At 46.7% G+C, this 115,343-nt stretch carries 90 protein-coding genes, 1 pseudogene and 2 riboswitches (1 of these 93 running past the window's edge); of the genes and pseudogenes, 15 read left to right on the top strand and 76 right to left on the bottom strand.

What is annotated here, in order from left to right; translation table 11 throughout:
- The 3 genes from ACR8BL_RS23810 to ACR8BL_RS23800 all read right to left on the bottom strand — a co-directional run.
- Nucleotides 1–617, bottom strand: partial view of an RtcB family protein gene (locus ACR8BL_RS23810; protein ID WP_434749824.1) — the 5' portion only. The gene continues 847 nt to the left of window position 1, outside the view; the window shows 617 of its 1,464 coding nt (coding positions 1–617); the start codon lies at nt 615–617; its stop codon lies off the left edge, out of view.
- A 552-nt stretch (nt 618–1,169) separates the two neighbouring features.
- Entirely contained in the window at nt 1,170–1,991 is an 822-nt protein-coding gene (locus ACR8BL_RS23805; RefSeq protein WP_434749823.1) for a TerC family protein, read from the bottom strand.
- 273 nt (nt 1,992–2,264) lie between these two features.
- Nucleotides 2,265–2,582, bottom strand: coding sequence for a DUF3817 domain-containing protein (locus tag ACR8BL_RS23800; protein WP_434749822.1), 318 nt, complete (start codon nt 2,580–2,582; stop codon nt 2,265–2,267).
- Between the two features lie 211 nt (nt 2,583–2,793).
- On the opposite strand from ACR8BL_RS23800, the gene ACR8BL_RS23795 reads away from it, so the two are divergent.
- Nucleotides 2,794–3,897: a glycosyltransferase family 4 protein gene (locus ACR8BL_RS23795; protein ID WP_434749821.1), complete on the top strand. Its 1,104-nt coding sequence runs from the start codon at nt 2,794–2,796 to the stop codon at nt 3,895–3,897.
- Nucleotides 3,898–3,913: 16 nt separating this feature from the next.
- On the opposite strand, the gene ACR8BL_RS23790 is transcribed toward ACR8BL_RS23795, so the two are convergent.
- The 15 genes from ACR8BL_RS23790 to ACR8BL_RS23720 form a co-directional block, all read right to left on the bottom strand.
- Entirely contained in the window at nt 3,914–4,276 is a 363-nt protein-coding gene (locus ACR8BL_RS23790) for an HIRAN domain-containing protein (RefSeq protein WP_434749820.1), read from the bottom strand.
- Between the two features lie 40 nt (nt 4,277–4,316).
- Complete coding sequence (locus tag ACR8BL_RS23785) at nt 4,317–5,288, bottom strand: helix-turn-helix transcriptional regulator (protein ID WP_434749819.1); 972 nt, start codon at nt 5,286–5,288, stop codon at nt 4,317–4,319.
- A 297-nt stretch (nt 5,289–5,585) separates the two neighbouring features.
- Nucleotides 5,586–6,134 (bottom strand): hypothetical protein, encoded by a 549-nt coding sequence (locus ACR8BL_RS23780; protein WP_434749818.1) that lies wholly within the window; start codon nt 6,132–6,134, stop codon nt 5,586–5,588.
- Between the two features lie 196 nt (nt 6,135–6,330).
- Nucleotides 6,331–6,963: a 50S ribosomal protein L25 gene (locus tag ACR8BL_RS23775; RefSeq protein ID WP_434749817.1), complete on the bottom strand. Its 633-nt coding sequence runs from the start codon at nt 6,961–6,963 to the stop codon at nt 6,331–6,333.
- A gap of 292 nt (nt 6,964–7,255) precedes the next feature.
- Nucleotides 7,256–10,132: a type I pullulanase gene (gene pulA / locus ACR8BL_RS23770; RefSeq protein WP_434756456.1), complete on the bottom strand. Its 2,877-nt coding sequence runs from the start codon at nt 10,130–10,132 to the stop codon at nt 7,256–7,258.
- A gap of 269 nt (nt 10,133–10,401) precedes the next feature.
- A complete protein-coding gene (gene pulA, locus ACR8BL_RS23765) occupies nt 10,402–12,567 on the bottom strand; it encodes a type I pullulanase (protein WP_434749815.1) in 2,166 nt (721 codons plus the stop codon).
- Nucleotides 12,568–12,807: 240 nt separating this feature from the next.
- Nucleotides 12,808–16,422, bottom strand: coding sequence for a DUF5704 domain-containing protein (locus ACR8BL_RS23760; RefSeq protein WP_434753227.1), 3,615 nt, complete (start codon nt 16,420–16,422; stop codon nt 12,808–12,810).
- 88 nt (nt 16,423–16,510) lie between these two features.
- Nucleotides 16,511–17,776, bottom strand: coding sequence for an S-layer homology domain-containing protein (locus ACR8BL_RS23755; protein WP_434753226.1), 1,266 nt, complete (start codon nt 17,774–17,776; stop codon nt 16,511–16,513).
- A gap of 360 nt (nt 17,777–18,136) precedes the next feature.
- Entirely contained in the window at nt 18,137–19,438 is a 1,302-nt protein-coding gene (gene ltrA, locus ACR8BL_RS23750) for a group II intron reverse transcriptase/maturase (protein ID WP_434749814.1), read from the bottom strand.
- Between the two features lie 673 nt (nt 19,439–20,111).
- On the bottom strand, nt 20,112–21,641 hold the full coding sequence (locus ACR8BL_RS23745) for an extracellular solute-binding protein (protein WP_434749813.1): 1,530 nt from the start codon (nt 21,639–21,641) through the stop codon (nt 20,112–20,114).
- A gap of 124 nt (nt 21,642–21,765) precedes the next feature.
- Nucleotides 21,766–22,869 (bottom strand): glycoside hydrolase family 88/105 protein, encoded by a 1,104-nt coding sequence (locus ACR8BL_RS23740; RefSeq protein WP_434749812.1) that lies wholly within the window; start codon nt 22,867–22,869, stop codon nt 21,766–21,768.
- Nucleotides 22,870–22,892: 23 nt separating this feature from the next.
- Complete coding sequence (locus ACR8BL_RS23735; RefSeq protein ID WP_434749811.1) at nt 22,893–24,392, bottom strand: extracellular solute-binding protein; 1,500 nt, start codon at nt 24,390–24,392, stop codon at nt 22,893–22,895.
- Between the two features lie 143 nt (nt 24,393–24,535).
- Nucleotides 24,536–25,408 carry a carbohydrate ABC transporter permease gene (locus ACR8BL_RS23730; protein ID WP_434749810.1) on the bottom strand — a complete coding sequence of 291 codons (873 nt, stop codon included), beginning with the start codon at nt 25,406–25,408 and terminating at the stop codon, nt 24,536–24,538.
- A gap of 45 nt (nt 25,409–25,453) precedes the next feature.
- Nucleotides 25,454–26,407, bottom strand: a complete 954-nt coding sequence (locus ACR8BL_RS23725) for an ABC transporter permease (RefSeq protein ID WP_434749809.1) — start codon at nt 26,405–26,407, stop codon at nt 25,454–25,456.
- Between the two features lie 294 nt (nt 26,408–26,701).
- Complete coding sequence (locus ACR8BL_RS23720; protein ID WP_434749808.1) at nt 26,702–29,038, bottom strand: helix-turn-helix domain-containing protein; 2,337 nt, start codon at nt 29,036–29,038, stop codon at nt 26,702–26,704.
- 582 nt (nt 29,039–29,620) lie between these two features.
- Here ACR8BL_RS23720 and ACR8BL_RS23715 point away from each other — a divergent pair.
- Nucleotides 29,621–31,603: an endonuclease MutS2 gene (locus ACR8BL_RS23715; protein ID WP_434753225.1), complete on the top strand. Its 1,983-nt coding sequence runs from the start codon at nt 29,621–29,623 to the stop codon at nt 31,601–31,603.
- Between the two features lie 178 nt (nt 31,604–31,781).
- Nucleotides 31,782–32,012: a cysteine-rich CWC family protein gene (locus ACR8BL_RS23710; RefSeq protein WP_434749807.1), complete on the top strand. Its 231-nt coding sequence runs from the start codon at nt 31,782–31,784 to the stop codon at nt 32,010–32,012.
- Nucleotides 32,013–32,309: 297 nt separating this feature from the next.
- On the opposite strand, the gene ACR8BL_RS23705 is transcribed toward ACR8BL_RS23710, so the two are convergent.
- From ACR8BL_RS23705 to gcvH, 5 genes are all read right to left on the bottom strand, one after another.
- On the bottom strand, nt 32,310–33,455 hold the full coding sequence (locus ACR8BL_RS23705) for a mannitol-1-phosphate 5-dehydrogenase (protein ID WP_434749806.1): 1,146 nt from the start codon (nt 33,453–33,455) through the stop codon (nt 32,310–32,312).
- On the bottom strand, nt 33,452–33,886 hold the full coding sequence (locus tag ACR8BL_RS23700) for a PTS sugar transporter subunit IIA (protein WP_434749805.1): 435 nt from the start codon (nt 33,884–33,886) through the stop codon (nt 33,452–33,454). Before ACR8BL_RS23700 ends, ACR8BL_RS23705 begins: the two co-directional genes overlap by 4 nt.
- Nucleotide 33,887: 1 nt before the next feature.
- The gene (locus tag ACR8BL_RS23695; RefSeq protein ID WP_434749804.1) at nt 33,888–35,996 is read right to left on the bottom strand and encodes a BglG family transcription antiterminator; all 2,109 of its coding nucleotides are present in this window, start codon (nt 35,994–35,996) and stop codon (nt 33,888–33,890) included.
- Nucleotides 35,997–36,063: 67 nt separating this feature from the next.
- On the bottom strand, nt 36,064–37,527 hold the full coding sequence (locus tag ACR8BL_RS23690) for a PTS mannitol transporter subunit IICB (RefSeq protein ID WP_434749803.1): 1,464 nt from the start codon (nt 37,525–37,527) through the stop codon (nt 36,064–36,066).
- 442 nt (nt 37,528–37,969) lie between these two features.
- Nucleotides 37,970–38,362 (bottom strand): glycine cleavage system protein GcvH, encoded by a 393-nt coding sequence (gcvH, locus tag ACR8BL_RS23685; protein ID WP_434749802.1) that lies wholly within the window; start codon nt 38,360–38,362, stop codon nt 37,970–37,972.
- Between the two features lie 344 nt (nt 38,363–38,706).
- Nucleotides 38,707–38,829: riboswitch (glycine riboswitch) on the top strand.
- 3 nt (nt 38,830–38,832) lie between these two features.
- Nucleotides 38,833–38,934, top strand: a riboswitch (glycine riboswitch).
- Nucleotides 38,935–39,176: 242 nt separating this feature from the next.
- On the opposite strand from gcvH, the gene gcvT reads away from it, so the two are divergent.
- The 3 genes from gcvT to gcvPB are packed head-to-tail and all read left to right on the top strand — an operon-like array spanning nt 39,177 to nt 43,194.
- On the top strand, nt 39,177–40,319 hold the full coding sequence (gene gcvT, locus ACR8BL_RS23680; protein ID WP_434749801.1) for a glycine cleavage system aminomethyltransferase GcvT: 1,143 nt from the start codon (nt 39,177–39,179) through the stop codon (nt 40,317–40,319).
- Complete coding sequence (gene gcvPA, locus ACR8BL_RS23675; protein ID WP_434749800.1) at nt 40,316–41,671, top strand: aminomethyl-transferring glycine dehydrogenase subunit GcvPA; 1,356 nt, start codon at nt 40,316–40,318, stop codon at nt 41,669–41,671. Before gcvT ends, gcvPA begins: the two co-directional genes overlap by 4 nt.
- A gap of 41 nt (nt 41,672–41,712) precedes the next feature.
- Nucleotides 41,713–43,194: an aminomethyl-transferring glycine dehydrogenase subunit GcvPB gene (gene gcvPB / locus ACR8BL_RS23670; RefSeq protein WP_434753224.1), complete on the top strand. Its 1,482-nt coding sequence runs from the start codon at nt 41,713–41,715 to the stop codon at nt 43,192–43,194.
- Between the two features lie 286 nt (nt 43,195–43,480).
- Here the strand turns inward: gcvPB and ptsP are convergent, their stop codons facing one another.
- The 11 genes from ptsP to ACR8BL_RS23615 all read right to left on the bottom strand — a co-directional run bounded on the left by ptsP (nt 43,481) and on the right by ACR8BL_RS23615 (nt 57,093).
- Nucleotides 43,481–45,193: a phosphoenolpyruvate--protein phosphotransferase gene (gene ptsP / locus ACR8BL_RS23665; protein ID WP_434749799.1), complete on the bottom strand. Its 1,713-nt coding sequence runs from the start codon at nt 45,191–45,193 to the stop codon at nt 43,481–43,483.
- Entirely contained in the window at nt 45,186–45,461 is a 276-nt protein-coding gene (locus ACR8BL_RS23660) for an HPr family phosphocarrier protein (protein WP_036617010.1), read from the bottom strand. The genes ptsP and ACR8BL_RS23660 overlap by 8 nt, the downstream gene beginning before the upstream one ends.
- Nucleotides 45,462–45,538: 77 nt before the next feature.
- Nucleotides 45,539–47,593: a glucose-specific PTS transporter subunit IIBC gene (gene ptsG / locus ACR8BL_RS23655; RefSeq protein ID WP_434749798.1), complete on the bottom strand. Its 2,055-nt coding sequence runs from the start codon at nt 47,591–47,593 to the stop codon at nt 45,539–45,541.
- Between the two features lie 288 nt (nt 47,594–47,881).
- The gene (gene glcT / locus ACR8BL_RS23650) at nt 47,882–48,736 is read right to left on the bottom strand and encodes a glucose PTS transporter transcription antiterminator GlcT (protein WP_434749797.1); all 855 of its coding nucleotides are present in this window, start codon (nt 48,734–48,736) and stop codon (nt 47,882–47,884) included.
- Nucleotides 48,737–48,896: 160 nt separating this feature from the next.
- Complete coding sequence (locus tag ACR8BL_RS23645) at nt 48,897–50,450, bottom strand: flotillin family protein (RefSeq protein WP_434749796.1); 1,554 nt, start codon at nt 50,448–50,450, stop codon at nt 48,897–48,899.
- Nucleotides 50,451–50,533: 83 nt separating this feature from the next.
- The gene (locus ACR8BL_RS23640) at nt 50,534–51,070 is read right to left on the bottom strand and encodes a protease (protein ID WP_434749795.1); all 537 of its coding nucleotides are present in this window, start codon (nt 51,068–51,070) and stop codon (nt 50,534–50,536) included.
- Nucleotides 51,071–51,330: 260 nt separating this feature from the next.
- Entirely contained in the window at nt 51,331–52,494 is a 1,164-nt protein-coding gene (locus ACR8BL_RS23635) for an iron-containing alcohol dehydrogenase (RefSeq protein WP_434749794.1), read from the bottom strand.
- Nucleotides 52,495–52,586: 92 nt separating this feature from the next.
- Nucleotides 52,587–53,180: an MSMEG_1061 family FMN-dependent PPOX-type flavoprotein gene (locus ACR8BL_RS23630; protein WP_434753223.1), complete on the bottom strand. Its 594-nt coding sequence runs from the start codon at nt 53,178–53,180 to the stop codon at nt 52,587–52,589.
- Nucleotides 53,181–53,307: 127 nt separating this feature from the next.
- Complete coding sequence (locus ACR8BL_RS23625) at nt 53,308–54,906, bottom strand: UDP-glucose--hexose-1-phosphate uridylyltransferase (protein ID WP_434749793.1); 1,599 nt, start codon at nt 54,904–54,906, stop codon at nt 53,308–53,310.
- A gap of 14 nt (nt 54,907–54,920) precedes the next feature.
- Complete coding sequence (galE, locus tag ACR8BL_RS23620) at nt 54,921–55,910, bottom strand: UDP-glucose 4-epimerase GalE (protein WP_434749792.1); 990 nt, start codon at nt 55,908–55,910, stop codon at nt 54,921–54,923.
- Between the two features lies 1 nt (nt 55,911).
- Nucleotides 55,912–57,093: a galactokinase gene (locus ACR8BL_RS23615; RefSeq protein WP_434749791.1), complete on the bottom strand. Its 1,182-nt coding sequence runs from the start codon at nt 57,091–57,093 to the stop codon at nt 55,912–55,914.
- Between the two features lie 166 nt (nt 57,094–57,259).
- Here ACR8BL_RS23615 and ACR8BL_RS23610 point away from each other — a divergent pair, with 166 nt between their 5' ends.
- On the top strand, nt 57,260–58,225 hold the full coding sequence (locus tag ACR8BL_RS23610; protein ID WP_434749790.1) for an AraC family ligand binding domain-containing protein: 966 nt from the start codon (nt 57,260–57,262) through the stop codon (nt 58,223–58,225).
- Between the two features lie 175 nt (nt 58,226–58,400).
- Here the strand turns inward: ACR8BL_RS23610 and mgrA are convergent, their stop codons facing one another.
- The 6 genes from mgrA to ACR8BL_RS23580 all read right to left on the bottom strand — a co-directional run bounded on the left by mgrA (nt 58,401) and on the right by ACR8BL_RS23580 (nt 63,712).
- Nucleotides 58,401–59,417: an L-glyceraldehyde 3-phosphate reductase gene (gene mgrA / locus ACR8BL_RS23605; RefSeq protein WP_434753222.1), complete on the bottom strand. Its 1,017-nt coding sequence runs from the start codon at nt 59,415–59,417 to the stop codon at nt 58,401–58,403.
- A 142-nt stretch (nt 59,418–59,559) separates the two neighbouring features.
- Entirely contained in the window at nt 59,560–60,300 is a 741-nt protein-coding gene (locus ACR8BL_RS23600) for an NAD-dependent protein deacylase (RefSeq protein ID WP_434749789.1), read from the bottom strand.
- Nucleotides 60,301–60,339: 39 nt separating this feature from the next.
- Nucleotides 60,340–61,107 carry an HAD family hydrolase gene (locus ACR8BL_RS23595; RefSeq protein WP_434749788.1) on the bottom strand — a complete coding sequence of 256 codons (768 nt, stop codon included), beginning with the start codon at nt 61,105–61,107 and terminating at the stop codon, nt 60,340–60,342.
- Nucleotides 61,108–61,134: 27 nt separating this feature from the next.
- Nucleotides 61,135–61,911 carry an alpha/beta fold hydrolase gene (locus ACR8BL_RS23590; RefSeq protein ID WP_434749787.1) on the bottom strand — a complete coding sequence of 259 codons (777 nt, stop codon included), beginning with the start codon at nt 61,909–61,911 and terminating at the stop codon, nt 61,135–61,137.
- Nucleotides 61,912–61,993: 82 nt separating this feature from the next.
- Complete coding sequence (locus ACR8BL_RS23585; RefSeq protein WP_434749786.1) at nt 61,994–62,659, bottom strand: bifunctional 2-keto-4-hydroxyglutarate aldolase/2-keto-3-deoxy-6-phosphogluconate aldolase; 666 nt, start codon at nt 62,657–62,659, stop codon at nt 61,994–61,996.
- A gap of 87 nt (nt 62,660–62,746) precedes the next feature.
- Complete coding sequence (locus ACR8BL_RS23580; protein WP_434753221.1) at nt 62,747–63,712, bottom strand: sugar kinase; 966 nt, start codon at nt 63,710–63,712, stop codon at nt 62,747–62,749.
- A gap of 234 nt (nt 63,713–63,946) precedes the next feature.
- On the opposite strand from ACR8BL_RS23580, the gene ACR8BL_RS23575 reads away from it, so the two are divergent.
- The 3 genes and pseudogenes from ACR8BL_RS23575 to ilvD all read left to right on the top strand — a co-directional run bounded on the left by ACR8BL_RS23575 (nt 63,947) and on the right by ilvD (nt 67,382).
- Nucleotides 63,947–64,987, top strand: a complete 1,041-nt coding sequence (locus ACR8BL_RS23575; protein ID WP_434749785.1) for an acyltransferase family protein — start codon at nt 63,947–63,949, stop codon at nt 64,985–64,987.
- A gap of 121 nt (nt 64,988–65,108) precedes the next feature.
- Nucleotides 65,109–65,357 (top strand): annotated as a pseudogene (locus ACR8BL_RS23570) (KGG domain-containing protein); the annotation flags it as partial.
- Between the two features lie 339 nt (nt 65,358–65,696).
- Nucleotides 65,697–67,382, top strand: a complete 1,686-nt coding sequence (ilvD, locus tag ACR8BL_RS23565) for a dihydroxy-acid dehydratase (protein WP_434749784.1) — start codon at nt 65,697–65,699, stop codon at nt 67,380–67,382.
- 202 nt (nt 67,383–67,584) lie between these two features.
- Here ilvD and ACR8BL_RS23560 read toward each other — a convergent pair whose 3' ends face one another.
- Entirely contained in the window at nt 67,585–69,000 is a 1,416-nt protein-coding gene (locus ACR8BL_RS23560) for a polysaccharide deacetylase family protein (RefSeq protein WP_434749783.1), read from the bottom strand.
- Nucleotides 69,001–69,172: 172 nt separating this feature from the next.
- Between ACR8BL_RS23560 and ACR8BL_RS23555 the strand changes: the two genes are divergently transcribed.
- Nucleotides 69,173–70,336, top strand: a complete 1,164-nt coding sequence (locus tag ACR8BL_RS23555) for an AI-2E family transporter (protein WP_434749782.1) — start codon at nt 69,173–69,175, stop codon at nt 70,334–70,336.
- On the opposite strand, the gene ACR8BL_RS23550 is transcribed toward ACR8BL_RS23555, so the two are convergent.
- The 16 genes from ACR8BL_RS23550 to cymR form a co-directional block, all read right to left on the bottom strand.
- Nucleotides 70,315–72,159, bottom strand: coding sequence for a peptidoglycan D,D-transpeptidase FtsI family protein (locus tag ACR8BL_RS23550; protein ID WP_434749781.1), 1,845 nt, complete (start codon nt 72,157–72,159; stop codon nt 70,315–70,317). The two genes, ACR8BL_RS23555 and ACR8BL_RS23550, sit on opposite strands and share 22 nt — an antisense overlap.
- Before the next feature lie 135 nt (nt 72,160–72,294).
- Nucleotides 72,295–74,577, bottom strand: coding sequence for a methyl-accepting chemotaxis protein (locus tag ACR8BL_RS23545; protein WP_434749780.1), 2,283 nt, complete (start codon nt 74,575–74,577; stop codon nt 72,295–72,297).
- Between the two features lie 276 nt (nt 74,578–74,853).
- Entirely contained in the window at nt 74,854–75,621 is a 768-nt protein-coding gene (locus ACR8BL_RS23540; protein WP_434749779.1) for a pentapeptide repeat-containing protein, read from the bottom strand.
- Between the two features lie 118 nt (nt 75,622–75,739).
- Nucleotides 75,740–77,068 (bottom strand): peptidase U32 family protein, encoded by a 1,329-nt coding sequence (locus tag ACR8BL_RS23535; protein ID WP_434749778.1) that lies wholly within the window; start codon nt 77,066–77,068, stop codon nt 75,740–75,742.
- Between the two features lie 17 nt (nt 77,069–77,085).
- Nucleotides 77,086–78,015: a peptidase U32 family protein gene (locus ACR8BL_RS23530; RefSeq protein ID WP_434756455.1), complete on the bottom strand. Its 930-nt coding sequence runs from the start codon at nt 78,013–78,015 to the stop codon at nt 77,086–77,088.
- A 14-nt stretch (nt 78,016–78,029) separates the two neighbouring features.
- The gene (mltG, locus tag ACR8BL_RS23525; protein WP_434753220.1) at nt 78,030–79,070 is read right to left on the bottom strand and encodes an endolytic transglycosylase MltG; all 1,041 of its coding nucleotides are present in this window, start codon (nt 79,068–79,070) and stop codon (nt 78,030–78,032) included.
- A 75-nt stretch (nt 79,071–79,145) separates the two neighbouring features.
- A complete protein-coding gene (locus tag ACR8BL_RS23520; protein ID WP_434749777.1) occupies nt 79,146–79,460 on the bottom strand; it encodes a DUF1292 domain-containing protein in 315 nt (104 codons plus the stop codon).
- The gene (locus ACR8BL_RS23515; RefSeq protein WP_017686820.1) at nt 79,461–79,760 is read right to left on the bottom strand and encodes a DUF1292 domain-containing protein; all 300 of its coding nucleotides are present in this window, start codon (nt 79,758–79,760) and stop codon (nt 79,461–79,463) included.
- Between the two features lie 12 nt (nt 79,761–79,772).
- On the bottom strand, nt 79,773–80,189 hold the full coding sequence (gene ruvX / locus ACR8BL_RS23510) for a Holliday junction resolvase RuvX (RefSeq protein WP_434753219.1): 417 nt from the start codon (nt 80,187–80,189) through the stop codon (nt 79,773–79,775).
- Nucleotides 80,190–80,313: 124 nt separating this feature from the next.
- The gene (locus tag ACR8BL_RS23505; protein ID WP_251506498.1) at nt 80,314–80,574 is read right to left on the bottom strand and encodes an IreB family regulatory phosphoprotein; all 261 of its coding nucleotides are present in this window, start codon (nt 80,572–80,574) and stop codon (nt 80,314–80,316) included.
- Nucleotides 80,575–80,703: 129 nt separating this feature from the next.
- Nucleotides 80,704–83,325, bottom strand: a complete 2,622-nt coding sequence (alaS, locus tag ACR8BL_RS23500; RefSeq protein ID WP_434756454.1) for an alanine--tRNA ligase — start codon at nt 83,323–83,325, stop codon at nt 80,704–80,706.
- A gap of 509 nt (nt 83,326–83,834) precedes the next feature.
- The gene (locus ACR8BL_RS23495; RefSeq protein ID WP_434749776.1) at nt 83,835–84,902 is read right to left on the bottom strand and encodes an AI-2E family transporter; all 1,068 of its coding nucleotides are present in this window, start codon (nt 84,900–84,902) and stop codon (nt 83,835–83,837) included.
- Nucleotides 84,903–85,241: 339 nt separating this feature from the next.
- A complete protein-coding gene (locus ACR8BL_RS23490) occupies nt 85,242–85,451 on the bottom strand; it encodes a hypothetical protein (protein ID WP_090915543.1) in 210 nt (69 codons plus the stop codon).
- A 10-nt stretch (nt 85,452–85,461) separates the two neighbouring features.
- A complete protein-coding gene (locus ACR8BL_RS23485) occupies nt 85,462–85,983 on the bottom strand; it encodes a PRC-barrel domain-containing protein (protein ID WP_434749775.1) in 522 nt (173 codons plus the stop codon).
- Nucleotides 85,984–86,147: 164 nt separating this feature from the next.
- On the bottom strand, nt 86,148–87,299 hold the full coding sequence (locus ACR8BL_RS23480; protein WP_434749774.1) for a cysteine desulfurase family protein: 1,152 nt from the start codon (nt 87,297–87,299) through the stop codon (nt 86,148–86,150).
- Nucleotides 87,300–87,449: 150 nt separating this feature from the next.
- On the bottom strand, nt 87,450–87,869 hold the full coding sequence (gene cymR, locus ACR8BL_RS23475) for a cysteine metabolism transcriptional regulator CymR (RefSeq protein WP_090915550.1): 420 nt from the start codon (nt 87,867–87,869) through the stop codon (nt 87,450–87,452).
- A 356-nt stretch (nt 87,870–88,225) separates the two neighbouring features.
- On the opposite strand from cymR, the gene mnmA reads away from it, so the two are divergent.
- The gene (gene mnmA, locus ACR8BL_RS23470; RefSeq protein WP_434749773.1) at nt 88,226–89,350 is read left to right on the top strand and encodes a tRNA 2-thiouridine(34) synthase MnmA; all 1,125 of its coding nucleotides are present in this window, start codon (nt 88,226–88,228) and stop codon (nt 89,348–89,350) included.
- Between the two features lie 133 nt (nt 89,351–89,483).
- Here the strand turns inward: mnmA and crcB (ACR8BL_RS23465) are convergent, their stop codons facing one another.
- From crcB (ACR8BL_RS23465) to ACR8BL_RS23450, 4 genes are read right to left on the bottom strand one after another with little or no spacing between them, the layout of a single operon-like run.
- Nucleotides 89,484–89,843 (bottom strand): fluoride efflux transporter CrcB, encoded by a 360-nt coding sequence (gene crcB / locus ACR8BL_RS23465; protein WP_434749772.1) that lies wholly within the window; start codon nt 89,841–89,843, stop codon nt 89,484–89,486.
- Nucleotides 89,840–90,241: a fluoride efflux transporter CrcB gene (gene crcB / locus ACR8BL_RS23460; protein ID WP_434749771.1), complete on the bottom strand. Its 402-nt coding sequence runs from the start codon at nt 90,239–90,241 to the stop codon at nt 89,840–89,842. Before crcB (ACR8BL_RS23460) ends, crcB (ACR8BL_RS23465) begins: the two co-directional genes overlap by 4 nt.
- A gap of 2 nt (nt 90,242–90,243) precedes the next feature.
- The gene (locus tag ACR8BL_RS23455; RefSeq protein ID WP_434749770.1) at nt 90,244–91,551 is read right to left on the bottom strand and encodes a replication-associated recombination protein A; all 1,308 of its coding nucleotides are present in this window, start codon (nt 91,549–91,551) and stop codon (nt 90,244–90,246) included.
- A gap of 37 nt (nt 91,552–91,588) precedes the next feature.
- Nucleotides 91,589–92,509, bottom strand: a complete 921-nt coding sequence (locus ACR8BL_RS23450) for a LysR family transcriptional regulator (RefSeq protein ID WP_434753218.1) — start codon at nt 92,507–92,509, stop codon at nt 91,589–91,591.
- Nucleotides 92,510–92,652: 143 nt separating this feature from the next.
- Between ACR8BL_RS23450 and ACR8BL_RS23445 the strand changes: the two genes are divergently transcribed.
- Both ACR8BL_RS23445 and ACR8BL_RS23440 read left to right on the top strand, forming a co-directional pair.
- Complete coding sequence (locus tag ACR8BL_RS23445; RefSeq protein ID WP_434756453.1) at nt 92,653–93,426, top strand: SDR family NAD(P)-dependent oxidoreductase; 774 nt, start codon at nt 92,653–92,655, stop codon at nt 93,424–93,426.
- Nucleotides 93,423–94,337 carry a DMT family transporter gene (locus ACR8BL_RS23440; RefSeq protein WP_434749768.1) on the top strand — a complete coding sequence of 305 codons (915 nt, stop codon included), beginning with the start codon at nt 93,423–93,425 and terminating at the stop codon, nt 94,335–94,337. The genes ACR8BL_RS23445 and ACR8BL_RS23440 overlap by 4 nt, the downstream gene beginning before the upstream one ends.
- A gap of 59 nt (nt 94,338–94,396) precedes the next feature.
- Here ACR8BL_RS23440 and ACR8BL_RS23435 read toward each other — a convergent pair whose 3' ends face one another.
- The 12 genes from ACR8BL_RS23435 to ACR8BL_RS23380 form a co-directional block, all read right to left on the bottom strand.
- On the bottom strand, nt 94,397–96,583 hold the full coding sequence (locus ACR8BL_RS23435) for a HelD family protein (RefSeq protein WP_434749767.1): 2,187 nt from the start codon (nt 96,581–96,583) through the stop codon (nt 94,397–94,399).
- Nucleotides 96,584–96,809: 226 nt separating this feature from the next.
- On the bottom strand, nt 96,810–98,624 hold the full coding sequence (locus tag ACR8BL_RS23430; RefSeq protein ID WP_434749766.1) for an ABC transporter ATP-binding protein: 1,815 nt from the start codon (nt 98,622–98,624) through the stop codon (nt 96,810–96,812).
- A gap of 37 nt (nt 98,625–98,661) precedes the next feature.
- Entirely contained in the window at nt 98,662–99,960 is a 1,299-nt protein-coding gene (locus ACR8BL_RS23425) for an NCS2 family permease (protein ID WP_434749765.1), read from the bottom strand.
- A gap of 378 nt (nt 99,961–100,338) precedes the next feature.
- Complete coding sequence (locus tag ACR8BL_RS23420; RefSeq protein WP_434749764.1) at nt 100,339–101,097, bottom strand: tRNA threonylcarbamoyladenosine dehydratase; 759 nt, start codon at nt 101,095–101,097, stop codon at nt 100,339–100,341.
- Between the two features lie 18 nt (nt 101,098–101,115).
- On the bottom strand, nt 101,116–102,894 hold the full coding sequence (aspS, locus tag ACR8BL_RS23415; protein ID WP_434749763.1) for an aspartate--tRNA ligase: 1,779 nt from the start codon (nt 102,892–102,894) through the stop codon (nt 101,116–101,118).
- 194 nt (nt 102,895–103,088) lie between these two features.
- Nucleotides 103,089–104,342: a histidine--tRNA ligase gene (hisS, locus tag ACR8BL_RS23410; protein ID WP_434749762.1), complete on the bottom strand. Its 1,254-nt coding sequence runs from the start codon at nt 104,340–104,342 to the stop codon at nt 103,089–103,091.
- 351 nt (nt 104,343–104,693) lie between these two features.
- Nucleotides 104,694–104,828, bottom strand: coding sequence for a hypothetical protein (locus ACR8BL_RS23405; RefSeq protein WP_434749761.1), 135 nt, complete (start codon nt 104,826–104,828; stop codon nt 104,694–104,696).
- A 438-nt stretch (nt 104,829–105,266) separates the two neighbouring features.
- Nucleotides 105,267–105,713, bottom strand: coding sequence for a hypothetical protein (locus tag ACR8BL_RS23400; protein ID WP_434749760.1), 447 nt, complete (start codon nt 105,711–105,713; stop codon nt 105,267–105,269).
- A gap of 128 nt (nt 105,714–105,841) precedes the next feature.
- On the bottom strand, nt 105,842–106,348 hold the full coding sequence (locus ACR8BL_RS23395) for a type 1 glutamine amidotransferase domain-containing protein (protein WP_434749759.1): 507 nt from the start codon (nt 106,346–106,348) through the stop codon (nt 105,842–105,844).
- Nucleotides 106,349–106,593: 245 nt separating this feature from the next.
- A complete protein-coding gene (locus ACR8BL_RS23390) occupies nt 106,594–106,761 on the bottom strand; it encodes a hypothetical protein (RefSeq protein WP_434749758.1) in 168 nt (55 codons plus the stop codon).
- Nucleotides 106,762–106,861: 100 nt separating this feature from the next.
- The gene (dtd, locus tag ACR8BL_RS23385) at nt 106,862–107,311 is read right to left on the bottom strand and encodes a D-aminoacyl-tRNA deacylase (RefSeq protein ID WP_434749757.1); all 450 of its coding nucleotides are present in this window, start codon (nt 107,309–107,311) and stop codon (nt 106,862–106,864) included.
- A 12-nt stretch (nt 107,312–107,323) separates the two neighbouring features.
- Nucleotides 107,324–109,501: a RelA/SpoT family protein gene (locus tag ACR8BL_RS23380; RefSeq protein WP_434749756.1), complete on the bottom strand. Its 2,178-nt coding sequence runs from the start codon at nt 109,499–109,501 to the stop codon at nt 107,324–107,326.
- A 314-nt stretch (nt 109,502–109,815) separates the two neighbouring features.
- On the opposite strand from ACR8BL_RS23380, the gene uraA reads away from it, so the two are divergent.
- Nucleotides 109,816–111,132, top strand: coding sequence for a uracil permease (uraA, locus tag ACR8BL_RS23375; protein WP_434749755.1), 1,317 nt, complete (start codon nt 109,816–109,818; stop codon nt 111,130–111,132).
- A 211-nt stretch (nt 111,133–111,343) separates the two neighbouring features.
- Here the strand turns inward: uraA and ACR8BL_RS23370 are convergent, their stop codons facing one another.
- From ACR8BL_RS23370 to ACR8BL_RS23360, 3 genes are read right to left on the bottom strand one after another with little or no spacing between them, the layout of a single operon-like run.
- On the bottom strand, nt 111,344–111,859 hold the full coding sequence (locus tag ACR8BL_RS23370) for an adenine phosphoribosyltransferase (protein WP_434749754.1): 516 nt from the start codon (nt 111,857–111,859) through the stop codon (nt 111,344–111,346).
- A gap of 37 nt (nt 111,860–111,896) precedes the next feature.
- The gene (recJ, locus tag ACR8BL_RS23365; protein WP_434749753.1) at nt 111,897–114,305 is read right to left on the bottom strand and encodes a single-stranded-DNA-specific exonuclease RecJ; all 2,409 of its coding nucleotides are present in this window, start codon (nt 114,303–114,305) and stop codon (nt 111,897–111,899) included.
- Between the two features lie 40 nt (nt 114,306–114,345).
- Complete coding sequence (locus tag ACR8BL_RS23360) at nt 114,346–115,305, bottom strand: cation diffusion facilitator family transporter (RefSeq protein ID WP_434749752.1); 960 nt, start codon at nt 115,303–115,305, stop codon at nt 114,346–114,348.
- Between the last annotated feature and the right edge of the window lie 38 nt (nt 115,306–115,343).

Genomic DNA, 115,343 nt, shown 5'->3' with positions numbered 1-115,343 from the left:
AGTGTGCCAAGCTGACGATGCGAACGATGCCAGGTCATATCGGGGACAAGGTTTAAAACATTCTCGTCATACGTAAACTTACTGCTCTCCACATGAGTCAGTGAAGTGGATTTTTTCGGTGTGTAGCTGTCGGGGATATATTTCTTCGGTAATCCATGCAGCCCTTTGCGTACAATGTGCTCTAATCTTATATCAGAGAAATGCCCCCGCTGGCTGGCCTCCATTGGAAGCACCTTTTCAATCGCTTTAACCAATTTACGACGCAGCTTTACTTCCTTCAGATCATCCTTATGCAGATTGGTCAGATGTACCCGCATACCACAGCCGATATCACTCCCCACAATGGAAGGTGATACATATCCGCCCTGTGCCTCCCATACCGCCGTCGTTCCAATACAAGTTCCTACTCCCACATGTACGTCCGGGGTATACCCCATATAAGAAATGTCCGGGATTTGCAAATTGTTGTTAGCCATCTCAAATACTTTGTAATCCAGAGAAGAAAATAGTTGCTGTGCTGCATATACGGTAAGTTCTCCCGCTGGTAATTTAACTTGATGGCGATACCCCCCGATCATTTCGTTCAAGCTCTCAAAACCATTCCATTTGTTATTCATATATAAGTGTAGTTCCTTCCTAGTCGTTCAGCAAATTCGGTTTGCTGCTTGTTGTTTTATCAAAACATAAAAAGCCATGGACTCATCGCCCATGGCTTCTACTACATGACAATAACGGATAACAACACAAACGGAATTTGTGTATGTCATCCATCGCTTGATATCGCGAAGAACGCATATTACTTATAGACATCACATGTTACGCTCAGTTGTGATCTACAAACAATATGCCCGTTCTCTTATGTCGACCGTATGAGGCCAAAAAGACGATGAGCCGGATATACAATTGTGTCAATGCTTCTGTGTCTTAGATTCAATTCATAACCTAACGTCATGTCTCTCGGCCTCCCTTCTTACTTGATATGTATATATTAAGGCTACATCTTTTATGATGTCAACCCTTTTCTTGGAAATTAAAGAAGACAAACGTTATAACGGATTAGACAAAACAGGAGGTTGTCCGGGGACAACCTCCTGTTTTGTCTACTTTTTAACGGTTATTCACTGCTGTATCTTGTCATGTTACATGACAGCATTCTAATCTTTGAATCCTTAGTGCTTAGCCTGCTCTTGCAGTTCTTCCACAGGATTCTCATCTTCCTTTTCAGGCACTTTGGATGAAAGGAACCATCCACATAGAGCAATCGTGATTAACACAATATAGAAACCAAATTTCCATATTTTATTTTCCGGGAAATGCTCATCCAGAACAGCCAATGAAGGGTGCGCAAGCGTGATTACGGACAATTTAACCCCTACCCAACCTACAATCACAAAAGCAGCAACTTCAAGACCCGGACGGGAATGAAGTAATTTCACGAAAAATGATGCTGCGAAACGCATGATGACAAGCCCGATAAAACCGCCGAGGAAAATGACAATGAACTGTCCACCATCCAGGCCGCCAATTGGCGGCAAGCCGCTTGGAGGCAAAGCAACCGCCAGGGCAACCGCTGCTAATATCGAGTCTACTGCAAAAGCAATATCCGCGACTTCAACCTTAAATACGGTCATCCAGAAACCGGATTGTTTCTTCGGTTTTTTGGGAGCATCGTCAGCTGCTTCATCTGTTTTATTTCGGCCACTCAACACTTTTTTGACGATATGGTTTATCGAGATGTACAGAAGATACAGTGCTCCGATCGCTTGAACCTGCCACACATCCACGAGAAATGAGATCAGGAACAACGACCCGAGACGGAAAATAAATGCACCCATCAGACCATAAAACAAAGCTTTTTTACGCTTTTCCTCAGGTAAATGTTTAACCATAATTGCGAGTACCAGTGCATTATCTGCTGCCAGTAATCCTTCAAGGACAACCAAGACTAAAAGCACCCACCCATATTCTAATAATAGTGCTGGTTCCAACATTAACTCCTCCTTAATATGCTTATGATGTACAAAAAAAAGGATCTTTACCATTACTGGTAAAGATCCTTTTTTAACCACAAAAAGAAACCTTTACCGAGCATGAATACTTGGTAAAGGTCTCGCTAACAACAAATTGCTGCCAATAAAGCCGGGGATGAAATCCCGAATTGACGACTTTACTGTAAAAGCTACTCCCCTTTAACAGGAATATGTAGTTTTAGTTGATACCGATGAATAACCTGTATACATCATATTTCATACCATAAAATAAAGTCAAGCTTTATTTACGGATTCACGGGCTATTTTTCGAAATACAAAAAAATCGTAAATCATATTGCCCAGCGGTATAAAAGAAATGAAGAACAGCGCAATGGGACGGCGCAGACGCCACTTCTGAACCGTATATAAAGACACCATAAACAAAAGGTACATCAGGAATAGAAAACCATACAGGTTGCCAAACCAAGTAACCGCCTGAGGCATAACACCCGCATCCCGAAGGGGAAAGGCTACGAACAACAACAATACATATGAAATCCCTTGTAACCATAACATTAGCCGGAAACGACCCAGCATTGAACGTAACATCATCTTCCTCCTGTTTCTATGCAATAACCGCTTGTTGTATCCTGTACAGTATATCACAAAAGCAGTCTCGATCCTCATGCAGTCCGGCAGTAGAATAATTCCATGAACCATCTGATGAACCAATATATACGTCTCACAGGAGCCAAAACTCCTTCTCTAACATACAATGCTTGAAATGGGGCGTTACTGATGTCGGACAAGGAGGAGCGGATTCATGAAAATTGCCCTGGTTGCACCAGAAAAATTGCCTCTGCCCGGCAATGGTTCAGTGGAAATCTGTATATTAGGTATTGCACACGAACTTGCCCGCCGTCATCAGGTAACCATTATAAGTCGTGCAGTACATGGTTTACCAGTGCTTGAACAGATTGACCGTATTACAATTCAGCGAATCCCCGCATCAAGTGTTGCAGGCTACACAGGTGAAGCTATTCGTTTGCTACGGACACTTGATGTTGATGTCATTCAAGTGGATAACAGACCTTACAGCATGGCGATTATTAAACAAGCCTTTCCTCAAACACCTGTTGTCCTTTACCTCCACTCACTCACCTTCGCTCAGCCCGGCCCCCGGAAGCTGGCTATGCTAAAAAAGGCGGATTGTATCGCTGTGAACAGTCAATCGTTAAAACACAGACTCAGCCGCCGTTTTCCTGCCGTGAAGAAACGGTTGAACGTTGTACCACTAGGTACTGATCTTGAACGATTCCGGCCGCTCTCCAGCAGTGAGGAGCGGCTTCACTTGCGTAAAAGGTTTGGAATCACTGAAGGTTTCACTGTCCTGTATACAGGCAGAGTCATTCCTGGCAAAGGAGTAGATGTTCTCATTCGCGCTGTTGCTCTCGTACAGAAGCAGGTACCTGTTCAGCTGGTTATTGCAGGCAAGGGCCCTTCACGATATGTGCGCTCACTACGTAAACTGACACAGAAACATAACGTATATGCTGCCTTTCTGGGGCAGATGAATCATGAGCAGATCGATCAGCTCTATCGAAGTGTCGACTGCCTGGTCTGCCCTTCACAGAACCATGAGGCGTTTGGCCTGGTGAATGTAGAGGCTATGGCTTCCGGCATTCCTGTAATCGCTTCGGATAATGGTGGTATTCGCGAGATTATCCATTCGGAAATGAACGGATACTTGATATCCGAATACAAGCAGCCTCAGCAGTTTGCTTCATCCTTGTATCGGCTGGCTACCTGCCCAGATCTTGTGCAATCCATGGGAAAAAGTGGCCGTGAAACTGCGAGTGCGCAATTCAGCTGGGCAAGAACCGCCTTGTATTTAGAGGCTGCGTATACAAGGCTCATCCGTCCATGAGCCTTTTTTTTCCTGATCAGGCTTTCTCACGGAACTGCCATTCCGCAATAATAGAGTCCATCTGTGATACAGGAACATGCGTTATTTCAATCAGTTCAACAATGACCGTATCCTTCATCATAAATCTCACTTTGGCACAGGTTTGTTGATAGAAAGCATCATAGAAACCTGCTCCGGTCCAACAGCCATGGGGAACCTTCCCGGCCTCGTTTACGATATAACCCACCTCACCTATTGGGGGTATAACCACTTTAATAGCTTGATGATCCAAGCGATTATCCGGGTCTTTTACAAGATACAGTGTATCCCCCACATGTAGAGCCTGTGCTCCGTGATAGTTTTCCAAGCCCATCATTGCGGCAAAAATTTTGATACTCATACCTATACTCCTTTTCCAAACCATATTTCTTGATGTATGGCTATAAAGCCTTTTCATCTTCATAGTGCTCCAGCCATGTTAAAAGTTGTTTACGTATCTCTCTCCGGTACTCACGAGGCTCAAGCACCTCAGCTTCAGGACCGAACTGGTACAACCATTGTAAAAATTCACGGCTGCTATTCAAGGTTACCTCAAATAACAATCCACCATCCGCAAGATCTGTCATGCGTGGACGAACAAACATCTCTTCTTCCTTTATGTAGGGGGCAACTTTTTCAGAAAATCTCACCTTAAAATGAATATGTTCGTCCCCTCGGACAACAGACCATGTATTTTTCATATATTGGGTTATATTGAAGTCACCCATATCAAATACAGTATTAGTACGTATAACATCCAGAAAACGGCTGATGCGAAACAAGCGAACTCTCTGCTGTAGATGACAGTACCCTATCAGATAAAAACGTTGGTCACGGGGTACGAGATAATAAGGGTCTATATGCCGAACCGTAATTTCGTTATCGGTGAGCGTATGATAATGAGCCTGGATCGTCTGTCCATCTAAAATCGCTTCGATAATGGGAATTAACAAGTTGGGGTCTTTTCCCTCTTCACGGTAAGCAGGTATCCCCATCCGAATAATGCCTGCAATATTTTCCACAATTTCACTGTTCCTTGTTTTTAATTTGGTATGTGCCGATATGACCTTATCAAAAGCTGAATCGAATTCAACAGGTAATTTCGATGTATCAACTAAGGCCGGAAGCATACAGAAGAGCATGGCCTCCTGTTCGGTAAAATCTAAAGGATACATGGCAAACTCACCAATAAATCGATAACCTTTTCCATATCCTTCGTTCATAATGGGAGCAACCCTGTCCAAAATCCGGAGATCGCGATAAATTGTGCGCACCGTTGTACCACATTTCAGCGCCAATTCTTTCGCTGAGATTCCGGGATTAGCTTGTATAGCCTGAAGTATACGCAGCAGACGAATTAATTTCTCTGTCATGTAGTTTCTCCCCTTCGATATTTTATCGGCAAGGAAAACTAGTTCCTTTAGTTCATAACTAAATCTTTAGTCCCAAATTATATTTCGCAATTTCACCTTTTATTTATAGTCCAATTGAACTTTTCCCCTCTCTAAATATACCTTTTCTTACTTGCTTGCGTAAATTAATAACCCAAATTCTGATTTTCCTAAGCCTGAAAGCCTATACAAATACCTAAAATAATTACAAAAAAAGCCCTGCTCTTCAAAAGAGACAAGGCTCACAACGTCTATTCAACTTATTAAACTCTTACGTGTTTATTCGTGCATCATTATTAATTTGTTCAGCGCATGAACCATATGATCACATAATGCCGGAATATCGTGCATCTGCTCCTCATTCACGTGCCGCTCAAAATAAACGCTGGCGGAAACGTTGAATGATATCGGGTTTTCTCCAAAAATATAGTGGATATATTGCACTACCCGCTGATCAGGCCAATTTTCCTGCATCATCTGCTGGATGTCGAGACAACGTGAGTCCGGTTCCTTCGTCACCAATCCAAAACGAAGTTCCAATGCGCAGCCCGGATGGCTGTCTGGCATCTCCAGAATCTCTGCCGCAATTGCTTCCAGCGAGCTTTTCAGCACCACTTCAGCAGTTATGGCAGCATGATCTCTCAGGCAGAACCGTAAGGTGAATTCACGGGACATGCTTGCCATTTCTAATTGATCCCGGCGATGGGTAATGTGAATACTCTCATCCAGATTGTCCAGGTCATATAGATAATTCTCGAAGGCTACTTTTAAATTATCGTACACAGTAGGGTCAAACATATCGCAAACCTGCTTTCTTTTCTTTTTCATCTATCTCCACGTTGTACCACAAATACGACCTTGAATCCAATGAACCATACATTTTCGAGTATTCATATGTAACCATGAGCTAATCAGTACGTTTTCCAGCTAACTTCATCTTCATTATCGGAAAAAGCTCAGTCCACAAGGAGTGGACTGAGCTTGGACATGCTTTGTAAGGAATCTTCTGGATTCCAGCGTTCGCCTATTCTTCTGCAGATTGACCGTCTGCTGCTTCCGGTGCTGCATCATCAGCAGAAGCACTTGGTTCCTCTTCAACAGCCTGCGGTGGCATTACCGAAGCAACGATGGAGTCTGGTGACGTAACCAGTGTCAAACCTTTATCCAGTTTAATGTCACCTGCCGTCAAGCGATCGCCGATTTCCAGAGCGCTGACGTCAACCGCAATTGATGTTGGCAGATCTGCCGGCAAACCTTCAACTTCCAGTTGCGTTTCCTGTGTCTGGAATACACCGCCGGCTTTGGAACCCGCAGCAGTACCTTGGAAATCAATCGATACGCTAACACTGATGGGTTTGTTTTTTGAAATCTGCAAAAAGTCTACGTGTAACAAACGTCCATTACGTTCCTGCTGATCCTTGATCAGCACAGGCACGGTTTTGCCACCCTCCACATTAAGATTAAACATCTCGGAGCGGCCTGTACGAGCTACTTTCAGCATTTCTTTTTCATCCACATGTATGGCGGCACCTTCTTGTCCCGGTCCGTATACTACAGCAGGAACTCGTCCACCTTGTCTTAACAGGCGCAGTGCTGCACCTTTCTTTTCCGTTCTTGGCGTTGCTGTAAGTTGAGCCATTTTTCCGTTGGATTTCATGATTGAACATCCTCCTTCAAGGGATCCCTACTTTGAATTTGTTGGCAAGCTCTGCGGCTTCTCTCGTAGACCGAAACGGTCTTTTTTCTGAGACCATATGTTGGGCCATATCTATATTTACCCCAATGATCCAGTTTCTAAAACATAAACATGGATATTTATAACCTTTTTTTGTCATTCCATCTGATTCAGGGCACACCAAAACAGCCGGAATTCCTTCCGGCTGTAAGAGTGGTGGTGCTATCAAATGTTAAGCTTAATTCCCTGTCATAAGCGTACGGAACATCATGTTCTAAGCACTGTTCAGATCATCCGTTTCACGATTTTCTCGTACTATCTGCATCGTATCTGACCCACTTTGCACGATAATCTGTACGTCACTATCTTCAGGTATGATATCCACATAGCGATCTCCGCAAGTATCCTTGGCCTCCCACTCGTGCAACCTGATGATAAAACCGAGATGATGCAAACCCGGAGCAACGCGGAACCGAGCTTCTGCAAAATTGCCTACCCGCTCCAAGCGAACGGCTCCGTCCTCCATACCGGTTCCCCACACCCATACATCCCAGCCATCGTAGCAGTGATCCGTTCGCTCGTAACGGATCGTCACGGTTCGTGACATATGTCTATGAACGGTGATTGCATAAGTTGCCCGAATGTTACCCACTTCAGCGATAATTAGCGATTTACCCGTTGTTAATGCCCTTACAATACCAGCTTGACTTACGACCGCTATATCTGAATGCAAAGAATTCCAGCGGATATGGGCATCTGTAAGCGGCTGCCCGTATTGATCCAGCACAAGCGCACGAAAACGACTAATTCGAGTGGTATACAGCACAGGCTCCCCTACGATTTCGATTCGCTCAGCATACCGGACGTCTACCTGAACGTTACACGACGTTGTAAGTGAACCGACACTTGCCGTGATCGTAACTTCCCCTCGGTTCAACGTGTGGATGGTACCATCTTCTTCTATAGCAACAATATCTGGATTGGATGATCTCCACACCACTGGTATATTTTCCAGAACATTGCCGATATGATCCCTCACCGTAACTCGCAGCAGAGAAGTCTCCTGCGGAGCGAATACCCGGCGCGGAAGAGCGATCTCCAGCAAAGCAGGATCGGTCTCAACAGCACGCTCCATATCATATAAAACCATAAGCGACCAACGTTCCACCTGAACCTCTCCGGTTACGGTCTCAACCACGTCTGTTCCAGCCGAATGATGATTTACGACAACCTTCCATTCACCCTCATCCAAGTGTATGGACCGGGATTCATCCGAGCCGTTATAGATAACGATAATTCGATTCCAGGAATCCCCATTCGCCCCATGCTCCAGCATATAAGCGACGACATTTCCGTCCATCCGAATGAAGCGAAGATGTCTGCGAACCTGTTCCGCCTCCGTCATGCGAAACGCTGGATGGGTACGCCGCAAGTGGATCAGTCCGCGATAATAGTCGAATACAGGTCTGAAACGGGCTTTATTTGCCCAAGTGATCGTATTTACCGCATCACCGCTTCGATAACTGTTATGATCCCCAGTCTTGGATCTTAACATCTCATCCCCGGCATGCAGAAATGGTATCCCTTGTGAAGTGAGTAGTATGCCCGATGACAGCAGCGAGCGGCGAACCAATTCATTATGCATCACATGCGTTTCATCTACATATCGATATGGATTTGCGGCTTTAACCGCAGACTCGGCACTACCACCCTCCACGGGCTGTCCGTCTTTCCATACGGGAAAGCCCAGATCATGGCGAAGATGGAGGGATGTTGCGATTTTGTCCCACAGATTGAGATTATCATGAGCTGTAACATAATTAACGGTTTCTGCCGGGGAAGAGGCGAAGTCATCCAGCGCTCCCGCTACCCCTTTGCCAATTTCATACTCTTGACCTTCGGCACCCGTGATGAATCCTCTGCTGCTGCCGTCACTGTCCCCTTTAATGGCACTGCGAAAATGGTCATTGAATACCGCAAATCCCTTGTCCCTCTGCGTTCCTTTGAGTGTTTGACGATCCAGCGGCGAGTTGCCTCCCATCCACGGCTCTCCATAGATCAGAAAGGCAGGATCAATCTGCTCTCTTAACTCACGGGTGAGTTCACTCATGGTGTCCTGATCGATCAATGCCATCAGATCAAACCGGAATCCATCGATATGATATTCCTCAGCCCAAAAGCGCAAGGAATCCAGAATATATTTTCGTACCATGGGGCGCTCTGTTGCCAATTCATTGCCTACACCCGAACCATTGCTGAGGGTACCATCCTCATAATAACGGTAAAAATAACCTGGAACGATCCGTTCAAAAGGGCCTTTTTCCACGCTGTAGGTATGGTTGTAGACGACATCAAGGACAACACGGATGCCTTGTCTGTGCAGTGACTGGATCATCGATTTGAATTCACGGATGCGAACAGCAGGATCCCGCGGATTCGTCGCATAAGAACCTTCCGGAACATTGTAATGCTGCGGATCATAGCCCCAGTTGTATGGTGTTTTGACCGTCGAATCTGCATTCGAAGTTGTCAGTTCGTTCACCGTCTGAAAATCGGCTACAGGAAGCAAATGTACATGGGTAATCCCGAGTTCAGCTAAATGATCGATGCCGATTCGGTTGCCCGCCCCATCCGTAAGTCCAGTAGCTGTAAAAGCCAGATATTTGCCTTTGTACGGCAGTTCAGCCTGCGGATCAGAAGAGAAATCTCGTACATGAAGTTCATAGATGATCGCATCAACCGGATGTACAAAAGAGGGCTTCACATCCTGATCCCAACCCTCTGGATCGGTTGTCTCCAGGTCAATGATCGCCGTCCGTTGCCCATTGGCTGTAACTGCTTTGGCATAAGGGTCTCCTGCGACTTCTACCCGCTGATCCTCATGAACGATGTGATACATATAAAAGTGTCCTGCCCAGTCACCCGAAAGCGTAAGTTGCCAGATACCTTCTGTATCTCGTGTCATCGCATACGCCTGACCATCCTCATGATTGGTTACATTGCCAAGAGCATTATACTCTCCCTCATTTTCGAAAATGAGTATATTCACCAGCTGTGCTGTAGGTGCCCATACTTTAAACGTACTTGCAGCACAAGTATAAGTTAAGCCAAGATCGTTGCCTTCATAACAAAAAGAAGTCCATTCGGGCATCGTCCCACCGCCTTTATATCCTTTAAATTCGTATTGTCCCGATGTTACGAAGCGGGACGCCATTTGTCAACCCGGGGTTGTCTGTACTTAAAAATATCGGTTAGAGCGAGGCATTCGATGAGCGATCGCTTTCATCTATCATATGTAAACAAGCGCTGTGGTTGACAGCGTATGTACCTGTGAAATCAAAAAAACACTCCCTTTTAACATCAAAGAGAGTGTTAGACTGTATGATTTTTGACCTGGTAATTTCACCACTGGCTATCTCTTCAGGATCGTGAATGCAGCACGGTCATGGATAACATTTTGACCTCTACTTGGGTTTTATTATTGTCACGATTGTTCTCGCTGCTCTGATTTTTCTTGCTGCTCTGAACGTTCCTGTTGTCGTGGATGTTCTGGCTGTTCTCTATGCCCTCAATCGTGCGGAGCGAATTCACACCAGCCCGTCCATCTTCAACAACAACTTCCCATGTGCCTGAGGGGATAGATACCACATGAGATTCTCTGCTAGCGTTATAGATCACGATAATCCGTTGCCATGCATCATCAACATCAACAGTCGCACCTTGTAGCTCGTATGCAAGCAGTCCTTTTTCTTTTTGCAAAAGACGAACATGCTTCTCTATCGCTTCGCGTGTACGCAGACGAAAGGCTGGATGCTCCCGACGCATGCGAATCAGACCACGATAATAGTCAAACACCGGCTGGAAACGCTGTTTTTGATCCCAATGAATCGCGTTAACTACATCTCCACTCTCATGGCTGTTGATATCCCCGAATTTGCTGCGCAGCAACTCATCCCCGGCCGCAATTAGCGGAATACCTTGCGAAGTCAGCACAATACCATTAGCAAGCAGGCAGCGTCTAACTGTCTCGTTCTCAAGCACATGATCTGGATCTATCTGAATATAAGGATCGGCCTCTCGAACAGCCTCTTCCACATGATCGAACCCACGAAGACTTCCATCCTCGTTATAGTCAAAAAAGCCCAGCATATCTTGCAACCCTTGCGTCCGTGCCACCTTATCCCACAGATTGAGATTGTCATGTACAGTTACATAGTTAATCGTCTCAGCAGGCCCTTCCGTAAAATCTTGAATAGACCCTTGCACGCCTGTCCACAACTCATTTTCCTTCCCATCTTCACCTGTTGCAAATCCTTTGCCATCTCCATCACTGTCGCCTTTAATGACACCGCGAAAATGATCGTTGAACACCGCAAATCCTACTCCACGCTGTGTTCCCTTCAGAGTCATTTCCTCTCCCAGAGGAGATTCCATCGCAGCCCAAGGTTCGCCGTATAACAAGATGGAAGGGGATACCTGAGAATGAAGCTCCGATGCAAGCTGTTTCATTGTAGTAACATCGATCAGCCCCATCAGATCAAACCGGAAACCATCCATATGATACTCCTCTGCCCAGAAGCGCACCGAATCGATAATAAATTTACGAACCATGCTTCGTTCTGTTGCCACTTCATTGCCTGTTCCTGAACCGTTACTATACGTTCCGTCTGCATTATGACGATAATAGTACCCGGGAACCAGTTTTTCAAACGAGCTATGCTCCGTATCAAACGTATGGTTATATACTACGTCCATAATGACACCTATCCCTTTACAATGAAGTGCCAGGATCATGGATTTGAATTCGCGGATTCGCCTCTCAGGATCATCGGCGCGTGTTGCATAGGAACCTTCTGGTACATTGTAATGCAACGGATCGTAACCCCAGTTATAGTTGGAGGCATCCTTCGGATCCTGATCCACAGTGGACTCATCTACCGTAGCAAAATCAAATACAGGCAGCAGATGCACATGGGTGATACCCAGTTCAGCCAAATGATCGATCCCCAGCGTATTACCTGCAGCGTCACGTAGCCCCGTTTCCGTGAACGCCAGGTACTTCCCTTTATTGGTGATGCCAGAAGAAGGATGAATGGAGAAATCCCGGACATGCAGCTCATACAGGACAGCATCGGTAGGATGATCTAATTTCGGTCGCACATCCTGCTGCCATCCTTCAGGGTGAGTCTCCTCCAGATTCACGATAACACCCATTTCTCCGTTCATGGTTACAGCCCGTGCGTAAGGATCAACTGCGATCCTTGAAGTTCCATCGGCAAAGGTTGGCTTGAACATGTAACGATAACCTCTTAATTTCCTCTGCACATTTAGAACCCACACATCCTGTTCATCACACTGCATGAGCAGGGACTCCCGCTCCACTTGATTCGATATGTGATCGGGATCTCCACCTGTGTGAGGCGGATACAGAAGAAGTTCCATCTGAATAGCAGTTGGAGACCAAACCTTGAAATAACTGATATTCGATTCAGTGGTAACACCCAGATCTCTTTCTTCATATGTGCTTTTAATTATGGATGTGTTCGTTCCCTCGGCTATTTGTTGTTTCTGAACATCGTCGATCATAACGTTTCCCCTCTCGATGAGCGTAGTGTGGTTGTAGTGTGATCATGAATGGAAGGCGTAGCGGGTCTGTAATGTGTATAAAAAAACAAATGCTCCTTACCTTTATACCCGTTCCTCGGGTCAAGCATAATTTACTCACGCAAAAAAGAAGCAACCCTGATGCCGAATCACATCACAGCTGCTTCACATTGAGGATGATCCTTCTATTTTTAAAACCCCATTTATTCCTATTTCCCCTCTTTAGTGTGGCACCTGAGATTGAAAATCATCACGGCTGGATTGATCCGCATGATACCACACCACATCTCCGTCTCTAATTGGCCATCTTATCCCCTGCTCATCCACAGGACTCGCGTTAAAGCCCTCCAATTTCCATTGATTCATTAACGCTCCGTGGATATATTGCAGATGTGGTGCCAGTGTATTGCCATTTTGCAACGATTCCAGATTAAAATTCACGACGATATATCCATCATGCAGGAATACAGGGGCCTTATCATCCAGCCGAGTTTCGCGTGCCAACCGCTCCAGATTCGTGCCTTTGGGAATGGCATATACATCAGCTGGCAGACTATATTCTCCGTACCAGCGCTGTATGGCGGCATTTGCCCGGTCTATATTCACCCCGGAAGGAAGGTCCGTTTTCGGGCCGATGAGTGTGCGAATCTGTGACGGGAGAATCATCCAGTCGTACCGCCCCGCCCAGGTTTTACGATGCGAGTTCTGGGTCACGAACCGAACCATAGCCTGTTCCAGCGTATACAACTTGCGTTCATCCGCCGTCCATTCATGAAAGTACTCGTAACGTGCTGTATCGCCAAGTTCCGTTCCAGGTACGTTACGTAGCCTTGCGTTCAAGATAACATAACGTTTCTCCATGTCTTGTGCAGATCCAATACGAATAAGTTGCTCTCGTCCACGATGATAATACAGATCCACTTCCTGTCTCTTGGTCCCGTCTTTACTTACAAAAAAGAAAGTGGGTGTGATTCGGATACCGTCCTGTTTACCAAACATATTACCCTTGGTCTTTACATCAAACTTGAAGTGGTAACCTGTCTTCACGGCAGCATTACGAAATCCCTGCACGGGATGGCTACCTGGACGAATCGGCAAAACATACGGAGCCAAGTTGCCCCGTGGCTCCCCGTCAATTCCGTGTATTCCTGTCCAGTAGCTAACTCCCTTAGGCTCCGGGCTGCCCTTCCTTTTGCGAAACACATTCTCCCAGTTGTAGTCTGCGATATCCGTGATTTGAAAGTCGTACAATCTCCCAATGACCTCCACGGCTACAGTATCCACAGCAACATGATGCGTCAGATCTGTATTGGCATCTGGTTGCTCTGTGAACGGCAAGGGGGCATTTTCTGCCATGTTACGGAACTCGATCTGATATTTTCCTTCATCAATCCACACGGGAAGCACAAAAGAGGTGTCCAGCTGATTGACCGGAATATCAATCCAGCTATTGGCTGGAACAAAGTTACTTTTACCATCTGTGTAGACATCGAACGGAAAACGCACCTGTTTACTGCGAAAATATTTGGCGTAATCGCGATTTCCGTACCCCGGATAACGAGATGCATCCAGATGTTTTCCTGACGTGGGGATGCGCACCTGGAATGGACGTTCCAGAATCAATGCCGCTCGAGTGGGATCTGGCGCCGTTTTCTGATTATGCGGCTGGTCATCCGATACCCAGGCATAGTTAACCACAGGTGTATGTACCGTGACCGAATTGATCCCTGAAATCGGAAAGCGCTGATCCTGCCCGCCATTAACGTTTTCGGGAAGTAGTCCGTAGTTCACTTCACCTGTGGTCGGCTGATCGGCTTTATTGATCAATGTGTTCTGGATCGTCAATCCGTTCCGATACAACACATGGTCACCGACCATATTGGGCTGTGGAATCAATCCTGGTCTAAGAGTTTCTTTCTGAGCTGGACCCGGATCCATAATGGTTGTGCCATTAAAAATCACCTTGTCATTAGTGACAGTGTTTTCTCCAACTTCGGCTTCAGCCCTGGCTTGAAAAAGGGAAGTCTCACTCGGCGTAGAGGGTTCAGTTGAACCACCCGGGACATTTTGGGTACCTAAATCAATCTCTCGGCATGGTGCAGGTTTTACATGTGTCTGCACCGCCGTGTCTGTCATTGATCGTACTGTTGGAGATGTGTATGAATTCGGTGTCAGAGTAACCATGCCTCCGTAACCACCCAGCGCATAGTTAGACACGTTGGCCCCATTTAGTTTATAGACCTCCAGGTTATCAATCTGCCAGTAGCTATACCCCCTTGTTACTCGCATCGTTTGATCTCCCGATACATCACGTTCTTTCGGCTCTGGTTGTGTGCCTGGATCTCCCTCACCACGAGAAGGGCGTCCTGGAATTGTCCACGTTTTGTGGTACATCTTCTTGACTTGGACAGTATAGGTCACTGTGCCCGTCATGTTCACCCATCGGTGCTGAAACAGGTAACCCTTGGTCATAACGTTTGCATACAAGTTTTCCGACGTTGGAATACCTTGAGTGACATCAAACTTTTCAGCCCCTCGATTGTCTGCTTTGAGTACACCTCGAACTGAGGAATCCATCATTTTAGCCTCCATCACCGTGCCTCGACTCGGCGGACTAATGCTCACAGAACAGCCATTCGGCGGATCACCGCCCGGATTTTCGCCACCCGGGTCTCCTCCATCCCCACCATTAGAACAATCTTTGACCTCAAGTTCTTGAGTAGCTTGCTCATCTATACCCTGAGTGATATCCAGGAAATGAGCCTTGATCACAGTGCGGCCTATGATGCCTTTGGTTGTCAACTTGCCATCAGTACCAATTGTCGCTACCGCAGGATTCGAACTGTGCCAAGTCAATTTAGGGTGAACCGTGAGTTTATGAACACTTCGATCCGCTTTGGTAAGAACTACCTCCGCCTGCAGTGGTGTCGTGGTGGACTTACAAGCATTTGGCAAGTTCACCACAAGTCCCGGCTCAGACGTTACGGTAATGGTAGCTGTATCCGAGATCAAGTATGTGCCATTGTTCCAAATCCCACGTACCGTAACCGTTCCTGGGCTTTCCGCTTTTAACATCCCTGTCTTTAGATCAACACTTGCCACCGTCTCGTCTGAAGAAAACCATTTAATCTCTGTCTCTCTCCCAGACACATCAACCCCCTCAGTCCAAACTGTTGAGCCATAGCCTTTAGTCTTGACTTTGGCTACCATCTGCTTGGTCTGGCCAATGGTCAGGGTAGCATCAGGTGTTACATCAATCTCTTTTTCTTCAATCAGATCGCCTTCCCAAATGATGTCCATGGGAGTATTATAGGCAACATTATATTTGGGACATCCATCATTTGTTCTCCCACCATTATCAAATTTCTTATGCTCAGTTGGTACGTGGTTTCCTCCAGTGATAGTCTTTATAGCAACAATTGTTGAGGTAAACGGCGATTTAATATCTCCTACTCCAGTATATGAATCTTGATTTGCTCTTCCTTGATAATTAATATCATGAATACGTACATTATAAACATTAGAATCATCAATTCTTGTGAGATTATAATCTGGCCAGTTTGTTGGTGGCCATTTACTAAAGTCCACACTATCGGGAACCTCCTTAGCGGCAGGAAATGGATTTGAACAACTCCCTTCATTATTGGCATAAGTTGGGCCTCCTGAATGGTCAGCCCTGAATTTCCCATTATTCTCTTGGTACCAATACACTCCCGGATTCCCCACAGTAGGAGTAGCTAGTATTATTACTTTCTGGGGACTCTTCATTTTTTTAGAACCATATTCATTCGCAGCAGCATTAACTACATTTAATGATAGAGGAGTCAAAATTAACATTGTAATTTGTAAGACAGATAACCCAAACATTACAGCCCAAAAATAATATTTCACTTTTCTCATATCACTTTAATCACCATCCTAAAAACTACCTTTGGATTTTAAATTCTCCTTTATGGTCTGATTTCAAAAAATATGACCATGAAGTATTTCTTAGGGTTGAAGTAACCCAAAATCTTTTTTGAATCCCCTTTTTTAGAAGTTCTCCTGAATCCATAGGAATTGTTTCATTATCTTGTTTTTTAGCCAAATCCAAATTAAGACGATTAAATTGTATTAATGAATTTGGCATCCCCTTGTTGAATGTGATTAAATTAGATTTTTCTAAAACAGATGTGAAGGAGATATCTGCAAAAGTCCTATAAGAACCGCTCGCGTACTTTTCTGGCATAAAAAGTTTGGTGTATATGCCTCTTGGTGTACTTCGGTTCGCATCCACAACGATAAGCCGATGAATTTGTAATATTCCAGACTTGTTACTAAGACTAATATCAGCACCTGATAAATCTGAGATCATGACAGATCCAGAGCTATACTTATAATTACTTATCGTCGTTAAATTCGTACCTGTCGTGCCTACCTCTCGCAGCTCATTCAAGTCACTGTACTTTGAAGCATTCGTGCCTTCCACGTCCATGTAGCGAAGCAAAATAGCGGAAACCTCTGCACGAGTCGTCGGATCTGCCGGTTTTAATGTACCATCCTGAAATCCACCTACAATGCCTGTTCCACGCACTAGAGCAAGATACGGAATCTGTTCATTACGGATTGTTCCGCGATTCACTTCCGGTGTAGGCAGTAAAGTGTTTTTCGTATCATTAAAAGCATCTTGAAAACTGCTGTCCGACTTGCTCAGTCCGTTTGCAATCCACTTCATCATCTCATAACGTGTCAGCTCGGTATTAGGCTTAAAGCCACCTGTATAATCACCAGTGTCAATAAAACCTTGTGCAACCAGTTGACGCACTGCTGGTTCAGACCAATGCCCCTGAAGATCGGTGAAGGAAACCTGTTCCTGCCCCTGAACGTTCTCAATTCTGGTCGCGCGAGCTAGTATTGCTGCATATTCCCCGCGAGTGATCTTACCGTTCGGGCGGAAAGTGCCATCCTGATAGCCGGAAATCAAATTTTTCTCATATGCTTTTGCAATCGTTGCCTGAGCCCAGTGCCCTTTGATATCGCTGAACCGACTCACTGCGCTATCTCTCGTTCCTGCAGCACTAACTACTGTCGTCGTCCACTGCCCAGACCCCATTCCAAAAGAAAAACATGTACCAGCCACCGCAGTTGCTATTAACAGCCTAATCATATAAACGAATCTTCTTTTCTTCTTCCCTTGAATTACTTGTTCCATGTTCAATCTGTTCACGCTCCTATGTACCTTAGTGTGGGGATGCTTGATTTGCTCACTATGATTACTTCTTCACAAACTAAATCACTAAACCTAAATTTGGAATATTAATCAATATTCTAACATGTTTTTCTAGTATTTTGGTATCATTTTCATATCTCCCCATGATCCTAAGGTGAGTACCCCTCCTTCCAAAGACCTAATTTTCATCCTAAGTAGAGTAGGAAACTGAAATTTCATCGGAGGGCGTAGACCCTCTTTTTACTTTTCCAGCTCCCCCTCATCAAACCGTACGTGAGGTTTTCCCTCATACGGCTTTCCGATGCTCTTCTTCCTGTGGCATTACGGATTTTTTTTTTTTTTTCATCCAGCCAGTTTCTTTAGTCCTGCCAGTTCAGCCGTTGTTGCTGCCTGCCGGGACTTGCTGTGCTTATGGCGTCGGTTTCGTTTTTTGTTCCAGAACAGGGTTAGTCGTCTTCGGATATACCAGTCGATTTTATTCAGAAACTTGGTCGCAAAGACATCCAGTCCATAGTAGTTCTTCCAGCCCTGTATTTTCGGGTTGAGTTCTAGGATCATCTGGTTCATCGTCCAATACAGACGATTCCTCGGCTCGGTGATTTCTTTGACTCTTTGCCTCATGGTCTTCATCGCTTTTCTTGTTGGATAGCTGCGCAAGACATAGGCTTCTTTGTTCCCTTTCAGCTTCTTCGGTATTTTCCGGTGATGCATCCCCAGAAAGTCGAACCCTTCCTGGTCTCCCCACAGGTTCAGCACCTTTGACTTCTCCTTGTTCATCTCCAGCTCGAGTTTTCCGAACACGGCCTTCAACACGTGGATGGCCTGCATGGCTTGTTCTTTGGTTTTGCACAGGATCACCAGGTCATCGGCGTAGCGCACCAGGGTTCCGATTTCTGTACACTTCTTTTCCCAGATCGCATCCAGGTAGTTCAGGTAGATGTTCGCCAACAGCGGGCTAATGACCCCGCCCTGTGGCGATCCAATCTCGGTAGGGTACCACTGTCCATCTTTCATGAATCCTGCTTTTAGCCATTGACGAATCAGCTTTAACATCCGCTTGTCGCTGACGCGCTGCTGTACCAATTGCATCAGCTTTTCATGAGGGATGTTGTCAAAGTATCCTCGAATATCGATGTCTACCACCCAGTACACACCTTTCCTTACCGCTCGCCGGATATGGCGAATCGCATCATGCGCACTTCGCTTCGGACGAAATCCATAGGAGAACGCCTTGAAGTCTGCTTCGAATAGGGGTTCCAACACCATTTTGGCTGCCATCTGCACGACCCGATCCGCAATCACGGGGATACCCAGCGGGCGAGTCTTCCCATCTGGCTTTGGAATCTCTTTCCGTCTTGCAGGCTGGGGCTGGTAGGTTCCCGTTTTCAGCTTATTTCTCAGTTCCTCCACAAAGCGCCCGGCTCCATATGTCTGAACGATGGTGTCCAGTGTCACTCCATCGACACCACCACTCCCCCCACTCGCTTTGACCTGTTTCCATGCTTCCCAAAGAACATCCTCTCGATAAACCTTGTCATATAATGTATGAAACCGGCGCCTCGGATGCTCCTTGGCCGCCAGGTATAGTACGTTTTGAAGTTGTCGAGCTTTGACTTTGGTGTAGTTAGCCTTTTGGGCATTCACTGACTCTTACCTCCTTCAGTACATGAACAAAAGCAGGGGTCCTTCCCTTCATGAGGTTGTGTTGTCCTCATTTCCACGGTACTATGTCCCCCTCCGACTCCCTTCCCGCAGCTTCCCATTTCGCCTTTCCAGCTTATAGGTCAGCTCTTTACGAAAAAAAAAAACTTCGTGCGGGGGAGGGTCTCCCTAGTTCCAGACCCAACTTTCTCCACATGCCGCTCCCCTTACACCGGAGGGTTCTTCCGCGCTGCACTTCCAAGGGCTTCACGCGTTCCATGGCCTTCGCCCAATGTCTCAGGACTCGGCTCCCTCTTGTCCTAAAAAAAAAAAGGTTCTTTTTAACGATGCGGCAGGATTCACTTCATGTTACAGCCTGTGGATTTGCTCGCACTTCCTTACGAAGTTACTTTGTCACGGAGCTTCAACCTTAGGATTTCTCCACCAGTTGCCCGTCAGCTACGAGGCGACTTGGCTCTTACCTCGACCGGACTTTCACCGGCTAGTTGTGTCTAGCTTGGCTAGGCGCGCAAACATAAAAAAGGCCATGAATCCGCAGATTCATAGCCTTATGCTTTAAGGTGTGGTCTCACTTATTAAATTATGGAATTTTAACTCTTTTATAGAATAAACCTATCCTTCACACAAAACAACCTTTTTTTTATTACACTCTCATTTATTTCCCGTTCAATTCTTTATACGAAGCTTCCAGTTCAGTAATCAGCTGGTCACCACCTGCTTTTCTCCAGTTAGCAATTTCTTGCTCCCAGCCAGCATCATCAATCTTACCCATAATGTACTTGGTCTGAGCATCCCAGATCATCTGATCCAGTTCTTGGCCACGCTCCGTGTAGATTACCGAAGAGAGAGTAAGAGCAGGATTAGCAATTGCATATTGTTCATTTTCACGAGCCATCTTCGTACCTTTCATACCAATAGGAACATCGACAAGTTCAGGTACATTGTACCCTTCAACACTCAGCAGATTATCACGATATGGTTTGACCTCACGCTGATAAGCATCGAAGTCCTTCAGTTCCGTTTTACCGTCAGAAGTCTTGGCATAATGCACATCGAGCAATCCACGCAGTTGCAGCGTGCTGAGTTCCTCGTCCATCAGTTTATCCAGGAATGTCAGTACCTTTTTGAGCTGCTCTTCATCTGTAACAGATGCTTTTGGAATAACCAACATACCGTAGTTTCCTGGCTCACCGGCAATGCGGATGCCCTCTGGTCCCTGGAATGGGGCCACATCAATGACGCCATCGGGAGCGTTAGGTGTAAGGCGTTGCTGTGCTGATTTTCCGTTCTGGGCAACACCGTTTAGTTTCATCGCAACGAGACCTGAATCCATTTTTTTGTCCGCATCCGAAGGATCCAGTGCAGGGAAGTCACTATTAATCAGCCCTTCATTGAACAGCCGCTTGAACAGCTTCATTGTATCCACATATTCAGTAGTCAGGAACTCCGGTGTTAATTTACCAGCGTTGTCTACACCCCATTTGTTAACGCCGCCAATACTTACCGCAATCCGGGTCAACGGTGAGGACACACCCTCATTATACTTTTTGAATAACAGCGCCCCATACGTATCTTCCTTGCCATTACCGTCCGGGTCATCCTTACGGATTGAACGCATGACCTCATACCAGCCATCCAGGTTTTTCGGGATATCCAGTTTTAGCTTGTCAAACCAATCTTTCCGATAAACGATAGCCGTCCGGCCAATATCCCGGAAATTAGGAATACCGTAAATTTTGCCCTCAATCTTGATATTATTAAAATGTGCCTCTGACTGAGCCGACAAGTTTTTATAATCCTTCAGATAAGGCCCGAGTTCCCAGAACAGCCCCGTCTTAGCCGCGTTAAATGTTGTAGGCACGTAATTGACACGCATAATTGTTGGCATCTCCCCAGATGCCACCATGACATTCACCTTGTCGTCGAACGCCGACTGTGGAATCCACTGCACGTTTACATCCGTATTTGTGTATTCCTCGATCTTCTTCTCAATTGCATTTTCCTTGGCGGGTACATCACCCACCTGCATCAATGAAATGGAAATGGGCATTTTACCTTCCCCGGCAGCTGGAGCTTTTTCTCCCCCGCACCCTGCCAGCAGGCCAGCAGACAACGCACCAACGATGACGAAGCTTCCTACACGAAACATAGGACTCTTTGAACTTTTTGGACTTTTTGGACTCATGAACCATCTCTCCTTTTGGATAAAACTAATGTTCAGCGAACTTGCCCTCATTCCTCAATCATAGATGTCTTTCAAATCCAAAATGTATGCGCTATCATAACATTTTGGAGAAAAAGAACCGGCGTTATGCCAGTTCCATCTCTACCCCTGCCAAAATAAACGGAGCAACCGATTTCGGATCATTGATTCGAATCGATTCGGTTACATAATACTCATAGGATCCATCACGATACGGGGTTCCCCCAAGGCCTGCTCCCCCGTTGCACTGTGTCAGGGAAAGCGTGCCTTCCTGATCTGTCTGCAGCAGATGTTGCAACAGACCTTGATATCCTTTTTCTGCAATGGCTTTGAACTTTCCGCTCAAGTATCCTTTACGCACGCCCTTAGCCAGTGCATACACAAACATCGAGGTACCCGAAGCCTCCAGGTAATTCCGTTCACGCCCTGGCTGATCCAGCAGATGCGGCCACAAACCGGTCTGCTGATCCTGTACATGGATCAGTTCATTCGCGAGCCGTTCGAAAATACCGATAATCTGTCCACGCTGCTCATGATCGACCGGCAGATAATCCAGCGTATCTACAACCGCCATCACATACCAGCCCACAGCCCGGCTCCAGACATGTGGTGAACATCCTGTCTCTCCAGAGCTCCAGCGCTGCTCTTTGCTCTCGTCCCATGCGTGGTAGAGCAAGCCGCTGCGCGGATCACGCGTTCGCGCTTCCACCAACAACAGTTGCAGAGCAGCCTTGTCGAACCACTTCTCTTCACCAGTCACGGCTCCATATTGGGTCAGGTAAGGTGTAGCCATGTACAATCCATCCAGCCACATTTGGAATGGATAGATCTTCTTGTGCCAGAATCCACCTTCACTTGTGCGCGGCTGCCCTTTCAGCTGCTTCATCAGCAGCTCAGAAGCTTTGCGATACTTGTCCTGACCCGTTTTCTCCAGCAGGAAAAATAACGATTTTCCCTGGTTGATCTGATCCAGATTATATTCCTCAATTGTATAAGAACAAATCGATCCGTCTTCCTGAATAAAATGATCCATGAGCTCCTGAATATAATCGAAATATCTCTGTTCTCCTGTACGCGCATACAGCTCTTCCAATGCTTTTAACAGACAGCCGTTCTCATAATGCCAGGTAGCGTACAGCTCGTGGTTGCGATAACTCTCCATAAACTGGTCGGCCATGCGCATAGGTGTATGTTGTAACGTTTCCTTCATGATCAAACCTCCGGTTTCGCTCCTTATTGAGCCTGTTTTTTGTAATCCTCAGCATATTCCTCACGGATTTTGGTTCCGCCTGCTTTAGCCCAATTCTCAATTTCTTTTTTCCAGCCGCTTTGATCAATCTTGCCCATAATATACTTGGTTTGCGCATCCGCAATCACCTGGTCCAGATCCGCTCCGCGGTCACCATAGGTTGGCGAATACAACGTCAAAGCAGGGTTTGGCACAGCATGTTCTGCCAGTTCCTTCACCAGTGCTGTTCCTTTTTCTCCCAGCTCGGTGTCCTTCAGTTTAGGTACATTATAACCATCAACATAAGGGAAATTATCCCGATATGGCTTTACTTCACGCTGGAAGGCATCGAAATCACTCATTTCCACTTCGTTGTCTCCGACTTTGGTGTAATGTTTGCCTTCCACACCACGCATCAGCAGCGTTGCCATCTCCGGATCCATCAGTTTATCCAGGAACGAGAGCAGGCTTTTCAGCTCTTCTTCCGATTTTACAGTTGCTTTCGGGAAAGCCAGAATGCCTGAGTTTCCTGTCTGTCCAGCTACACGGTCACCATTCGGCCCGAGCAGACCGGCAATATCCACAACGCCGTCCGGGTTATTCTTCGACAGACGTTCCTGCTGGCTTTTACCGTTCTGTGCCACACCAACACGCATGCCAACAACGCCGGAATCATACTTTTTCTCCGCTTCTGTTGAATCAAATACAGCGAAGTCCTGGTTCAACAATTTCTCATCGTACAAACGTTTCAGCAGATCCAGCACCTGCATATATTCCGGTGTCATGAATTCTGGTGTAAAACTGCCATCCTTCTCAACCTTCCATTTGTTCGGTGCACCAAAACTTACACCAAGACGAGTCGTAAAGGAATATTGATCCTCGTTATACTTTTTAAATAACATCAATCCAAACGTATTCGCCTGCCCGTCGCCATCCGGATCAGAAGTGGACAATGTCTTGATCGTTTCGTACCACTCATCCGGTGTTGTTGGTACTTTCAGATTCAACTTGTCGAACCAGTCCTTACGGTAAATAACGGTTGCCCGGGCAATATCAGAGAATACCGGTACGCCGTAAATTTTCCCTTCAACCTTGATATTGTCAAAGAAACGTCCATTTTGGGCAGAAAGGTTTTTGTAATCGTTCAGCAATGGCCCGACCTCCCAGAACACGTCATTCCGCATCGCATTTGTCACCGTTGGGTTATACTGCACCTTCACGATTTTTGGCATGTCGCTGGAGGCGATCATAACATTAATTTTGTCATTGTACGCAGATGCCGGAATCCACTGGATGTCCAGTTTGGTGTTGGTGTACTCTTCGATTTTTTTCTGTACATCATTGCCCTTGCTTGGCACATCACCCACCTGCGCAATAGCGATCGATACATTCTGTACGCCGCCTTCAGCAGCCTGACCCTCATCTGATCCGCATCCTGCCAGCAAACCGGTCACCAGAGCCAGTGTACTCAGAACAGCTACGGCTTTCTTTTTTGTTGCTTTCATTTCATGAAAACCTCCCTTTTGAAATTACAGTCTTAACGTCCTACGGTCAGTCCTGGAGCCATGCAATTTTACGGTTTTCCAATTCTGATTATTCAGCCATATTCTCAATTCAGTCATGCGCTTTCTACTAAGCACTGCACCAATCACCCTTTTACCGAACCGAGCATCACTCCCTTGGCAAAATGCTTCTGCAGGAATGGGTAGACCAGCATAATCGGAATGGTCGAGAATACAATAACGGCCATGCGAATCGTAAGCGGCTGAATTTCCGTTTCTTCGATGCTTGTATCTCCGATTCGGCTTTGTGCCAAAATAACAATTTCACGCAGCCATACTTGCACCGGCCACTTTTCGCTGTCGTTGATGTAGATGACGGCACTGAAGAAACTGTTCCAGTGTGCTACGGCATAGAAGAGTGAAAAAGTAGCCATCGCTGGCATCGACAGCGGCAACACAATACGGAACAAAACACTGACGTCGTTACAGCCATCGATTTTGGCCGCATCTTCCAACTCATCCGGAATGGCTTGGAAGAAGTTTTTGAGTACGATCAGGTTGAAGGCACTGATTGCCGTTGGCAGCATCAAAGACCAGAGTGTATCGGTGAGATGCAGGGATTTCACGACAAAGTACGTGGGAATCATGCCGCCGCTGAACAACATCGTGAACAACACACCCAGCAGGATCGGCTGGCGTCCACGCAAGTACTTTCTCGATAACGGATAAGCCATAAGCGACGTAAATAACAAGTTAAGCAGTGTGCCGACAACGGTAATATAGATCGACACGCCGAGACTTCGAATTAATGTATCTGTGGAAAAAATGTAACGATAAGCTGCCAAGGAGAACTCTTTTGGAAAAAGGATAAATCCACCTTTAGCCACTTCATGCGGGCTGGTAAATGAAACAGCCAAAATATAAATGAACGGGATTACGGTCACGATACCAATCAAGAACAGCAAACCATGATTCACAAAATCAAAGATCCGGTTGCCCCATGTTTTATCCTGTTGCATCTGAATGTTCACTCCTGTCTGATGAAGAGCGTCTGCATACGTGCATTAATAGACGCCTTCCTCCCCGAATTTTTTGGCTAACGTGTTGGCACCCAGCACCAGCGCCAGTCCGACAACCGACTTGAACAATCCGACAGCAGCACTATAGCTGTACTGCGCCTGGGTAAGTCCCTTCGTGTACACGTAGGTGTCAAATACCTCGCCCACATCACGATTGGTAGGTGTCAACATCAGGAAGATTTGTTCAAAGCCTGTATCCAGGAAGTTCCCCAGACGCAAAATGAGCAAAATGATAATGGTACTGCGAATCGCCGGCAATGTAATATGCCACGTTTGACGCCAGCGGTTGGCCCCGTCAATACGAGCAGCTTCATAGAGCTGTGTATCTACACCGGAGAGTGCAGCGAGGAAGATAATGGTGCCCCAGCCTACCTCTTTCCAAATGGATTGCCCCACAATCATCGTACGGAACCATCCCGGCTCAAGCAGGAAAGCAATTTTTTGTCCCGTCAGGTTATAAAGCAGTTCGTTAATCGCACCACCTTCTGTTGTGAACAGCATGTAGAATACACCAACCACAACAACCCAGGATACAAAGTGTGGAACGTAAACCAATGTCTGTACGAAGCGTTTGAACCGCTCCCGCCGAACCTCATTCATCATCAAGGCAAGTACAATCGGCAGTGGAAAAAAGAAAACCATATTGTAAATCGCAAGCAAAAATGTATTTCGAAATAATGTCCAGAACTGCGGTTCACCAAAGAAACGCTGGAAGTGCTTGAATCCTACCCAATCGCTTCCCAAGATGCCTTTGTACGGGGTGTAATCCTGAAAAGCCATCGTAATGCCATACATCGGTATGTATTTGAAGATAACAAAGTAAAGCACTCCCGGAATCAGCATAATGTACAGCCACCGGTTTTTGATGATGTCCCTCCACAGCAGGTTTTTGTCACTGCGGTTAGCGGGCCGTGTCCGAGCCGCCGTTTCGGCTTTCATAGTGTCTTCCTCCCCACGTTGGAAACGATTACAAAAGATCACTTCCTGAATTCATGTCTCCATTGTGGCGGATATTGCTATCACTGGCTATCGTCTCGTTTTATCCTCTTGTTTTCCCTTGTGCATCAAGGGTTTCAGCGTTTTGAGAATGGGGACTCAAACACAAAATGAACTGCTTTCAACCTGGATGTTCCTGGTTTAACTCTGGCTTACAAGCTACTACTTCGTCTTGAACAACCGTAAATTGAATGCAAAAAGCCTGCCTGCCATGACGGGCAGAGCAGGCCTTGTTCTCTATCGCTGTTGCTCCCGATACTTGCCGGGAGTTGTTCCTGTGATTTTGCGAAATGTACGGATAAATGCTGTCGGGTTGGTATAATTTAATTTTTCGGCGATTTCTGATATTTTCAGATCTGTTGTCTGTAGCCACGTTTTGGCTTTTTCCATCCGGTACTCCGCAAGGTATTCGGTAAAATTAACGCCCGCTTCTTTCTTGAAGACACGACTTAGATAGACAGGATGGAAATTCAACTCTTCGGCACATGCTTCCAGTGACAAATCCCGATCATACCGCTCCTCAATCAATCGAATCATCCGGCGAGCGATATTCATATATTGGGACTCCTCCTGCTCCTTCCAGAATCGGATCACAGGCTGAAATAATCGCTTGCGAAACCAACTTGTCATCTCGTCCAGTGTAGACAGCTTAAGCAAGGATGCCATGGAGGCCTTCTCCCCCAGCACTTCCGCCACATCTCCGCCCTGCTCCTGCACAAGCTGATACCCCCGTGACAAGAGCTGCACCATAATAACCGGATACTCACTGAAATGAAGTTTTTTGTCCGCCAGTAATCCTAAATATTGCGTGAAATAGATATCTGTTTTCTCTTCGTCTCCCTGCTTGAGCGCCGAGGCTAATTGATCCTCAATCATTCGCAACTGTGTATACAGCGCGGCTTCCATCTGACCTCTTGGTTGAATATCCTCATAATGTAAAATAATACGGCTGCCCAAGCTGACTCTGCCCTGCAAAGCCTCCCTACTCTCCTGGTACGCTCTAGGCGTAGCCCCAATGCTTGAATAAGCTCGACTGATGCCTATGCTTACCGGAAGATTCAGGTAGGTTACGACCCGTTCACGAATCCAATCGGCCTGAGTATGCATCCACTCCTTCAGCTGCACTTCATCGTTCAGTTCAGAAGCAAGTACAGTCACCTGGGCATCATCCAGCATGACAGGTGTGAAACGAATCTCGGAAGGTAACAGTTCACCAACCATATTGTTAACAGCAAACAACAGCAAATCCCGATCCTGCTCTTCATATCTCGTGCCTTCGAGCGTATCAATCTGAAGCATAAGCACACCCAGATGTGACCATCCGGTCGGGAAATCATATAATTCTCCCTGATATCTGAAATCTTCTTCCGATATTTTGCCTGTCAGCAGCTTGGTCATAAAAAACTCCTGTAAATGCACATGCTGCCCTTTCATCTGCTCACGCATTGTTTTTTCCGAACTGAACAGTGTCGACAATCGTTCCTCAATATAGATAAATTCATCCTGACGTCGTCCTGCTGGAGGAAGCGGCGAATCCAGACCTTTCGTAAATTGAAGCAGCCTTGAGATTGGTGAATACATACGCCGGCTGCCGTATATCGCCACAAGCCCTGTCACCAATAACATGATTAACGTCGCCACTCCGGTTACCACCGCAATTTTCTGCGACTGGGCTGTAATCTGTCCGAGCGACACGACCGATACATACAACCAACCATTTAGAGGAGATTGTCTGTAGCTGACCGCTACGGGCTTATCCTCCACTTCTGCACTAAAAAAACCTTGCGCTTCCCCCGTCGTCTGAACTTTCTCCTGAATCTCTTTGTTCAGCAGATCGTATTTATTTCCATAATTCGTGTCATTCAAAAAATATCTCTGATCCTTGTCCAGAACATACAGATCACCTGAATTCGGGTTCCGGCTCAAAAAGCTGCTTAGCTCTGCATCCGCAATATCAATAACAAGAAATCCTTTCGGTTTCACGTTAGTTGGAACCATCGGAATTTTAAAAACCATACTAACTACGTTATCAGAAGAGATCAAGGTGGGGGCTTGTTCCGTTAAAGCCTCCCCCATGCCTGCAGATACGGGTAAACTCTCTTTGGATGAACGTTTATTCTGAGTCACCCAGAACAAACTGTTGGTGTATGTAAGATAAGTCCCAATTCGGTCTCGAATGCTGAAATCACCCAGTTTACCGAATGAACGCATCGATACCACCCAGTCCTGCTCCAGATTTACGAGGTAAGCCTGATCAATACTTGTGACTGCCTGCAGATTGTTGAAACCTGATGTCAAATCACGAATTTCTTGAAATTCGCTGCTATTCAGCGGTTGCTTCATTGCCCGCAGCACCAGAGGCGAATTAACGTACTGAATCGAGGACAATTGTAAACTTCGTAATACTTGTTCCACTCGCATCTGAGTCTGATGTAGTATCTGAAGATTACTCTCGCGCACTTTCTGTTCGATATCACGCGAAGCAATCGTGTACGAGACGGAACCAATCACAATGACTGGCAAGGCCCCAAGAATCATCGTAAAGCAGAGCAGACGCAATAGATATTTAGGCAAGAAGAGCATCTCCCTTTTATAAAATCGCTTACATTGGTTTAAATTACTATTGTTATTTTAAAACCCATTCATAATCAAGTCCACCTCTTTATTCAGAATTGTTGACTTGAAGTGATTTCCAGTTTATATTACTTGTATATTCCTCAGGTCGAAGGAGAGATTTTGATGTCGGTGAGCGTTCTTAACTAATCAAGTTTCATATTCAGGAGTTTGGCCTCTTATGACACTTTTGCCGTTATGGCATACGTGTGCTTCATGATGCGCCAGATCCCTGTACTTAGTTAAGAACAGCGGAATCAAACATCGCCTCCGGGATTGCCTATGTCCGGGTCTATTTCCGCGCTGTGTTCAGCGCGGATTTTTTTTGTACAGACCCTTATTAGACTTTGCTTTCCCATACGTTCAGGGCGGAGAATGACGTTTGTTCATTCCCCGCCCTTTTTGTGTTTTCCATGAGGAATTTTTTTTCACTGTAGCACACAAAAACATTTTACATGAAGGAGAGATTTAGACGTGAACATTAATACCAACAATAATGACGCTAGCACGATAGCAAATATCAAAAGCTCAAACGAACAAACCTTGACCAGTCTTGGCTTCCATCATATCCAGAAAAACATTGCAGACTGTGCCCTTTCCTATCTGGGCAAACGATACGCCAGGGAACTCAAACCAATGACCGAGGCGCATCTGATTCAGATGCGTCTGGACGAAACTGCAGAAGCGACCGCTCTTGTCCGTTTCGGAGCGAGTGTGCCTATTCCTTCGCTGGAAGGAATGGAGACCATCATCGACCTCCTCGGTACCGGGTATCTGTTCAGTGAACGTGACTTCAGTCATCTTGCCCAGTTTCTCCGCAGCTGCGCACAACTGATGAAATATATGGAGAGCAAATCCGGTATAGCACCGATCGTTAGTCGTTATGCATCCTCCATGATCCTTATGGAATCCTTGCGAAGCGAGATCGAACGCTGTATCCACAGTGGTCGCATTCAGGATCAGGCGAGTAAAGAACTTGTTCGCATCCGAAAAAAAATGAGTGTGAACGAGGAACGTATGAAACGCAAGCTGGATTCTCTGGTTAGTAAACACCGTTCAATCATGCAGGAGCAAGTCGTGAGTCAGCGAAATGGAAGAACCGTACTGCCCATCAAAAAAGAATTCCGCAAACACGTCCAAGGCAGTGTACTCGACGAATCAGGGAGCGGCCAAACCGTCTATATCGAACCTGCCGAGCTGACAGGTCTGCAGATGGAACTCACTTCTCTGCAGGCCGAGGAATCCAGGGAAGAGATGAAAATTCTCGGCGACCTGACTGATCTGACCGAATCTTACAGCCGAGAGATCGCCTTAAATACGGAAACCGTTGGTGTCTTGGACTTTCTATTTGCCAAAGCAAAATATGCAGCAGCTATTGACGGACAATCCGTACACGTTAATAGCAAGGGTAAAGTTAACCTGCAACGAGCGAGACACCCGTTGATGGGGCCGTCAATGATCCCGCTTGATTTTTCCATCGGATACACTTACTCGTCCCTCATCATTACAGGTCCGAATACAGGCGGCAAAACCGTCGCACTCAAGACACTGGGGCTATTAACGCTGATGATGCAATCCGGACTGCTTGTTCCTGTGCATGAGGGAGGAGAGATGGCTGTGTATGAACAGATCGCAGTGGATATCGGCGATGGTCAGAGTCTTGAACAGGCACTCAGCACATTCTCGGCACATATTCGGAATATGATTACCATTCTGGAGCAGGCGAATCCTTCCACGCTTGTGCTTATTGACGAAATGGCGTCAGGCACAGATCCTGGTGAAGGTGTGGGACTCTCCATAGCCATGCTGGAGGAATTGCATCGCTGCGGAGCAACCGTTGTGGCTACAACACATTTTGGGGAAATTAAACATTTCGCTTCAGCCACACCTGGGTTTGAAAATGCACGTATGGAGTTCGATACGATATCTCTCCAACCTCTGTATCGACTTCGGATCGGAGAAGCCGGTGAAAGTTATGCATATTCCATTGCGCTGAAGCTGGGCATGCCCAAGCATATTATCGATCGTTCCAAATCTGTTGTGGACGAGGCGGCTTTGGCAAAGAACACTGTGCAAGTTGTTTTGAAAGAGCTACTGCCTCAAACAGATGGCGAAAATCACACTACCGTACCTGTTTCTATGGAACAAACTGATCCTAAAGAGCAAAATGCACATACGACCGTTCCAAATGAGACTATATCTCCAAACGATGCGCCTCTCGTCTCTGATCCGGCACCAATTCGTGATTTTCGTAAAGGAGACCGCGTTTATATCGCCTATCTGGATCAGGCAGGTATCGTAAGTGAAGAAGAGGACAATCGAGGACAGATCGAAGTCATGGTCCGGGGACGCAAACTAAAAATTCATAAGAAACGTCTGCGCCTGCACATCTCTGCTGATGAGTTGTATCCAGGCAATTACGATTTAGACATTGTGCTGGAGAGCAAAGAAAACCGCAAAAAACGCAAATTGATGGGGCGTAAACATGTCGATGGGTTACAAATTGAGCTGCCACCGGAAGAATGAAAGGCACGCTCTCACAACCAGGAAACTGTGTGTAATCTCCATTCTATCGATACGTTGCGTTACAATTCGAGCCAGTCATTATTCTAAAAGGTGCGGTGTATAACTGCTTGATTTGTTATACTGAAATTCATGGATAGCCACCGCCCGGCTTAAAAACACTGAAAAGGAGGCCTAGTCGATGTCTGATCAGCAGGATAGCACTCCCAGCGAAACGGTCAATGTGTTTATATGTGCACTTTGCGGTGAAAGCAATGCTTGTGCCTACGCCGCGGGTAAACCACATTCGGAATGCTGGTGTGGCCATGTTTCCTTTCCCGAAGGTGTGTTTGAGCGTATTCCAACCGAGCAGCGCGGCAAGTCATGCATTTGTCAGCAATGTTTGGAGAACTATGTACGTGAGCATGAGTAACTATTTTGCTATAACCAGCTCTTATTCGCTAAAAGCGATATGAAGAGCCGATTGTTAACTAGGATCGAAAAATAAAAGAAACCATTCCTTCTCAAATGGAACTACATCATTCATTTGAAGGGATGGTTTCTTTATATTTAATATTTAAGTTCGTTATTACAATTTGGCATCTATTTTTCCATCTATATTTCTGTATAAACAGATGGATGAACTCATTAACGCTCCAGCCTTATAGTGGTGTCCCCGCTGGACTTTCAACACACTTTGCCAGACTTCGATTACGGTTATACTAACGGATTACATGTGACGGTACTGCTTCACCGCTTCCACCAGGACCGGATGCTCCTCATCCATAGTGGTATAGTGTGACAACGCAGCTGCGATTCCTTTCTCACGAATCATACTTTGCAATTCGGCTGCTTCGGGATCACCTGTTACATCAAACTTGCAGGCCGCCGCCATGCCCATAGCCAGATGGGTCATCGTCATATCGTCCGCATGCGCCAGAAGCGCCGGGCGAACGAGACGATCATTTGGGGAGAGCTTGCGCAGTGGCGAGCGCCCCACACGGGTTACCTCATCGGTCAGATAAGGATTAACGAACCGTCCCAAAATTTTCACAATATACTGCTCATGCTCTTCCGGGTTAAAGCCAAAACGTTTCACCAACACCTGACCCGTTTCCTGCAATGCACCATATACCACAGATTTTACTTTTTCATCAGCAATCGCCTTCTGGATCGTATCATACCCGTGCACATAACCGATATATGCCGCAACGCAGTGTCCTGTGTTGACGGTAAACAGTTTGCGCTCAATGTAAGGTTCCAGATCATCCACATAAACAACACCATCCATCGGTTTAAACGCGGGCGCCATCTCGGAGCGATCCACAACCCACTCATAAAAAGGTTCCACCTGAACATGCAGCGGATCTGCATGATTCTGAATCGGGACAATCCGGTCTACGGCCGAATTCGGGAAGTAAACATATTGATCGGCAAACGAGCACCCCTGCTCATCCAGCAAAGCATACACATGCTCCTTAAGCTGTGCGCTCCCACCGATGGCGTTCTCACAAGCGATAATATGCAGGGGTTTTTGCACAGAACTTGCACGTCTTCTTTGCTCCAGACCTTCTGCGATTCCTGGCGCAATATGCTTTAGCACACCTACCCCCACCGCAGTAGTAACCAGATCTGCTTCTGCCACCGCTTCAGCAACGGTCTTCAACTCTCGCCCATCAATGGCCGTTACTCCGGTTACCTCCTCCTGATCCTTACTCTCATTGGCAAGCTCCACGGTATACTCACCGCGCTCCCGAAGAGCATTCACCAGTTCCTGGTTTACATCCGAGAACGTCACTTCATATCCGGCACGGGACAGAATCAAGCCGATAAATCCACGTCCGATATTACCTGCGCCAAAGTGAAGGGCCTTCATAGCTCCATTTCACTTTCCAGAATTGTGATAACTTCCTCAGCGGTTTTCGCTTGCCGCAATGCTTCCATATTTTCTTCCTCGGCGCAAATGACTGCAATGCTCGTTAGAATCTCCATATGTTCGCCGCCTTGTGCCGCGATGCCAATGACCATGTACGCTTTTTCTTCTCCAAAATCAACCCCTTGTGGGAACTGAATTACCGAAATTCCAGTCGAGAGAATAAATGCTTTGGATTCTTTCGTCCCATGCGGAATAGCCAGTCCATTGCCCACATAGGTGGATACGATCTCTTCACGTTCAATCATTTTGTCAATATAATCGGCACTGATATGACCTGCATCTTTCAAAATCTGCCCTGCCATACGAATAGCTTCGTATTTATCTTGAGCCGTCGCGTTCATGATGACTTTATCTGTTGTTAACACACTCATGTTATAGACCTCCAATTTCATTTTTACTGCGATAAAATCCAACCAGTTCGCGGGACAGGTAATGAATAATCTCATCCCTGTTCCCTTTCCCCAGCAACGTAATCATCTCTTCTTGCAGCAAAAGTGCGCTAATCTCACTGAGAACCTCCAGGCTTTCCTTGGATAGCTCCTTTGGCCCAAGCATCAGCAGCACATCGCTTACTCCCTCCGGGTCCTCTACTGTCCGAAGCAAGGGTTCCTCAAGTTGAAAAAGACTAATGGATGGTTTATAGATGTTTTCGCTCCGTGTATGGAAAAGAGCCAGCTGAGTACCGGGAATCTTCTGACTGCCCATCGACTCACGAACCTCAAGCAGTTTGGCAACCTCTTCCGGGTCTTTCAATACACCTGCTCGATGTGCAACTTTACACATCCCAAGCACACTTTGGGCAAAATCAAGATGAGTGTTATCCATGGCATGTACCTGAAATTTACCGATAATGCGCACAATTTCAAGCAATGTTGCTTCCATTCCATCCGGGTCGGAAATGTTAGGATTCGTTGTCTCATCCCCCTTGTCACGGGGTTTGCGATCATGCCGCTGTAACGTTGTTGTTTTGATAAAATGTCGCAGGCTCTCGCTTTCCTCTGCTGTAAGCAGCGGACTGACCTTGTAATACTGATCTTCCTCCATTGGCAAATCGACGGTGGATAACACCAGATCATATTCTTCGGCTGGCATTCGGGCCGCTTCATACCAGGAGACACTGTCTACAATCTGTATTTCCGGAAACTCCTTGGACAACCTACTGGACAGCATACGCGAGGAACCAATGCCACTATTACATACCACGATCGCCCGAATTTCCTGCTTTAACGCTCGTAGCCGTTCAATAGAAGCACCAAAATGCATCACGAGAAAACCGATCTCTTCATCCGGAACTGCTGCTCCCGGCCATGCCTGTAACACGGACTTTTTAACTTGTTCAAAAAGGATGTCATAATCCTTGCGAATCTGCTGTAATAACGGATTACGGATAACCTGATGTCCTTCAAGCCGCTCCATAACAGGCACCATATGTGTAATTAGCCCTTCTCGAAGCAAACGATCTTCATGAAAGGTATAACCTGTTCTTTCCTGCATCTGATCCGTTAGTGAATGCACTCTGTCCATGAGAATCAAATCATCAATCGGAAGTAGTCGAGAAGAATGAATCTGCTGCTCTGTTTCCGTAAGCAATTGATGAAAATACGTCCACTCTTCTTCGGAGAAGGTGACTCCAAGCTGTGAGTATAGAACGCTGCACAGACGCGAAGCCATGAATACAGGGACTCGCTGTTCACGCTGCTCCGCCGATATGCCTTCAGTTACGGTGGTAATAATTTCTGAGGAAGAACGTCCTATATTAAAACCTTTGCGTATGCGAACAACCGCTACCGATAACTGAATAAGCAGTTTCATGTACTGTCGTTCAGGAATTTTTTCGAGCCATTCGATATCCGGCTGCCATAATGCATTCTCAATGGTAAGCACATCACTATGACCGATCATGCTGAGCAACTTTTGATTGACGATGGAGCTCCCTTGCTCCGGTTGCCTACCAAAGAGATCCGACTCATCCAGTACTTCCAAAGCGAGCGCCGCAATGGCTCTGCGATGAATCGCTTCACTTCCGGTGATTTTGACACCATATCCTCGCCTTCGAACAAGCTTCAACCCTGCCTGCCGGATACGTGACTCCAGATCATCCAGATCCGTGGTAACCGTCGAGACCGTCACTTTCAGATCGGAAGCGAGCGCGAGCAGTTTGACCGGTTCGGCTTCATCCAGCAAGATGCAAAGCATGAAGAGCTTACGCTCTTCCGGCGTAAACTCTACATATTCATGACCTTCCAGCTTCTGGCGTAATGTGCTGAGATCATCTGAACCGGAGTCAATACGTATCCCGGTTCCCGACTTTTTTTCCAATCGCATACCGAGCGGTTCAAGCCACTGTTCAATCATCAGCAGCTCACGATGCACGGTACGGGTACTCACTTTTACTTCAACGGCAATTTCACCGGCCGTGACTTCATGGGGATGTTCCAGCAGGAATTCCACAATTTCACGTTGTCTTTTGGTAATACTCATATCTCAGCCTCCGGCTCTGGGAAAACGGCTGCCCTCGTTAGAAGCTGGTTCGCAGTCTGCTCTCCGCTTATTTCAAACGTTCAACAAGCGCTTCATATTCCGGGCTTTTTAGGAAGTTGTCAATGGATATATGCTCTGCGTTCGGTGCCACTGTACGTGCACGATCCGTTAGTGTTTTTTGCGTAATGACAACGTCTGCATCTTGCGGAATTTCACTGATCGCCGTGTTGGTTATAGCAATGTCGATCCCTTCGGCTTTCATTTTTTTGCGTAGAATCGAAGCCCCCATGGCACTGGAACCCATACCCGCATCACAGGAGAAAACAATCTTTTTCACATCTGTTTTTGCCTTGGAAGCTGCAGAAGTTGCGATATCCACTGCTCTGTCTGCTTCACGGTTATCCGCTGCAATGGCTGCATTTACTGTATTGCCTTGGCTTTTCATATCTTTCATTCGGCTAGAGGCCTCTTCCAGATCTTCTTCCTTCTGTTTACCTGTTTTGAGTAACAGAGAGGCGATCAGGAAAGAAACAACTGCAGCAACGATAACCCCTGCGAGCATTGGAATGTATCCACCTTTTGGTGTCAACAGGAAGTAGGCGATGATACTGCCCGGTGACGGCGCCGACACCAGTCCTGCTCCAGTCAGCATGAACGTTAACGTGCCGGCGACACCGCCAGCAATAGCTGCCAGAATCAGAATCGGTCTCATCAGAATGTACGGGAAATAAATTTCGTGAATTCCGCCGAAGAAATGAATGACTACTGCTCCAGGTGCAGAAGATTTCGCCATTCCACGACCGAAGAAACAGTAAGCAAGCAAAATACCTAGTCCCGGTCCCGGGTTAGACTCAAGCATGTAAAGGACGGATTGGCCCAGCTCTCTTGCCTGATCTGTTGCAATTGGTGTCAAAATACCATGATTAATCGCGTTATTCAGGAACAATACTTTACCCGGTTCAATAATCAGGTTCACCAGTGGCAACAAACCGAGGTTCATTAGACCCTGTACACCTGCAGATAATACTTTGCTGATCGCCTCTACTGCCGGCCCGATACCGAGCAATGCGATAATGCCCAAAATTCCACCAATGATTCCTGCTGAGAAGTTGTTGACCAGCATCTCAAAACCGGCTCTGATCTTACCCTCAATGGATTTGTCGAACTTCTTGATGACCCATGCTCCGAGGGGTCCCGCAATCATTGCACCGAGGAACATTGGAATGTCACTACCTACAATGACACCGATGGTCATAATTGCACCAACGACACCACCACGCTGACCATGGACCATCGTACCTCCGGTATAACCGATCAAGAGCGGCAGCAAATAATTAATCATCGGACCTACGAGTTGTTCTAGCGTCGCATTCGGGAACCACCCTGTTTTAATAAACATGGCAGTAATCAGTCCCCAGGCAATAAATGCGCCCATATTCGGCATAACCATACCGCTCAAGAACCGTCCGAATCGTTGCACACCTACACGTATTCCACCCTTAGAATTGGACATTTGGTCCAAATTACTCATTGGTTTATCCTCCTTGGATCAAGTCATTATCAATATGAAAGGGGTATCATTCTTCCCCTGCTGTAATCCTAAGCGAGAAACCTCTCCTGTTCAATCAAATGAAAGCGTACTTTCGTCATGAATAATGATGACAACATTAGATTATGTAATCGTTTTTTAGTAGGAATATATGATCAAACCCTTGATATACAAGGATTTTTCTGCCTATGACTTTGTTCATATCCAGGATGCAAAGCAATAAAATAGCTTGGTCGGTTTGAACTGTTTCTATTCATAAAATCTACGTCACTCCTGCTTGAACACTCTCCCAAATGCACAAAAAACACACCAAAAAACCTGCATAAGCTACATAGCTCACGCAGGTTTGGAGATAAAATGATCTATTCATATGTGATTATATATATGTCTATAAGTACAAATAACCTCGGTGATTCGGTCTTGTTTACTCCTCCGTATGTTTACGATATGCGTCCGCATTCAGCAATGTAGCTAGCGCAGCTGTTACATCTCCATCCACACGGATTTCAATCATCCATCCTTCTTCATAAGGAGAGCTATTCACCAATTCTGGCGAGTCCTGCAAAGCTTCGTTCACAGCAATAATGGTGCCACTAACGGGTGAGAACAGATCCGACACCGTTTTGACCGATTCAATCGTGCCGATGCTGTCTTCTGCTTTTACACTTGCTTCAAGATCAGGCAATTCTACAAACACAATGTCACCCAGCTGATGCTGCGCGAACTCGGTAATGCCAATACGTACGGTATCCTCCCCTACGGTTTGCACCCATTCGTGCTCTTCACTGTACAGGAAATCATTTCTCAATTCGCTCATCGATATCCGCCTCGCTTTTCATTAATGAGTGCATGCGTTCTTTGACCTTCACCTTTTTCCCAAATAACAGCGTATGTTATTTCGGATTCAAATGTCAAGATAGCTCACAATTTATTTGAAATCCATACCTTGTCTCGTGTAACCTCACACTACTCTTTCTGCATATACTGGTGAATATTAACATAGTAAGCGCACTCTTTTCAAATAGACGAACATTAACATTTACAAATACAAAAACATTCGCATTTAACATAAATGTAATGATATCGTTCTTGACATCAACAGTCGATTCACGTTTTAATGAGAAGAGCAACTGAAGTTATTGGACTACGTATGAACCGCGGATGAATGTAAAGGGAGAGATTGCCCGTACACCCGGTTTGGGGATGTGCATGAGGCGGCGCCGAAGGAGTAAACCACCGACAAGCGGGGGTGAATCTCTCAGGCAAAAGGACTTTTACAGGACGCAACTCTGGAGAGCATCTAATCGTCCGGTCTGGACGTTATGATCACCCAAGGGGAAACCTGTCTGAACATACGGGCGGGGTAACTCTCAGGTACAAGGGACAGAGCCTAAGAATACAGCGTGCTACTTGGCATGCCGGTTCTTTGGCCTGTCCTTTTCCTTTTTCCTCAAAAATGAAATGCAGGATTTAGAATTGTCTGCCCTGGCAGCGTGACTTTATAAACGACTAATCAAATACTTATGTGTGACTGTACTTGTTACATGACGGAATTGAATTAAATTTATACCCGGTTAACAGATTCTCTTTTCTATACTCGGCCCGCTGAAGGCCCATGACGAGGTGATTGGATGTCCGACTTGTTAAGAACACCACTCTTCCCCCTATATGCGCAATATGAAGGTGTACGTTGCATTGATTTTGGTGGCTGGGAGCTTCCGGTGCAGTTTAGCGGTATTCAAAAGGAACATGAAGCCGTGCGAGAGCGCGCCGGGCTGTTCGATGTATCCCATATGGGCGAATTCACCGTAACGGGTGAACAGGCGGAAGCCTTTTTACAGCGCATGATGACTAATGATGTGACCGCAATAGTACCCGGTCAGGCGCAATACACGCTGATGTGTTATCCCGATGGCGGTGTAGTGGATGACTTGCTCATCTATAAACTCGCAGAACAACACTACATGCTGGTCGTCAATGCCTCCAATATCGACAAAGATTGGGCATGGTTGCAGGAGCACATTATACCTGGCGTGAACATGATTAACGATTCCGAGCAAATGGCGTTGCTGGCGTTACAAGGCCCTTTAGCGGTCGATATTCTCGCTAAAGTTACAGGTTCAGAGGTGGATGCTGGCTCCATCGAACCGTTCCGCTTCGTACAGGATGCCGAGGTATGCGGAGTACAGCTGTTGCTATCGCGAACCGGTTACACCGGCGAAGATGGCTTTGAGCTGTATGTTGCCGCAGAGCAGGCTGCACTTGTATGGAACGGACTAATGGAAGCCGGTGCTGATGTAGGCCTCGTTCCAGCAGGACTTGGTGCACGCGATACACTGCGATTCGAAGCGAAGTTGCCTTTATACGGTCAGGAACTATCACCAACCATCTCTCCACTGGAGGCAGGGCTGGGCATGTTTGTGAAACTGAACGCCTGGCCTTTTATCGGACACGAAGCTTTGTTGCAGCAAAAAAATGACGGCCCTGCTCGCAAGCTGATTGGGATCGAAGTGCTGGAGCGCGGCATTCCGCGTCCACATTACCCCATCTATGCGGATGGCGTTCAGATTGGTGAAGTGACAACCGGTACACAGTCGCCGACCTTGAAGCGTAATCTGGGCCTTGCCCTGATTGAGAGCCGTTACGCTGCACTGGGTACAGCTCTGGAGATTGAGATTCGTGGCAAAAAGCTGAAAGCCGAGGTCATCAAGACCCCTTTTCATAAACGGACACGTACGTCAAAGACCCCTACCCAAGGAGCTGAGCAAGCATGAACAAGCACCGCTACATTCCTATGACCGAACAAGACCAGAGCGCAATGCTCGCTACGATTGGTGTAGAAACCATTGAAGATCTGTTCAAAGATATTCCGCAGGAAATTCGTTACCAAGGCAAGCTGCCCGTGTCCTCCAAGCTGGACGAATATGCGTTAACACGCCATATGTCGAAGCAGGCAGGCTCGAATGCCAACTTTGAGACACATGCCAGCTTCCTGGGCGCAGGCATCTATGACCATCATATCCCATCTGTCATCAACCATGTTATTTCCCGTTCGGAGTTCTACACAGCGTACACCCCTTATCAGCCTGAGATCAGCCAAGGGGAATTGCAAGCGATCTTCGAATTTCAATCTTATATCTGTGAGCTGACGGGCATGGCGGTAGCCAATGCCAGTATGTATGATGGCGCAACGGCTTTTGCTGAAGCAGGTAATCTCGCCGCAGCAGCCACACGTCGCAAACAGCTTATCGTATCCCGTACCGTTCACCCGGAAGCCCGTCAGGTGTTGCAGGCCTATGCACATGGTTTGAGTCTGGAGATCGTGGAGATTGGTTACAAGAACGGCGTGACCGATTGGGATGCCATGCAAACAGCCATTTCGGAGGATACAGCAGCAGTGATGATTCAGAGCCCGAACTTCTTTGGTGCCGTGGAAAATGTAAAACAGGCTGCCGACCTTGTGCACACGCACAAAGGCCTGCTCGTCGTAAGCGCCAACCCGCTGTCGCTCGGTTTGCTAGAAGCCCCAGGCAAGCTGGGTGCCGACATCGTTGTAGGCGATGCGCAACCCCTTGGAATCGCCGCTTCGCTCGGCGGACCGACTTGCGGCTACTTCGCCGTGTCCCAGGCTCACATGCGCCGGATACCTGGCCGAATTGTCGGTCAGACAACGGACCGCAACGGCAAACGCGGCTTCGTACTGACGCTGCAAGCACGCGAGCAGCACATCCGCCGGGAAAAGGCGACGTCCAACATCTGTTCGAATCAGGCCTTGCTGGCGCTTAGTGCTTCCGTCTACATGTCTACTATAGGAAAGCAGGGCATGATCGATGTGGCTGATCTGAATCTGCAGAAGAGTCACTATGCACTAAAAACGTTAACAGCTATTCCCGGAGTAAGCCTCACTTATAAGGTCCCTACGTTTAACGAGTTTGTCATCCAGCTTCCTGAAGGAACAGATATAGATGCCCTTCAGCTGAAACTGTTGGATGCAGGTTTCATCGGCGGTTATGAACTGGGACGTGAATATCCGGAGCTCACTGGACATATGCTCATTGCCGTTACTGAACGACGCAGCAAGGAAGAGATTGATGAATTCGCATGTGTATTGGAGGGATCGCTGTGACTCAGCAGACTGGAATTGACACACAAGTACAAGGAGCCACTATTAGCCCACAACCATCAACCTCTGCTGCTCCCGAACAGACATTAATTTTCGAATTAAGCAGTCCTGGGCGTGTGGCTTATTCCCTGCCGGAATGTGATGTTCCCCGTCAGGAAGTTGATATGCTGATTCCCCGGGAAATGCTGCGCTCCGAAGCGGCAGCGTTGCCGGAAGTTTTCGAAGTTGATGTCATTCGCCACTACACCGCATTATCCCGCCGCAACTTCGGGGTAGATAACGGATTTTACCCGCTCGGTTCTTGTACGATGAAATATAATCCGAAAATTAACGAAGATGTGGCCCGTTATAACGGTTTTGCTAAAATCCATCCCTACCAGCATGAATCAAGCCTGCAAGGTGCTCTCGAATTGCTCCACACCTTGCAAAATGATCTCGCAGGTCTGACGGGCATGGATGCCGTAACCCTGCAACCTGCTGCTGGCGCACACGGGGAATGGACTGGACTCATGATGATCCGGGCTTATCACGAAAGCCGTGGTGAACTGCGTACCAAAGTCATCGTGCCCGATTCCTCTCATGGCACCAACCCGGCCAGTGCAACCGTAGCCGGATTCGAAACGGTCACCATTCCGTCCCGCGCCGACGGTCTGGTCGATTTGGATGCACTGCGTGCTGCAGTCGGTTCAGATACCGCAGCGCTCATGCTAACAAATCCGAACACGCTCGGTTTGTTTGAAAAGGATATTCAAGAGATTGCGTCCATCGTGCACGAAGCTGGCGGACTGTTGTATTATGACGGTGCTAACTCCAATGCCATTATGGGCATCACACGTCCGGGCGATATGGGCTTTGATGTGGTACATCTGAACTTGCATAAAACGATGAGCACGCCTCACGGTGGTGGTGGCCCTGGTGCTGGACCAGTCGGTGTCAAAAGCCGCCTTATTCCGTTCTTACCTAAACCGATGGTTCTTCAAAATGATCAGGGCGCATACACTCTGGATTACGAAGGAGATCAATCGATCGGCCGGGTCAAAGCCTATTATGGCAACTTCGGTATCCTGGTTCGTGCCTATGCTTACATTCGCACCTATGGGCCGGAGGGTCTGCGCCGTGTATCCGAATGCGCAGTGCTGAACGCCAATTATATGATGGCTCGTCTGGCACCTCATTACGAAATTCCGTATCCTGGCGTGTGCAAACATGAATTTGTCATGTCAGGGCGCCGCCTGAAACAGTATGGTGTGCGTACACTGGATGTAGCCAAACGCCTGCTCGATTTTGGCTATCACCCGCCTACGATATACTTCCCGCTTAATGTCGAGGAGTGTATCATGATTGAACCAACCGAGACCGAGAGCAAGGAAACGCTGGACGGGTTTATCGATACGATGATTCGCATCGCCAAGGAAGCAGAAGAAACACCGGAATTGGTGCTCAATGCTCCATACGGAACGCCGGTAACTCGTCTCGATGAAACAACTGCAGCACGCAAACCTGTATTAAACTGTGCTTGCAGCTAATCAAGTTTTACTCGACAGTCCTCGGTCCATTTTGATGATAGAATAAGCTGAAGAATAGCAGTTATGCCCAGGTTTTTGGAATCCCTTTGTGCATGATGAGGTTTTGGTTTGGCCTCATCCCACAAGGGGATTATTTTTTCGCCCTAATCTGAACTCCAATTGCCAAGCTTTAACCATGAAAAAAAGCCGGTACCCACTTAATCGTGGACACCGGCAATATTACTGCATTAATGCAGCCCTTTATCGGAAAAAGAAAACCTCAAATCCGGAGGAAACTCCGGCAAAATTACGCTTGAATGCTTTGAACGAGTTCAACCACTTGTTCAGCGGTTTGCATTTCCAAAGCTTTGGCAGCCAGTTCTTGCATGTCCGCACGGGACAATTTGGTGATCTGGCTACGCGCTGGCAGAATGGAGGTTGCGCTCATGCTGAACTCATCCAGTCCAAGACCAAGCAGCAATGGAATTGCTGTTTCATCTCCTGCCATTTCACCGCACATGCCAACCCATTTGCCTTCACGATGCGCTGCATCGATAACCATTTTGACCAAACGCAAAATAGCTGGGTTGTATGGTTGGTACAGGTAAGCTACACGTTCATTCATCCGGTCAGCAGCCATCGTGTACTGAATCAGATCGTTGGTACCGATACTGAAGAAGTCCACTTCTTTGGCGAACTGATCCGCCATTACAGCTGTTGAAGGAATTTCGACCATGATCCCGAGTTGAATGCTGTCGGAAACAGCAATCCCTTCAGCAACCAGCTTTTCCTTCTCTTCGAGCAGGACTGCTTTAGCATCACGGAATTCACCCAGTGTTGCGATCATCGGGAACATGACACGCAAGTTTCCGTGTACACTTGCACGCAGCAAAGCACGCAACTGTGTACGGAAGATATCCAGACGGTCCAGACACAGACGAACTGCGCGGAAACCGAGGAATGGATTCATTTCTTTTGGCAGATCCAGATAAGGAAGCTCTTTGTCTCCACCGATGTCGAGTGTACGAACTACGACAGGTTTGCCTTCCATTTTTTCAAGTACGGCTTTGTATGCATTGTACTGAATATCCTCGGAAGGAAGCTTGTCTCTGCCCATGTACAAGAATTCGGTACGATAAAGGCCTACTGCCTCACCGCCGTTTTCCAATACACCTGTTACGTCATTCGGAGTACCGATGTTTGCAGCCAGTTCCACATGAACGTTGTCCACCGTAACGGTTGGTTCGTCACGCAGTTTTCTCCACTCCGCACGTTGTGCATCATACTGTTCCTGTTTGGCACGGTATTCAGCAACAACCTCATCTGTAGGGTTAACCAGGACATGTCCATCCAGACCGTCCACAATAATCAGGTCACCTTGTTTCGCTTGAGCCAGAATATCCTTCGTTCCAACAACAGCCGGAATCTCAAGTGAACGAGCCATGATTGCGGAGTGAGAAGTACGTCCACCAATGTTGGTTGCAAAACCTTTAACATATTGGCGGTTCAATTGAGCTGTATCGGAAGGCGTTAGATCCTCCGCAAGCACAATCACTTCTTCACTGATCTCAGCCGGACTCATAAAGTCGATACCAAGCAAGTGATTTAGCACACGTTTGGTTACGTCACGCATATCTGCTGCACGTTCCTGCAGGTATGCACTCTTCATGTTCTCGAACATGGAGATGAACTGGGAAGCCGTCTCATTCAGAGCAAATTCTGCGTTGATCATATCGTCTGCAATTCTGGCTTTAACCGGATCAATCAGTTCCGGATCATCCAGAATGAGCAAATGTGATGCAAAAATCTCTGCTTTTTTCTCACCAAGCTCTTGTAAAGTACGCTCTTTGATCGCCTCAAGCTCAGCTCGGGATTTACCCAGAGCTGAGTCAAGTTTAGCGATCTCTGCGTCAACGTCGTTAATTTGGCGTTTTTCTACAGAGTAGTCAGGATGCTCCAAGATAAACGCCTTGGCGATAGCAATACCCGCCGAAGCCGCGATCCCGGAAACATTAAGCATTAATTTCGCCCAACCCTTCGTTAACCATTACGTCTGTCAGAGCTTGAAGAGCTTCAGCTTCGCCTTCACCTTCAACGATGATGCTGATCGTGTCGCCTTGTTCCAAACCGAGGGAAAGAACGCCCAGGATGGATTTCAACGTTACTTTTTTACCGTTTGCTTCTGCAAAGGATTCTGCACCTTTGAATTTGTTTGCTGTATTAACCAGGGCAGTTGCCGGACGTGCGTGGATACCATCTTCGTCTGTAATTCTGAATGTTTGTTGCATTACAATCATCTCACTTTCGGTAGTTTGGTTTAGGCATTGCATATATTTACACTTGCTTGCCATCATCGTAACACTTCTTATTTTATCTCAATAATCGACTGATCGCCAATTTTGAGCACGCCACTCTTTTTCAAGGTGACGGTGGAGCCTTCTGGCAGGTTGGTGAAGATGACAGGAGATATGATCGATGGAGCGTTAGCTTTCACATACTCCAGATCCACTTCCATAATCGGTTGACCTGCTGATACCAGATCACCTTCCTGAACCAGTACGTTGAAACCTTGACCTTTCAGTTTCACCGTATTCACACCTATATGAACAAGCACTTCCTTACCACCGTCAGACATAATGCCCACGGCATGTTTGCTTGGAAATACATTAAATACTTTACCATACACAGGAGATGTAATCGTTCCATCATGTGGCAAAATGGCGAATCCGTCACCTGTCATTTTTTCAGCAAAGACCGGATCAGGTACATTCGTAATATCCATCAGCTCGCCATTGACTGGCATCACGATATCCTCTTCAACAATACGTTCACCTTGCTCCCCTTGCGCTCTTTCCTCTTCAGGAGTTGGTTTAACCTCAGCGGCTGGAGTTGGTGCAGGTGTACGTCCTGCAATGATATCTTGCATTTGGGACTTGATCGTATCGGAACGTGTTCCGAAGATGGCTTGAACGTTATTACCCACTTCAAGCACACCAGATGCACCCAATTGTTTCAAACGATCTTTTTGTACATTGGATTTCTCATTGACTTCAATCCGCAAACGAGTAATACATGCATCCAGATGTTTAATATTTTCCTTGCCGCCAAAGGCTTCAAGAATGTTATGCGGCAGATCGTCGGTCGAACCAGAAGAACCGCCGGATGGATTGTCCGCTGAAGCTTCTTCACGTCCAGGTGTCTTGAGGTTGAATTTACGAATGATCAATCGGAATCCGAAGTAGTAGATCACAGCAAGGATCAAACCGACAATAATAACGTCCCACCATGGTGTACGGTTTGGAATGATACCAAAGATCAGGAAGTCAATAAAACCACCTGAGAAGGTCATCCCGATTTTCACACCAAGCAATTGCATGGTCATGAAAGACAAACCTGCAAAGATACAGTGCACAGCAAACAAAATTGGTGCTACGAACAGGAACGAGAACTCTAATGGTTCCGTAATCCCTGTCAGGAATGATGTCAGTGCAGCTGAACCCATAATACCTGCAACATATTTTTTATGTTCAGGTCTTGCTTCATGGTACATCGCAAGTGCGGCTGCTGGCAAACCGAACATCATGAACGGGAATTTACCAACTTGGAACGTTCCCGCAGTCAAAGCAACGCCATCACGCAACTGACTGAAGAAGATTTTTTGGTCTCCGCGGATCACTTCACCCGCTTTGTTCACATACTCACCGAATTCAAACCAGAATGGGGAGTAGAAAATGTGATGCAAACCGAACGGAATCAGTGACCGTTCTACAACACCGAAGATAAAGGCCGACAAGGTCGGACTTGTATCTACCATGAAGTGAGAAATGGCATTTAATCCGTTCTGGATTGGAGGCCAGATGACCACCAGAAGCAACCCTAATAGCAGGGAGACTACTGAAGTAACGATGGGAACAAAACGTTTACCTGCGAAGAAACCGAGGTAAGACGGCAGTTCAATTTTGAAGAATCGATTATAACACAGTGCCGCGGCGATACCGATGATGATACCTCCAAACACCCCTGTGCTTAATGTCGGAATACCTAGAATGCTTGCATAACCAGGTACTTTGCCGATCATGGCAGGTGTAACACCTACAGCAGAACCCAAAGTCACATTCATAACCAGGTAACCGATGATGGCTGCAAGTCCTGCAACGCCTTCACCACCAGCGAGCCCAACGGCTACACCGACCGCAAATAGTAATGCCAGATTATCAAATACGATCTGACCTGCATTCATCATAATGGTTGCAATCGAGTTTACCCATGGGGTATCGAGTGCAGTAGCATACTGTAGGAAATCCGGATTCACCAGCATGTTACCGATTCCGAGCAGCAAACCTGCGGCTGGAAGAATCGCTACAGGCAACATGAGAGCTTTACCTACTCTTTGCAATACACCAAAAAGCTTCTTAAACATGGCGTTGTATTCTTCCTTTCGTTTCAAATGTATATGTCGTGATGCAAGCAAGGGAACACAAAAAAGGCATGAACTAATAAAAGTGAACTGTGCCTACCTTGGGGTATAGCATACCCTTAAAAAGGTAGAACAATCACACTCTAATTAACTCATGCCTGATCGAGTCAGTAACACGTCGCTTATGTTTATTCAGTTGCTTGATTACGGTCACCATTGTAGCATCACTTTAAACGTATTGCAAGCCTTTACAGAAAAAAATATTATTCTGCATGCACCACTCAAATGATCTCACTTATTCTCTTCTTCTTTCCGCTGATTTAACCGCTGCAGATGTATGGTTAAATAACCAACTTCTGCCGGATATACAGGCAGTTTTAAGCGCTTTTCCATCACTTTAGTGAGCTTCCATGCAAGCGAGTACATTTCGGGGTACTCTAATTTGAGCAAGGAATCCAGTTTGTGCAGCTCCTCCACCTTATCTCCACGGCGCACACGTTCCAAGGCAAACCGAAGGTGAGTTAACAGACGGGAATAATCCAAAGACTGCGTTTCGAAGGAATAGTCGAGTTGGTCTGCAACCAGGTTCACCAGATCCGTAATTAATTGAGAATGCTCACGCACCTGGGATATGTTTTGATTCGTCATTGCACTATAGATGTGAAGAGCAACAAAACCAATCTCATCTTGGCCCAAATCCACGCCCATTTTTTCCTTAATTAAACGAACAGCGTATTCTCCCATCCGATACTCGTCCGGGTAAATCTCCCTTGTTTCATATAAAAAAGGGTTCTGAATAATAATACCTTGTTCTTTGCGTTTCAGCGCGAAAGAGATATGATCCGTTAAGGCAATATGAATATGCTCATTAAGCTGAACATCTGTACGCTCGGCGATATACGTGATGACTTCATTAATAATTTCAATCAAAGCTTCATCTACCTGCGGAAGAAGCTGTTTGTACTGCTCCTGTTCCTGCTGGTTTTTCAAAATAAACATCTTCTCTACAGCCGTCAGTGGGATGCCATCACTCGGCTTTCGATTAAAGCCAATCCCCTTGCCGATGACAACAACTTCGCCATGCTCAGGATGCTGTGCAATAATTACGTTATTATTTAGCGCTTTATCTACATGCAGGCTGCTCATTTTTGCACCTCTTTTTTCACACCATCTTGGATGTGTCTGACACATCTTCATTCATACAAAAAAACATCCGGAGCGGGCAAACCGCGCCGGACGTCTCGCTTAAAAAGTAACAAAAATTCGCCTTGAGGTCAATAGAGCAACATGTTATATGCCATGTTCGTTAGTAATCGTCCATGCCCGTTCTCTCTACAAGCTTATCGGTGATGGAAGGACTTTTAACAGATTCACTCGATTGAACAGCAACAGGTGTAGCTGTTTTGGGCTTCGTGAGCCCCTTGATCAGTTGTTCAACATCGATACCGGAGACACTTTTGAGCATTTCGGGTGCAGTTGCCATAAGTTCAGTCACATAGTTGCTGACACGAGCTGCACCCTCTCCCTTACCTGTATCCACAACGGTAAGTTTATCAATAGCCGAGATTGGCTCAGCAATTTTACCAGCAAGTTCAGGCAACATTTTGACGATGATATCGAGTACTGCCGCTTCACCAAATTTCTGGAATGCTTCTGCCAGTTTTTCTTTCGCTTCAGCTTCTGCAAGACCACGTAGACGAATAACTTCCGCATCTGCCGTACCTTTGGCAAGTTCCGCGTCCGCCATAGCCTGACCTTCCAGACGCTTTTGTTCAGCTGTAGCCTTGGCATGTGTTTCGATGGAATACTGTACTGCATCAGCTTCACGCATTCTTTTCGCTTTGTCAGCCTCAGCCGCCTGCTCGACTGCATAACGATCCGCTTCGGCTTTTTTCTTCACTTCCGCATCATATTGCTTTTCGCGTACGATAATTTCTTTTGCTTGCAAGTCAATCTCCCGTTCTTTACGGACAAGTTCTACTTTCATTTCTTCTTCCACTACGGTCTGTCTGGCACGGGCTTCATGGATGTGGTAGGCCTGATCGGCTTCCGCTTTTGCTGTATCCTGATCCCGTTTAAACGTCGCGACTTTCAGTTCCTTCTCTTTGGCAGCCTCGGCGATATTCGTATCACGCAGCAACTCCGCTTTTTGACCCTGTTCTTCCGCATTTGCCTTTTGAATACGTGCATCTCGCATCGCTTCCGCTTCAGCAATCTCGGCATCCCGCTTCACGGCTGCAATTCTCGGTTTACCTAGTGCATCAAGATAACCCTGCTTGTCACGGACATCTTTAATGGTAAAAGAGACAATCTGTAGTCCCATTTTCTTCAAGTCTCTTGCTGCTACGCCTTGAACCTCTTGCGCAAATCGATCCCGGTTCCGATAGACTTCTTCAACCGTCATTGTACCGAGGATAGCCCGCAAATGACCCTCTAGCACCTCCTGAGCTTCGCTTCTCAGCGCTTCTACAGGTTTCCCAATGAATTGTTCAGCTGCCGTTGCAACGTCCTCAACAGCGCCTCCGACCTTGATAATGGCTACACCATCTGCAATTACCGGAACACCCTGTTCCGTGTATACCTCAGGAGTGGAAACATCCAGCTTGTGGGATAACAATGAGATAAACTCGGATTGCTGGAACACTGGCAGGATAAATGCACCGCCGCCACGGACAATTTTAATTTTACGACCTGAGTCGTCATCCGATATATTTTTATTACCAAGGAACGAACCTGTCACGATCATTGCTTCATCTGGCCCAACCGTCTTATATCTCGCCCAGAAAGCCAAACCCAAAATCAGAATAACTCCAACCACAATTACAGGAATCAACAATACATCCCAGTCCAGATTAGTCATTCACATCTCTCCCCTTATCTCGTAAGTACTTTAACTTCTTCCACCTTCAACAATCTTCAACCTTAGCATTTCTGTTGTTGACATTAGACTTCCTTAAGTACCTTTTCATCCCACTCCGATACGCGCAATACGCCATCCACCACATCTATGACGACCACTCGTGCTCCCGCCGCAATGGGGAGCTGTTCAAAACTGGACGCCGTTTGCGTTGTACTACCGGAAGCGAATCGGATCATCACTTCACCAAACCCTTGTTCCGGCACTGGAATGGTGATTTCTCCAATCTTTCCGGATAATTCTTTCATAGAAAAACCAATAGAAACATCGCTGTTACGCATCGGCTTGATGTATGCAAAGAATACCAGCATGGCTGCAGCAATACCGATCAACAGGGATAAGATCAGATTAGACATCACACTAAGAGAGCTGTACCGCGTAAGTAGTATGCCTGCTCCACCAAAAGCAGTGATGGAACCCGCCAGTACAACAGGTTTGAAAAAATCAATACCAGGCATTTCAAATGCACCATCCAGCAAACCGTCAATCAAGTCACCCAGCACCAGGCTAACGATAGCAAAAACGGCACCTCCGATGAGACATCCCCAATAAATTGCTTCCATCCCCTCTTCCTCCTCTCTCTGCTGCAAATTCTCCCAACTGTGCATTCCACATGTAAATAAATACGTACATCCAGGCAAAATGTTTCAAAATCTTTCCTAAGATGTCTTGAGGAACCGCTAATGGGTATTAGCATTATAATATTCAGAAATGCTCCATTTCTCTTGCCCATGCAAAAAAATGCAAGCCTCCAACAGGAGACTTGCATTTATGTTCGTATTCCAATTGATTTTAAGCTTATATGCCAAGCTTCTCATTTCACCTACAGCGAAGCTTTGTAGATGGATACCACATCTTCACGCTGCAGTTTTTTGAAGTTACCAAACGGCCCAAACAGCATCGCTTTATCGGCCATCACTTCAATCTGACTGTCATCAATATCATAATCAGCCAGACGATTTGGTGCACCAATGGATGTCCAGAACTTGCTGAGTGCATCGATTCCTTCCTCGGCAATCTGTCTGTCCGTTTTGCCTTCAGGGTTCACATCAAACACGTTGATTGCAAGGCGTTTGAAACGATCAACCTTCACATCAAGGTTATGTTTCATCCAGTGCGGGAACAGAATCGCAAGTCCGCCACCATGCGGGATATCATAGACCGCGGATACGGCATGTTCAATATTGTGAGATGCCCAGTCTCCTGCCAGACCCATGTTCAGTACACCATTAAGCGCCATCGTTCCGCAGTACAGAATCGTTTCGCGCAGTTCATAATTCTCCAGATCATCTACCAAACGAGGACCTGCTTCCATAACGGTACGCAGAATCGTCTCGCAGAAGCCGAGTTGAACAGGCGTATTCGGGTCCAGATGGAAATAATGCTCCAATACGTGAGACATCATGTCCACCATACCGTATACCGTTTGATCCTTCGGTACGGTATATGTATTTACGGGATCAAGAATTGAGAACGCAGGGAAAGAATAAGCACTGCCCCAACCCAGCTTCTCTTGCGTTTCTTCGTTTGTGATTACGGAACCGGAGTTCATCTCTGAACCGGTAGCGGCCATAGTAAGCACTGTGCCAAGTGGAAGTGCATCTTGTGCAACAGCTTTACGCTGTGCAAAGTCCCACATGTCTCCATCATATTTGGCCCCAACGGCAATCGCTTTGGCACAATCAAGTACACTGCCACCGCCAACGGCCAGAATCAGCTCAATATTATTCGTTTTGCAGAGGTCTACTCCTCTGTGCACAGTGGATAAACGCGGGTTGGGCTCCACACCTGCAAGCTCCGTCACTTCTGCTCCGATTTCCTTAAGCATACCGAGCACTTGATCATACAGTCCGCTGCGTTTGATGCTACCACCGCCGTATACAAGCAGAACCCGTTTGCCGTATTTCGGCACTTCCGTTTTCAGCGCTTCGAGCTGGCCTTTACCGAAGATTAGTCGAGTTGGGTTATAAAATTGAAAAGATCTCATGATCTATAATCGCCTCCAAGGGAGTTTAATTTTTAGTGCAACCTCAATTATAGTACCCCTTTTATAGAAAAACAAATCGATAGCCGCTCACTTTAGTTCATTCCATTAATCTGCAGATGCGCCTGAAGAAGTGCATTTACAGATGGCAAGTCTTCTGTCTTTGCCCAAGTTGTAACGTCCCACAGTCCTGCCTGATTGAAAGCCCGTGGACAATGAATGAAACATTCTTCGACTTCAACAATGACGGCTGCTCCAATCGTTTTACCACTCCAGTTCATGCTTGCGATGAATTCTTCATCCTTTGTGATCCGAGCTGCTCCATTAATACGCAACACTTCATTCAAACCCGGAATCACAAACAACATGCCCACACCCGGATCTGACAAAATGTTCAATAACGAATCGATCCGCCGATTGCCCGGCCGTTCCGGGTACACCAATCTATGAGAATCCAATACACGAACAAAGCCGGGTTCATCCCCGCGCGGTGATACATCACATTTTCCATCCTGATCCGAAGTGGACAAGAAGAACAAGGGTGACTTCGTGATAAAATTCTGAACATGCGAATCTACAAACGGGATTACTTTGTTACGGACACGTTCGCTTGATTCTCCTACCATGCTTTTAAGTTCCTTGGCATCCGAAATAAATGGAAGATGAAGCGGCTGCTTTTCCAAATGAATCGTCCCCGTTTCCTTATGTATTGTGGATCATTCTACTCTGTTCTTCTTTCGTTTCTTACTCCATTATACACCTCAATCCATGCCAAAAAGCACCCGTTCGCAATCGAACGGATGCCAGATAATCTTATTACTCGGTATATCCCATACTGCTAACGAAGCGGCGGAATGCCTGACGTCCAGCCTCATCATGTTTATACACACCTGCATGCTCCAGAATTTCGGAAAATTTCAAACCTACTTGCTGTTGCACAAGCGTAACCGCTTCTTCTTTCGTCAAGCTGGAGCCATGTCCCTGCTTCAACGCTTCTGTCCACGGTAAATGTTTGTTCAGCTCGTGATCTGCTGCCTGGGCAGCTTCTGCAAGCTGTGTATTCCCCGCCAAGATGTCCGCAATACCATCCAGTTCCTCTTTAAGACGTCCTGGCAAAATAGCAAGTCCCATGACTTCGATCAGACCGATGTTTTCTTTTTTCAGATGATGCATCTCCCGGTGCGGGTGGAAAATACCTTCCGGATGCTCATCATTTGTACGGTTGTTACGCAAAACGAGATCCATTTCAAATCCACCGTCCGCGCTGCGGCGAACAATTGGTGTTACCGTGTTATGAGGCACCTTTTCCCCATCGATCTCACTAAACGCTTCGATCTCTACTGCGGAGTCACTGTAAACTTTCCATGCTTCATAAACGGCGTCACCCGCTTCTAACAGTTCCGCAGGATCATGTGAATGCAAACGCATCACGGACATCGGCCATTTCACAAGGCTCAGTGTCAGCCCAGGTGCATCCGCATGACGGAAGATAGCCTCAGGCTGTGCGTTTTGAATCGCGAATGTATGACGTCCACCTTGGAAGTGGTCATGTGTCAGAATGGAACCGCCCACGATCGGAAGATCGGCGTTAGACCCGATAAAGTAATGCGGATATTCCTGAACAAAGGCAAGCAGTCTGCGCAACGTATCCTTCGTCAGTTTCATCGGCACATGATCATGATGGAAAATAATGCAGTGCTCATTGTAGTACACGTACGGCGAGTATTGGAACAACCACGGCTCATTGTTAAGCTGCAGCGGAATGACACGCAGATTCTGGCGGGCAGGGTGATTCACCCGACCAGCATAACCTACATTTTCACGGCACAGCTGACATTTCGGATATACCGGCGGCGGAAGCAGCTTCGCCATGGCGATTTCCTTTGGACTTTTTTCCGGTTTGGACAGGTTGATCGTAATTTCCATCTCACCATAAGCGGTATCCTGCGTCCAATAGACGTTTTTGGAGACACGATCCATCCGGATATAGTTGGAATTAATGGACAAGTCATAGAATTGCGATGTTGCCGCCTCGATGCCTTCCGTTTGCTCTTTATCGCGGAATGCACGCACAACTTCCGATGGACGTGCCATCAGGTGACCCATAATTTTGGCATCCAGCAAATCACGGAACGTATCGCTATTTTCAGGAATAAGTCCGATTGTATATCCATAGTCAATCAGAGTGTCCAGCATGGTCTGTGGACTGTCAGGAACTGTAGCATCCAATTCACCGGCGTAAGGCTCCGAGAATCCGAACTGTTCCATCAGCAGGTTGCGGCTGTAATCATAGTCCGCTTCCTCGATCAATTTTTTCTGTAAGGCAAATGCGACCAGACGCTCAATGGCATGCAGTGCTTCCTGCTGCTCGGGTGTACGCTCTGTGGCCTCTGCTCCAGGTTGAGTCTGTGACATAAGATGTTCGCCTCCTAGTTTTTTCCGTAGCCTTCTGGACGGGATTGATGCCAGTTCCATGCGCTTTGAATCACATCTTCGAGATTCGTCCATTTCGGATTCCAGCCCAGAACGGATCTGGCTTTCGCAGATGATGCCACCAGCACAGCCGGGTCACCAGCACGACGCGGTTCCTGAACAACCGGGATATCCAGACCTGTCACTTTTTTCGCTGTTTCAATCACTTGTTTCACTGAGAATCCAGTACCGTTACCCAGGTTAAACACGTTGCTGTTCTTCCCTTTGCGCAGGTAATCTACTGCACGCAGATGTGCATCAGCCAGATCGCTAACGTGGATATAGTCACGGACACATGTGCCATCTTCTGTTGCATAGTCATCACCAAATACGGCGATATGCGAACGTTGTTTCAGTGCGGTTTGCAATACAAGCGGAATCAGGTGACTTTCCGGCTGGTGATCTTCGCCGATTTTGCCGCTTTCGTGCGCACCGGCTGCATTAAAGTAACGCAGGGAAACATATTTGATATCTTGCACTTTATCAAACCAGGACATCATGCGCTCCATCATCAACTTCGTTTCACCATATACATTCGTAGGTTCCGTACGGTCGCTCTCTTCAATGGGCACCTTCTCCGGCTCACCGTAGGTTGCTGCTGTAGAAGAGAAGACAATGCGACGTACATTGGCTGCATTCATTGCTTCTAACAAACAAAGTGTACCAAACACGTTATTATCGTAGTATTTAGCCGGCTCTTTCATACTTTCGCCAACCAGCGAGTTCGCAGCAAAGTGAATGACAGCATCGATTGAATTTTCCGCGAACAGCTTTGTCAAAATCTCCTTGTCACGCAAATCCCCTTCGTACAGCTTACCACCAAGCAGTGCCTCGCGATGCCCTGTCTGCAAATTATCCAGTACAACGACCTCTTCGCCACGTTCAAGCAACGCTGCCACTGTATGAGATCCAATATATCCTGCTCCACCTGTCACCAAAATTGCCATTTTACTTCGCCTCCTTGAGTTCGTTAACACCTTCGCCTACCCCACATACATAAAAATCACCTTTGAGACCCGTACGCGCTTCATAAGCCGTACCTACTTCACGAACAAAACGCTCCACATCATTCTCGTGCACCAGAGACACCGTACATCCACCAAAACCAGCCCCCGTCATACGAGCCCCTAATGTTCCTGGAATGCGCTGCGCTTCCTCTACCATGACATCCAGTTCAGTACAGCTAACTTCATACAAGTCACGCAGCGATTCATGCGAAGCATTCATCAACTGTCCAAATGTCTGCAGATCATTGTTCCGCAAAGCTTCGACTGAGGAGAGCACCCGCGCATTTTCTTCTACAACGTGCTGCGCACGCGCTCTGACTTTCTCATCCTTGATCTGATCCCGTAATGTGTCAAACTGCTCCGGCTTTAATTGAGCCAGGTAATTCAGTGCAGGCAGCTGTTCCTTCAAAATGGCAAGTGCCTGCTCGCATTGTGAACGCCGCTCATTGTATGCCGAATCGACCAAACCACGACGTTTGTTTGTGTTACCGATAATCAGTTTGTAAGCACCTGTGCGGAAAGAAACCTTCTCATACTCCAGCGTGTCGCACATCAGCAGAATCGCATGATCCTTCGCCCCATTGGCTACAGCAAACTGATCCATAATGCCACAGTTGACACCAACAAATTCGTTCTCAGCTTTCTGGGACAAAAGCGCAAGCTCCACGGTGTCAATGTCGGGTAATCCTTCCATGGATTGAATTGCATACCCGGTGAGAACCTCCAGAGATGCTGATGAGGAAAGTCCTGCGCCATTCGGAATCTCACCATGGTAGAGGAAATCATACCCTCTCGTCACTTGGACGCCTTTGCCTTGCAGTTGTACCATGACGCCTACCGGGTAGTCTGTCCACTCTCCCGTCTTCTCCTGACCAATGGAGGCCATGTCCAGAGTTCCCTCGTATGCCATATTGGTAGAAGCCAGCTGTAATTGGTTATCCGTACGTTCACGAATAAGCAAGGTTGTACCAAACTCAAGAGCGGCCGGGAGCACATAACCACCATTATAGTCGATATGTTCACCGATCAGGTTCACACGTCCAGGGGCATGGAACACACGGATGTCCGCTCCACTTTCTCCGTACTTCTCAATAAACTTTTGTCGCAAATCAGTTGCATTCAAAGCTGATGCACCTCGCCTCTTTGTTGTGGTTTTCTTAATGTTATTATATAACGGAGCGACCCTTCTTGAAATGAAGCCATGTGTGATTCATATGGATAAATGTGACCTTTAATCCTATAATGAGTTTAACGAATCAAGCTCGACATCATGGAAAGAAGGAACATATATGAAGGAAGCCAAGGCTAACGAGGTTGAAACAAACCGTAACATAAATAATTCGTCCAGCCCCCAAACCCCACAGGAAACAACGGCAGGCAAAAGCGGAGCACTTAGTTATTCCGTTGCCTCGAATCCCGTCTATCACAATCAAGGGGCACTGCATGTCCTGTTTGCCGGTGCGAGCCAGACCCTTCCCGGACATGCGCTCGGGCCGAAGCTATATGATTATTATCTTTTGCATTATGTAGAAAAGGGGGCCGGTACGTTCCGTACTGAGTTGCACACCTACGATCTCTATGCTGGTGACTGTTTTCTGATCCACCCTGGGCAACTGGTGAGCTACCAGTCTCATACCCGCAAGCCGTGGCAATATCGCTGGATTGCCTTTACAGGCAGTGAGGCCGCACAGCATGTGAAACAGGCTGGATTTCGGCCCGAGAAATCCGTTTTCCATGCCGGTACAGCAGGTAACATATCAAACTGGCTGTCGGTCATGCAGGAAGCTTTTGCAGAGCGAAAAGAGAGCGCCCATTATACATCACTCGGTACACTGTATATGATTTTAGCCGAGGCTCAGAATCACCTTTCCGAAGGGCAAACGTTGACATCAGGAGAATCCTCCATACGGCGCACAGTCAAACAGATGATTCAATATATGTCCACCCAGTATGCTTACCCTGTGTCCATTGAGCACATGTCCGAGAGCCTGGGGTATAACCGTGCGTATCTCTCACGTATTTTCAAGCAGGAAACAGGGCTCACTCCTGTCACGTATCTGCTGAAACTTCGGATCGATAAGTCTCGTCAACTCCTGCGGGAACGTCCGGACTTGTCCATCGAGCAAGTATCCGCATCTGTGGGTATGCCCGACGCCTTGTATTTCTCCAAACAGTTCAAACGATTCCACGGGGAGGCGCCTAGTCTCTATCGGGAGAAACTGCTTGCGCGTCCGTCACTTGCAAAAGGGACGTAAAATCACTTCTTCACATAAAAGAGAGAGCATCACATCGTAAATATGAACAAAAAACGGAATAACTGAATTAGGATCACATGTTCAAAATAAAAAACGTGCATCTTGCCTTTATGGCTAAGATGCACGTTTTGTCTATGATTTATTTCTGAACATTCCCCCACATATGGGACAGGTTCTAATCCTTGTTTTTGTTCGTAGACTCCGGTCGCAGAATCGACTCAATCCGCTCCAGTTCATCTGAAGAAAATTCCAGCTGGTTAAGCGCCGCTACATTCTCTTCAATCTGAGACGGGCGGCTTGCACCAATCAACGCAGACGTGACTCTTCCATTGCGCAATACCCATGCCAGTGCGAACTGGGCGAGACTTTGGCCGCGGGCTGCCGCAATCTGATTCAGCGCACGTACCTTGCGAAGTGTTTCTGGAGAGATATTATTTTCATTCAGAAATACTGAAGGGCCTTTGGCACGGGAATCTTCCGGAATGCCATTCAAATATTTGTTCGTAAGCACACCTTGCTCCAATGGACAAAACGCAATACTGCCTGCTCCATACTCATCCAGCACATCCTGAAGTCCATCTTCAATCCAGCGATCCAGCATGGAGTACCTTGGCTGATGAATCAGCAGCGGTGTACCCAGACTTTTCAATATTTCGGCCGCCTGTTTCGTTTGCTCCGCAGGATAATTGGAGATGCCGACATACAGTGCCTTGCCTGAACGGACAATATGATCCAGTGCCATCATCGTTTCTTCCAGCGGCGTATCCGGATCATAACGGTGTGAATAAAAAATATCTACGTAGTCCAGTCCCATTCGTGTCAGGCTCTGGTTCAGACTGGAGATCAAGGATTTGCGGGAACCCCACTCACCATAAGGCCCTGGCCACATATAATATCCGGCTTTGGTGGAGATGACCAGTTCATCCCGATATGGTTTCAGATCCTGAGCCAGCACCTGACCAAACAACTGCTCCGCTGAACCTGCAGGTGGGCCATAATTGTTTGCCAGATCAAAATGTGTAATGCCGAGATCAAACGCGCGGGTAATCATGTTCCGCCCATTCTCCACACTGTTAATTCCACCAAAATTATGCCACAGTCCCAGTGAAATCGCTGGCAGCTTGAGGCCCGAACGTCCCACGCGGTTATATTTCATCGTTTCATAGCGTGTATCAGCAGCTACATAGACCATCATGAATCCCTTCTTTCCACAGGTTCGCGCATCCAGTATCCAAGCCTTAGCCGGAGGATGCAGTAATTCAGTCCATTTTTTAGCGCAGAAGTCGCTTCACAACCCTGGTCACCCAATAAGATGATTCACAAACAACCTTAAGTTAACCAAGAAGTTGTTCTACCCTATTCATTACCTCTCCAATGGGCTCTGTAATCAACAAGTCTGCCCGATGATCATATGCGGTTGGTGTGGCATTGAGCAGAACGGTATGTTTCCCCTCAAAATACGTAATCAATTGAGCGGCCGGATATACCGTCAGTGATGTTCCTCCTACCAGCAGTAAATCTGCTGAAGATAAGGCATCGATGGCATGGTACAACGTTGTCTGATCCAGTTCTTCTTCGTACAGTACGACATCCGGTTTGATGACGCCGCCGCATGAGGTGCAACGAGGTACAGCATCTTTCGATTGAATAATGTCATGCAGTGAATGGAATTGTTTGCAATCCATGCAAGCATTGCGATGAATCGAACCGTGAAGCTCCAGCACATGACTGCTACCTGCCTTTTGATGAAGACCGTCTATATTTTGCGTAATGACAGCGTGCAATTTCCCCTTTTGTTCCAGTCTGGCAAGTAAATAATGACAGCCATTTGGCTCTGCATGAGGATGAAGCATTTTGCCCCGGTAAAAGTCATAAAAAATATCCGCATGTTGATCAAAAAAATGACGGCTTAACAGTTCCTCCGGAGGATAAGGGGAGTGCTGCTCGGTCTGATACAGTCCTGCAGCCGAGCGAAAGTCGGGAATCCCGCTTTCCGTTGAAGTTCCGGCTCCTCCGAAAAAAACAATACGTGAGCTTTCCTGAATCCAGGCAGCCAGTTGCTCTGTTGCGTTCATCCTCTCTCCTCCTTTGATTTCCATTATTCATAACAGCATCTATAACACTATACCCAACTCATTATAGTGACGTATTACGGCATCAGCGTCATGCAAATGCGCGCCCTGATCCAATTGCGGACAATAGCCCAATGTATATGCTGCTCCTGCATGGCGCCCCATTTGCATATCACCGTTGCTGTCTCCAATGATTACAGCCTCATGAGGCTGAACAGATAATTCCTGGCAAGCCAGCAGGAACGATTCCCCATCGGGTTTGCCACGAGTTACCCGGTCACAACCCACAATGGAAGTGAAAAAGGAACGGATCCCCATCCAGTCCAGATGCGCTTCAGCTGCTGACGTACTGTCGGAAGTAACAACCGCCATAGGAATCGCTGCTTCTTTGCAGCGCTTTAGAAATTCCAGTAATCCGGGCATGGGTTCAGCGGATTTACGCTCTCTTACAGACCTCATCGCTATGCTTGAAAACTCACGTATCTTCGTTATAGCTTCGTTCCATGGCGTACCTGCAGCATAGAGCTGTCCTGCCAGCCAACCGTTACATTCATCTATAGTCGCAATGGCAAGCGGGCCTTGAACATCGTATCCGTTGATATGGCCTTCCGAATCATGAACGGTGCCCAGCACATGTTCAAGTTCTACGGTAAAAGAGGCTCCACGTTCTCGCATCCATGTTTGCATTTGCACGAGCATACTCTCGGCCCAAGGGCCCCATAATTGAAGAAAATCCAGCAAAGTGCCATCTTTGTCAAACAGAATTGCCCTGCAAGGGATATTCTCTCCCTGCACCTGTAGCAAAGTCACTTGCCATCACCTCCGCTGAAAATGAGACTATTTTATCGTATCTAACCAGGACAACAACGTTTTGACCGTCTGTTTCAACTGATCCTCTTCGCTGACTGTAGGCTCCCCGTCTCCCTTCTGATGACCATAGTCACCAAACTGAGCGTGGTTTCCCCCTTCAATGGTGTAATACACCGTATCTGGTGGCAGATACATGCGTCCCTCCTGATACTTCGTCATATTCACAACTCCATCGTTGGTGCCGAGAATGGACAACGCTGGAATCCCCAGCTTCTGCACACTACCTTTTTCATCCGGATAGGACGCCAGAAAAAAAATACCATGAATAACATCAGGATGTGCCACGACATACCGTGCAGCCATAGAGCCACCAAGCGAGTGTCCACCCATGACAAACTTCTCTTCCGGATATGCTGCCAGAATATCATCGGCGAGACTGGGTTTGATTACAGCCAAATTGAACGGCATCTTAGCAATAATGGTATGATGACCAGCTGCAGCAAGCTCATGAGCAAGAGGCGCATAACTTTCCGGTTTAACTAAACCGCCAGGATAGAAAAGTATACTTTTTCCATCTGCTTTAGGTTTATCCGGCTTAAAATCGATCCAGTTCTCCTGCTGGCTGACGCTAACCCCGCCGGATGTCTCCATCGCAGCCTGAGCTGCCTCTTGAGGTCCGTAAGGTGTAAACAGCTTCCATGCAACGTATCCGCAACCAATGACAATGAGCGCCAAAAGTATGAGCAGAAACTTCCCAATGCCCCTCTTTTTGCGCCCCATATTATAACGATTTCTCAACATCATTCACCTTTCTCCACCTCCGCAAATACCGCGGCTTATGGAAGCGGGAGCCCGCTTGTACCAGGCTCCCTTCCATATTGAAATACTATTCAGCTTTAGCTTTGCGATAGGCTTCCATATATTGTTCTGCTTTGCGGCGGACGTGACTCAAATCTCCCGTCTTCACAGCTTCTGACGTCAGATCAGAGCCAATCCCCACAGCTACTGCTCCACCTTTGATCCAATCCCCCAGATTGGACAAAGACACGCCGCCTGTTGGCATGAAATTCGCCTGTGGCATAGGGCCTTTCATCGTTTTGATAATCGAAGGATCATACAGATTGCCAGGGAACAGTTTGATAATATCGACGCCAAGCTCCAATGCACGCTGCACTTCAGCAATCGTCATGACACCCGGCAGAATGGGTACGCGATACAAATTACAGATTTGAACCGTATCAGGATTAAGGGAAGGCCCAACAACAAACTCAGCCCCGGACATAATTGCAGCTCTCGCCGTTTGTGGCTCAAGCACGGTTCCTGCTCCAATAATCGCGAATTTCTCCGGATCTTGCGTATTCCAATGATATACACGGCTGAGTTTTTCGATCGCTTTAAGCGCACTTGGAACAGTCATCGTAATTTCGATAACCTTGATTCCGCCCGCAATTGCCTGCTCTGCCATAGCAATAACCTGGTCGGCTGAATCTGCGCGCAGAACCGCCACCACGCCATTGTCCGTCATCTTTTGCAACAGTTGAAGCTTCTTCATTTCATTCTCTCCCTTATCCATGTGGTGGTTGTATATACAAGCTTTACATTTGAAGAACGAAGATGAGTCATCCTGATTTAACGGTACTTAGCGCTCAACGTGAGCAACATTATTCAACTTGGCCTCGACCTGCGCCCATGTCGGAAGTGCTTCCCAATCTCCAACGGCCTGAATAACCATTGATCCGTTCAAATTACCAAGCCGAGTCGCTTCCTGTGGGGTGTATCCTTTCAACAGACCCGCTAAAAAGCCTGCGCAGAATCCGTCTCCAGCCCCTACAGTATCAAGAACCTGATCTGCTTTAAAGTACGGAACTTCCGTTAGGGTACCATCCGCAAGTACGTAGGTCAAATCAGGGCCGCCCTTAACGATACACACTGCATTCATTGCAGCTAGGCGTTCAAGCACCTTTTGATCACTTTCTTCGTTATATAGCAATTTCATCTCATCCAAACCTGGTAAAAAGTAGTCAGCCTGTTCAGCCAAACGCAGCAACACGGGACGAGCCTTCTCTACTGACCACAGCTTGAGGCGCAGATTTGGATCAAAGCTCACTTTCACCCCTGCCTGCTTGGCAATATGTATGGCGGCTTCAACCGTGGCAAGTCCTGATTCGCTGATGGCTGCGGTAATCCCTGTGACGTGTAAAATTTTGGCCCCGGCGATATATTCCGGATCGAGATCATCCGGTGTCATCGCACTTGCCGCGGATAACTTCCTATAGTAATGCACCGAGGCTTTCCCGGAAGCGTTCTCACGAATCATCAGACCTGTAGGTTCATGATCACTTAATTTGGCCCTAGATACATCTACACCTTCGCCGCGAATGGCTTTCAGAATCATGTTTCCGATCGGATCGTTACCGAGCCGTCCAAACCAGCCGCTGCTATGTCCAAGGCGTGCTACACCAATAGCCAGATTGCTCTCAGCTCCTCCGAACGTCTTGTCCAGTGTAGCTGCATATTCAAGCCCTCTCGTGTCTCTGGCCGTCAGCAACCCCATACTCTCCCCGAATGTAATAATATCAGGGCTTTGAAAGGGACTCGTTGACATATTGCCTTCCTCCTTAATATTGACTACCTCATCTTCTTCTACCATTGTCATCCCGTATGCAATTGTTGTCAATCCCGAAGCCTTCTTTTTGTTGTCACATCTTTGAGAAAAGATAACGCTTTCTAATGTGAATTAAATCACAATCATTCGATTGAATTCATATTACCCTTAATACAGATGTATAACGGATAAAGATACACTACTTTTCAACGAAGCTTTCGAGGGGGCTACATCATGAGAAATCAGATACTGATTCAGAATGATCAGGAATCTTTCTTTTACAATCTTCGCTTTATGTTAATTGTCTGCGTGCTGGCCGGAAATGCACTGGAACCACTTATTACCCGCTTTGCCGGAGCGGAGGCTTTGTTCATGTGGATCTACACGTTCCATATGCCACTCTTTGTATGGGTGACCGGGTATTTCGCCAAAGCTTCTATTCAGGGTACCTCAGGACGAAACGTACTGAAACAGATCGCACTGCAATATCTTCTGTTCCAATCGTTATATGCGTTGATGGATGCCACCGTATTCCATACACCTCATATTCGGTTATCCTTTTTTGCACCATACCTGCTGCTCTGGTTCCTTGCCAGCCATTTCTGCTGGCGGTTACTGGTTCGGCTTACGATCTCCTGGAAACCTGTATATCGGTTGATTGCTTCAATCGCACTGGGAGTCATTGCCGGTTATTTGCCAGTCGACGGTTTTTGGCTCAGTTGCAGCCGTACCTTTGTGTTTCTGCCGTTCTTCGTCATTGGATATGACTACGGTTCAGCTATTCGCGCTCGTCTGCTTCCAGGCTGGGGGCGCAGAGTAGCTGCAATCCTCTCTGCAACCTTACTGGTATATATTGCATACGGCGGTTTAAACATTCCACAGGGATGGCTGCTTGGAAGCAAGACTTACGCTGAACTGGGTCACCAAGAGTGGTATGCCGGTATTTACCGGCTTGGCGTGTACTTGCTGGAGATCATCTCTGCAATACTTTTCCTTGCCTGGGTTCCGAACCTGACCTCCAAACTGACAGATCTGGGTCGTCGTACACTGTATGTCTTTCTTTTGCACGGCTTTCTTGTGCGGATTGCGATCTGGTCAGGTGTCTACAGTTACATGGGAAGTGTAATGTTTATCCCTGTCATTCTTATCGTTGCTGTGCTGTTCTCGATTACACTGGCTCACCCGCTTGTCCGCCAAACCTTTAAAGCTTTCATTGAGCCGGATATTTCACGGATTTCATTTCATCGACACGGTCTTTTCAAGCGTTCTGCATAATGTTCCAGATCACTCCTGATATCCAGCCGCTTCCATTTAAGTTGTTTCAGGCTGGAAAAACTGTGGTAATTGAGGATACGCGCTGCAAAAAACAACTTATCATGGTAAGGAGTGATTTGTAATGGCACAAGGGCAGACGTCAGAACGCAAGATGAGCAGAGAAGAAGCTGGACGCTTAGGTGGTAAAGCCACATCGAGAAACCATGACAGGAGCTTCTACCAGACGATTGGTAAAAAAGGTGGTGAAGCTACTTCCGACGCTCATGATGCAGATTTCTACAAGGAAATCGGACGTAAGGGTGGCGAAGCTACTTCTGAAAACCACAGCAAGGAATTTTATCGCGAAATCGGTCGCAAAGGCGGAAGTAGTTAAGCACAGCTCATTATCTGCATACTAAAAGGTTTATATCATGAAAAGCATCCCTCGCTTTTCGTTGAATTCAGAAGCCAAACTCCATGTCAATGGAATATGGCTTCTTTTCTATATGTCTATTGATTGTAGAAATATGACGATGGTTGTGATAGACTCTATAGAAAAACCGGGTGTTCACGGGTTTAAAGCAGCAAAGAATTTCACAAACTACGGGGAGCCAGACACCGGCCCACGGGTTATTTTTTTTAGAGTACGGATGAAATTAAACGACAGATGTACTGCCATTTATTTTTCCATTCATGTTGCTCAATACTATATATTTGGGGGGAATACACCATGTCAGCCAATAAAATGCGTTCCGATATGATCAAAAAAGGGTTTGACCGCGCACCGCACCGGAGTTTGCTCCGTGCAGCAGGCGTAAAAGAAGAGGATTTCGGCAAGCCGTTTATCGCGGTATGTAACTCGTACATCGATATCGTACCTGGTCATGTTCATTTGCAGGAGTTTGGTAAAATTGTTAAAGATGCCATTCGTGAAGCCGGCGGCGTTCCGTTCGAATTCAACACCATCGGGGTGGATGACGGGATCGCGATGGGACACATCGGTATGCGTTACTCCTTGCCAAGCCGTGACATTATTGCGGATTCGGTGGAAACGGTTGTATCTGCACACTGGTTCGACGGCATGGTTTGTATCCCGAACTGTGACAAAATTACACCAGGTATGATGATGGGCGCGCTGCGCTGCAACATTCCTACCGTTTTTGTAAGCGGCGGGCCGATGAAAGCAGGCCGTGACAGCAATGGTAAAGCTCTTTCCCTCACCTCTGTATTTGAAGGTGTAGGTGCTTACCAGGCTGGTAAAATCGACGATAAGAGCTTGCTTGAGCTTGAACAGTTTGGTTGTCCAACTTGCGGATCATGCTCCGGTATGTTTACCGCTAACTCCATGAACTGCCTTGCAGAAGCTATGGGACTGGCTATGCCAGGTAACGGAACGATTCTGGCTGTAGCACCTGAGCGCCGCGAGTTTGTTAAACAATCTGCGAAACAGCTGATGGAACTGATCAAACTGGATCTGAAACCACGTGATATCGTAACTGTAGAAGCAATCGACAATGCGTTTGCTCTGGATATGGCGATGGGTGGTTCGACCAATACCGTACTGCACACGCTGGCTCTTGCACACGAAGCTGGCATTGAATACCCGATCGAGCGTATTAATGAAGTTGCTAACCGTGTTCCGCATCTGGCGAAACTGGCACCTGCTTCTGACCTACACATCGAAGATGTTCACAATGCAGGTGGCGTAAGTGCAGTCCTGAATGAATTGCTCAAGAAACCAGGCGCGATCCATGCGGACTGTATTACGGTTACAGGTAAAACTATCCGTGAGAACGTGGAAGGCCAGGAAATTCAAGATACAAACGTAATCCACAAGCTGGACAACCCGCACTCCGAAAAAGGTGGACTGGCTGTATTGTTCGGTAACCTTGCACCACAAGGAGCTATCATCAAAGTTGGTGCGGTTGATGCTTCTGTTGGCGGATATCACAAAGGTCCTGCCATCTGCTTCGACTCCCAGGAGCAAGCACTTGAAGGCATTGCTAACGGTAAAGTTAAAGAAGGACATGTCGTGGTTATTCGTTATGAAGGACCAAAAGGCGGACCAGGTATGCCTGAAATGCTCGCGCCAACTTCTCAGATCGTAGGTATGGGACTTGGTGCCAAAGTGGGTCTGATCACGGATGGACGTTTCTCCGGCGCCTCTCGCGGAATCAGTATCGGTCATATCTCTCCAGAAGCAGCGGAAGGTGGACCAATTGCCTTTGTTGAAGAAGGAGATATCATTGAACTCGACCTGAACAACCGCACCATTGAGTTGCAAATTAGCGATGAGGAATTCGAAACTCGTCGTGCGAACTGGAAAGGTTTTGAACCAAAAGTCAAAACCGGTTTGCTGGCTCGCTACTCCAAACTTGTAACCAATGCAAGCAACGGTGGCGTTCTGAAAATCTAGGTTCGGCTGATCATGCCATCTTACATGGATATAAGCATATAAAAAACGAAAAAGGATGCGCTTTGCCACACTGGCAGAGCACATCCTTTTTTTTGATTAGGGTTTTGGGCAAACGATCTATACTTTAAAATTGCAATGACTTCAATGGAATAAGAATAATGTAAAATTGTGTATAATTCCGCTACACCATAAATCTTAATACTCAGTTTCGTTCCGGTAAAATCTCATTGTCAATGACAATGGACTCGTTTTGTACTTCTGCCGTTGCATCTGAAGTAATCTTATGATGATGATTGTACCGTTGCAGAAGTTCCTCAACAGGCATCAAAATCATTTTGGGCACCAATTGATCTGTACGCTGCTTCAAACGTCTTTTACCTGCCGGATGGATAACACTAAGCAGCAGCTTCAGATATAACTTGGAGGCCATGCTGAATGGGCCTGGAGCGAGCCCCTGCACGGTGAATCCGAACTTTTCAGGACCACGGTTAATCATGCTCACGCCATAAATTGCTTTTGCAGAGCGTAATTCAGGATCTGCAGCAACTAGCTGTGCCAAGTCTGGCAGCTGCTGTTCCATCGTACGAATCATACGAATAGCCAAATGCATGGTTGAACGTGAAGTAACCCCGAGTTCGAACAATTTTTGATTATCAAAATGTAATTCTATAATTGGATCACCATTCTGCATCACATAACCATTATGCATCTCTACGCGTGCACCATGGTATACACGGGAACGGAAATGAAGCATGGGATCTTGAGGTGAAGCAGTTCGCAGATGATACACCCAGTGAAACAGCTTTTCCCAGCCTAACCACAATGCAACTACTGCACGTTTCCACAACCTGAGTTTCATGTGAGTTCGGGCTTCCACGTGAACCCGTTTCGGCGATTCGGATATTGTACTGCGATTCATCAACGTGTCCACACGTACACTGACCAAGCCACGTCGATCCGCTTCGTGCAGCACGGTTTCGAGCGCCTCAAGCATCTGCTCCGGCGCGTGAGCATCGGCTCCCAAGGTTGTGCCTCGGTCATGAAGCAGCATAACCTCTCCGCCCTTTAACTTTTTCAGCACACGTTCTTTTAGTTGCTCCGCACCCACACTGCATTTCCAATCCTCAAACATGGAGGACCACAGAATGATCTTACGATCTTTTTTGCTAAAAAAATCAAACAGGTTCATAATGCCCCATGGCGGACGATAATAACAGGTTTTCTCCCCCGTAATTTCTTGAATGATTTGCCCTGTTCGTTCGATCTGGTCCCGAACCGTTCGCGGACGCATCAACCAGTTTGTTTTATGAATATAGTTGTGAATTCCGATCAGATGCCCTTCCTCATGCATTCGTCTGATTAACTCCGGATGACTTGCAGCATGCTCTCCCACAACAAAAAAGGTTGCTTTAACCTCGTACTTATGTAACAGATCAAGCAACCGGGGCGTATAAAAAGGATCAGGCCCATCGTCAAATGTCAGGGCATATTGTGTATCACTTTTCCCTCTACGAAACACACGGAATCCGAATAATCTGCTAATCAGGCTTGGAATAAAAGCATAAAAAGAGGACAGGTACAATAACCACAGTAAAATACTCTGAAGCATCGTTGTCATGATGTTGATTCCCCACTTCTCCTGCTATTTTACAGTCATACGACACTTTCTAAAATAAACCACCTTTAATTTTATCACAGTTGATTCTTTTATTAAATGTGGTTTCCCCAAAACCCTGCTATCATGTACAATGAGTACAATCTAATTTTTGCCTGTAAAGGAGTCTATGTCCATGTTGCCGCTTTATAAAAAATACGGACGCACCGTCTTTGATATCGCTCTGCTGGTGTTAACCGTGTATGTGATCATGTTCGCTTTTAGTAAATTGTATCATATCGCTGCACCTGTTTTTCTTTCATTTATTGTTTTTTGGATGATTGAACCTTTAGCCAAATTCCTGCATAGAAAAGGATTGCCTAAAACAGCAGGAACTGCTATATCTGTGTTGTTGTTTCTCGGACTCATTGTAGCCGCCTTTTTCGGTCTGGGCTTTTTTATCATCTCACAGATTTCCGATCTTCAGCTCCATTTCCCGGTATACGTAGAGATGATTCAACGCGAATTCACCGATTTGGTCTTGCTCATACAAGATAGATCCAATGCCCTTCCTGATGGAATACTGGATAAACTAAATGAATATTTTGCTACGTTGTCCGGAATTCTGTCTCGCTGGGTAACCAGCGGAGCACAGTTCATCATCGGATTTCTAAGCTCATTCTCCACGTTCATTACAAACTTCGGGATTGCGATTATTCTGGCATTTTTTCTCAGCATTGAGATTGAATCCTGGCGTAAGTTTGCCCGTGCCAAAACACCTAAAACACTAAAAACGGCAAATGAATTCATGCGTACACATGTGTTCAAAACAATCCGTTCCTACATGAAGGCACAGTTGTTCATGATGCTGATTACTTTTGTATTGATATATGCGGGATTGTTGATTCTGGGAACCTCCAATGCCTTTACGATTGCAGTTGTCTGCGCCATCTTTGATCTGGTGCCACTGCTCGGCGTTCCGGTGATATTTATTCCGTGGATTGTCTATTTGTTTATCGTGGGCAACAGTACACTCGCGATTGGATTGATTGTTGTTTTGGCTGTGACGATGCTGACGCGGCAACTGTTGGAGCCAAAAATATCAGGAAACTCCATTGGTGTTTCATCTGCCTACTTGATGCTTTCGTTTATGCTAATCTCCCTTTCGATCTTCGGACTTGCAGGTGTTGTGTTATCTCCTATACTTCTGATCCTTTTAAAAGAACTGTTACAGCAGGGTTATCTGCAAAAATGGATCCATCTGCCCAATGACGAATTCGAATCTTCACCATTAGTGGTTGACTCACCTGTCCCTGATGTTTCCGAGAGAACGGAAAATCACGAGCACTCTGCCAAGTAGTCCATGACCTTGCGAAATAGAGCTGTAGCTTGATGAGAACTGCTTGGGGATACGTTCTGAACCAGCACAGCGACAGCATATCTCGGCTTCTCAACAGGTCCGTAACCAATAAACCATTGGTGGTTTTTAGCTTTTCCTTTTTGTTGTACCTGAGCCGTGCCTGACTTCCCTGCCACATGCCATCTCGCATGCTGCAGGGATTTTCCGGTTCCCTCTTGTACAACGGTATTCATCCACTTTAACAGCTGATGTGCTGTCGTCGGAGAGATCTGTCCTGCTGCTGAAGGAGATGCATGTAATGACATCTCCAACATTGTACCTCCATCCGCATACCGGATTTGTTGCACCAGCCTGGGAGCGCTCACCCTCCCATCATGCAACAATGTCACGATCAGGTTTGCTGCTTGTAGCGGCGTGACCAGAACATCCCGCTGTCCAATGGCTGTCTGAATTTTGGCTCCTTCGTCTGCAGACGTCACAGCATCAGTTCGAATGCGCCCCGATTCTTCATGATCAAAATGTTTTAATACCGGCATCCCCGCCATGTGTTGCGCCTGCCAGCCAACAGTACGTGCAAGCCCCAGGCGATCAGCGGTTTGTTCCAACTGCTCCATATGGAGTCTACGTGCAGTTTCAGCGAACACGATGTTACATGACTCCGCGAACCCCTTTTCCAAATTCAATTCACCATGTCCATGCTCCTTCCAGCAGGAAAGTCCATATTTTCCATAAACGCCTTTACAGTGGAACTTCTCTCCGCGTGAAACCACCCGATTTTCCAGTGCAGCTGCAGCTGTAACGATTTTAAAAATGGAACCTGGTACAGCCCCTTGTATGGCCCGATTCCCCCAAGAGGATTGCTGCGGATTTACATGTTGAGGCTGATAAAAGGGATATGATACCATCGCACGTACATCTGCATTTTTGGCATCAAGAACCACCACAGCTCCTTCCTGTAGCCCTGATGATGCTGTCAATTCTTCAATCCCTTGCTGTAGCCTGGCATCAATCGTTGTTTCTACTACCAAAGGATAGTGCACGTTAGCAGGTGCAATCACACGCGGCTCAATCTCAGGAATGATCTGTCCATTCCCATATACCATTTGTGTTATCAACGTGGGACCTACACCTCTTAACAAAGGCTCGAGTGTCCTCTCCAGACCAGCTGCTCCCGATTTCATGGCAAATGGCTGTCTGACCTCATCTCGATGTCCGCCTTGTCTTCCACGTTCTTCCGGGTGTTCATTAAGGTAACCGAGCCACTGGCTGCCACTGGCTTTCGGGGAGTACCTGGTCATGACGGGGTATGCATTAACCCCCTTCATCTTCAACTCACGTATGCGTACAAGCTGAGCATCCGTTAACAAGACAGGCTCTGATCCGCCTCCTGTCCAGAGATGAGGTGTATTCTGCTTCTCCCATTGCTTTTTGAGCTGATCTACATCGGTATCAAGGATTAATGCCAGCTGTTTGAGACTCACATCCTCCTGGCTCCTCTCTAACTTCTCCTCCTGACTTCCGCCTGTAAACTGACCCATTTTCTCATTTTTGTTTCGTGAAAAAAACACAACACCCCATTGCAGCTTGCCAGTTAACGAACGCCCGTGGACATCCGTAAAATGTCCACGTCCAGAATCCAGCATCACACCTCGTTCACGCTGCAGCACTGACATCTCACGCACGGTTCGCTGAAATCCTGGCATGATGCGGTTCACCTGAACCATCTGAATCCAGCCAAGTCTCAGTATTAACACTACAAAAATGAGAGTCAGACCAGCACTAATTATAGCTATGCGTCGTTTCCACACCAGCTGCAACCGCACACGTATTCCACCCTTACCTTTTTCATGTATTATGTGTTGACCCTTCTGGAATTATCCGGAAACAACAGAAAACCTGCCTCATTGAAGAGACAGGTCTGTTTGTGATTTGAGCTTTACTATTTTTGTTTACAGGAACTATACGGTGAAACGCGAGAGCGTTTCTTTCAGTTCACTCGATACATTCTCCAGCTTACCAGAGAGGCTTACAAGTTGATTGCTGATATTTTGCTGTTCACTGCTCAAGGAAGCTACTTCCTCCGAAGTTGCCGAGGATTCTTCAGCAACAGCGCTGACATTGCTCATCGCTTCAGACAACGTTGCCTGAGATTTGCTTAACTCTCCAATGGAACCTGTAACCATACCCAGACGTTCCACGAAAGCACCCATCTGATCCTGTACGGAAGCAAAGATTACATTTGTATCCTTTACAGCGTCCATCTGTTCCTTGAACAAAGGATATGCATCAGACAGAGCTTTCACCGTTTCGTTCATCTCTGTCATAATTTTGTCTGTGATCTCCCCAACCATATCAATGGATTGTCTGGACTGTGCCGCGAGTTGACGCACTTCATCCGCTACGACCATGAATCCACGCCCAGCTGCACCTGCTCGCGCTGCTTCAATCGTTGCATTCAGAGACAAAATGTTGGTCTGTTTTGTAATATTTTGCATGACGTCAAGCACTTTTAATACAGAAGATGTGCTCTCTTTTAACGAATCCACTTTCTTGACCAATGCTCCGATCATCTCTTCAGTCTTCTGCGTTTTGGTCATCAACTGATTCAGATGCTGTGTTCCCGTCTGACTGGACTTCTCGACATGACGGGCAGATTCCCCCATCTCTCCATTGGCTGTTATAACGCTCTCCATCTGACGAGAGATATTATCCGTCAGTTCATTACCTCGTTCCGCTTCCGTAGCCAGACTTCCTGCTCCGCCTGCAATCTCTTCTGTAGCTACAGCAATCTCAGAAGCAGATACAGCTGTTTTCTTAGAAGCATTGCTCAGTTCTGTGGCTGTGTCTAACACTTCCTGTGCCGAACGATTGGTCTGCTCAACCAATTTGGTAATCTGTTCCATCATGGTATTAAACGCCGATGAAAGTTGTCCTATCTCATCTTGAGAACTATACGGGGTGCGTACTTTCAGATTTCCTTTTGCCCCCTCCTGCATCAGATCTTTCAATCCGCTGAGTGGACGTGCAATCATACGAACCATCCAGATACCGATTACCACAGCAAGGGCTGCAAATGCAAGTGCCATCCACAAGGTCATCGTTAAGATGCCTTGGGCATCCTTAACCAGCATCGTAGTAGGTACCATACCGATCAACTTCCAGCCAGATGACTCCATCGTACTGTATACGGCCAGCATATTGGTCGACTTTCCATCCACATCATACTCCGTATTGGTGCTTCCTGCTGCTTCTTTTAAATCTTTCACAAAAGCAAGATCTGTCTCTTTCCCCGTACGGCCCGCAATGGATGAAGCAACGACTTTGTTATCCGGAGAAATCAATTGAAGTACCGAACCTGCCCCCAGATCCAGTGATTTCAGTTGTTCCTCCAGCACCTCAAGCTTCAGTTCAATAATGAGAACGTAAGATTGTGTAGTGCCTTGCAGGTTCTTCATGGAACGTGCAATTTTGAATGTAGCTGTCGTGCCATCTGTTTTCTCTTCTGTCGGAAGCCAGCGGTACCCTCCTTGCTTAACGAGTTCGCTATACCAAGCTTCCTGACGAATACTTCCCATGGTTGAACTACTGTTCCCCGTACCCATAACGGATTTTGATTCGTCCGTAGGCACCAAATAAATCGCTTCCATGGATTTGTTTGTAAAAGCTACATTAGATAACTGCTTATTGATTGAACTCGAATTAACGAAAGTATCATATGCCGTCAGATTCGGATCTGACATTTTCTGAAGCAGGGACTGCATCTCTGGATCAAAGAAGATCTGTGTAGACGTATCCACGAATCGCTCCAAAATGATATCAAGCTTCTGCTTGGTTTGATCAATCGTCTCCTGATTTGCTCTTGATGCATTGGCCTCAATCGTATTTTTAGCCTTTGAATAGGATATTAGACCCAAACTAACAACAACAATCATAATCGCTGCAAAAAAGATCAAGAAAAGTTTAACCCCTACAGATTTGATCGGGTTCACCTTTTTAATCTGTTTGAAAGAGGTACCTCCGAGCCCTTTCCAATCTCGATTCTTCAATTGTTCCTTCAACCAATCGACCTTGATCCAATCCAATCGAATCTTGCTTCGATCAAATTTGAATGGTTTATTATGTACCCCTTCTTTTTTGATTTTGATCTGCTTAATTTTCTTCACTTTCTGTGTCTTATCAGGCTTAGCCTGCTCGGGTTGTGTAATGTGTTCCCCACTGTCTTTATCCTTCTTTTGAACCATTCCCAATCACCTGCCAGTAATTTACTTGTTAGAAATTTTAATCTCTCCCCTATAAATATGTAGTATTCGACAACTTTCCTTCTTTCCCTCCATTTCCCCAAAAATATTTTGCAACTTTTTTCCTATTTTGCTATAAAAAAAAGACCCCCATATACCGATATATGGGGGTCTTTTTATTCATACACTGATTCGTGAAAAAGCAATGCCTCCACCTTATTTCTAGTGGTTTGGAAATGCCTTTTCGCCTATCCTTTAGTTCTGGAGATAGAGGCTTGCTTAAGTTTCCACTTGGTTACATCCAAGACTACTGAAAAATCGCTTAACAAAAACATCACCATATATTTTCTTCATATGCGCCGTGTTAAAAATATATTGGTCCATATGCTCAAGCTTACGCAGGCTACGTACCAGTACTTTCCGATCTTCCTCAGATAGATCAGGGTCATCATCTACCTTTGTCAAAGCACCTTTCACTCGTGCGGATAGCTGTTCAACATACCGATGGTTTTTAGATTTTGGCGGAATACATTGCGTCAGGTCACAACCCACGAAACGAACACCGTCAAGAATACAGTTTTCAAAATTAGCAATTAGCTTTTGTTTACCATTTCCTTCGAATGTAATATCCACTAGCTTGCTTGCAAAAGAACAATTGACGATATTTTCTACCTGTAAAATCCGGTCATTGAATCTACATTTAATAAAAGTACAGTCAATAAACGTAGCATTCTCCAATGTCATACCTCTTAAATCACAGGAGGAAAATTCGCAGTTGGTGAAAACAGCTTCGTCTTTGCCAATGCCAACTGAGCGCAAATCAGAACGAATAAATGTACATTTATCTATTGTACTACAGGCAAAGAATCTCGCATTGCTAAGATCACAGGTATCAAATACGAGATGATTCAGCTTACAGCTCCAAAATATAGGTGAACCCACATTCGAGTTGGTTATGGTTGCTCCACTTATCGTTTCATGTTCATACCTGACAATATCAGTAAATAATTCATTGTCTACGGACATACCAGACTCAAGTCTTCTCATCTCGGTCCCCCCATCATATATGATGAGAACGTACTATATCACCTTATAACACGATATAAGTTGAACTACAAATGTTTACACGAATCAATCCGACGATGGAATACCCTGGAGAGTAAACCTACTTCTTTTTTCTCATCATGTCAAAGTAGGAAACAGGCTGATCCACTTTCATCTTCACCAGTTGCAGCGGGTGTCTTGCAGCATCCAGAACATTGCCTTCTTCATCCTGAATTTCATCCACCACTTGTTTGAAAAAGGTACCGTTCGGACCGAAAAACTCAATTTCCTGTCCCGGCTTGAAGTGATTACGCTGCTGAATCGTTGCCATGCCTGTTTCTTCATCATAACCCATAACCAGACCCGCAAAGTCGTAAGGCACAGCCTTCTCTTCCGGCTCATAGATATGATCTTCATGATCAGGCGTATCGTAGAAGAAACCGGTATTCAGCGGACGGTTCGCCGCTTTATTCATTTCTTCTACCCATTCCGGTTTTAATACATAATTTTCAGGATCAGCCATGTAAGCGTCAATCGCCTGACGGTATACGTTGACAACAGTTGCTACATAATGAATGGATTTCATCCGTCCTTCAATTTTGAAGCTGTCCACACCCACATCAATCAATTCCGGGATGTGACCGATCATGCACAGATCTTTGGAACCCATGGAAAAGGAATTATCCTGTTCCTGGAACAGAGGCAACTGATTATCTCCCAGTTTAAAGGGGGCAGGAGCCTTCATCTGCATTTCCTCTTCACTTACCCAGACCGTATCTTCTCTCGCATCCTCAAACAGATCATACTTCCAGCGACAGGACTGACAGCACCCTCCCCGATTGGAATCCCGGTCTGTAAAGTGATTGGACAATACACAACGTCCCGAATAGGATGAACACATCGCTCCGTGTATGAAAGCTTCAATCTCGATATCCACATTCGCCTTGATCTCTTCAATTTCTTCAAAACTTGTCTCACGGCCAAGTACAACACGCGGTAGCCCCTCGTCCTTCCAAAACTTCACGGCTTGCCAGTTCAACGTAGACTGTTGTGTGCTTAGATGCACCTCCAGGCCCGGTACCGCTCGCAAAGCCACTTCAATAATGGCCGGATCGGCAACAATGACCGCCGAGATGCCTGCATCGTACAGGTTCTGCAAATAGGCTTCAATCCCAGCCACATCTTCGTTATGGGCGTAGATATTCGTTGCTACGAACACTTTGGCTCCATACTTTTTCGCAAATTCCACACCTTCGCGCATTTCTTCAAAACTAAAGTTATCTGCGTTGGAACGAAGTCCATAAGCCTGTCCACCGATATATACGGCATCTGCACCATAGTGGATCGCAAATTTTAATTTTTCCAGATTTCCTGCCGGAGCCAGCAACTCCGGTTTATCCAGACGGTTACGTTTACCGAAAAACTTCCGCTTGACCGCCACTGTTTCCATCTTGTTCACCTCATCTATTAATACACTTGTTCTTTGTAGAAAAATCCAAATGACAATTCCCGTTCAGGGTCCTGCAGCTCACGAACCTCACGCAACCATTCTTCGTTGTATGCATAAGCCTCTGCATCTGCTTCATACAGATCTATCGCCTTGCGATAAGCACGAACAACGGCTTCATTGTAAGCAAGAGACTTGAGGATTCCCTCCACTTTAAAGCTGTGTACGCCTGCTTCCATCATCAGATGAAGGTCTTCCAGAATGCAAATGTCTTCTGAACTCATAATATGCGTTCCGTTCATGTCCTCATAAATCGGAAACTTCTCATCCCGTCGCTCGGCTTCAATCAGGAACAGTCCGCGTTCCTTGCCGAGTTCTCCTTCAACCGGACGCCCTTGGTGAGCCATATAACTTTGCACCAGACTGCGCTTGGAGTGATAAATATTCGTCATCCCATGAACCTGCACCTGTGCTTCCACTTTTAAAAATGGAACCATCTCCGTGATCTCGTCCATGTTCAGCTCACGGGCGAGTACAACCCGGCTAGCCCCTTTGGTTCCCCAATAGTTGGCCGTTGCATAATTCGTGGACGTCATCTCTGCATTCCAGTGCAAACGGATGTGTGACGCATGCTCCTTAATCGCAGCAAGAATGGACGGATCATTGAACTCGACCGCGTGCACACCGATCCGACCCAGTGCCTGCACATACTCAGGTAGTTCTTTCAGTAATTCATTGGACATCAGGTTGTTCATGGAAACAATAACACGTGCCTCGTGTTTCGCAGCCAAACCTACCACTTCCGCAGTCTCTTCTATGCTAAAGCTGCCCGGCAGGCGCATGCCAAAACGGTCATCCCCTATCAATAGAGCATCCGCTCCGGCCTGAAGCAAAACTTCTGCTTCTTTTACATTTGCTGCTGTCACAAGCAGTTCATGTTTTTTACTCATCTAATCCCCTCCGCTTATTGCGCAGCCTTACTTTTGGCTATATTTTGCTGATGTTCCTTGTATGTCTTGGCAAACAGATGCCCTGAAGTGCCATCCTTTTTCGTTACGTAAAACAGATATTCCGAGGCTTCCGGATGAAGTGCTGCCTCGATAGATGCAAGACTTGGACTGGCAATAGGTCCTGGTGGCAATCCTTTGTTCAAGTACGTATTATATGGACTTTGCACCTTGAGGTCTTTGAACAGCAGCCTTGCCTTCGGTTTATCAAGCAAATATTGCACTGTGGCATCAATCTCCAGCTTCATATCCTGTTTGATCCGATTGTAGATTACACCCGCTACCAGTGCACGTTCCTGATCTACGACAACTTCTCGTTCCACCAGCGATGCAATCGTCAGTAATTCATGCAACGAAAGTTTTTTTTCATCCAGCTTTGCTTGCAATTCCGGAATGGAATTCACTTTGGTCTGAAACTCTTCCAACATTCGCTGCATCACATCATGGGTGGTACTGCCTTTTTTCATTTCGTAGGTTTCCGGGAAAAGATAACCCTCCAGCACGTATCGCAATTCTTCATCCACCGGGATATCTTTGATGATATCCACATCAAAGGCTGATGGGTCATTAGCCAGCTTGAGGAATTCCTTTTTATCGACAATGCCCTCTGCCGACAGCTTGTCCGCCATCTGCAAAACGGTGTAACCTTCCGGGATCGTAAACTTCACCATTTCTTCGGGTACGACATCGCCGCTGCTTAGTTTATGAACAATCTCATCGTACGTTACACCCGGATTCATGACGTATTTTCCAGCCATAAAATTACTGCCCAGCTTGTTCCACTTTAAATACCCTTTGAAAACGAGACTGTTTCGAATAAGTCCCTCTTGCTGTAGCTGATCTGCTATTTTGGAGATTCCCGATCCGCTCTTGATCTCAAAAACAACTGGCTCTGAAGCAGCTTCCACCGGACGCATCATACTCCATACATATCCGCCAGCTCCTCCGGCCAGAATGAGCAGAACCAGCAGAAAGATACCTATGACTTTGCCTTTCAACAGAGACACAACTCCTTTACACAACCAAAAAGAGCGGACTTCTCCGCCCTTCCGGTTTTTTCAATTTGAAGCTGGTTAATCCTCGTCAATCGGGAGCGTGCACTCGTCATAAAGCTCCGAGATGCTCTCCCACTCATCGTCATCATCAATCGTAACTAACTCCGGCATGATCTGGTCCTCGCTGCCAGGTACAACCCGCAGAAGTTCAACCTCGTCATACGGACGCAATGAACTGCGGAGCACCGCGTATTGCTGCCCATGTACCTCAAATTCAGCGAGCAGATCATACGGATGTGATTTACCGTTCTCTTCCTCGAGCTCCACATGAGCACCGAATGCCAGACGCAGCGAATCTGTCCATTTCAGGTCTTTGCGATTATATTCCGTCATTTAGTTCGCTTCCTCTTCATCTTCAGCAAGAAATGTATTAAACGTCTCCTCGACGATATCCCATTCAGCATCGTCTTGGATCACGAAAAGTTTGATATCATCGCCTTCTTCTTCATAACGGAATGCATATACATCCGTCTCGCCATCCTCAGGTTCAACCGGAGCAACCATCATATACTTGGCCTCCGAACCGTCCACTTCAAATTTCATGATAACTTCGAATTCCTCTTCGTTACCCTCGTCATCTGCAATGTAAATGATCTCAGCTTCTTCTTCCATACCCAGTTGATCTTCAGCCATTGTTGATCCCCCTCACCTTTTACTATTGGCATCCAAATAATTTTGCAAAATCAGGCTTGCAGCCATTTTGTCCACAACCTGCTTGCGTTTTTTGCGGCTGACATCCGCTTCAAGCAACGTACGTTCTGCTACTATCGTCGTCAGCCGTTCATCCCAAAGGTGAACAGGTAAATTCAGTTCGCCACGCAGACGTTCGGCAAAAGCAATACATATTTCACCGCGCGGTCCTACGGTGCCGTTCATGTTTTTGGGAAGTCCGACCACGATTTCGCTGATCTCATGCTCACGCACCAACTCAGCAATCCGTGTGAACTCACCTTCATCCCGGCGGCGTTCTAGCACTTCTAATCCCTGGGCAGTCCAACCGAAGGCGTCACTCACGGCAACCCCGATTCTGCGGTCCCCATAGTCCAAACCTAATTTTTTCATCATGCTCTCCCATCCTGAGCCTGTTCAGAATAATATACAATTATCTGTTCAGACCTCAGTCTGTCTTCTGTCGGTTCATTGTCCGTTTGCCTGCACGGCTGCAGACAAACGGAAGCGGCGTACATTACCGGTGATTGGCCAGGTAGGAGCGTACAAGCTCTTCAATCAGCTCATCGCGCTCCTTTTTCCGGACCAGACTGCGTGCGTTGTTGTGACGCGGAATATACGCGGGATCGCCAGATATCAGATATCCAACGATCTGGTTAATGGGATTATACTCTTTATCGACCAGCGCGTCATATACCGTGAGAAGAATCTCTTGTGAAGATGCTTCATGTTCGTCACCTTTCACATTAAATTTAACCGTCTTATCCATGGAGTCCATTGATGACACCTCGCTCCTGCATGAACATGGGGACCATGTCCTGCCGAATTGATTTCTGTTTATATAATAACATATTCTGACTGCCACAAGTACACAAAGGATAAGGCAATTGTGTTTTTTGCTTGTCCTTTACTGGCTGACGATGGAAACCGCCAGTTTCAGCGCTTCGTCCAGCTTGCTTGCGTCCTTGCCTCCGGCCTGAGCCATATCCGGACGTCCGCCACCTCCGCCGCCACATATCGCAGCAACTTCCTTAACGATTTTACCAGCATGCAGACCTTGTTTCACCTGTTCAGCAGGTACTGCGACAACAAAATTGACCTTGCCGTCAGCTGGCGCACCCAGTACGAGAACAGCATCAGGCAGTTTTACTTTCAACTCATCAGCAACGGTACGCAGTGCATCCATATTTGGTGCATCTACACGGGCTGCAAGCAATTGTGTATTGCCTGCTTGTACAACCTGATCGGTCAACTGACCTGCTTCCATCGCGCTGAGTTTGCTTTGCAGAGATTCATTCTCTCTCGCTGCTTCTTTCAGCTGCTGATTCAGACCTTCAATCCGCTTCGGCACATCCGCTACATTGGCTTTGAGCAGAGTTGCGGACTGTTTGAGCAGATCCAACTGGCTCTCCACATACAGATATGCACCGCGACCTGTCACCGCTTCAATACGGCGTACACCCGATCCGATTCCGCTTTCGCTGACAAGTTTGAAAATTCCAATCTCTGAAGTATTACTTACGTGACAGCCGCCACAAAGTTCCAAACTGTAATCTCCAATTTGCACGACGCGTACAATATCTCCATATTTCTCGCCAAAAAGGGCCATTGCACCCATTTCCTTCGCTTCATCGATGCCTTTCAGCTCAATGTTCACATTCAGGCGATTCCAGATCTGTTCGTTCACCTGACGTTCAATCTCCGTCAGCTCTTCCGGCGTAATACTGCCGAAGTGAGAGAAGTCAAAGCGCAGACGTTGCGGTTCAACCAGAGAACCCGCCTGGTTAACATGCGTGCCGAGCACATCTTTCAATGCTTTGTGCAGCAAGTGTGTTGCCGTATGGTTTTTGATGATGTCACCGCGTTTGGTTGAATCCACTTCTGCTTGAATGACATCGTCCACACGAAGCTCACCCGACTCGATCGTCACCAAATGTACATGTTGTCCTTGCGGAGCTTTAAACAAACCTTGAACTTTTGCAACAGCACCCGCGCTGCGAAGCAAGCCCTGGTCACTTACCTGACCGCCGCTTTCTGCATAAAATGGTGTTTGATCCAGAATAACCTGAGCTGTCTGTCCTTCTCCTACGGAGTCTGCAAGCACATCTCCCGTAACAATCGCTACAATTTTTGCTTCCGTCAACAGCTCAGTATATCCAACAAACTCGCTTTTAACCTCCAGATCAGCGAGCGGTCCACCTTGAATCTTCATGCTTTCGTTCTCTTGACGTCCTGCACGGGCACGATCACGCTGCTCCTGCATCGATGCATCAAAGCCTTCACGGTCTACCGTCAGGCCATGCTCAGCCGCATAATCCTCTGTCAGGTCAAACGGGAATCCATACGTATCATACAGTTTGAATGCCTCTGGACCGCTAATCACTGTACGTCCCTCAGATTTGGCTGTACCACTGATATCTGCCAGAATCGCAAGCCCGTCTGATAGCGTTTCGTGGAAACGTTCTTCCTCGGTTTTGATGACTTTGGCAATAAACTCCTGCTTGTCCACAACTTCTGGATAGTACATCCCCATCACTTCACCAACGGTTGTTGTCAGTTCATACAAGAACGGACGATCCAGACCCAGTACTTTACCGTAACGAACGGCACGGCGCAGCAACCGGCGGATGACATATCCGCGGCCTTCATTGCTTGGCAGTACGCCATCACCTACAGCAAATGCAACGGTACGAATATGATCGGCAATGACTTTGAGGGCAACATCGATCTCAACGCTGTCGTTATATTTCACGCCAGCAAGCGCAGCCGTTTTCTGAATCATCGGTTGGAACAGATCGGTGTCAAAGTTGGAATCTACATTTTGCAGAATGGAAGCAAAACGCTCCAGACCCGCTCCTGTATCAATATTTTTGTTCGGTAGCGGTGTATAGCTGCCGTCTTTGTTATGGTTAAATTGTGAGAATACGAGGTTCCACACTTCCAAATAACGTTCGTTCTCTCCGCCTGGATACATCTCCGGATCATTCATGTCGCTGCCGTAAGCTTCGCCACGGTCATAGAAAATTTCGGTACATGGTCCACACGGGCCTTCGCCGATATCCCAGAAGTTTTCGTCCAGCTTAATGATACGTTCAGCCGGCAGTCCGATTTTTTCATTCCACAGTTTGAATGCTTCTTCATCTTCGGGGTATACGGTAACAGACAAGCGTTCCGGATCAAATCCGATCCACTCTTTGCTCGTTAAGAACTCCCAAGCCCAAGTAACCGTTTCTTCCTTGAAATAATCTCCGATAGAGAAGTTACCGAGCATTTCAAAAAACGTATGGTGACGACGTGTTTTGCCGACATTTTCGATATCGTTGGTACGGATACACTTCTGCGAGTTCGCAAGACGCGGGTTCTCCGGTTTCTCCCGTCCGTCAAAGTAAGGTTTCAGCGGTGCCATACCCGCGTTAATCCACAACAGGGAAGGGTCGTTATGCGGCACGAGCGATGCGCTTGGTTCAATTTTGTGACCTTTACTTGCAAAAAACTGGATCCATTTGGAACGAATTTCACTGGCTTTCATACTGGTTGCCCCCATCAAATTATAAGTTCCGCAGCGAGATCGCCCCGGTTGGTTAACAGATTGTTTTGATAACTTTTTTTTGGGTAACACATGTGTAAAAATAAACACAAAAAACGCCCCTGAATGATCAGGGACGATGTTATCGCGGTACCACCCTGGTTATTGTTCTTCTCCCCTTATTGAAAGGATTCATCTCCCATCATTGAAAGGATAAACGAACAATCGCCTCGTTCATGCGAGTAACGGTCGCTCCCGGCAGGGTTGTCCTGCACTCCGAAATCAGCTTTCTGCCGCTTCAACTTTCAAGACTCTCCCAGCCAGCGAACCCAGAGTAATTACTGAATTCGAAGAAGTCTATTCTCTGAGGAAAGGAATCCTCGGCATACTTCATTTCATCATCGATTTGATCTTGTAAACATACACCCTCATTATATCGATAGAGCCAACCAGTGTCAACGCGCCTTTCATGACGAATGACTGATGGCTCCTTCCTCTCTTCGTTTACTAGTTCACTCCGTTCTCCGCTTGATATAGTAGGCGAAAAAGTGTTGCACAATGACCTTCAAAACAGCAAAGACAGGCACAGCCAAAATGAGACCTACAATACCCGCCAGTTCACCACCGACCAGCAGTGCAAAGATAATCGAGAGTGGATGTAAATGCAGCGTTCGGCCTACCACCTGAGGGGAAACCACATTACTCTCCAGCACCTGGCACAGTGTATTCACAGCGATGACCAGCAGCACCATTTTGAAAGAAACGGTTGAAGCCATCACCACCGCAGGTGCTGCTCCCAGAAAAGGACCCAAATAGGGCACAATGTTGAATACAGCCACAATACTTGCCAGAAGCAGGGCATAAGGCATATCAATGACGATATATCCGATATATGCAAAGATTCCTACGATCACACAGACGATAAATTGACCCCGAATATAATTGCCAAGTGCGGTATCGATCTCTTTCATCACGGAAACAATCGCTTTACGACGAGAACGAGGCAGATAAGCCACAATTGTTCGTTCAAACACATCAAAGTCCTTTAACATATAAAAAATGAGAAACGGTACAATGAATACGTTAAATAGTACATTAATCGTTGCTCCGATATTGTCCATCAGCACGGTGATCCCTTGCGTAAGCCGATCCTCCATCTGGAAAAACCAGCTGTTCATGCCAGTGCGTATACTTGGCGGCATTAATTTGTGATCCATATTGTTCATCAGGTTTTGCGCCCTCATGGACAATTCAGGCATATGTTCATTTAACTCTTCAAGCTGTTCAATCAGAACAGGGATCACATTCATTAAGATGACCCCAATGCAAGTCAGAAAAAAAGCATAGATTAACAGTACGGCAATGGAACGTGGAACTTTGCGTCCACCCAGCATGCTGACAATCGGATTAAGCACATACGATATGATCAGTGCAACGATGAATGGAGCCAGTATCGTTTTCAAAAAACTATAGATATGTAAAAGCAATGGCCGCAGCAGCCAAATAAAATACAGAATGATCAATCCGAGCAAGAGCCAGATCGCGTAACGAAATATTTTGTTTTTGGTTAGTTGCTCCATTTCCCTCTCCCCTTTGGACTGACGCTCAAGTTCAGTATATGGACTGGCTCTAAAAGTCAGTATATGTAGGAGAGGAAATTTTTATTAACTTAGTACAGAAGTGGCAGCGAAAAGAAGCAGTGACATATAAAACATTCTTCTCGATCACACAGAAAACAAAAAAAACGCCCCCTCTTCAAAAGAGGGAAGCGCATTTTATGGATCAGTCACTCATATAATCAACCATGTCCTTCCCAACCACTATGTAACTACATCTATATCCATCTGCCGCCAGATTGCGACAGCATTTAATGACATGAGTTGTCATGAAACCGCATATAGAGGAAGTTAAACCGCGTCTTAAGAGGAAGCGTGAATGTGAGGGAAGTCTTGCGGCAACTCTTCTCCGAAGAACAAATCATCCAGAGAGCTTAACGTGCCGTCCTCTTCCACCTGATACACAGACATTTTCTCTCCATTTACCGTTAACTCAATAAAACATCCCCAGCAATAAAACTGATGGGAACCAATTTTTCCGATATCTTTTGAACTACAATTTGGACATTTCATATTCTTTCACCTATCCATTAACAGAATGAATGGCATTTTCCAAGCGCTGTTCACTCAGTGGCGGTACCATAATGGCACTTTCTCCGATAGACATATCACTTGTACATGGCAGCCATTTACGGCCCTCGATCAGATCGGACACAAAACCGTCCGTAATTTCAATCCCTATTATTGTATTTCCCAACTCTTGGTCAAAATAAACATCGGAGACTCTTCCGAGCAGCAACCCTTCTTCGGTGAGCACGGACATCTCCTTCAATTTAGAGCGACCAAGGAGGTACGTGTATTTTATGTCGTCGGCCTCCGTCTTGCGGACAGCCTGTTGATTACGGATCATGACGGCATCTTCGCCATAGGCAACGATATCTTCCCATTGCACCATCTTGACATGATTGGTAAACAGGCCTTTATTCTCAAGTTCAATGCCTTCAATCTCCCAATCATCATTCACAATGAAATCCTGGATTTTACCGACCTGCTTCCCGTCCTCTACATCAAAAACGGCAAGTCCGATCATTTCCTGAAGCTTCATCGTTGGGTCCCCCTCATCTTCTTCACATTGAATAGGCGCGGCGCTATTGCTAGGTATGCCCAAAGTTGATGAGTGGCAATCAAACGCCGATCATCAAACCGCTGTTATTCAACCGATGAAAATGGAACTTCTTCCCTCCTTCTGTTCCATGTGTAAAGAGCCCCTTAAGGTCTATTACGCAGACGCCCCAGAATGGTTCCAATTTTTTCGGCGGTTGTGATGATTTCTTCTGTAGTATTACCCAAACCCCAGCTAAATCGAATCGCAGACTGTAAAAATGCCTCCGGCAAATGCATCGCTTTGAGTACATGGGATACTTCCAGCGAACCTGATGTACAAGCTGAACCACTGGCTACAGCAATGCCCTCCATATCCAGGTTCATCAGCATCGTTTCGGTAGACACCTCGGGAAAGCTGATATTGAGGATATTGGGAAGGGTGTACTCGGGATGTCCATTGACATGAAAATGTTCGGCTCCCACATGAACAGCAAGCTGATCTAGCAGTAGTTTCCGCAATTCCAAGGCATGCTGCAGATGCTCGGTTCCCTCTTCAGAGATTCGTTTTAGCGCTTCTGCAAACCCGGCAATACCGGCGATGTTCTCCGTGCCCGCACGCCGTTGTCGCTCCTGCAATCCACCATGTGATCTGGCTTCCAAAGTAACGCCTCTTCTGACATACAGGGCACCAACTCCCTGCGGCCCGTTAATTTTATGTGCTGAATAGCTAATGAGATCCACGGGCAAGTCTTTACAGGAGATTGGCTGACTCCCCAACGCCTGAACCGCATCCGTGTGGAATATAATATCATGTTGACGTGCCAGTTCTCCGACCTCATGAATCGGCTGAATGGTGCCTACTTCGTTGTTGGCATACATCATCGTAATCAGCACGGTGTCCGGCCGAATCGCCTCACGAAGTTCTTCCAGCTTGATGCGTCCAGTCTCATCCACGGGCAGATAGGTCACTTCGTATCCCTGCCGCTCCAATTCCTGACATGAATGCAATACGGCATGATGTTCAATTGCTGTAGTGATTACATGTTTACCCTTCTCCGCTCTGGCAAAAACCGTGCCAAAAATCGCCAGATTGTCACTTTCCGTGCCACCACCCGTAAAAACAAGCTCGTCCGGGTTACATCCCAAAGACGCCGCGATAACATCTCTTGCTCCGCTAACCGTTCGTTTGGCTTCACGTCCAAAGGCATGGATACTGGATGGATTGCCATATTGCGCAGTCATAATGTTCATCATCGCTTCAGCGACGCGTGGATGCATAGGTGTCGAAGCGGCGTGATCCAAATATATACGATTCACAGTTGTCACCCCGTTGTTTGTTGGATTTCATTTTTATGTTTTTAATACTGGTAAAGGCAAGCTTTAATCTATGTTGGCATGGCTAAAGCCCCCATTATGGGGGCTTTAATGTTGTCTTCTGGATGATCAACTTCATTTCTTAATTTTTTCCTAGATATAAAACATGTAAGAATCTTTCTTTTCCTGATCCTCAAAAGTAATCAAATCTTTCAACGTTGTTGAATCCAGCACTTCTGCAATGCCGTCACGGATGCGCAGCCACAGGTCACGCTTCGCAGGATCGTCTTCCTCAGTAAAGTCCACTGGTGAGATGGGCCCCTCCAGCACACGAATGACATCCCCCGCTGTTACGGTTGCAGGATCACCTGCCAGAATGTAACCGCCATATGCGCCGCGGATGCTCTTAACCAATCCGGCATTACGCAGTGGGGCAATCAATTGCTCCAAATAATGTTCCGAGAGCTGATTGCGCTCGGCAATGCTTTTTAATGATGTCGGGCCTTCGCCAGTTCTGGCGGCCAGCTCCATCATGATTGTGAGGCCGTAACGGCCTTTTGTTGATATCTTCAAAGGAGTCACCTCTTTCAATTTTCGAAAAAAACAAACTGGAACGTTAGATGTTTATTGTTCTCAAGCACTGTTCTTTATGTTGATTCTCTACGTGGTTCATGATCGTTCATTCCGTGATTCCGCCAGGCGGACCTCAGGGAAACCAAGTCTCAATCTTCTAATCCTGCGTATTCCGATCATAACCCTCAAGTAATGTTAACATATCTGCATGTGTTATGGAAAAGAAAGATTGACGATATTGCAAAATGTGCGTGTGGAGTGGACACTATCCAAAGTTGGCCGGGTGTATCGTAAGTTCGCTCGGGTTATGCTAGAATAGTAACGAAACACATTTATATATAGAAATGGTGATAACGATGTCCAAAGCAAATGAAAACACACGGGTCGTCGTTGGCATGTCCGGAGGTGTGGATTCATCCGTTACCGCATTGCTTCTGAAAGAGCAAGGTTACGATGTCATCGGCATTTTCATGAAAAACTGGGATGATACAGACGAGTTCGGTCACTGCACCGCTGAAGAAGATTCAGAGGACGTGCGCCGGGTGTGCGAACAGATCGGCATTCCATATTACACTGTCAACTTCGAGAAAGAATACTTTGATAAAGTATTTACCTATTTCCTTGATGAATATAAGTCGGGTCGTACGCCGAATCCGGATGTCATGTGTAATCGTGAGATCAAATTTGGTGAGTTTCTGAACAAAGCGCTGGATCTCGGTGCAGATTATGTAGCTACAGGTCACTATGCTCGTCTCATTGAAGAGGATGGCATTTTCAAGCTGCTCCGTGGTGTAGACAATAACAAAGATCAGACTTACTTCCTGAACGCTCTTAATCAAAAACAACTATCCAAAGCCATGTTCCCGATTGGTCACCTGCCTAAACCGGAAGTGCGCAGAATTGCTGAAGCTGCCGGTCTCTACACAGCCAAGAAAAAAGATAGCACAGGTGTATGCTTTATCGGTGAACGCAACTTCAAGGAGTTCCTGAGCAATTATCTGCCAGCCAAAGGCGGAGACATGGTTGATATTGCGACAGGTGAAGTGAAAGGTCGTCACGACGGTCTGATGTACTACACTCTTGGTCAACGTCAAGGACTTGGTATTGGCGGTTCCGGCAACGGTGAGCCTTGGTTTGTCGCTGATAAAAACCTGGAGAAAAACCAATTGCTCGTGGTGCAGGGCGACGCTCATGCCAGCTTGTACTCCACAGGTCTGACGGCAACAGGTGTTAACTGGATTGCAGGTGCAGACCATACACCAAATGTGCCTTTCCGTTGCACAGCCAAATTCCGTTATCGTCAACCGGATCAAGGCGTTACGTTGACTTGGCAGGAAGATGGCAGCGTGGATGTACAGTTTGATCAACAGCAGAAAGCCATTACGCCAGGGCAAGCTGTTGTTTTCTACGACGGAGAAGTCTGCCTCGGCGGTGGTACGATTGATCAGGTGCAGAAAGTACCTGTACCGGCGATGCAATAACAGGCTTTCCTTCTCACTTGAGAGTGGTAAAGCCAATCCCGTGTATTCCTACAAAAAAAGCCGTCTTTCATGTAATACCATGAAGGATGGCTTTTTTCCTGCTTTTTTTTGCAAAAAAATTAAAATAATTTAGTTATGCAGTTAACCAGACTCCTGCCATACAACCTAATACACCCACCACAACAGAACTTACCACGTAAAGAATCGCTCTGGCATATCGCTGTTTTCCCATCAACGTTAATGTTTCGTAACCAAAGGTGGAGAAGGTCGTATATGCTCCGCAGAAGCCAGTTCCCCACACCAACCACATTGCGTCTGGCAAACTTCCTGCTTGATGCCCGCCATACAACATACCAAGGAGAAGAGAACCGCTGACGTTAATGATCCAGGTTCCCCAAGGAAAAGAGGTTCCGAATTTACGGGAGACGGCCTTTCCCAGACTGTAACGGAGTAGTGCGCCTAACACACCTGCTAGTCCAATCCAGATGATCACCTGGCATCACTCCCTTTTTGAGAGACAGCGAGCATTGCTCTTCCCAGCTTGATGCCGAGCGCGCAGAGCAGTAGCCCTGCCACAACACTTAGTAGGAGATAAGCCGCTGCTTCCATCCACTCTCCACCCTCCGATAAACGAACGATGTCCAGTGTGAACGTCGAAAAGGTCGTGAAAGCCCCGGTAAATCCTGTGCCGATGGCGAGGCGGAGCTGTGGGGTTATTTTTTCAGGAATCGCGATAGTAAAAAACCAACCCAAAAACAGGCTGCCGATCGCATTGATCAACAGCACTGCCCACGGAAAACCTGTATTCGCCGCAGGTATCATCAGTTGAATGGTGTACCTGGTCAATGTGCCCAGGAAGCCGCCGGCTCCGATATATGCTAATTCTTTCATTTCTATAGCTCCCTGCGCCGCTGTTGGTTTAGCCTGATCTTTGACTCATTCCCTTGCTCCGTCGCTTCATAAAAAACTCTTCGAGAGAGCTGTTTCGGCAGATACTCCTGCTTTACATAATGTCCCGGGTAGTTATGTGGATACTGGTACCCCTCATGTCCCAGCTTCGCAGCTCCCGAATAATGCGTATCTCTCAAATGCAGCGGCACTTCGGCCGACTTCACCTCATTTATGGCACTCATCGCTTTGGAGATGGCGGTATACACTGCATTGGATTTCGGACTTTCGACCGCAAATAGAATGGCTTGTGCAATATTCAGCTTCGCCTCAGGCCAGCCATTATTCCGGTAAGCGTCCAACGCACCGATCGCCTGGGTCATCGCTTGGGGGTTCGCCAGTCCAATATCTTCACTGCTCGCGGCAATGAGGCGGCGAATAAACGTCATCGGGTCCATACCCAGCTTCTCCACGGCATATAGAAACCAGAATAACGCTGCATCGCTTGAACCACGAATGCTTTTATGAAAAGCAGACAACACATCATATTGCGTTGACTCGTCTGCCTTGACAATGGGACGGCGAATGGACTCTTCCGCGACAGCCAGCGTGATGTGAACCGTTCCATCCTGCTCGGGCGGTGTCGTGAGCGCAGCCAGCTCCAACGCATTCAACGCACGGCGAATATCACCATTCGCCATCGTGGCAATGTGTGCCAGCGCTTCATCATCGGCTTGCAGTTCCATAAAACCAAGCCCTTTATCTGCATCGCTTAACGCCCTGCGCATCGCAATCAGGGAGTGCTCTTTATTCAAAGATTCCAGCTGGAACAGAGTGGAACGACTCATCAAGGCTCCATTTACGTAATGAAAAGGGTTCTCCGTTGTTGCCCCGATGAAAATGATCGTGCCCTTCTCTACCGCAGGCAGCAATGCATCTTGGCGTGAACTGTTAAAACGATGTACCTCGTCGAGGAACAAAATCGTTTTGGTTCCGTAGAGCTGTTTGTTTGTCTGTGCCTGCTCGATGACTTCGCGTACATCCTTGACAGAGGCATCCACGGCGTTCAGCCGTACGAATTGTCCTTGGGTATGCTGAGAGATAATATGGGCAAGTGTTGTCTTGCCACATCCTGGCGGGCCGTACAGTAAGATGGAGGAGATCTGATCCGCCTCAATAGCTCTGCGTAGCAGTTTTCCCGGTCCGATGATCTGTTCCTGCCCTATATATTCATCCAGATGCTCAGGCCGCATGCGGTCTGCCAGCAATCTGGCTTGTGGTTGTGTATCCTGCTGAAACGAAAATAAGTCCATGGGTTTATCACTTCCTTAACGGATTGCGGATCTAATGCTAATCTAAATTGCCATGCAGTAGTGTATCTTTTGGATAACTTATGTTTTCTCCACTCGCTATCATATCACATTCCTGTGGAAGCATAGCCATAAATGCCCCAAGCGCACTGCTGACAAACGCATCCTTACGCGTAATAAATCGTGTCATCATACGGTTCATTCCAGCAGGAAGCGAATGTTTACGTAATAGACCGTTTTGAATTTGCTGGCTAATAACGATCTCAGGCAGTAAAGAGATGCCCATTCCAGAGGCTACGCCACTGATAATGGCCTCCAGCGTCCCAAATTCCATAATAACGGGTCGATGAACACCACTCAGAAGCATCCAGTCCTCCAAAATTTTACGGTAGGAGCACCCCATACTGTAAACTAATATCGGCTTACGGGTTAGTTCATCCTCGGACAAGGCCGGGGACGAAACAACAAACAGCTCTTCATCAAATACATCGATCGATTTAATATCAGGATGGTCACAGGAACAGCCAATAAATGCACCTTCCAATTCATACGCAATGACCTGATCAATAAGCATCTGTGAATGACCTGTAGCCAAAGCCAGAGAGACTTCAGGGTACTGGCTGTAATATTCCGCTAGAAGATGCGGCAGTCTTACCGCAGCCGCCGTCTGTATGGAACCAATTTGTAACGGGCCGGATGGTGTATTGGTTGCCTGCAGTGCTCTTGAAGCATCATTCAACAGGCCAACGATCTTATCTGCATACGTTAGCAGAACTTCCCCCGCTGGAGACAGTGTCATTCCCCGGTTATGACGGATGAACAATGGTGTACCCACCTCAGCCTCCAAATGCTGAATACGTGCCGTAACGTTGGATTGAACGTACCCCAGCTTGGCTGCAGCTCTGGTCAGATTTCCTACCTGGGCTACACATTGAAATATTCGAAGATCCCCGCTCTCCATCATGCCTCCACTCTGACATCATTCAAAATGATGTCCAGTTCATTTGTAATCATTATACGCTCTGGCGAGACCATACTACAATGATGACATACCCATTGAGTTTATTCGTCGAGATTATTATTAAAGATGGAGACACTTGTTCAATGGTTAAAAGTAAAGAAGGAGTGTTTGAAATGACATACTGGACCAATAGAGTTGTTTTAATTACAGGTGGAGGTACAGGTATAGGCCGAGCTGTAAGTACATTGCTTGCTGAACGCGGAGCATTGGTCGTTTTGAATTACTCTCGCTCACAGCAGGCTGCAGAAGAAACGGTTCAACATATTCTCAATCAAGGCGGGCAGGCCATTTCCATTCAAGCAAATGTAGCAAATGACACAGAGGTACGCCGAATGGTCAAAAAAGTAGCTGATATCTATGGCTCCATCACCGACCTTGTGAATAACGCGGGCATCACCCATCATATTCCCCTTAGTGACCTGGAGGCTGTCACAGATGAAGTCTGGAATGAATTGATGGACGTGAATGTGAAAGGCATGTTTTATTGCGCTCGTGCGGTAACGGAAAGTATAAAGCAGGCTGGTGGCGGTGCAATCGTCAATTTGGGCAGTATAGCGGGTAGCACCGGTTCGGGTTCTTCTCTTCCCTATGCTGTGTCCAAATCAGCAGTACATGGTCTGACTTTATCTCTAGCCCATGCACTCTCACCGTACATTCGTGTGAATGCAATCGTCCCCGGAGCTGTTGCTACACGTTGGTGGACTGGTAATGAGGAGCGCATGCACCAACTTGGCGGGCAATTGCTGCTGCAGCAAATCGCGCCGCCAGAGGACATTGCCCATATGATCTGTGCTGCTCTTGAACAGCAATCCATGACAGGACAGCTTATCACGGTCGATGGCGGACAGACCTTATGAGCACTCCTAGTGGCAATTCTGTTAGTGCAGTACGTGTACCTACTTTCTTAAACCCAGCCAAATACATCGTATTGATTATCGTGACAACCCTTATTATGGGTACTTCTTTTCCTGTGGGCAAAATAGGTATGGGGTACGCTCCACCTTTTTTATTGATGGGCTTGCGCTACATTCTCGCAGGCAGTTTGATGGCTTTTGCTCTGCGTAAGCGTCCTTTACCAAAGAAATGGCAAGCATGGGGTAAAATCATTCTCATCGGTTTGTTTCAATCTGCCGGGGTGATGGGCTGCGCCTATTACAGCATGAACTGGATTTCATCTGGTGAATCCGCCATCCTTACATTTATGAATCCACTGATCGTCATTATTTTCAGTGCGCTGTTATATGGTCTGACTTATCGGTTAAGCCAGTGGATTGGCGTAATTATTGGTTTTGCAGGCATCCTGCTCACTTTCGGATGGCATATGAGCTTCTCCCCAGGAACCTGGATCGGTTTTGGGGGCGCGATTTCTTTTGCCGTGTCTACATTGCTTATTAAGCGATGGGGTAGTGATTATGATACTTTCGTGCTCACGGCTTATCAGATGCTTGCGGGAGGCGTAGCGTTGCTTCTGCTGAGTGTATGGACGGAGCAGCCTCATTTTACAGTAACAACAGTCTCGATCTTATCTTTGATATACTTGACGCTGATTTGTTCCATTTTGCAGTTTTCTCTCTGGTTTTATCTATTACAGCATAGTGACCCCGCCCAAACTAGCTCCTACCTGTTCCTTGCACCGTTCTTCGGCGTGCTTTCAAGCTGGATTTTGTTAAGCGAGCAGGTTGAATGGTACGTTGGTGCAGGAGGTGCACTGATCGGTGCAGGCATCTATCTGGTGAACCGACGTTCAGCAAGTACAAAAAAGGCATGACGAGGATTTGCTCCACATCATGCCTTTCATCTATATATAACTCGGTACGGTCTATTCGTTTATGAAACAGCCTCATCCGGCCAACCCTGAATCGTAACCCGCTCTCCCTCAGGGTTGTGCGTTGCCGCAGCATACGCCGGCATGCTGCCGTCATGGAATAACCACAACTCATGCAGAGCCCGTGTACAGCCGACATAGAGCAGTTTTGCATCACCTGCGCCCGGCAAATAATGATGCCCATCCACATCAGCTACAATAGCTGCATCGAATTCAAGCCCTTTGGACAGATACACGGGCAAAATGGAGTGACCGCCGCTGTACTGCTTTTTGCCACCGTCGATCAGATTTAAATCCCAACCCGCTGCCTGCAGCTCACGGTGAAGTTCCCTCGCTTCATGCAACGTTCGCGTCAGGATTGATACCGTCCGATAATCTTTGCTGGTCAGTATGCTCAAGGCCCGCTCCAGACTTCCTGTCCGTCCTTCACTTCCATAAGGTAGTGTGCGCACAGGATCACCACTCCGAAATACCGGGATCGCCGTAATGCCGCTCTGCACACCCTGCTCCAGAATGGTGTTGGCATAATCAATGATTTCCATCGTGGAACGGTAGCTTCGAGTTAAGGCAAAGTACGCATTCTGCTCTTCCGGAAATAGTGAACTCATCTCATCCCACGCATGAACACCGCGATACTCATGAATACCTTGAGACAAATCCCCAAGAATAGTGAAGGAATGCCCCTTCACGAACTGATCCAGCAACGCAACATGAAATGGAGAGAAGTCCTGTGCTTCGTCAATGACCACATGATCAAAGCGCTCCGTTCCTTCAATATCATGAACCAGCGTATGGATATATACGAGTGCAGGAAGATCTTCTTCCCGAATCACATCCTGCTTCAGATCTGCGCCCGTCTGTTTCATGATTGCTTTGGGGATCAGGCTGCTCAGCGAATCAGGTACAGCCCCGCCTTTCGCTGCTTTGAATAATTGTTTGTACAACGTTAGCGGATCGTACTCAGGCCACTTTTTGGCATAGGCTTTCTCCCGGGTTGCTGCCTTTTTCTTGCGTTCTTTACGCACCGTCTCAGGCATCGGCTTTTTCAATTCCATTTCAATCCAGCGGTGAATACGTGCCATCACCCGCTCTTTGCGTTTCGCCAGCGGATAATGTTTGTACTCCGTACCAAACCAGTTTTCAATCTGCTGTTTGCCGAGTAAAGCTCCATCCCACGGACTGAAATCAAGATCAGGCACAGACGCTTCTTCCATCCCCGACAACCACTCACGAATCAGCTCCATAAAACGAACCGACCCTTTGTAACGTCCGGGAACATCATCGTTCAGTTCAGGCCGTGTAGCAGGGGTTTCAAACCACGTATGCAGTGTTTCCGACGCATCGGCAAGCGGCAGTTCAAGCCCCAGCAGGTTCATCGCCCAATCCGGGAACGTCTGCTGCTGAATATGCCCAACACCAAGCTCTGGCAATACATCCGAGATGTAATCGAGGAACATATGGTTGGGTGCAAAAATAACCATTTTCTCCGCAGACACCTGCTCCTTGTACTGGTACAGCAAAAATGCAAGGCGATGCAGGGCAACCGTAGTTTTCCCTGATCCGGCGACCCCCTGAATGATCAGCGCGGTGTTTCTCGCCGCCCGAATGATCTGATCTTGCTCAGCCTGAATCGTAGATACGATATCCCGGAGCTTGTTGTCCTTGTTTTCCCCAAGACGGTATACAAGGAACTCGTCAGATACGGCAGGCTGGTCGCTGTCCCGATTATACGTATCCGCCACGCGTTCCAGTATGCGCTGACGGATCACCACATTTCGTTTCAAATACACCAGACCTTCAATCAGCCCTTCTGGGGCTTCATACGTTGCAGAGGCTTCGCCTCCCGTAAAGGAATAAAACAGGCTCGCGACAGGAGCGCGCCAATCGATGACAAGCGGATGCTCACCAACCTCTTCGCGGTCTACGCCGATTTTGCCAATATACAGCGGTTTCCGTGCACCACTGCCCTGCTCTTCGAAATCCAAGCGTCCGAAATAGGGTTGCTGCGCGCTCTTGGACAAGGCATTCCGGCGCTCTTCACGTCCGGATTCCAGCACTTGCTCCGTGAAGTCGTGGCCGGTATACACCGGGAAATTCCGTAGCCGTTCCAGCTGACGATCCACTTCTTCCATCGTTCGCTCTAACCTGTACTCTTCTTCTTGATAGGCACTTTGAAAGCTGTCTGACATGTTTCAGTTACCTCCTAAGAATATATGTTTGCTCTGCATCGCTGTAGATCGCGCAATACAAAAGGATATCCAATATATCACAAAGGGCAACTGAAAGCCATATCGATTTTCCATATGAACAAAACAAACCATGAAGCCCTAACCAAAAAAAGAAGGACTCTGCTGAGTGATACCTTCACAGGTATCGCAGAAATCCTTCGATCCTCATCCCTCTATCGAGCGAGCGTTACTCTTTGTTTCGTATTTCTCCATTGCTGCTTGCATCGCCATCCCCATCCTGTGCAACAAACTGCTTTTGTGCAAGCTCCCGATACACGGGATGTGTACTAATTAGTTCTGCGTGAGTCCCTGTTCCAGTCACATGTCCGTGCTCCAAAACAACAATCTGATCTGAATCCACAACCGTTGACAATCGATGTGCAATGACAATGGTTGTTCTGCCTTCCATTAGATTGGACAACGCCTGTTGCACTTCGTATTCCGAGGTACTGTCCAAACTCGACGTTGCTTCATCCAGCATGAGAATATCGGGGCTACGCAGCAATGCACGAGCAATGGCGATCCGCTGACGCTGTCCGCCGGATAATTTAATCCCTCGTTCGCCCACTTCCGTGTCGTAACCTTGCGGCAGTTTGTTAATAAAATCAGCCGAATATGCCATTTCCGCCGCTCTGCTGATCTCCTCCATCGTTACCTCACGATCCAAACCGTAGGTGATGTTGTCTTTGATCGTACCTGCCATTAGCGGGCTTTCCTGTGATACGTAACCTATCTTGTTACGCCATGAGGATAATGAATACTCTGCTATCGCTTCTCCCCCATATGAGATGTAACCGGAGTCGGGAACATAAAACTGCTCTAACAGCGAGAACAATGTCGATTTGCCGCTTCCGCTCGGACCAACAATGGCTGTTACTTTGCGAGTCGGAACGGTTAGATTAATGCCGTGCAACACTTCTTCACCTGTAACATAAGAGAAATGTACATCGTGAAAGGCAATCGTCTCATTCCCTTGTGGAGTCAGCTTGGTGCTGTGATCCGGTTCTTCCTCATCCGCAAGAATCGCCTGAATGCGCTCAGTGGCACCGACTACTTTTTGCAGACGTGAATACAGGGTGGTGAACTGCCCCATCGGCATAATGACCTGGAAGAGCAGCAGAATGAATGCAACCAGTTCCCCCGGTGATAACAGTCCCGAAGCTACGCGCATACCCCCAACACCAAGAATAACAACAAGTACAGCCGTCATGACAAAAGTAAACAAGGGGCCGATCAATGCCAGAATACGGGCTTCCTGTAATCCAAAAACAAACATTTTGCGAATGCGGGAATCACCCGCCTCCGATTCCTGTTTCTCTGTCCCGTATGCTTTCACCAGTCGAATCTCACCAATAACCTGACTCAGAACAGACGTAAGTCCAGCCATCTCGTCCTGTTGCTTCTTCGAAATCTTGTACATCTTCTTGCCTACTGGCAGCAAAATCAGCATGGTCAGCGGCACCAGACTCAGAATAATGAGTGACATCACCCAGTCCAGATAAAAGAGAAGTGCCACCCCGCCAATGACCGCGACGATATTAGAGACAAATGATACGAGATAATCAGCAATGAGTGTCATAATCTGACTGGTATCATTCGTAATCCGGCTCATCGTATCCCCTGTGCGATTCCTATCGAAATACGGCATGCGGAGTGATAATACCTTGTTCCACAGCTTGGTGCGAAGGGTCGCTACGACACGTTGACCAGCGTAATTCAACATATAGATACTGATGCCTGAGGCAATGGCTTGAATAACAAATGCCCCGAGCAGCAGGATAATAACCGATTTATTCAGCGCTGATGTGGTCAGCCCGTCGATTAGACCTTTGGTCATCAAAGGCACGATCAACCCGGCCGTTGTTTGAATCAAAGTCAGAATGAGGGCCAGAGTCAGAATCAATTTGGGTGGGTTTGTTGAAGCAATCAATTTGACAAAATCCTTGAATCCTTTTTTCCCTACCTTCGGCTCCTTGGACTCCGATTGCGGCTGTTCTTCCATTCCCCGTTCCTCCGTTCTCTATCTGTTTGATTTCGTTTTACAAAATACCATGCAGTACAAAATTCGCCAAGAACAGGATCGAGATGCCGTACATGACTACAGGTACTTCTTTTCCTTTTCCTGCAGCCAGTTTTGCCAGCGGATATGCGATAAATCCAAAGGCCATTCCGTCCACAATGCTATATGTAAAAGGAATCATAACCATGATCAGAAATGCCGGAAATGCCTCGGTAAAATCACTAAAATCCATATCACTGACACCCTGTACCATCAAACCGCCGATGATGATCAAAATGGGAGCAATCGCACTATCGGGAATATACCCCAGCAGCGGAATGAAGAAAAAAGTAGCGCCGAACAGCACAGCTGTCACGAGCGGAGTCAGACCTGTGCGACCACCTGCGGCAATGCCCGCGGTTGTCTCCGCTGCTGCCACTGGCGGACTGCTGCCAAAGATACCTGCCAGCACCGTGCTAATCGACAGTGCACGCAGACTGCCCTTGAACCTTGCCGGGCGACCAATCATGTTCGTCTGCGCGGTAATAAGGCCTATATTTTCAAATACAACAATTAATAGCAGCAGGAACACCGCAATCCAGAACGCGATATCCGCCAGCTTCATCAGAGACAATTCACCGAACAGACCGCCGTATTGACGCAGTGCATCCATGGCAGATACTGCTTCACCGGGATGCACCGCTCCCAGCAAATAAGCAAGACCTGTCCCAATCAGAATACTGATAAGTAGGCCACCCTGTACATTTCGAATGAATAAAATAACTGCCAGTACCAGTGTTACACAAGCCGTAATGACATTTGGATCATTAAAATGTCCAATGGCAACAAATGTCGTCTGATGGGCTATTACAATGCTGCTCTTTTGCAATCCGATAAAAGTCAGGAACAATCCAATCCCAACCGTGATACCATGCTGTAAATTTTTCGGAATTGCTTCACTAATCATTTTATATAACGATGTAAAGGCAACTATTGCAAATAATACGCCAGTTACAGCAACAACCGCCAACGCCTCTTGCCAAGTCAGCTTCATCGAGTGCACAAGTGTATATGTGAAAAATGCGTTGATCCCCATGCCCGGTACGACTACAATCGGTGATTTACCCCCGAAAGCCATCAGCAAGCATCCCGCAATAGATGTAAGTAATGTACCAACCATTGCTGCCTGCAGCGGCATCCCCGCATCGGCAAGAATCGTTGCATTCACCATCACAATATAAACGACAGCAAAATAGGAAATGGCTCCAGCCATAATTTCCTTCTTCCACTGATCTTCTGGTTCCATGCCCAGCTGTCTGGACAACCATCCGTGTTTCATCCGTTCTGTTCTCCTCTCTCTATTTATAAATTCAACTAAAGAATGTTTACACTTGCCACTCCGATGACAGAATAACCTTCCGATCGCTGTTATCCCCAGATTTTTTGCATTTCCTTCTCCAAAGGGAAAATCCGGTGATAAATGTGATCGCTTCGCTTCTCCAGCTTTTTTCTGTCCTCTCCGTTCTCGTGTAAAAAATTAAGTTGAACTTATATGCCGAAATCATTATGTATGTATCATCACGCAGCACACCATATCATACACCGTTTTCACAGTGAAGTACATGCATCAAGCAGACACCAAAAAACGCAGGTGCACTGCACCCACGCTTAATGGTAAACCTTTTACATTGTTGAAGAGTAAACTGGTTGTTTCGATTTACGCCTCTGACTTCTCCGCTTTCTCAAGCAGATCTTTTACTGCAACGCTGACCATAATCAGTCCGGCTACTGGTGGAACAAAAGCATTACTTGCTGGCGGCTGTTTCGCTTTGCGAATCTCCGGCGCATTCTCCGGAACGATTTTCTGCGTCACATCTGCACGTGGCTTAAGCGGCTCCTCCGTGGAGAATACCACTTTTACGCCTTTTTTGATGCCGTCTTTACGTAGCTTGGTACGCACTACACGAGCAATCGGGTCCATAGACGTTTTCGAAATATCCGCAACCTGGAATTTCGTCGGGTCCATTTTGTTAGCAGCACCCATGCTGGAGATCATCGGAATTTTACGTTTCAGGCACTCTTTGATGAGATGCACTTTGTAGATAATCGTATCGGAAGCATCCAGCACATAGTCCAGCTCGTACTTGAACAGTTCCTCATACGTTTCTTCGGTATAAAACATGTTCAGCGCAATGGCGTCACATTCCGGATTGATCAGTTTCACGCGTTCTACCATCAAGTCAGCTTTTTTCTGACCTACCGTGGTCGTGAGTGCATGAATCTGACGGTTGATGTTAGTGATGTCCACCACGTCTTTGTCAATCAGGATGATTCGGCCAACACCACTGCGGGCAAGTGCTTCTACAGCAATACCGCCCACACCGCCGATGCCAAGTACGGCTACCGTACTATTTCTGAGCGTATTCAGACCTTCAGGTCCGATTGCAAGTTCTGTTCTTGAAAATTGATGGAGCATTGAGAATCGATGCCTCCTTTATTTCTTTTCCGCGACTGGCTTACGAGCTACACGGATATGAAGCTGTTCCAGTTGTGATCCATCCACTTCGGAAGGTGCATTCATGAGCAGATCGGTTGCACTTGCCGTTTTCGGGAAGGCAATCGTTTCACGCAGATTTGTGCGTCCTGCCAGCAGCATCACGAGACGGTCCAAACCAAAGGCGATCCCGCCGTGTGGTGGTGTACCATATTCGAATGCTTCGAGCAAATATCCAAATTTATCGTTGGCTACTTCTGGTGTAAGTCCAAGCGCAGCAAACATTTTTTCCTGTACATCACGTTTGTAGATACGCATCGAACCGCCGCCTACTTCATAACCGTTCAGAACAAGGTCATAGGCCTGAGCGCGGATTGCGCCCGGGTCCGTGTCGAACAGATGTACATCTTCGTCTTTTGGACGTGTGAACGGATGGTGTTCCGCCACATAACGTTTCGCATCTTCATCATAGCCAAGCAGCGGGAAGTCCACAACCCAAGCGAACTTGAACTTGCTGTCATCGATCAGACCCAGTTGACGTCCGATTTTCAGACGCAGGGCACCGAGAACATCAGCAACCACTTTTTTATTATCCGCAGAGAAGAGCAACAAGTCGCCTTCTTCAGCTCCAGTGCGTTCTTTGACAGCTTCGATCTCTTCCGGTGTAAAGAACTTCACGATTGGCCCTTTGAACTCGCCGTCTTTCACTTGAATCCACGCCAGACCTTTGGCACCGTAACGGGCAGCGAATGGTCCAAGATCATCGATCTCTTTACGGCTCCATGTACCACAGCCTTTGGCGTTCAGTACTTTCACTTCTCCACCTTTTTCGATAACAGAAGCAAATACTTTCACGCCGCTGTTTGCTACGATATCGTTCATTTCCACCAGTTCCATGCCAAAACGCAGATCTGGTTTGTCGGAACCGTATTTACCCATGGCATCTGCATACGTAATCCGTTGGAAAGGCAACTCCAGCTCAATACCTTTCGTTTCACGAAGCAATTTCGCCATCAATTCTTCCATCATCGGCAACAGGTCATCTTGTTGCAAGAAAGACGTCTCGATGTCGACTTGAGTGAATTCCGGTTGACGGTCTGCACGCAAGTCCTCATCACGGAAACAACGAGCGATTTGGTAGTAACGCTCAACGCCACCCACCATCAACAATTGTTTGTAGATTTGCGGGGATTGTGGCAGGGCGAAGAATTCACCTTCATGTACACGGCTTGGTACCAGATAGTCACGCGCACCTTCCGGAGAACTCTTGGTCAAGATTGGTGTTTCTACCTCAACAAACTCTTCACCGTCCAGGTAATCACGGAACACTTTAGACGCTTTGGAACGTAGTTTTAAGGTTTCGAACATTTCTGGACGACGCAGGTCCAGGTAACGATATTTCAAACGCAGGGATTCATCTACCTCAACGCCATCTTCGATGAAGAATGGAGGTGTTTTGGCTGCATTCAACACTTCGATTTCCGTAATTTGAACTTCGATCTCGCCTGTTGGCAAGTTTTTGTTTACGGTCTCTGCATCACGTTTAACAACTTTACCTTTTACCGCAATGACATACTCACTACGTACACGATCTGCAATTTGCAATGCTTCACCGGAATATGCCGGGTTAAAGACAACTTGTACAATTCCGCTACGGTCACGCAGATCGATAAAAAGTACGCCCCCCAAGTCACGGCGGGTCTGTACCCAACCGTTCAATGTTACTGTTTCACCGATATGTGCGTTTGTTAATGCGCCGCAATGATGACTTCTTTTCATAACCAAACTCCTCTTTTATGTGAAATTTCCGTTCTATGCAGACAAGCATGTAGCCTGCCCTACACAATCCGGTTACATGAAGATTAATATTCGAAAGGCATCCTGTCTCTGGAGATTACCATCCGTACAACCGGGATCCTTTCCCCATAGCAGCCTGCCGATTCTGCAATTACTTGCCATTCCCTCGAAGGGTCTTAATTGCTTCCACGTACCGTTGCCACGAGATCATCCAGCTTCACAGTCTGCTGCTCCCCTGTATCCATGGCTTTGAGTGAAATCTCGCCAAGCTCCAGTTCATCATCCCCAAGAATCGCCGTATAGCGAGCTTTGAAACGGTCAGCTGATTTCATCTGTGCTTTCATTTTGCGACCCAGATAATCACGCTCACCGGATAAGCCGGATTGACGTAACTTGAACAGGAGTCGATTGACCTCACGATCCGCTGACTCACCCAGAGCGACAAAATATACGTCGAGCGGAGCGAGTGTAGTGACCTCAATATTCTGGTGTTCCAGAATGAGCTGAATACGCTCCAGACCAATACCAAAGCCGATGCCCGGCTGATCCGGTCCGCCGATATCGCCAACCAGACCGTTATATCTGCCACCGCCGCCAACGGTATCAATGGCTCCAATGCCTTGTGCTTTTAACTCGAATGCGGTCAGGGTGTAATAATCAAGCCCTCTCACCAGACGGTTGTTCACCACATAGTCTACGCCGAAATCGTCCAGATACGCCTGCAGCTTGGCAAAATGACTCAATGATTCCTCATCCAGGCTATCCAGAATGGACGGAGCTCCAACGAATTTATCCTGATCGACTTTGCAATCCAGCACACGCAGCGGGTTACGCTCCATCCGGGACTGGCAGTCTTTACAAAGTGAGTCCTTCATCGGTCTCAGGAAACCCAGTAATGTCTCACGATATTCCGCACGACTAGTTGCATTGCCTACCGAGTTGATTTCTACTTTGACATCTTTCAGGCCTAGTTCAACACACAGCTGGTAACCAAGTGCGATTACTTCAGCATCAATTGCCGGATCAACTGCACCAATGGCTTCTACGCCAAACTGATGGAACTGGCGCTGACGACCCGCTTGCGGACGCTCATAGCGGAACATCGGTCCGATATAATACAGCTTGCTCACGTCCGGTTCGCCATATAGCTTATTCTCTACGTAAGCACGAACTACACCTGCTGTGCCTTCCGGACGAAGTGTCATACTGCGATTGCCTTTGTCATCAAAGGTATACATTTCTTTCTCCACAATATCCGTGGTTTCTCCTACGCCGCGTACAAATAAAGATGTTTGTTCGAAGATCGGCGTACGAATCTCGCGGTAATTAAAGCGACGGCACAGATCGCGTGCTTTTTCTTCTACATACTGCCACTTCTCGACTACACCAGGCAGTAAATCCTGCGTCCCTGTCGGTTTCTGAAAAGCCATCTGTATCCCTCCAGCATTGATTTTCTCTGTAAACGTTAATTTTAAATGTACACTTGACCACTTCGATTGTAGTACCATCTTCCGATCGCTGTTATCCCCAGATTTTTTTAATCCACTTTTAAATTGTTTAGATTCCGGGGATAAAGGCGAACCCTTTGCTTCTACAGATTGGTTCTACACTCTACGTTCCGGTGTACAGGGCAAATTAACTTGAAAAACAAAAAAATCCCTCGCCCTGTTTGCTCATACAGAGCAAACAAAGGGACGAGAGATTGTATATACATTCACCCGTGGTACCACCCACATTCCGGAAGCCTGATCCTATAGCCGTTCAGGTTGTCGTCTGTTGAGTCAGGATGAATATAATAATACATCCAGATCAAACAGCTCTTCCGCTCTACGTATAACGCACGTCATGCGCAGGCCGGCTACTACGATCCGCAGATTTTCTCTGCCTTGTTCGCCGTCTGTTCTCGGGGAAGTCATTCATCCGCTCATCAAGAGAATCCTTACAGCCTTGGGGATTCCTCTCTGGTCATGTGGGTACGGAGTACTTGGTCCCGTCATCAAATCAGTCATATTCTTCAAAAAAACGACTTTAGTTGACTATAGTCAACGTATTATTTTCTGATTGTAATGAACCGCAGTACTAAAGTCAAGGGCTAACATGCAAAGATAGAAAAAAAATAACCTGCACACGGTGTGCAGGTTCAAAAGATATATAAAAAAAGGGGGTCATGTCTGTTATTATAAACGCACATTGTTAAAGGCTTGTGTTACTAATATTACAGTAATATTACAAAAATGATAGCGCTTTAATAATATACTTTTTTTCCACAAAACATTTGCTCTTTAGCCAAAAAGCCCTTACGCATTGCCCGGTATTATAACCAGGCAGCGTAAGGGCGGTCTTGTATCTACATGTTAGTCTAATTCCTCTACATAGGCATGGTTGGAGCGAAGCTTGTGAACAATGTCATCATAGTCCTCATCGCTTACTTTGGCAGACAGAACATAATGCAGATCATTATAATCAGCCGAAGTCACGTCTGCGGCATCCAGCATGTCTCCGTCCTCATTCACCCTGTTCCGGACGTCACGTTCAGCATCACGATTTACATCTGTCACAACTGGAATAACATTTTCGCTAGCTGCAACCCCAGGAGATGCTCCTACACCCATTGCACCGTTCGTACCCACACCACCTGCTGTATTATAAGGAACCAGTGGAACCATAACTCGTGTATCCCTGCCAATTGCAGCATCGAGTTGTCCTACTTCCAGTTGCTCGGTACGAAACGCTTGTAGTGAAGTTCTTGCACCCTCTGCCTCGTCTTCGGTTCGAAAATACGCCTGAATATGTTTTGCCATGTCAAACCCTCCTTTATGGAATGAAATACAACGTGACGCCTCAAGAGGCAACACGAGCTAACTGTTGTTAGATACGTTATATATGTCAATAGAATGCCATAAAACCCTGATATTTAACCTTTGCATACTTAGATGACTTTCAGCAGTTCGCGGACAAATGCCGGTTCATCCTCTGGTGTACGGGATGTGATATAATTCCCGTCTACCACAGCTTCATGATCTTTGAACTCTGCTCCAGCATTCACCATATCATCCTTCAGCGGTGGATAAGATGTGATTGTGCGTCCTTTCAACAGATCGGCACTTGCTAAAATTTGCGGGCCATGGCAGATCGCTGCAATAGGTTTTTTTGCATTGTTGATTTCCGTCACAAATTTCAGAATGTTCGCATCACTCCGCAAATTTTCCGGGGATGATCCACCTGGAATGACAACGGCATCATACTCTGAAGCATGAACCTCCGAGATGGCTTTATCGGTTGTGTAGGAGGCTTTTCCACCCTTACCTTTTAACGTTTCACCAGCTTTTAACCCAATAACTTGCACTTCGTGTCCAGCCTTCTTTACCTCATCATACGGTACCTGCATTTCAGAATCTTCAAAATCATTGGCAAGTAAAAAAGCAACTTTACTCATGATATATGTTCTCCCTTCCGTATTTGAATTCGGTGTAAACCTCAGTAATGCTGTCCTTTGGCACATCATTGGTGCCTCGCTTTTTATTACCCCGAGCAGCTTGATTTATAACAAGGAACATTGAAATGATTTTGCCAATGTACGCCTGAAGGCCAGCGATCACAAGTCATGCACAGCAAAAAGCCCCAGATTGTAAACAATCGGGGTCTTGAGTTTTGGAACTTTATTCACTTTTTATTCATGTTTTACGGACGCGGATGATAATCTTGCCTGTCTTTGTCGGAAGTTTGAAACATCCACATCGTTGAAACAGAAGTTGCCGCAGAACGGGCAAGGTGAAGTGATTCGGTAATATTTCCCGGGATCAGCAGTGGTTCGGTCCGAGTCTTGGTTACTTTTGCAGATTGGCGCATAATAAGAGTGACTCCTTTGGTCAACAGAGAATTCAGTGTTATAACAACGTTTTACTTTATCTCTTATTATGGCCTCTTTACAGAGCAATTATGCATAAATTCAGTCACGAAGCGGACTTTCGACCATCAAGGTCACTGGCCCCCAGTTCGTAAATGTAACGTCCATCATCGCTCCAAAACGCCCCGTCTCGACCTGAATGCCTTTATCACGCAGCAACTGATTAAACGTTTCATACAATCGCTCAGCCATATCGGGACGAGCCGCCGCAGCAAAGCTAGGGCGTTTGCCTTTGCGACAATCGCCATATAACGTAAACTGGGAAACCGAAAGAACAGCTCCGCCCACATCGATCAGACTGAGATTCATCTTCTCCTGCTCGTCCTCAAAAATGCGTAGTCCGCTAATTTTCTCTGCCAGGTATATCGCATCTTTCTCGGTATCCTCATGAGTTATGCCTACAAGTAACATCAAACCAGATTCGATTCTGCCTGTCAATTCATCTCCCACGGTTACCTGAGCCTCTTTACAGCGTTGTACGAGCACTCTCATCTTACGGACTCCTTACTGCATAATCCGGTGCACAGAATAAACGTCCTTCACCCGTTTGATTCGTTCCACGACGGCTTGCAGATGGTCTGTATTGCGAATCAGAATGGTGACGTGCACCAATGCTAATTTATTTTTATCTGTCCGTCCAGTGACGGCAGAAATATTGGTTTTACTTTCAGAGACAGCCTGGAGCACCTCATTGAGCAGCCCATTGCGATCATGACCTGTAATCTCAATATCAACACTGTAACTTGACTCGATATTCTCTTCCCACTCGACTTCAATCACACGTGCTGCTTCTTCCCCATCCCCACTTGAAGGAATGTTTGGACAGTCACTCCGGTGCACAGAAACACCACGACCACGTGTAACATAACCGATTATGTCATCTCCAGGTACCGGGTTACAACAACGTGCAAAACGAACCAGAAGATTATCAATTCCTTTGACACGAATACCATTGGTTGGTCTGTTTCTGCGTTCAGGAGCCGGCTTCAATTCCCGCATCTCGGAATTTAGTTCCAGCAAGTTCGATTCTTCCTGCTCTTTACGAAGCTTTTCCGTCGCCTTCGTGACAATCTGTGCAGCCGTAATACCGCCAAAACCAACGGCAGCCAACATATCATCTATATCGTTAAACGCAAATTTCTTGGCCGCTTCCATCAGCTTGTCATCAGTCATCCACGCAGAAGGATCAAGCCCCATACGTTTCAGCTCGCGTTCACAATTCTCCCGGCCTTTTTCTACGTTCTCTTCACGGCGTTCCTTCTTGAACCATTGTTTGATCTTGGCTCGTGCATGTGAAGATTTCGCAATTTTCAACCAGTCCTGGCTAGGGCCGTAAGAATGCTTGGAAGTCAAAATTTCGATGATATCACCCGTTTTGAGATGATAGTCCAGTGGTACAATTCGGCCGTTTACTTTTGCACCGATGGTGCGATTCCCCACCTCGGTATGAATTCGATAGGCAAAGTCTAGCGGTACGGAGCCGCTTGGCAGTTCAATGACTTCGCCTTTTGGCGTAAATACAAACACCAAATCGGAGAAGAAGTCCATTTTGAGCGATTCCACAAATTCGGAAGCATCCTGTGCTTCATTTTGAAGTTCAAGAATTTCCCGGAAAAAGGTGATTTTATCTTCAAACTGAGGCCCTGCCGCTGTTCCTTCCTTATAAGCCCAGTGTGCCGCAATACCAAACTCGGCTGTACGATGCATATCCCAAGTACGAATCTGTACCTCGGTTGGCTCACCATTTGGACCCACCACGGTTGTATGCAAGGATTGATACATATTGGCTTTAGGCATGGCAATATAGTCCTTGAACCGTCCAGGCATAGGCTTCCATAATGTGTGGATTATACCGAGTGTAGCATAACAATCCTTAATATTATCCACAATAATACGAATCGCAAGCAAGTCATAAATTTCGTTAAACTGCTTGTTTTTGGTCGTCATTTTTTTGAACACACTGTAGATATGTTTCGGGCGGCCAGACAGGTCTGCCTGAATGCCCATCTCTTCCAGCTTGCTCGTAATGCCGTCCATTACGGTATCGATGTACTGCTCACGTTCTGCACGTTTCTTATGCATCAAGTTAGCGATACGGTAGTATTGTTGCGGATTCAAATAACGGAGGGCGATGTCCTCCATTTCCCATTTAATCGCAGAGATCCCCAAACGGTTTGCAATCGGACAAAAAATCTCCAGCGTCTCATATGAGATTCTGCGCTGGCTTTCTTCTGACTGAAATTTGAGGGTCCGCATATTATGCAGACGGTCAGCCAATTTAATCACGATGACACGGATGTCCTGCGCCATGGCGATGAACATTTTGCGGTAGTTCTCGTTCTGCTGTTCTTCCTTGGAGCGGAACTGGATACGTTCCAGCTTCGTCAAACCGTCAACAAGCATGGCACATGTATTGCCGAAATGAGTACGGATCTCTTCAAGCGACACCGTAGTGTCCTCTACTACATCATGAAGAAGCGCTGCAATAATAGAGATGGTGTCCATCTGCATATTCACAACAATGTCGGCAACCGCAAGCGGATGCAGAATATACGGTTCTCCCGATTTTCGCGTCTGTCCGTGGTGAGCCTGATCAGCAAATTCGTAAGCTTCTCGTATGCGCACCAGGTCAGGTTCTTTGATATACGCCCCGGCCTTCTCGAGTAATTGCTCTATGCCCATTCTGATCTGTTCCGTGTCCTTTCTATACCAAATGGAACCCGTGACAATACATCAACACAGGTTCCCCGTAAAAGTAATTTCCTATAATTATGACGCCTTGCCCGTTTCCCGTCAACTACTGACGAATAAGAGCGTTTATCCAAATTCTTTTCATGTTCGGTTGTTATGTATTATTGCCGATAATTGCTGAAATAGAAGGTAATGATAAGAAAATAAGTATTTTCCAAACCAAACCTGAAAAATGTTATTGCTTATTTGCAAGAAACTCTGTAATCTATTGAAAGTTTGTGTATCGGAAAAGGAGATGAGATTCGTTGCAACGCGAAATTCAAGTTGATCAAAAGATGCCTTTTGGCCCCGGGGCATTATTAAGTCTGCAGCATTTATTCGCCATGTTTGGCAGCACGGTACTGGTTCCTAACCTCTTTGAGGTTGATCCAAGCATGATTCTCTTGATGAACGGAATTGGTACCCTGCTATACATCCTGATGTGTAAAGGGAAGATCCCGGCGTATCTCGGATCAAGCTTCGCTTTCATTGCGCCTGTTATGGTTGTCATAAAAGCACACCCCGGGAATGGTTACTCCATGGCCCTCGCAGCATTCATCGTAACAGGTATCGTATTCTGCCTCGTAGCTCTCATTATCAAATATGCTGGAACAGGCTGGATTAACGTCGTATTTCCTCCAGCCGTGATGGGTGCGATTGTTGCCTTGATTGGTCTGGAGCTTGTGCCCGTTGCAGCCGGAATGGCAGGACTGATTAATTCCAATCCAGTCAAAAACCCTGATTGGGTGCCGCAAGCTAAACCTATCATTCTTTCTATGGTCACCTTGGGAATCACTGTTATCGGTGCTGTCACGTTTCGAGGTTTCCCCAAAATCATTCACATTTTGATCGGTATTGTGTCTGGTTATGTCCTTGGATACTTTCTAAAAGAAGTGAAAACAGAGAACATTGCTAACGCAGAGTTCCTTTCTCTGCCCACAATAACCACCCCTACATTTGATTGGTCTATAATCTTCACCATTTTGCCGGTAGCACTCGTTGTTATCGTCGAACATATCGGACATTTGCTTGTTACAAGCAGCATTGTAGGCAAAGATTTGTCCAAAGACCCTGGACTGCATCGTTCCTTGCTTGGTAATGGTGTATCTACAATTATGTCCGGTTTCGTGGGTTCCACTCCGAATACAACGTATGGTGAAAATATCGGTGTTATGGCTCTGACTCGCGTCTACTCCATTTACGTTATTGGTGGTGCGGCCGTCATTGCGATCCTGCTCTCTTTCTCCGGCACGTTCTCGGCACTTATTGCGAATATTCCAGTCCCTGTTATGGGTGGTGTCTCCCTGCTATTGTTCGGGGTCATTGCAGCATCGGGTCTGCGGATCCTGGTTGAACAACAAGTGGATTTTGCCAAACCAACCAACTTGATTCTGACTACACTTGTACTGGTCATCGGTCTTAGCGGTACGGAAATTTCCTTCTATGGTGTACACCTGAAAGGCATGGCACTGGCTACGATTGCCGGGATGGTTCTCAGCCTGTTATTCAAGCTGTTAGAGGTCCTTGGCCTGTTGAACGAAGATACTCAAAAGCAGCTTGTTACGGAAAAAACACCTGACTGATTACAGATTGTTCGCATGCAAATTCGCGTAAGCTCATCCTAACCATAAAACATGTTATTTTCAGAAAAAAACATTAAAAAGCCTGCTTCCCCAACTTAAAGTGTTGGAGAAACAGGCTTTTTGCCAATCATTAATGCTGTATATTATTTCCCGGGAAACTGGGGAAGTCTACATTCATTATTCACAGCAATTCATAAGTTAAGCTTACGTTCTAGTAGTTCATCAACGTATATACATTCATATTCTCAGGCAATTTAGCTCGACCATTCAGATCAGATAATTCAATCAGGAAAGCAGTACCTACCACATTACCGCCTAATTGCTCAATCAGATTAATGGAAGTTGCGATGGTTCCACCCGTTGCAAGCAAGTCATCTGCGATCAGGACATTCTGCCCTTTCTCGATGGCATCTGTGTGCATTGCAAGTGTATCCTTGCCATATTCGAGATCATATCCCGCTTCGATTGTTGCTCCAGGCAATTTTCCACTTTTGCGAATTGGAGCAAAACCAACACCAAGAGCGTATGCCAGTGGGGCGCCCACAACGAAACCGCGTGCTTCAGGTCCAGCAATGACATCAATTTTCAGATCAGAAACCATTTGTTTCAGTTCATTGATCGCATTGCGGTACATTTCTCCATCTTTCAACAATGTTGTAATGTCTTTGAAGCTGATTCCCGGTTGTGGGAAGTCAGGAATGACACGAATATACTCTTTAAAATCCAAAATAATCTCCTCCTAAAATAAATACACAAACTTCCATCTAAGATACGCCCTTCATCCGGGATACCATCCATTGTGTCAGTTGAGGTGTGGATGCTTCCAGCATCACCTGTTCTGTCTCGGCCATGCTTTCGAGCGCCTGATAATGATGTGCGGAAGTTAAATCACGTTTTGGCGGGTTGTCCGTAACCGTAATTTTGCCGTCCTTCCGAGTAATGAAAGATAGCTCCTCAAATACATCAAGCATCATCGTGATCATACGCGTAGAACAACCACACTGACGACTGAGCACAGGAGTTATCTCTTGTTCCTCCACGGGGCCCGCTTTCCATTTGAGCACTAGCATATAAATACGCTTGAACAGTTCTCTGGAGGGCATCTGAAGTCGGTCTCGACGGTTGCCTGATCCGTGCAGAAGGATGATATTCTCGGCCCTGCTGAATAAAGCCAGCATTGCATCAAGTTGTTCCGGAGTTTCCGGCGTATCAAACACAAATAACGTCCGGACTTGTTCCCGGCCATACTGCTCTGCGGCAGCATTACACGGAAATAAACCGACCTTTCTATCATATACCCAAAGGCAAGGTTCATACAATGAATTTCCTTCAGAAACATTCGTTTCTTTTCGGACAATGGCTCCTATAGAACCCGCCTTATATTGCAGATGTACGTCAAGTGCGCTCAGGAAATGCTTCATTGCGTTTAGCGGTTCAGCATGTCCACGCATATCAAATACCTGTGCCCCAGGAACATGGATGTCCTGCAGCATCATCTGTGGCTTTCTCATGCCATTCCATTCATTGATGGACAGTTCTCCCATCACATCAATGACAGAACCTGGAGAGAGGAATTCAGCCAATGCTCCCTTGCCGAAAGCAACAGTTTCCAACTGCTGACCGTCTTGTTCCAGAACCAACTTCAAATGGCGTTTTTCCCGTCCCATGGTCCTGGTTTCCTTGACAGTTACCTTTCTCAGTACAAAACGTGGCGATGGATTGCTCATGCCAAACGGCTGCAATCTGTCAATCTCCTGGATCACCTTGAGTGGAACATCACTGATCCTACATTCATCATCAGCCAGACGTTGAGGCACGAAGTCCTCCTCCGTCAGTACCGTTGCAGCAAATTCATTTAGACCCGCCTCAAGTTCTTCCAATTGATCACGATGTAAAGTCATTCCTGCAGCTGCAGGATGTCCGCCATAATGATCCATACTCTGTTTGTTCATTGTTAGTGCCTCGTAGATATCAAGACCTTCAATGGAACGAGCAGATCCTTTGCAGATGCCACTCTCAGGATCAATGCCCAGAATTAGTGTTGGACGATAATATCGATCCAGTAATTTGGAAGCCACAATGCCGACTACGCCGACATTCCAGCCTTCACCCGCCAGTACGATCACATCCGGTACGGACCCGGAACGCTGCTCTATTTTCTGTTCTAACTGCGCTGTGGCTTCCTTTAGTATCCCCTCTACGACTTGCTGCCGCTCTCGATTGAGTAGATCCAGCTGTCCCGCAAGGGTATGAGCCTCATCCAAATCTTCCGTCGTGAGCAGTGATACCGCCCTCCCGGCATGATCCAATCGGCCGCTGGCATTAATACGTGGAGCCATGGCAAAAGCAATGTTGATGGAGGTTACGTGACTTTGATCTACACCACTAATCTCTAGCAGAGCGCTAACCCCAGGCAGCTTGGAACCTCGCATGGATTCGATCCCGTAACTCACAATCACCCGATTCTCACCTTCAAGCGGCATCAAATCAGCTACCGTTCCTATAGCCGCGATTTCCATCCATTCACCCGGCACTTCACCAATTAACGCCTGAGCAACCTTCAAAGCCACACCTGCCCCAGCCAGTCCTTTAAAAGGATAAGGACAGCCCGGCAGTTTCGGATTAATCAGTGCGTATGCCTCTGGTAAAACCTCAGGGGGTTCGTGGTGATCCGTAACAATGACTTCAATTCCCAGTGTTGCAGCATATGCGATCTGTTCAACAGCACTGATTCCCGTATCGACTGTAATAATCAACGTAACCCCTTGTTGATGAGCCCAGTCTAAAGCATGGTTATGAAGACCATAACCTTCATTCGAGCGATGAGGAATATAGATATCGTATGAGGCACCCAAATGACGCATCAGATGGATCATGAGCGATGTACTGGATACTCCATCGGCATCATAATCGCCATAAATTAAAATATGTTCTTCTCGTTCCAATGCCCGCTTGATTCGAGGAATCGCTTCACTCATGCCCAGCAGCAGATAGGGATCGTGCATCTGATTCATATCAGGATGTAAAAAGCGTTCTGCCTCCTTTTCATTGTGCACACCTCGGCTTACAAGCAAACGTCCAACGAGAGGGGAAACGGAAAGCGCCTGCGAAAGTCCCGCAGCCGCCTCCAGATTTATATGTGGTGTACTCCACCGATATTGCGAATAAAGCAACGATAACGCTCCTTTCCTGATCTACGAGACCCTTGCGCCATTACTGAATTAATGTCGCTTCATGATCGGGCAGTTCATGATTGGATTTATAAGGATATCCGGGATCATACGGTATGGCCTGGATCTGAACTTCTTTTACATGACTGAAACGTGTTAACAACAATGTCTTTGCCCGATTTGCAATTTCTTGAGCCTCCAATATGGAGATTCTGGGATTCACACTAATGACCAGCTCGATAGTCACATCATGTTCTTGCTCCCGTGCAACCAAATGTTCAATGGTGATAATGCCGTATACCCGTTGTACGGTTTCCTTGTAGTCGGTGGCATCCTCCTGCTCAAGTTCTTGAATCAGTGAACCGTATACCGTGTCTACAATCATTCTGTATCCTTTATACAAAATGAAACCAGATGCAATAATTGCAGCGGTTGGATCAAGATACAACAGCAGGCTCAAACCCGTCTCTTCCCCTGCCATCGCACCGATGATGCCAATTAAAACTATAAGTGAACAATATAGTGCACGCCGATGTTGCAGCGCATATGACATAGCCTGGGACTTACTCCGTTTACGAAAATATCTGTACTGAAATTGAAATATAGCTTCCTTTACAGCCAGAGCTGCAACAGCAATCAAAAGAACAGACTTGCCCGGTGCTTCAAGTTCACCGCTGGATAAACTGCTTAATGCGGAAATCGCCAGCTGCAGGCCTCCCATTAAAATAAGCACCGCTAACAGAACCGTCATGCCCGGTTTTGCAGCCCGTGCATGTTCTTTGAGGCGTTCCTCGTGTACTTTGCCTTTCGAATGTACAGACCTAGAGGGAAAAAGAGCAACCAGAGAAGAGGCGGCTTCCGATGCAGAATATAAGCCATCGGCCAGCAAAGACTTGCTGTTTGCCATGTATCCTACCCCTGTTTTGATGACTGCAAGTGCCATGTTTCCGACGATACCGCTCCATGTAGCCGCGTATGCGGACCGACCAGCTTCTCTTGTCATGTTGATTCCCCCTTAATTCTGTACTTAACGCTGCAAAA

Origin of the sequence: Paenibacillus amylolyticus, from assembly GCF_051136285.1 — a bacterium.
GTDB classification, from domain to species: Bacteria; Bacillota; Bacilli; order Paenibacillales; family Paenibacillaceae; genus Paenibacillus; species Paenibacillus amylolyticus_F.
Note: the sequence above shows the minus strand (reverse complement) of the source record. Positions and strands in the feature narration are given on the sequence as shown.

What these genes read in the sequence shown, in the direction of transcription:
- ACR8BL_RS23735 (WP_434749811.1), bottom strand. Translation starts at nt 24,392, where the DNA reads ATGAAAGCAACAAAAAAGAAAGCCGTAGCTGTTCTGAGTACACTGGCT.
- ACR8BL_RS23755 (WP_434753226.1), bottom strand. Translation starts at nt 17,776, where the DNA reads ATGGAACAAGTAATTCAAGGGAAGAAGAAAAGAAGATTCGTTTATATG.
- ruvX (WP_434753219.1), bottom strand. Translation starts at nt 80,189, where the DNA reads ATGAAAAAATTAGGTTTGGACTATGGGGACCGCAGAATCGGGGTTGCC.
- ACR8BL_RS23705 (WP_434749806.1), bottom strand. Translation starts at nt 33,455, where the DNA reads ATGAAGGCCCTTCACTTTGGCGCAGGTAATATCGGACGTGGATTTATC.
- galE (WP_434749792.1), bottom strand. Translation starts at nt 55,910, where the DNA reads ATGGCAATTTTGGTGACAGGTGGAGCAGGATATATTGGATCTCATACA.
- hisS (WP_434749762.1), bottom strand. Translation starts at nt 104,342, where the DNA reads ATGGCTTTTCAGAAACCGACAGGGACGCAGGATTTACTGCCTGGTGTA.
- crcB (WP_434749771.1), bottom strand. Translation starts at nt 90,241, where the DNA reads ATGAAAGAATTAGCATATATCGGAGCCGGCGGCTTCCTGGGCACATTG.
- ACR8BL_RS23805 (WP_434749823.1), bottom strand. Translation starts at nt 1,991, where the DNA reads ATGTTGGAACCAGCACTATTATTAGAATATGGGTGGGTGCTTTTAGTC.
- ACR8BL_RS23785 (WP_434749819.1), bottom strand. Translation starts at nt 5,288, where the DNA reads ATGACAGAGAAATTAATTCGTCTGCTGCGTATACTTCAGGCTATACAA.
- ACR8BL_RS23400 (WP_434749760.1), bottom strand. Translation starts at nt 105,713, where the DNA reads ATGGCAAAACATATTCAGGCGTATTTTCGAACCGAAGACGAGGCAGAG.
- aspS (WP_434749763.1), bottom strand. Translation starts at nt 102,894, where the DNA reads ATGAAAAGAAGTCATCATTGCGGCGCATTAACAAACGCACATATCGGT.
- gcvPA (WP_434749800.1), top strand. Translation starts at nt 40,316, where the DNA reads ATGAACAAGCACCGCTACATTCCTATGACCGAACAAGACCAGAGCGCA.
- ACR8BL_RS23800 (WP_434749822.1), bottom strand. Translation starts at nt 2,582, where the DNA reads ATGATGTTACGTTCAATGCTGGGTCGTTTCCGGCTAATGTTATGGTTA.
- dtd (WP_434749757.1), bottom strand. Translation starts at nt 107,311, where the DNA reads ATGAGAGTGCTCGTACAACGCTGTAAAGAGGCTCAGGTAACCGTGGGA.
- ACR8BL_RS23420 (WP_434749764.1), bottom strand. Translation starts at nt 101,097, where the DNA reads ATGCTCCATCAATTTTCAAGAACAGAACTTGCAATCGGACCTGAAGGT.
- ACR8BL_RS23380 (WP_434749756.1), bottom strand. Translation starts at nt 109,501, where the DNA reads ATGGGCATAGAGCAATTACTCGAGAAGGCCGGGGCGTATATCAAAGAA.
- ACR8BL_RS23535 (WP_434749778.1), bottom strand. Translation starts at nt 77,068, where the DNA reads ATGGAAACAGTGGCGGTCAAGCGGAAGTTTTTCGGTAAACGTAACCGT.
- ACR8BL_RS23580 (WP_434753221.1), bottom strand. Translation starts at nt 63,712, where the DNA reads ATGTCAACGAGTCCCTTTCAAAGCCCTGATATTATTACATTCGGGGAG.
- ACR8BL_RS23780 (WP_434749818.1), bottom strand. Translation starts at nt 6,134, where the DNA reads ATGAAAAAGAAAAGAAAGCAGGTTTGCGATATGTTTGACCCTACTGTG.
- ACR8BL_RS23440 (WP_434749768.1), top strand. Translation starts at nt 93,423, where the DNA reads ATGAGCACTCCTAGTGGCAATTCTGTTAGTGCAGTACGTGTACCTACT.
- ACR8BL_RS23555 (WP_434749782.1), top strand. Translation starts at nt 69,173, where the DNA reads ATGTTGCCGCTTTATAAAAAATACGGACGCACCGTCTTTGATATCGCT.
- ilvD (WP_434749784.1), top strand. Translation starts at nt 65,697, where the DNA reads ATGTCAGCCAATAAAATGCGTTCCGATATGATCAAAAAAGGGTTTGAC.
- ACR8BL_RS23645 (WP_434749796.1), bottom strand. Translation starts at nt 50,450, where the DNA reads ATGACTAATCTGGACTGGGATGTATTGTTGATTCCTGTAATTGTGGTT.
- ACR8BL_RS23505 (WP_251506498.1), bottom strand. Translation starts at nt 80,574, where the DNA reads ATGGACTCCATGGATAAGACGGTTAAATTTAATGTGAAAGGTGACGAA.
- ACR8BL_RS23560 (WP_434749783.1), bottom strand. Translation starts at nt 69,000, where the DNA reads ATGACAACGATGCTTCAGAGTATTTTACTGTGGTTATTGTACCTGTCC.
- ACR8BL_RS23540 (WP_434749779.1), bottom strand. Translation starts at nt 75,621, where the DNA reads ATGAGAAGACTTGAGTCTGGTATGTCCGTAGACAATGAATTATTTACT.
- mgrA (WP_434753222.1), bottom strand. Translation starts at nt 59,417, where the DNA reads ATGGTCTATGTAGCTGCTGATACACGCTATGAAACGATGAAATATAAC.
- ACR8BL_RS23790 (WP_434749820.1), bottom strand. Translation starts at nt 4,276, where the DNA reads ATGAGTATCAAAATTTTTGCCGCAATGATGGGCTTGGAAAACTATCAC.
- ACR8BL_RS23495 (WP_434749776.1), bottom strand. Translation starts at nt 84,902, where the DNA reads ATGGAGCAACTAACCAAAAACAAAATATTTCGTTACGCGATCTGGCTC.
- ACR8BL_RS23690 (WP_434749803.1), bottom strand. Translation starts at nt 37,527, where the DNA reads ATGAGTAATTTGGACCAAATGTCCAATTCTAAGGGTGGAATACGTGTA.
- ACR8BL_RS23455 (WP_434749770.1), bottom strand. Translation starts at nt 91,551, where the DNA reads ATGGACTTATTTTCGTTTCAGCAGGATACACAACCACAAGCCAGATTG.
- ACR8BL_RS23730 (WP_434749810.1), bottom strand. Translation starts at nt 25,408, where the DNA reads ATGCAACAGGATAAAACATGGGGCAACCGGATCTTTGATTTTGTGAAT.
- ACR8BL_RS23405 (WP_434749761.1), bottom strand. Translation starts at nt 104,828, where the DNA reads ATGACTTCCCCGAGAACAGACGGCGAACAAGGCAGAGAAAATCTGCGG.
- ptsG (WP_434749798.1), bottom strand. Translation starts at nt 47,593, where the DNA reads ATGTTTAAGAAGCTTTTTGGTGTATTGCAAAGAGTAGGTAAAGCTCTC.
- ACR8BL_RS23775 (WP_434749817.1), bottom strand. Translation starts at nt 6,963, where the DNA reads ATGAAATCCAACGGAAAAATGGCTCAACTTACAGCAACGCCAAGAACG.
- ACR8BL_RS23530 (WP_434756455.1), bottom strand. Translation starts at nt 78,015, where the DNA reads ATGAGTAAAAAACATGAACTGCTTGTGACAGCAGCAAATGTAAAAGAA.
- ACR8BL_RS23625 (WP_434749793.1), bottom strand. Translation starts at nt 54,906, where the DNA reads ATGTCACAGACTCAACCTGGAGCAGAGGCCACAGAGCGTACACCCGAG.
- ACR8BL_RS23445 (WP_434756453.1), top strand. Translation starts at nt 92,653, where the DNA reads ATGGTTAAAAGTAAAGAAGGAGTGTTTGAAATGACATACTGGACCAAT.
- glcT (WP_434749797.1), bottom strand. Translation starts at nt 48,736, where the DNA reads ATGAGCAGCCTGCATGTAGATAAAGCGCTAAATAATAACGTAATTATT.
- ACR8BL_RS23450 (WP_434753218.1), bottom strand. Translation starts at nt 92,509, where the DNA reads ATGGAGAGCGGGGATCTTCGAATATTTCAATGTGTAGCCCAGGTAGGA.
- gcvT (WP_434749801.1), top strand. Translation starts at nt 39,177, where the DNA reads ATGTCCGACTTGTTAAGAACACCACTCTTCCCCCTATATGCGCAATAT.
- ACR8BL_RS23700 (WP_434749805.1), bottom strand. Translation starts at nt 33,886, where the DNA reads ATGAGTGTGTTAACAACAGATAAAGTCATCATGAACGCGACGGCTCAA.
- ACR8BL_RS23575 (WP_434749785.1), top strand. Translation starts at nt 63,947, where the DNA reads ATGAGAAATCAGATACTGATTCAGAATGATCAGGAATCTTTCTTTTAC.
- alaS (WP_434756454.1), bottom strand. Translation starts at nt 83,325, where the DNA reads ATGAAAGCCAGTGAAATTCGTTCCAAATGGATCCAGTTTTTTGCAAGT.
- ACR8BL_RS23660 (WP_036617010.1), bottom strand. Translation starts at nt 45,461, where the DNA reads ATGCAACAAACATTCAGAATTACAGACGAAGATGGTATCCACGCACGT.
- ACR8BL_RS23740 (WP_434749812.1), bottom strand. Translation starts at nt 22,869, where the DNA reads ATGAAGGAAACGTTACAACATACACCTATGCGCATGGCCGACCAGTTT.
- ACR8BL_RS23360 (WP_434749752.1), bottom strand. Translation starts at nt 115,305, where the DNA reads ATGACAAGAGAAGCTGGTCGGTCCGCATACGCGGCTACATGGAGCGGT.
- ACR8BL_RS23745 (WP_434749813.1), bottom strand. Translation starts at nt 21,641, where the DNA reads ATGAGTCCAAAAAGTCCAAAAAGTTCAAAGAGTCCTATGTTTCGTGTA.
- ACR8BL_RS23795 (WP_434749821.1), top strand. Translation starts at nt 2,794, where the DNA reads ATGAAAATTGCCCTGGTTGCACCAGAAAAATTGCCTCTGCCCGGCAAT.
- ACR8BL_RS23390 (WP_434749758.1), bottom strand. Translation starts at nt 106,761, where the DNA reads ATGCGCCAATCTGCAAAAGTAACCAAGACTCGGACCGAACCACTGCTG.
- ACR8BL_RS23430 (WP_434749766.1), bottom strand. Translation starts at nt 98,624, where the DNA reads ATGGAAGAACAGCCGCAATCGGAGTCCAAGGAGCCGAAGGTAGGGAAA.
- ACR8BL_RS23425 (WP_434749765.1), bottom strand. Translation starts at nt 99,960, where the DNA reads ATGAAACACGGATGGTTGTCCAGACAGCTGGGCATGGAACCAGAAGAT.
- ACR8BL_RS23515 (WP_017686820.1), bottom strand. Translation starts at nt 79,760, where the DNA reads ATGGCTGAAGATCAACTGGGTATGGAAGAAGAAGCTGAGATCATTTAC.
- ACR8BL_RS23760 (WP_434753227.1), bottom strand. Translation starts at nt 16,422, where the DNA reads ATGTTAATTTTGACTCCTCTATCATTAAATGTAGTTAATGCTGCTGCG.
- ACR8BL_RS23600 (WP_434749789.1), bottom strand. Translation starts at nt 60,300, where the DNA reads ATGAACGCAACAGAGCAACTGGCTGCCTGGATTCAGGAAAGCTCACGT.
- ACR8BL_RS23640 (WP_434749795.1), bottom strand. Translation starts at nt 51,070, where the DNA reads ATGGAAGCAATTTATTGGGGATGTCTCATCGGAGGTGCCGTTTTTGCT.
- ACR8BL_RS23725 (WP_434749809.1), bottom strand. Translation starts at nt 26,407, where the DNA reads ATGAAAGCCGAAACGGCGGCTCGGACACGGCCCGCTAACCGCAGTGAC.
- ACR8BL_RS23435 (WP_434749767.1), bottom strand. Translation starts at nt 96,583, where the DNA reads ATGTCAGACAGCTTTCAAAGTGCCTATCAAGAAGAAGAGTACAGGTTA.
- ACR8BL_RS23610 (WP_434749790.1), top strand. Translation starts at nt 57,260, where the DNA reads ATGAAGGAAGCCAAGGCTAACGAGGTTGAAACAAACCGTAACATAAAT.
- ACR8BL_RS23635 (WP_434749794.1), bottom strand. Translation starts at nt 52,494, where the DNA reads ATGAGATCTTTTCAATTTTATAACCCAACTCGACTAATCTTCGGTAAA.
- gcvH (WP_434749802.1), bottom strand. Translation starts at nt 38,362, where the DNA reads ATGAGCGAATTGAGAAATGATTTCCTGTACAGTGAAGAGCACGAATGG.
- mnmA (WP_434749773.1), top strand. Translation starts at nt 88,226, where the DNA reads ATGTCCAAAGCAAATGAAAACACACGGGTCGTCGTTGGCATGTCCGGA.
- pulA (WP_434749815.1), bottom strand. Translation starts at nt 12,567, where the DNA reads ATGATCGACGATGTTCAGAAACAACAAATAGCCGAGGGAACGAACACA.
- ACR8BL_RS23585 (WP_434749786.1), bottom strand. Translation starts at nt 62,659, where the DNA reads ATGAAGAAGCTTCAACTGTTGCAAAAGATGACGGACAATGGCGTGGTG.
- ACR8BL_RS23490 (WP_090915543.1), bottom strand. Translation starts at nt 85,451, where the DNA reads ATGAAATGTCCAAATTGTAGTTCAAAAGATATCGGAAAAATTGGTTCC.
- ACR8BL_RS23395 (WP_434749759.1), bottom strand. Translation starts at nt 106,348, where the DNA reads ATGAGTAAAGTTGCTTTTTTACTTGCCAATGATTTTGAAGATTCTGAA.
- pulA (WP_434756456.1), bottom strand. Translation starts at nt 10,132, where the DNA reads ATGCCCGAATGGACTTCTTTTTGTTATGAAGGCAACGATCTTGGCTTA.
- ACR8BL_RS23695 (WP_434749804.1), bottom strand. Translation starts at nt 35,996, where the DNA reads ATGAGTATTACCAAAAGACAACGTGAAATTGTGGAATTCCTGCTGGAA.
- ptsP (WP_434749799.1), bottom strand. Translation starts at nt 45,193, where the DNA reads ATGCTTAATGTTTCCGGGATCGCGGCTTCGGCGGGTATTGCTATCGCC.
- ACR8BL_RS23710 (WP_434749807.1), top strand. Translation starts at nt 31,782, where the DNA reads ATGTCTGATCAGCAGGATAGCACTCCCAGCGAAACGGTCAATGTGTTT.
- ACR8BL_RS23520 (WP_434749777.1), bottom strand. Translation starts at nt 79,460, where the DNA reads ATGACGGAATATAATCGCAAAGACCTGAAATGGACAGATTCGCTGCGT.
- ACR8BL_RS23485 (WP_434749775.1), bottom strand. Translation starts at nt 85,983, where the DNA reads ATGAAGCTTCAGGAAATGATCGGACTTGCCGTTTTTGATGTAGAGGAC.
- ACR8BL_RS23590 (WP_434749787.1), bottom strand. Translation starts at nt 61,911, where the DNA reads ATGATGTTGAGAAATCGTTATAATATGGGGCGCAAAAAGAGGGGCATT.
- ACR8BL_RS23545 (WP_434749780.1), bottom strand. Translation starts at nt 74,577, where the DNA reads ATGGTTCAAAAGAAGGATAAAGACAGTGGGGAACACATTACACAACCC.